Origin of the sequence: Leuconostoc lactis, from assembly GCF_007954625.1 — a bacterium.
Taxonomy (GTDB): domain Bacteria; phylum Bacillota; class Bacilli; order Lactobacillales; family Lactobacillaceae; genus Leuconostoc; species Leuconostoc lactis_A.
Genome location: NZ_CP042420.1, coordinates 1,346,199 through 1,461,541, shown reverse-complemented (window position 1 = coordinate 1,461,541; position 115,343 = coordinate 1,346,199). Strand labels below are relative to the sequence as shown.

Below are 115,343 nucleotides of genomic sequence, written 5' to 3'. Positions count from 1 at the left end.
CCGACCATTCAAGGCATATTTCACGCGCGATTGCGCAAACACCGCATGCATTTTTAAGCGATGTATCAGTTGCTAATCAGCCAACGTTTTATGCCCAGTGGCAAACACTGAACCAAGTGCCACGCCAACCAATTGGTGAACTCGCACTACCACACGTATTGGATCAAATTGTTGCGCCCCAAACCCCGATTTTTGTGGCCAATAGTATGGCGATTCGTGATATGGATGATGTCTTTACTGGGCAAAGGACACAACAGATTTATGCTAACCGTGGTGCCAATGGCATTGATGGGGTTGTGTCAACGGCAATGGGGATGAGTAGCACTACGCAACAGCGCAGTGTGTTACTCACTGGTGATTTGACCTTATTCCATGACATGAATGGCTTGATGATGGCCCGACAATATCAATTGCCGATTGATATTATTGTGGTCAATAACGATGGTGGGGCGATTTTCTCATTTTTGCCACAAGCGGCGGAACCAGATTATTTTGACTTATTGTTTGGGACACCGTTAGGCTTGGATATGGCAAAAATTGCCGCTTTATATGAGATGCCCTTTGTTGATTTGACGACACCTGACGATTTAGAAAAGGTACTAGCACAACCGGTCAACGGACCGCGTCTTATCGCCTATACGAGTGATCGGCAGGCCAATGTGGTGGTCCATCACCGCTTTCTAGGTGAGTCAGATGACTGAGCAAGTGATCAACATTGCTGGTTATCCGTATCAGGTGACCTATCAGGAAAATTCTTCAGCTCAGGATAAGTGGCTGCTATTACATGGTTTTATGGGCTCACGGCATGATTTTGATGAGTTAATCTCGGCATTACCCGGTACTGTGTTGGCAATTGATTTATTAGGTTTTGGCGCCAATGCACCTGAGGTGACGCGCATTGAACGCTTTACAATGGCGAACCAAATCGCTGATTTGCAAGCGATTTTGGTCGCTTATGATTGGGAAAAAGTGCATGTGTTCGGCTATTCAATGGGCGGCCGTTTGGCTTTGGGATTTGTGATTGCACACCCTGAACGGTTGGCGAGCTTAATCTTAGAAAGTGCGACCGCTGGGCTCCCAGATGCTGCCGATCGTGCGGCACGACGGCAAGCTGATGCGACAAAAGCGGCGCATATCAAACAAGATTTTTCGAGTTTTGTGACAGCCTGGGAAGCACTCCCATTATTTGCTTCGCAACAACAATTACCAGCCCAGCAACAACAGCAAATGCGACAACAACGTCTGCAACAACGGCCTGAAAATGTGGCGCAGTCACTGATTGGTATGGGTACCGGGACCCAACCGAACTTCTGGCCAAAATTGGCAGAGGTGACGGTCAAGACCTTACTGATCGTTGGCGAAAAAGATGTTAAATTTAACCATTTAGCTGATAAAATGTTACAACAATTGCCAAATGCACAAAAGGCGGTGATTGCTGATGCGGGCCATAACGTGCATTTTGAACAGCCAAACCAGGTGATTGCGAGGTTAAAAGCCCATGTATCACGTTAAAAAAATAGCCACTTGGCCAATTCAATTAACTTTAAACCAACCATTTACAACAGCGCACGGCATCACTACAACCCGACCGCTCACACTGGTGCAATTGACCGTTTATGATGATATGACAGCGCAAACGGCCACAGGGTATGGCGAAATACAATCGTTTGCAGATTATCATTATGCACTAGAAACGCAAAAGACCAGTCAAGATATTGTCGACACCTTAATCAAACCAGTGATTGGCACTTGGCAATTTACCTCACCGAGTGATTTTGCTGCGCAGCTGGCGCGGGTGACCCCCTTTGGGTCGTTTGCGAAAGCGGGCGTTGAAATGGCAGTTTGGGATGCAGTTGGTAAGCTCACTCAGCAGTCATTGCAGCAAATGTTGGGGGGCGTCAAACCAGAAGTTCCAGTAGGGATAGCACTTGGAATGCCAGTAACGGACCAAGCCATTCGTACAGCCATACAGCAAGGATACCGACGGATTAAATTAAAAATTGATGGCCGACAAACAGATCTGCCGGCGTTAATGAGCGTGTTAGCGCGTTATCCCGAGCAACATTTTTCGTTGGATGCCAACAGTAGTTTTAATCCCGAAACGGCTGCGCAATTAAAGGCACTTCCTGCCAATGTCTTGTTTGTGGAACAACCTTTTGGCGAACATGATTTTACCCAGCATGCTGCGCTGCAATGCCAAATGAAACAACCGCTGAGTTTGGATGAAAGTATTAATAACCTAGCTGACGTGGCAACCACCATTGCCTTACACGCTGCTTCAGCAGTCACGATTAAGCAAGGGAAAATTGGTGGCATTACGGCTGCTGTAACAGCGATTAAATTATTACACCAAGCAGGCTTTCAACCATGGATTGGTGGGATGTTAAGCAGTAATTTAGGGCGTGGGGTTGATTTAGCCCTAGCGAGTTTACCAGAAGTCAGCATCCCCGGGGATATTTCTGCTAGTGCACGATATTTCACTTCAGATATCACGACGACGGATTTGCAGGTGAGACGAGGTTTGATGACCGTGCCAACCGCACCGGGGATTGGCCTAACCCTAAAAGATAGCCAAATTATGGTATGATATTACAGTAGAAAGAAGGGTATAATTCATATGAATAATTTTAACTTCCAGAACAAGACGGCGATCCGTTTTGGGAAAAATGTGATTGACACCGAATTACATGATGCAGTGGCCCAATTTGGTCAGCGCGTATTACTCGTATTTGGTGGTGGCTCAATTAAGCAATCTGGCTTGTATGACCGCGTACGGGCCGCTTTAGCGGATTTGGAAGTTGTCGAATTATCAGGCATTGAACCTAATCCAAAAATTGATTCTGTTCGTGCCGGGCAAGACTTGGTAAAAACACATGACATTGATGTGGTTTTGGCTGTCGGTGGTGGTTCGGTGATTGATGCGGCTAAAGTCATTGCGTCATCAAAGTTTTATGATGCTGATCCATGGGATTTGGTCGTTGATTCATCAAAGCGTTATGAAATTGCCCAATTACCCGTGGTAGATATTTTGACTTTGTCAGCTACAGGAACAGAAATGAACGTGGGGTCGGTTATTTCAAATCCCGAAACCAACCAAAAGTTAGGCACTGGTGGTCCTAACTCACCAGCCGTATCCTTCTTGGATCCGACGTTGACATTTTCTGTGTCACCATGGCAAACAGCCGCCGGGGCGATTGATATTTTCAGTCATTTAACGGAACAATATTTTGATCAAACACCAAACGATGTCACGTCAGGGATGATGGCAGGGTTGTATCGCGCTGTGATTAAAAATGCGCCCATCGCGTTGGCTAATCCTAATGATTATGACGCGCGGGCAGCTTTAATGTGGGCCTCAACAATGGCATTGAATGGCTTAGTTGACGTGGGTAACACGAATGGTTGGACTGTTCATCCTATTGAGCACGAATTATCAGCTTACTATGACATTACGCACGGTGTTGGCTTGGGCATTATGACACCACGTTGGATGCAACGGAGTTTGTCAGCAGAAACGCAACCACGTTTTGCCCAATTTGGTCGGGAAGTCTGGGGCTTAACCGGTGATGATGAAACGGTCGCTCAAGGTGCCATTCAAGCCACATTTGATTGGATTAAGTCATTGAATGTGCCAACAACTTTGCCAGGTGTCGGGATCACGGATGATACCCATTTTGACGCGATGGCCAATAGTGCTGTGACAGTTGGCCATCTTGATCAAGCGGCTTATGTCACGCTACAACCGCAAGATGTTGTGGCGTTATTCCAGGCAGCGATGACGGATGACGGCTTTGTCAAGTAACACTTTAAGTTCAGCACTTGTTGCTGGCTTTTTTGTTAGGAAATTATGAGTGAATAGTCATAATGTGACGTGTTATGATATACTAGAATTAAAGGAATTTAACCATGGATAGTGTCAATTTATCGCCCCGTTTAGCCGCGGTGGCAAGTTTTGTACCAAAAGGTGCACGCCTGGCAGATATTGGATCTGATCATGCCTATTTGCCAGCGCATTTATTATTAAAATCACATATTAATTTTGCTGTTGTTGGTGAGGTGGCGAAAGGCCCTTTGGAAAATGCACGGCAAGAATTGAAAAGACAACGATTATTAGCTGCTACAGCGCTTCGTTTAGCGGATGGTTTAGCGGCTGTGACGGACGACGATCAGGTGGATACTGTGACGATTGCTGGTATGGGCGGGATTTTAATTCGCGACATTTTAGCAGCAGCTCAGCAACGGGGACAAAATTTTACAACATTGATTTTGCAACCTAATACGGATGAACAGGTTGTGCGCGAATGGTTAGTGCAGCATGGGTATCAGATTACGCATGAACGTATTGTGCAAGAAGACAAACATTTTTATGAAATTATTGTGGCTAAGCCAGGCAACCAAACATTATCAGCGCAAGATCTCGTGTTTGGACCGTTTTTACGCGATGAGCAATCACCTGCTTTTAAAGCGAAATGGCAAAAAGAAGCAGATCGGATTACTTTGATTTTTGAGCGTCTGACTGCGGCTGGCAAAGCTGATACCCCAGCTTATCAGCAATGGCAAGCCCGTTTTCAAGACATTCAAGAGGTGTTGTCATGATTACAGCCCAAATGTTAATTGATCAAATTGAACAGTTTGCACCAAAGGCATTGGCCGAAGCAGGTGATCCCACCGGCTTGCAAATTGGTGATCCCAACCAACCGATTCACCGGGTGATGACGGCGCTTGATGTGCGGCCAGAAGTGGTAGCTGAAGCGATTGCGCAGTCGGTTGATTTTATCTGGGCGCATCATGAAGCGATGTTTTTCCCGGCTAAAAATCTAGATTTGAGTCAACCACAAAACCAAATGTATGCGGATTTGATAAAGCATAATATTGTGGTCTATGCCTCACACACCAACCTAGACAGTGCAGCGGGCGGTATGAATGATTGGTTGGCTGATGCGTTAGCCCTCACCGCGGTTGAACCCCTAGTGCCGAATGCCGATGGGCGTACGGGTCTTGGGCGCATCGGTGTGTTAGCCACGCCAATTTCGGTGGCTGATTATGCTGCCCAATTACGGACGCGCTTTGGCGTTCAAACCCTGCGGGTTATCGCCAATGACTTGACTAAACCAATTCAAAAGGTGGCCGTCTTGGGTGGTGATGGGGGGCGTTATTGGCAACAAGCCCAAGCAGCCGGCGCTGATGCCTTTGTGACCGCGGATGTTTATTATCATGTTGGGCATGATATTTTGGCGGCTGGTTTTGTGGTGATTGACCCTGATCATCATATGGAAGCCATTGCAGCCACGCCAATGGCAGCCAAAGTGCACGAGTGGTTTGGCGATCAGCTGACAGCATTTCCGACAACAACTAACACGGATCCATACACCTATATCTAAGATTTCGGGGACGTCCGGACAATTTGTCGGCCAAAAGATAGAAAGGATCGCGATTCGACATGTACAGTGTCGTGAATCAAGAATAGATTATGACAAGCGAAAAATATCCTGAACTAGTATCACGTTTTTTGAAATATGTTGCGGTGGATACCCAATCAGATGAGACGGCAACAACAGTCCCATCTTCACCTAAAGAAGTGGCCTTTTTGGCTGATTTAGCAGCTGAATTACAAGCAATTGGTCTGGAAAATGTCCGGACCATGGCGGATGGGTACGTGTTTGCGGAACTGGCAAGTAACGTTGATGATGACAGTGTGCCAACGATTGGTTTTATTGCCCATGTTGATACGGCAGACTTTAACGGCGCCAATGTACGACCACAAATTATCGAAAATTATGATGGTCAAGCAACGATTCCATTGGGTGACAGTGGCTATGAACTTAACCCAGATGATTTCCCAAGCTTGAAAAAGTATGCGGGGCATACGTTGATCACAACAGATGGTACAACGCTGCTTGGCGCTGATGATAAAGCTGGGGTTGCTGAGATCATCACAGCGGCGCAATATTTGATTGCCCATCCTGAAATTAAGCACGGCCCATTGCGTTTTGCTTTTGGACCAGATGAAGAAATTGGCATTGGCGCGGATAATTTTGATACAGCAGCATTTGGGGCGGATTTTGCTTATACAGTTGACGGTGGCCCAGCTGGCGAATTAGAATGGGAAACTTTTTCAGCTGCTGGTGCAACAGTAACGATTCAAGGTCGTAATGTGCATCCAGGCACGGCAAAGGACACTATGATCAATGCGATTCAAGTAGCTTTTGATTTCCATGCGCAATTACCAGAACATGACCGACCAGAACATACTGCTGGCCGTGAAGGTTTCTGGCATGTGATGCAAGTTTCTGGGAATCCAGAAGCAGCGGAATTACGTTACATTGTTCGTGATCATGATCGTGCAACATTTGAAGCGCGTAAGCAACGCTTGTTAGACATTGCTGAACAATTCAACCAATCATTTGGGGAAACCCGCGTGACGGTCACGATTAAAGATCAATACTATAACATGGGTGAAATCTTAAAAGATGACATGCGTTCTGTTGACTTGGCAGAGAAGGCGATGCAAGAATTGGGCATTACGCCTTTGATTGAACCGGTACGTGGTGGCACAGATGGTTCAAAGATTACGTTCTTGGGCTTGCCAACACCGAACCTATTTGCCGGTGGCGAGAACATGCATGGCCGGTTTGAATATGTCTCAACCACAACCATGGCGCAAGCAACGGATACCATTTTGAAAATTATTGCCTTAGCTCAGCAATAATATAAGCGCAATCGCTTGATTGCGCTTTTTTTGTTACAATAGAATAGATCAAATTTTTAGGGGACAAGGATGCGAAAGTATGTGACGATTGGCAGTATTGTGTTGTTACTGGCCGGTTTAGGCGTCGGTATTTGGCTGACCATGCAAAAACCAACACTGAATACAGCTACACCGCAACAAGCTGCCAAAATGGCCAAGGTGAACAAAGTGCAATTGGTCGCATTGGGTGATTCACTGACAGAAGGTGTTGGTGATGATGGTCAGCAACAAGGCTATACTGGCCGGATTGCGCAGCAGATTCAGCAAAAGTATGATGTTGACGTGACCATGGCCAATTTTGGGCGTTCAGGGGATCGTTCTGATCAAATCCAACACCGCTTAGCAACACAACCAAAAATGCAGTCAGACATCCAACACGCTCAAGCGATTATCTTGACGGTTGGTGGCAATGATTTGCAACAACTCCTCCTCAAAAACCAATCTGCACAATCCCCTGAAGCGTTGACAAAAGCCGTTAAATCCGGGCAGTCGGCATACCGGCAGCAGTTGACGACACTCTTTCAGACGATTCGACAATACAATCCGCATGCACCGATTTATATTTTTGGGAATTATAATCCGATTTTTGTTCATTTTCCGAATCGGCAAGATTTCAATACAGACGTTGCGCTGTTTAATGCGATTAACCAGGAAGTGGCCAAAGCGAACAAAAATAGTCATTATGTCGGCATATTTGATTTAACGTATGGGCAATATCGCACCGAAAGTGCGCGTAAAAAACTCATCGCATCGGCAAAGGTCGCCGATCAGACAACTAAAAATCCCGATCAGTTCCTAAAAAAATTATCTGATAAGCCAGCTTTCACTAATAAATGGATTAGTACGACTGATCATTATCACCCCAATAAAAAAGGGTATGACTTTATGACGACCCAATTATTTCAACAAATGAGACGAGGACAAGCTGCATGGCTGACAACCCCTTAACACGACCGAAAATTGCAAAAAGACCACCAAAAATTTGGTTTTGGGCTTTTTGGACCTTAGTGCTCTTCTTACTCCTAGGTATCGGGACCACTTATTATTTGGCCGCTCAAAAGACGCCAATCACCGATTCACCGGCTAAAATTGCTAAAAGTGATGCCACTTTTGATGTGACCTTGAATACCAAACAAGTCAACGCCTTAGTTGATTATTATTTGAAGGACACCCATACGGATAATTATACTTTTCGGGTTGGCGACACGATTACCTTGTACGGTCAAACTAAAATGCTGGGCGATACCTTTCGTTTTGGCTTAGCCATGACACCAGAAGTGACCAAAAATGGGAATGTGATTTTAACGGCGAAAACGTTACGCGTTGGTAATTTACCCTTGCCAATCGGTGTTGTGATGCAATATGTGAAACGCAGTTATCACGCGCCAAAGTTTGTGACGATTAATCCTGGTAAACAACAAATTTTTATTGATATGTCAAAATTACCAGTAACAAATGGGCTATCATTTCGCGCTAAAATTATTGATTTAAAAGCGGGGCAGTTTGTCTTTGAAGGGGGACTCGAAAATGGCAAATAGTGCACGGTCATTTTATGATTGGTTAATGACGAATCGTAACGCGGTGGCTGCAGACGAAATACAGCAGTTTGCCAATAATGCTTTTTTGGACTTAACTTTTCCAAAACAAAGCACCGATTTTGATGATATTTCAAATTATTTAGAAGAGAATGCGTCTTACTTGACCGAAATGTCAATCTTTGATCAAGCTTGGGAACGCTATCAAGCAGGACGATAAAAAATAGAATGGAGGAAACTGCTGGCGCTGATCGTTGGCAGCAAGGACGAATATGGCACAAATTATTCAATGGTTCCCTGGTCATATGGCCAAAGCCTTTCGCCTGATGCGCGAAAATTTAAAGTTAGTGGATGTGGTTTTTGAACTGGTGGATGCGCGCATTCCGGAAAGTTCTCGTAACCCAGAAGTTGATAAGTTAATTGGGTCAAAACCACGCCTACTGATCATGACGAAAGCTGATTTAGCGGATCCAGATCAAACGCGCGCTTGGAAGCAACACTTTGAAGCCCAAGGGCACACGGTGTTAGTTCTGGATACCCGTGACCCACGAACACCACAGTTGGTGACGAAAGCGGCGCGTCGTGCCGTGGAAGCTAAAAAGGCCGCGCAGCTGGCCCGTGGGATTCAAGATCAACCCATTCGGGCACTGATTGCAGGAATTCCTAACGTTGGGAAGTCCACATTATTGAACCATCTGGTGATGAAAAACGTTGCCCCAACGGCGGATCGACCTGGTGTGACCAAGAAGGTTGCGTGGCTTAAAACACCAACCAAGCTCGAATTACTTGATTCACCAGGTGTGTTGTGGCCAAAATTTGAAGACCAAACTGTTGGCTTGAAATTAGCCTTAACTGGCGCCGTCAAAGATACAATTTTTGCTAAAGATGATGCGGTCTTGTTCTTACTTGATTTCTTCCGCAATTACCGACCAGAGGCGATCATTTCACGCTACCATTTAGATGCGAACGTGTTTGACGAGGCCAGTGTGCAAATTTTGCTGGACATTACGCAAAAACTTGGCTTCAAGGATGATTATGAAAAGGCCAGTGAACGTGTCTTAAATGACTTGCGTAAAGGCAAACTTGGACCCTTTACTTTAGATCTTCTTGACGTGTAAGTGATATGGCAGAAACAATTGCACAAATTAAAAATAGTCTTAAAGTCATGACGGATCCAGCTGATCCGCGTTTAGTAAATTGGCGGCAAGATAGTCGGGCTGGCGTTCAACAGGCGTTGCAACAATGGGACAAGCAACAATTGAAATTAACGGCTAAACGCGAAAATTTTAAAACCCGTTTTACCTTTGAAGCCCAACAGTGGGCCCAAGGGTTGTCTCATGTTGCTGGTGTTGATGAGGTCGGACGTGGGCCCCTCGCAGGCCCAGTGGTAGCAGCAGCGGTTATTTTGCCGCATGATTTTGCAGAACTCGACGTGATTGATTCTAAGCAACTGTCTGAAAAAATGCGCGAACAATTATTTGATCGCATTATCGCCCAAGCACTGTCGATTGGAATTGGGGTGGTTGATGCCACGGTGATTGATGACATTAATATTTACGAGGCGGCGCGCTTGGCCATGACGCAAGCAGTCGCTGAATTGGCACCTGAACCAGATTACTTACTGATTGATGCGATGACATTGCAGACCGATATTCCTCAGTTGTCATTGATTAAAGGGGATGCTAGGAGTAATTCCATTGCGGCGGCTAGTATTATTGCAAAAGTGACCCGTGATCGCATGATGGCCGATTATGATCGGCAATATCCAGGTTATGGTTTTGCACAACACGCTGGTTATGGCACCAAAGCACATTTGGCTGCACTGGCAGAACTCGGGGTGACACCGATTCACCGTCGGTCGTTTGGACCAGTTAAATCCGTGATTGCTGACAAAAAATAACAATAAAAAAAATACCAAGCACAGGGTGTGTTTGGTATTTTTTTTGTGGCTGTCATCGGGTTAAACGTCACAAAAGTGTTTACAGTATTAGAGTGACATAATATAATTAAAGTCTGTCTAAAAACTTTAAGTGTTTACTGAGTGAGTAAACAGATTGTTTTTAATCAAACTAAAAATCTATTCGAGGTATGTATGAGTTGAAAAAGATGCTTTTACTGATGAGTTCAGTTGTCGTTATTGTAGGTGGGTTAGCGCTACTTAAGCAGCAACTGCTGTTGCGTGAGCAACCCGAGAAACAGGGTCGTCACCAAAAAATGCTGCATATCTATAATTATGGCAGTTACATTGACCCTGACCTACTAACACAGTTTACGAAACAAACGGGTTATCAAGTGAGTTATGAAACCTACGATTCCAATGAATCCATGATGGTGAAATTAAAACAAGGGGGATCTAATTACGATCTAGTGTTCCCCAGTGAGCCTTTTGTTACAAAATTAGCCCAAGATCAGTTATTAGCATCCCTAGATCCTCAAAAGATTCATGGGTTAGAAAATTTAGATCCCATGCTATTAAATCAGTCATTTGATCCAAACAATCACTACTCGTTGCCTTATTTTTGGGGAACAACGGGGATCATGTACAACGCCAAGGTCTTTTCAAAGGATGAAGTTGATACCTGGGCCAAATTGTGGGCACCTAAGATGAAGGATCAAGTCATGTTGATTGATGCACCACGTGAGTCAATTGGCATGGGTTTACAAGCCTTAGGTTATTCTGAAAATGATCATAATCCAGCACATATTCAGGCGGCGCGACAGAAATTGGCTGCCTTAGCACCAAACGTTAAGGCGGTTTTAAATGATGAAATTCGAGCCTATGTGACGTCCGGTGAGGCCAACGTGGCTGTGGCTTATTCTGGTGTTGCAGATTATGCGCATGCATTGAATCCAGATATTGACTATGTGATTCCCAAAGATGGCGGGTCAGTTTGGACAGATAATATATCGATTCCCAAAAATGCCCAGAATAAGGCTGGTGCCTATGCCTTTATTAATTTCTTACTGAATCCAAAGAACGCCGCACAAAATGCTGAATATGTCGCGTATTCAAGTCCAAATCTTGCCGCCAAAAAATATTTATCAAAAGAGATTACGTCAGATAAGATTCTTTATCCTCAGCGCAGTAAATTAGCTAAGGTGGAACATTATCAAAATTTGACAGATAAAACGGTACAAGATTATAGTAATAACTGGTTAGAAGCCAAAATGGCAATGGCTAACGGAGGAAAATAATGGTAACTTTATTAAAAAGTCAAGCAATCTTTGATGTTGATACACAAACAACTTTTTCTGGAGCAATTGCTGTTGATGGGCAAAAAATTACGGCCGTCTATCGCGAACCAGTTGATGAAGCGGCATTTGATTTGGTTCGAGATTTTGGTGACCAAATGATTTTGCCAGGATTTATTGATGCGCATCAACACACCTATGTGATCTCATTAGTGCAGGCTGGGGCATTAACACCCGTTGATTATGGGACTGTCCCAGAAGTTTTGGCCCAGTTGGCTGATGTCGCCGTTTTCTCTGGTTGGAAAATTGCCATGGGTTATTATGCGAGCGAATTTGGGTCTGATGTCCCGCCGACAGCAACAAATATTGATGCTGTTGAATCAGAAATACCTGTGATGTTAGTCGCTGGTGATGTACATTCAATTTGGCTGAATAGTGCCGCATTAGCAAATATTCATGTTTCTGAAGAAGATTTGGCTGTTGCAGGTGGTGAAATTTTCCGAGATGAATCAGGTCAGATGACAGGCTTTTTCACAGAAGGGATTGCCACGCATATTTTAAATCAAGTGCTAGAAACACTGGTTGAGAGTATGCCTGAAACTTATTTAAACTATTTTCGTGAATTAAACCAACAAGGAGTAACGAGTGTTGGGGTTTTGGCCGTTTCTGGGCGTGCTGAACAAGATCTCGTAAATGAACAGTTATTTAAGGCGATTGAAGATGACATGACGGTACGCGCAGCCTTATTCCCAGGAATGCGTCAAGACGAAACACGTTTGCAAGCACTGTTAGCTGATTTTGAGAACACAGATCGCGTCCAAATTGCTGGGACTAAGCAATTTTATGATGGGGTGACCAGCACGCAAACCGCTTATATGGTGGATGAGTATACACCAGGTTCCGGTGAAAAGGGTGCACCAATGTTACCTGACGAGACCTTGCATGCGTTAATTGCCCGTTCTAATGCTTTGGATTTGCCGATTCGTGTGCATGCGATTGGGGATCGTGCCATTCGCGAAACGTTAATGGCCTTTGAAGCAGCAGAAAAATCAGCGCCTTTGTCAGCCGGCAAGCGCAATGTCATTGAACACTTAGAAGTCTTCAATCCAGCTGATTTACCACGTCTACAACGGACTAAGGCAATTTTATCCGTGCAACCAAGTCACGCACTCATTGGTTATGAACTCTTGTGGAAAGAAGTTGGGTACCATCGTTTACCATGGATGTTTACGTTCCGTGATTTTCTTGCACAAGGGGCAACACTTGCCTTCAGTACGGATGCGCCGGTGGTGATTGGGCAAACACCTTTGCAAACAATTTTCCAAGCTGTGACGCGACGTACGTTAGCCAATGAGGCCGGTGTTGGTCTTGGCTTTGAGCAAGGTGTAACGATCGGACAGGCGTTAACAGCTCATACGCTGCATGCAGCGCAAGCTAACCAACAACAAAATGTCGGTCGCATTGCACCTGGCTATTTCGCTGATTTAGCCATTGTCAGCCAGAATTTATTAACCACACCAGCTGATCAATTGTTGACCGTTGAGAATATCGCCACGATGTTTGATGGCCAATTTGTTTGGGAAAAATAAGAAAAAGCAACGATTCCTATCGTTGCTTTTTTGTTTATAACAAAGTGACCTCGCGCTTATTTAAAGCGATGATGCCGTTGCGGGTTAACTTTTTGAGTAGTCGGCTCAATGTTTCGGGTGCAATTTGCAAGGAGGCCGCGAGTTCTTTTTTGGTCACGGTCAATTGGAAAGTTTTGGTTTGTTTTGCTGCGGCCATGTCTTGAAAATACTGTAATAACCGTTCATCAGCGTTTTGTAAGGACAAGCTGATTTGACGCTGTTCGAGCGTTGTTAAACGCTCACCGTAGGTATTGAGCATTTGAATCGCGAGGCTCGTATTTTGTTGCAATAATTTCTGGAAATCAGCACGGCGAATCATGCAAATTTGAGAATCGACCTTGGCCCGTGCGAAATGATGATGCCGCGTATCGGTAAAAAGGGCGGCTTCAATATCCATTTGATGGGCATGCAAAGAATACAACAGGAGTTCTTGACCACTGTCATTAATATTAAAAATATCAACTTGCCCAGAATCAACTAAAATGAGGGCGGATAAATCATCATCAGGTTCGTAGATATAGCTACCAGCGGGGTAGCTTTTTTGATGGACAGAAATGTTGACGAGCTGGGTGATGATATTATCGGATAATTGTGAAAAAATAGGGGCCGCTTTCACGCAATTAAATTCTGAATGTGACATTTTTCACGCTTTCTTGACCTAAGTCAATTATTTTGAAGTAATTTGATTATACAATAAAACTATCAAGAACGGAAAGTTCTTATGGAGGCTACACATGAAAATTGTTATTATTGGCTCAACCCACGCAGGAACAGCCGCAATCAAATCAATCAAAAGTCATCATCCAGAAGCTGAAATCGATGTTTATGAGAAGAATGATAATGTGTCTTTCTTATCATGCGGCATTGCTTTATCAGTGCAGGGTGAAGTTAAAAATATTGACGACCTCTTTTACTCATCCCCAGAAATTTTAAGTGATTTAGGTGCTAATATTCACATGAAACATGAAGTGACGCATGTGGATACAAAAAATAAAACAATCACTGTCAAAGATTTAACGACTGACGCAGTGTCCACTGTGGCGTACGATAAATTAGTCGCCACGACCGGCTCATGGCCAGTGGTACCACCAATTCCAGGTATTGAAGATGAGCGCATTGTGTTGTCAAAAAATTACACACATGCTAAAGCGTTGCTTGATTATGCCAACGATCCAAAGATTCAACGTGTTGTCGTTGTTGGGGGTGGTTATATTGGGACAGAACTTGTTGAAGCCTTCAATGTGAAGGGACGGGAAGTAACCTTAATTGATAATCAACCCACGGTTTTGAATCGTTATTTTGATGCTGAATTTACACAAAATGTAGCAGATTTGTTTGAATCACATGGTGTGACGGTCGCAACCGGTCAACTTGTACAAAGTTTTGAGAATACGCCGGATGCTGTCATTGTGAAAACGGATCAAGGTGACTATCCAGCTGACTTAGTCATTATGTCTGTTGGCTTCCGGCCGAACACACAATTATTTACTGGACAATTGGATATGTTGCCAAATGGCGCTTTAATCGTCAATGATTATATGCAAACTAGTCACCCTGATGTTTTTGCTGCCGGTGATTCAGTGGCAGTGCACTATAATCCAACAGGAGACCATGACTATATTCCTTTGGCCACGAATGCCGTGCGTCAAGGAACACTCATTGGCTATAACCTGGTGGAACCAACGCTAAAATATATGGGCACTCAGGCAACATCAGGGCTTAAGCTTTATGATTTGAACATGGCTTCTTCTGGTCTGACAGAGGCGCACGCTAAAGCATCTGGCATCGACGCTGATAGTTTGACAATGACTGATAATTTCCGACCAGAGTTTATGTCATCAACTGAACCGGTATTGATGACCATCACTTGGGAACGTCAAACAAAGCGGATTCTAGGTGTGCAGCTCCAGAGTAAATATGACATTTCTCAATCAGCTAATGCCGCCTCAATTGCCATTCAAAATCGGATGACGTTGGCTGATCTGGCCTTTGTGGATATGCTTTTCCAACCATGGTTCGATCGCCCATTCAATTACTTGAATCTCTTAGCACAAGCAGCTATGGCAAAGGTAGCGCAAGAAGAAGCAAACGCCTAACCATTGTTAATAGACGGCAAAACGACCAAGATCATCATGATTTGATGATCTTTTTTTGTAAAGAATATAAAGATTGTGTGTCATGGTTAAAAATACCGTGCATGGGGTTAATTTTTATCGTACAATGTTGGTGTGTCAAAAGTATTACGTTTAGAATTTTTTGCTCAGGTAAACGAAACAGGAGAAAAATTATGGCAAAAACCGAGCGCGCTAAGTTGTTTTCAGCAACAGTTATGACGGGGATGCTGGCCTTATCGGTAACAACTGGTCTTCGTCAGGTCCACGCTGACATGTCTGGCTACGCAGTGCAAACAGCCAGCACAGTTGGCGGATTTGGGGGTAGTACAACTGGCGGCAGTCAAGCCACGGCAGCACATACCTACACGGTTACTGACCGTGCGTCTTTGTTAAAAGCGTTGGGCGGTGAGCATAATGCCACACCAAAGATCATTTATGTGTCGGGTAAAATTGACATGAACGTCAATGCCCAAGGTCAGACCCTCACTGCAACTGATTATGCTAAAGGCACCGGTTATAACTTTAACAGCTATTTAGCTGCTTACGCGCCAAGTACTTGGGGTAAGAAAAAAGTCAGTGGTGTGCAGGAAGCCGATCGAGTAAAGGCACAACAAAACCAAGCCGCACAAGTTGTCGTGAAAGTACCGGCAAATACGACGATTATTGGGGAACCTGGTGCGCAACTCATTGGTGGTAATTTGGTGATTCAACAGGACAATGTGATTGTGCGTAATCTTTATTTTGAAACACCATATGATGATTTCCCCCAATGGGATCCAACGGATGAAGACACGGGTAACTGGAATTCACAATATGATGCCATTTCAGTGCAAGGTGCGCGTAATGTTTGGTTAGACCACAATACCTTTGATGACGGCACCCATCTAGATGCGCAAAATGGGACGTATTTTGGTCGTGAATACCAACATCATGATGGTGACACTGATTTAACTAATGGGGCTGACAATATTACGGTCTCAGACAACATTTACCGCAACCATGATAAAACCATGTTGATTGGCAACAGTGATACCAAAAAAACAGATGCTGGTAAACTTCATGTAACGGTCACCCATAATTTGTTTGAAAATACCGTTCAACGAACGCCACGTGTGCGCTATGGCGAAGTCCAAGTCGTGAACAATCTGTATCAAAATGATGGGACCAGCACTTACAAGTTTAAGTACGCGTGGGGCTTGGGTAAGAACGCACAAATTGCTGCCCAAAACAATGTCATGAATATTGCTAATGCGTCAGCGTCAGACATTATTAGCAAGCTTAAGGGGACACAGTTAGCAGATGTTGGGACGCAATTTAACGGGTCGGCTGTCAGTGCATCAAAACTGAGTCATACAGCGCCACTGACTTGGGCACCAACGACACCAGCCAATGTAACGCTAACAAATCAAGTACAAGTAACGGTGATGAACCAAGCTGGGGCAAATGTTTTAAAGTAGGGCATAATGGCAAAAGGGGCGTGAAGACGTCCCTTTTTTGTCAGCAATAAATAAGTCAGCCACAGATAAACACTTGTTATGTTTGTTTGACTTTTGAATCGTTGTTTCCTAAACACAGGGTATCAAGCAAAGGGGATAGTATGTGAGATAAAACCATTTATAAGCAAATTTTCAAAGCGAGCTTTAATGCGCCGATTGACGTTGAATTTTGGGATGGTGAATGCGTACGCTATGGGGAGGGGAACCCAATAGCTAAAATTATAATCCATGAAATGATCTCAGTTAGGGACATTATGGCACATGCATCACTCACCTTTGGTGAAGCATATATGGACGGCATTATTGAGATACAAGGTGATTTGCAGCAATTGATTATGGCTGTTTATCAAGCTAAGGATAGCTTTTTAAACCACGCGAAATTTAAAAAATTTTTGCCTAAGCGCTCACACTCAGAAAAAATGAGTAAAGTCGATGTGCAAAGCAAAGCCATTACGATATTGGCAATGATTTTTATGCAATGTGGCTTGATCTAACGTTGACGTATTCTTGTGCTTACTTTTCTAGTGAAGATGACACGTTGGAACAGGCGCAGTGGCATAAAGTTTATCATATTTTAGATAAGTTGCATGCCCAACCAGGTGAAACGTTACTGGATATCGGTTGTGGTTGGGGCACTTTGATTGTCACTGCCGCTAAAGCATATGGCTTGAAAGCAACAGGAGTAACATTGAGCCAACAACAATATAATTTTGTTACGGAAAAGATTGCGGCAGAAGGCTTAACTCATCAAGTATCTGTCTATTTAAAGGATTATCGAGAAATTGAAAAGACCTATGACCATGTCACTTCGGTGGGGATGTTTGAACATGTCGGCAAGGAAAATCTTGGCGCATACTTTACCCAAGTGAGTGATCGTCTGGTGCCAAACGGGACAGCGTTAATTCACGGTATTACTGGCCAACATGAAGGTGCTGGTGTGGATGAATGGCTTAACAAATATATTTTCCCAGGTGGTTATATTCCAAACCTTGCTGAAAATTTGACGTATATTATGCAGACGGCCCTACAAGTGAACGATTTGGAGTCACTCCGCCGTCACTATCAAAAGACGCTTGAAATTTGGACACAGAATTTCCATGACGTGCGAGCAGCAGTCGTTGCGCAATATGGGAAACGTTTCTACCGTATGTGGGATTTGTATTTGCAAGCCTGCGCCGCCTCATTTGAGTCAGGGAACATTGATGTTGTTCAATATTTGTTAACAAAAGGCCCATCAGGGATGAATTTGCCAATGACACGCGCCTATATGTATCATGCCGATGTGGCACACGGTGTGAAGTAGGAAAAAGCTATTGCCGCCTTGTTGCAATAGCTTTTTTCTATTCAATTTGTGATAACCTCCCTTTTTTATTGTTAACACCGTTTTAACATCACAGTTGTTAAGATAGCGTTATCAAAAAAAGGAGGCACTTCGCCATGCTGTTGACGTTTTTAGGCGGGCTGGTCGTTGTTGGCTTGGTTGTTTATTTATTTTACATTTTAATGTGGGGGGATCAATCATGATTTGGTGGCGAGATGTGGTGATCATTGGCCTTATTGTGGGGCTTTCCATCCCCATCGGACGCTATATTGCTGCGGTGATGGCGGGGAAAAAGGTGTGGTTGAGCGCGGTTTTAAAACCAGTTGAAAAACGCATTTATCGTTTCCTCGGCTACCAAGACACACCCGCTGAAATGTCGGGTCGTCAATTTGTGCTGGCGATTGTGGTGTTCAGTCTCATGGGCTTGTTCGTTGTGATGGGCGTGTTAATGACCCAACAATGGCTACCGTTTAACCCAAATCATGTCCATAACGTCCCTTGGGATTTGGCTTTGAACACGGCCATGAGTTTTGTGACCAATACAGATTGGCAGGCTTATAGTGGGGAAACCGCCATGTCCTATTTTTCACAGTTTGCCGTGTTGACCACGCAAAATTTTGCCTCAGCGGCCGTTGGTGTGGCTGCATTACTGGCTGTTATCCGCGGTTTTTCACGCAAGGAAAGCCAAACAGTTGGTAATTTTTGGGTTGATATCACCCGATTTACCTTATATGTTCTGGTGCCACTGAGCATGGTCTTAACGTTACTGATGGTGAGTCAAGGTGCCGTGCAGACTTTTGCACCCAATCATGTCGTGCAAGGCATCTTATTGCCATCCGGCCCAGCTTCCAGCCAATTTGCGATTTCATTGTTAGGGAGTAACGGTGGTGGCTTCTTTGGTGCCAATGCAGCTGCATTATTTCATAATCCCACAGGATTGAGTAACTTATTTGAGAGTGTGGCGATTGTTCTCTTACCCGCTGCCATGGTTGTCATGTTTGGTCAAATGGTCGGCCGTCGACAGGCGATGGTGATCTATGCTGTGATGCTTGGCCTCTTAGTGTTGGCAGTTATTGGCACTACGTTGGCTGAGTTACATCTTGGCCAGCACGTTGCGGGTGTGGCCGGATCAACGGCATTGGAAGGGAAAAATGTTGTCAACGGTATCGGGTTGTCAGCATTATGGAATACCTTATCGACCGCCGTTTCTAATGGGTCAGTAAACGCGTCATTGGATAGTTTTACCCCGTTAGGCGGGCTGATTCCCATGTTACTCATGCAACTCGGTGAAATTGTATTTGGCGGTGTTGGTTCTGGTTTATATGGCATGTTAAGCTTTGTGCTACTCACCGTGTTTATCAGTGGTTTAATGGTCGGGCGCACACCAGAATATTTAAGCAAAAAAATTGCGGCCTATGATATGAAAATGGTTGCGTTAGCCATTTTATTGCCGCCGGTGTTAACTTTGGTTAGCACGGGAATTGCCGTGAGTTGGCCAGGTATCCGATCAAGCTTGACGAATACTGGGGCGCATGGTTTCTCAGAAATTTTGTATGGGTTTTCATCAATGGGTAATAATAATGGCTCGTCGTTTGGTGGGTTCAATGGCAATCGGCTGATGGTCAACGTGGTTGGCACGGTGTTAATGGGCTGCACCCGTTTTGTCCCGCTGCTGGCGATGGTGTACCTAGGGGCCAATTTGGCCAAGAAAAAGCAAATGGCAATTTCAAGTGGCACTTTGCGGACAGATACTGGCCTCTTTGCCGTGTTATTGTTAGTGATCATTTTATTGATTGGGGCATTGAATTTTGTGCCAGCCCTTATTTTAGGGCCAATTGCCGATTTTCTAACGGCAAGGTAAGGAGAATCTGATGGAAAATATTTTTCTAGCGGTGAAAAAGTTAGCACCACAAGTTCAAATCAACAATCCAGTCATGTTTGTTGTCTATGTTGGCGCGATTTTGTTAACCGTTATTGATGGGGTGAACGCCGTTACGGGGACGAACTATCAGTCATTGGGTTATGACGTGGCGATTACGCTCATTTTATGGGTGACGGTGTTGTTTGCCAATTATGCGGATGCTGTGGCAGAAGGGCGTGGTCGTGCGCAAGCTGAAAGTCTGAAGAAGTCCCGCCATGCCGTGCTGGCACATCGGCTTGAGAAAAATGGGCAGGCAGTTGATGTAACTTCTGATGCGCTACAACCTGGTGATATTGTCCAGGTGGTGGCTGGTGAAGTGATTCCGATGGATGGGGAAGTCATTTTAGGTACTGCTGCGGTGGATGAAAGTGCCATTACCGGCGAATCGTCACCGGTAATTCGTGAAGCTGGTGGAAATCGGAGTTCAGTCACTGGTGGGACAATTGTTTTATCGGATAACTTACAGATTAAGATTACAGCTCGGGCTGGCGAAAGTTTCCTGGACCAAATGATTCACATGATTGAGGGGCTAAGCGTCAGAAAACGCCTAACGAAATTGCGCTGCAGATTTTATTGGTGACATTGACGATTATCTTTCTGATTGTCGTGGCAACCTTATTACCTTTTAGTCAGTTTGCTAATGACAAAGCAGCTATCCAAACGATTACGATTACTAATCTAGCGGCCTTGTTGGTGTGTCTGGCACCCACTACAATTGGTGCCTTGTTGTCGGCCATTGGTATTTCTGGAATGAGTCGTTTAAATCAAGAAAATGTGTTAGCTAAAAGTGGTCGCGCCATTGAAGCAGCTGGGGATGTGGGTATCTTACTATTGGATAAAACCGGCACGATTACCTTAGGGAATCGTCAAGCAGTGACTTTTAAACCCATTCAGGGCGTTTCTGAGCATGACTTGGCCGAATCTGCGTGGCTCGCATCAATGGCGGACGAGACACCAGAAGGGCGCAGTGTAGTCAATTTAGCACGGGAGACGTACCAGATTACGACCGACGAGAATCAAATGATCAACCCCGTATTTGTCCCGTTTTCAGCAGCAACCCGAATGAGCGGGGTCGATATTCAGACAGACCATTATCGCAAGGGTGCGGTTGATTCAGTGCAGCACTACATCGTGTCATTAGGGGCGAGTTGGCCAGCTGAGGCGACCGCTTGCGCAGAAGCAATCGCCAAAAATGGTGGGACACCCTTGATTGTGACTAAAAATACCACTGTCTTAGGCGTGATTGACCTCAAAGATATTGTCAAGCCAGGCGTGCGAGAGCAGTTTAAAGCCTTACGCAAGATGGGCATTAAATCGGTTATGATTACCGGTGATAATCCGTTAACAGCGGCTGCTATTGCCGCCGAGGCTGGCGTAGACGACTATATTGCCCAAGCCGTACCTGAGTCCAAATTAGCTGTGATTAAAAAGTATCAACAAGCCGGGCATTTAGTTGCCATGACTGGGGATGGCACCAACGATGCCCCGGCCTTAGCGCAAGCCGATGTTGCGGTGGCGATGAACACAGGGACAGTTGCTGCCAAAGAGGCGGGGAATATGATTGATTTAGATTCTAGTCCAACTAAACTGATTAAAATTGTGGCAGTGGGTAAGCAACTGTTGATGACACGTGGTGCTTTGACAACTTTTAGTATCACGAATGATCTCGCCAAATATTTTGCAATTTTACCGGCCTTATTTGTTGGGCTCTATCCACAATTGGCGGTACTTAATTTTATGCACTTAACCAGTCCTAAAACAGCAATTTTAGCCGCACTACTCTACAATGCTTTAATCATTATTGGCTTAATTCCGGTTGCCTTGCGGGGTGTTCGCTATCGTGAATTAGGCGCTGATCAGTTATTGCGCCAGAATCTGCTGGTATATGGGTTGGGTGGTATTTTCTTTCCGTTTGTTGTCATCAAAATATTCGACATGATCTTAACGATTATTGGCGTGAAGTGAGGTAAAATATGTTTAAGGTAATATGCAGGCAAGCGGGTCGCTTGCTCCTGATACTGAGTGTTTGTGCTGTGATTTACACTGGGGTGAGTACCATGTTGGTACAAATTTTGTTTCCAATCCAAGCGCAAGGGCGTTTGATCATGAAAAGCAATCAGCTTGTGGGTTCAGCACTTATTGGCCAAGCCACGACCAATCCGACATTATTCATCGGACGTCCGACCGTTGTGTCCAATCTTAGCGCCGTCAGCGCGGCCGAAAAACAGGCCGTCGCCAAACGTGTCACTTGGTGGCATCAACTTGATCCGTATAACCAGCAAGCGGTGCCAGTTGATTTGGTGACTGGCTCAGCTGGCGGCACGGATCCTTATATTAGTCTGGCCGGGGCCAATTACCAACGGCAACGCGTTGCCCATGCCAACCATTTATCGTTAGCGACCGTCAATCAGTTGATTACAGCCCAAACAACGAGCGTTTTTGCCAATTGGTTTGGGGAACCGGCAGTGAACGTTGTCACTTTGAACATTGCGCTCCAGCAGCTGGTCGCGCAAACCAAGTAAATTGAGGAAATTATGGTTAAAAGCTCTGAGGCATGGCTACAAGACATTGTGGCGCAACGACGCGGTCGTTTAAAAATATTTCTTGGCTATGCTGCAGGCGTTGGGAAAACCTACCGAATGCTGGAGGAGGCCCATACGCGGTTGACTGCCGGGGATGATGTGGTCATTGGGCACGTTGAATCGCATGGTCGCGTGGCCACTGCTGATCTCATGGCAGGGTTTGAGCAAATCCCTGAACACCCCAATGTTAGCCAACCGACGCTTGTTGGGGAACTCAATGTGCCTGCAGTTATCAAGCGGCAACCAGATGTCGTTTTAGTAGATGAATTGGCACATACTAATGCCGCGTCTTGGAACAAGAAACGTTATCAAGATATTGAAGAAATTTTGACATCGGGTATCAGTGTCTATACAACTATCAATGTCCAGCACATCGAAAGTCTCCATGACCTGGTGGCACAAATCACAGGTGTTGATGTGCAAGAAACAGTGCCAGATGCTTGGTTGAAACAGGCGATGACATTGAATTAATTGATATTGATCCAAAAGTCCTCTTAAATCGCTTGGCTGCAGGCGTGATTTATCCAGCAACAAGAATCGCCCGGGCACAAGACCATTTTTTTCAGTTACAAAAATTAACCCAGTTGCGTGAAATTGCCCTACAACAAAGCACGCGACAATTGAGCGAACAGAACGCGCAACAAGGGCAACAAATGCGACACTTTTTGGTGGCGATTAGTAAATCCCTGAGTTCGGACAATGCCATTCGCTGGGCTTATCGGCAAGCCAGTGCGTTTGATGCCCCTTGGACAGTTGTCCATGTCCAGCAGTCAGGTAAAAGTCTGGCACCGGCAGTGCAACGCCACATGAGTTTGGCAAAAAAATTGGGGGCCAAAACTGTTATTTTACAAGGTGACCACGTGGTGGCAACGTTGATTGCCTATATCAGAGAAACGCAAGTCGCTAATTTAATTATCGGCAAACACGTAACGCGCGCGTGGTATCAATTTGGTCGTTCAGATATCGAAGACCAAATACTCGCGGCAGTCCCAGCACTAGATATTCAAATTATTCCTAACCGTGATCAGGTGTCCCCTGTCCAGCAGCTCTTGACCAGGCCGACAAGACTCAGATTGTCTGTAAAACGACGAGAAGTATGTTTTGCGGTCGGCATGATAGTGACGGTGACCTTGATTAATGGTTTGATGACTTATGTCACCAGTGATAATGCGCTTAAAATCATGCTTTACTTTGTCGGCATTATCTTTGTATCACGCTTTACCCAGGGATATATTCTCGGGTTAGCCACAACGGTGGTGAGCGTATTGCTCTTTGACTTATTGTTTGTGCAGCCATTTTATTCGTTACAGTTCTACCAAAACGGGTACGGCATTATCTTTTTGGCGATGTTTGTCACGGCAACGTTAATTAGTAGTTTAACGTCCAAAGTGACGGCGCAAATGGCGGCTTCTGTTACTGCGGCGACACAAAGCCAAGTCTTATCTGACCTGAGTTTACAGCTGTTGACTGACGGCAAACCAGCGACATTAAGCGCACTGACGCAACAGGCCATTTTGAATTATTTCAAAAGACCAGTCGCGATTTATTTCCAACGGCAACAATTTGTTGGCCAAATACCGACACCAGATGCGAATAGTCATGAAGTCATGCAATGGGTCTGGCATCATGGCTTGCCAGCTGGTGCAGGGACCGATACGTTAGCTGGGAAGAAAGCGTTTTATCTGCCTATTGGTTATCAAGGGCACACACTTGCTATTTTGGTTGGCCAAGGTGAAGATTTTATGCTGGCTGACCGGCTCATACTCGACCGTTTTTTGACGCCGTTATCAGCAGCATTAAAAACGTTCTATTTACGCCAAGAAGCGGAAAGACATGCTTTAGAAAAACTCGATGCCCACTTAAAGAGTGATTTATTGCAATCCGTCGCCCATGATTTACGCACGCCGTTGACGGGTATTTTAGCTAGCACGGCATTGTTACGCCAAGATCAAACACTCACACCGGCTAATCAGCACTTATTGACCAATATTAATCATGAGACCAACTGGCTTATTCAAATGATTGAAAATATTTTAACTGTCACGCGACTCCAACAGGGGACGATTATGTTTAAAACGACCCCGGAACTAGTGGAAGAGTTAATTTTTTCAGCGATTGAGAAATTCAATTGGTTGCATAGTCAAGTACACATTGATGTGCAATTACCGGATGAAGTCATTTGGATCCAAGCAGAACGTCATATTTTCCAGCAAATGCTGATTAATCTTTTTGATAATGCGGTCAAGTATGGCGGACCTAACGTGCAGATTCAAATCTTTGTCACAGTAGCGCATGGTCAAGTTACCGTCACGATTCAAAACGCTGGGCAGCCCTTTACAGCGGCACAATTGACCAAAATTAACCAACAAACACGCCCAAATATCCAACTAGGCGACCAAAAGCGCGGCCTGGGGATTGGTTTATTTTTATGCCAGACCATCGCGAAATTACATCACAGCCGTTTAGTGGCACAAAATTGGCAGGGAGGCGCTGAGATGCAACTAGTCATCCCAGTCAATAGCACAATAGCATGATTAAAAAACAAATCTTGGTGGTTGAAGACGATCAAACAATTCAACGGGTAGTTAAACAAACGTTGGTGACGGCGGGGTTTGAAGTTACCCAAGCTTTTGACGCGCACACGACGCAAACCCAGCTGTTGGCCACGTTGCCAGATTTACTGATATTGGATTTGGGGCTACCAGATGAAGATGGGGTGGCCTTACTCAAAAAAATTCGGCTAGCCAGCCATGTGCCAGTGCTTGTCCTGACTGCACGTGATCAAACCCAAGATAAGCTAACGTTATTTGAGCTTGGCGTGGATGACTATGTAACTAAACCATTTGAACCCCTTGAACTCGTAGCGCGTGTCCGCGCTATTTTATCACGTACCTACGCCACAACGGGCGTCGGGAAAGGACAGTTGCAATGTGGTGAACTTACGGTTGATCTTGACGCGCAAACGGTGATGCGATCAACTGAGGTGCTGCATTTGTCACAAAAGGAATATGCGTTATTAAGTCTATTCATTCAACATCCCCAAAAAGTCTTAACCTATGCGGTCTTACTGCGTAATATTTGGGGAACCCATCTACTGCAGGGACAAAATGATACCTTACGGGTAACTGTAGCCCACTTAAGACGGAAAATAGGGACCAATGCGGGGCAACAATACATTGGGACCGATGTTGGGGTGGGTTATCGCTGGCTATCACCAGTGACAATGCGTGCATTATTTGAACAGTAGGTCGTCAGCTACTGTTTTTTCTGCTATTTTTACGGGCAAAGTTTGAGTTTCGTAGGCATTTTAGGTAATATGGTATAAGTAATTAAGCAATTATAATGTCAAAAGTAAAAAGTGGGTAGCTACATGTTAGACGAATCAAAGCCATACATGGTCCGTGCAGAAGGCTTAACAAAAAATTTCCAACTTTATGCCAATCAAACCGAGAAGTTGAAGTCAACGTTTATGGGGAATCGTGCTGAAGCTAATTTTTGGGCGTTACGCGGTTTGTCATTTGAAATACAAGCTGGGGATGTGGTCGGCATTGTCGGGACGAATGGCTCGGGAAAATCAACGTTGCTCAATATTTTGAGTGGCGTGATTCCGCAAACATCAGGCTTACTAGATTTAAATGGGACGATTGGTGTTGTTGCCATCAACGAAGGGTTGAATTGGGAACTGACAGGACGTGAAAATATTCGACTTAAACAACTGATGATGGGAAAGTCAAATGAAGAAATCACGCGAGCAATGCCTGAAATTATTGATTTTTCAGAACTGGGTGAATTCATTGATCAACCAGTGAAGGATTATTCAAACGGTATGCGTGCGAAATTAGGCTTTTCAATCGTGACGCACAATGATCCGGATATCTTAATTGTCGATGAAGCCTTGTCCGTTGGTGATCAAAACTTCTCGAATAAGGCATTAGGTAAGATTCGCGAGTTTATTGCCCAAGGGAAAACCATTTTTTTCGTATCGCATGATTTAAAACAAGTGCGTGAGTTTACCAACAAGGTAATGTGGATCCAATATGGTGAAATGCGTGATTTCGGCGAGACGGAAACCATTGCTGATGAATATGAAGCCTTTACACGTGAACTGGACAGAATGACAGAACAAGATCGTGAACGGTATGTACGTAAGCAAAAGCGAAATCAGCAATTGTTTACGATTGATCAACTGCGTGACCGCCTGACTGAAGAAGGCATGACGGAACCAGAAATTAAACGTATCACAAAGTTACGAAGTTTCGAAGGATTCAGCCGGCTTAGTTTATATAGCACGTTAATTGTGTTATTAGGCTTGATGGGCGCGGTCGTTTACTTTTCAATGATGGGTAGGTAAGCAGGATGTTTGTAATAATTGAATCAATTTTTCAATTGATTGCTGAGCAAATCAGTCATCTGGGGATGACGATTAAATTAGCAATCTATGATACGAAGGCCAATAACGCCCACAAATATTTGGGTTCACTTTGGGAAGTCCTTGATCCGCTATTTCAAGTGATGACGTATGCCGTCATTTTTGGTGGCGGCTTTCGAACGACCGCACCAGTGGCGGGGATGCCATATTTTGTCTGGATGTCGGTCGGTTTTTCGGCCTGGTATCTAGTTAACCAAGGTTTTTCTGATACGATTCGATCAATCCAAACTCAGATTTTCATGGTGCGAAACGTGAAGTTTCCGGCTTCGGTATTGCCAACGATTCGCATTATCCAAGTTTTTCCAGCCGTGTTATCGATTTCAGCTGTGGCTGGCATAAGCATGTTCTTGACTGGGAATTTCCATCCTAATTTGTACTGGCTGCAATTTATCTACTATTTTATTGCCGCGATGATTATGCTGTTTTTCTTAGGCATCTTCAGTGCAACAATTAATATTTTGATTCCTGACTATGATCTGGCGATTCGACAGGTATTACGGTTACTATTTTTTGTTTCCGGCGTCTTGTTTCCACCAGCACCAGGAAACTTCTTTAATAATGTGATTTACTGGATTTCACGCGTCAATCCGTTCTACTATATCGTTAATGGTTGGCGGGAAACTTTTTTGACAAATCAATGGTTCTGGGATTCACCTTATCTGATGGCGATGTTTTGGCTAGAAATTGCCTTATTCGCTGTTATTGGTACGCATCTCTATCTCAAGTTTAAAGATCAATTCATTGATTTTATTTAATTCAATTTTTAAGAGGAATATTATGACCAATAAAAACGTAACGGCTGCCATTGTAACCTACAATCGTGTGGATTTGCTTAAAGAATCTTTGTCAGCGGTTTTAAATCAAACGGACTATTTAAACCATGTGATTGTCGTCAACAACAAGTCAACGGATGAGACTGCTGAATATTTGGCAACGGTGACTGATCCAAGAGTGATCGTCTATAATTCTGAAGAAAATTTGGGCGGTGCTGGTGGTTTTAATAAGGCTGTGCGCTTATTTGCTGAAGAAACGCAAGATGATTATGTTTGGTTAATGGATGATGATACCATTGCTGAACCCGATGCACTGAAATACTTGGTTGATTTCATCACAGAAAATGACCATGTCGGCTTTGTAAATTCAGTGGTGCGCTGGGGAAGTCGTGATGGCCATCCATCTTGGATGAATGTGCCTGCACCACGTGCATTTACTTGGCAATACCACATGAACCAAGATAATCCAGGGATTGAAGTTGTGAATTCAACTTTTGTTTCGGTCCTATTTTCTCGCAAAACGGTAGCCATGGTTGGTTTACCCCAAAAAGAGTATTTCATTTGGGGTGACGATATGGAATATACGAACCGGATTGCTGACGTTAATCGTGGTTATACCGTTTTGAAGTCAATTGTGGTGCATAAATCAAAAGAAAACACGATGCCTGGTGACATTGTGCGCGAACAAGACGACTCACGACTTTGGCGTTATAATTATGAGTATCGTAACCGCGTGTTAACAGCCCGCCGCGTATCAAAACATGAATTGTTACGCACGGTTGTCAATGCGCTACGTCATGATTTGCGTATGGTGTTGTTTGGTGGCCGTGTCAAATACCGTTGGCAAAAGGCTAAAATGATTGTGAGTGGCACAGTTCGTGGCATCCAGTTTAATCCAGATATTGAATATGTTGCGGGTCTACGTGATTACGATGTGCGTTCAATCAATAAACTATTGCGTGCGCGTTATTTGTCTGACCCACAAGCCATTGTGACACTTGATCAAGATATTGATTTTATTGAAAACTACACTTACGAAGACTTTTTGAATAAAACACCAGAAGCCGATAAGTATATTGCGCAAATCAAAGCAGCGCAAGAAGCAGCTAAAAATACAGATACTGACAAGCAATAAAATTGGGGTCAAGACACGAAACATTTGTTAGTGTATGAAATGCTTGGGTACACCTTGAGATAATGATATGGAGACCAATATGGCTAAAAGGTATTTGATTTCAACCGCTGGCTATCCAAACTTTGGTGATGAACAGATTGTTCGCACTTGGTTAAAATTTTATCGAGAAAATTTCCCCGACGACCAATTAATTTTAGATGTGCCTTTCCCAGCGCGGGCAAGTTTTCTTTTTCAGGACGAATTGGCGCATGTGCAGTTCGTAGACACGATTTGGAATTCAGTCTACTTAGCTCATGATCAACAATTAACCCTGGAAAACGAACCAGAAGTGTCAACTATTTTACACGGTGGGGATCCGAGAAACAACGTCCCTATTGCAGCACTATTCGATAGTGATGTGATTCATCTTTTAGGTGGTGGCTACTTTTCTACCGCATACCAGGAATTTTCTTATACGTATCTGTTTTTTATGCTACTGGCGTTGGTTAAGCGTGATCGACCAGATACCCAGCTCTATGCTACCGGTTTAGGTTTGACGCCTATTACTGACGATATTGCGGCAAATTTAGCGCACTATACCGATGTATTTTCCTATATTGGTGTGCGAGACCGAGCAAGTACGATTGTGGCCAATACAACTTTTGAAAGTGATGATGTCGTGATGGCATCAAAGCTTGAGGCCATTAAACAAGATGATCGGCCAGATAATCCAGATATTTTATTGATGATTCAGCCCTTTAAGCAGGATACGCAACAGGAAAAATTCATCCAATTATTGGTCGCTTATTTGCGACAACCCAGTCATCGTGATAAAAAAATTGGGATTGTTGAAGCGATGATTCCGGGTGATAACTGGCTATTTTATAGTGAAGCCTTACAAGATTATCCAGATATCCAACAGCGTTTGACATTCTATGGTTTCTGGGATATTTGGCAACACGGCATACCGGTGAAAGCGAATCAAGAGTGGGTCACCACAAGATTCCACTTTCATTTGATTGGTGCCTTGCTCGGTTATCGTGGTACGGCAATTAACCCTGGTGATGATTATTATGATGTGAAACACCAATCGCTCGTGGACTTAGGGACTTCTTGGCAATATATTGATTTATCAGCGGCAACCAATATCGCGATTAGGCCAACGCTTCGTCAAGTTGCTAAATTGAAATTAGCATTTGCGACACAGAAAAAAATAAAACGCATGAAGCGATTATTCATTGATGAAGGGCGTAACGTTTAAAATAGCCAGAGTGTTATCAGGTCACGTCATGTTTTATACAAATTTAAACAAGGCATCTGCCTTGTTTTTTTCATGGTAAATAACGGACTTTTCTTGGCCTATCGTATTACACAAATCATGACGCTATTCGCGGTAGAATAGGACTTATGGTATAATGGGAAAGCATGTGATAGTGATACTATTCCGATACTTGAATCTTTGAGATACATAAAATGTCCTATACAAGGAGACCTAAACATGAAAGGCATTATTCTCGCCGGCGGTTCCGGCACACGACTATATCCCATTACCAAAGCGACCAGTAAGCAATTGGTGCCGATTTATGACAAGCCAATGATCTATTATCCCTTGTCAGTCCTGATGTTGGCCGGTATTAAAGAAATTTTGTTGATCTCAACGCCAGAATATGTTGGCCAATTTGAATCATTGTTTGGTGATGGCCATGACTTAGGATTGAACATTGAATATGCCATTCAAGAAGAACCACGTGGGTTGGCGGACGCCTTTATTGTTGGGGCTGATTTTATTGGTGATGACACGGTGGCGTTGGTATTAGGCGATAACATTTTCTACGGCGCTGGCTTATCGGAAAAACTACAAGCTGCCGCACAAAAAACTACTGGGGCTACCGTCTTTGGTTCCCAAGTTCATGATCCCGAACGTTTTGGCGTGGTGGAATTTGACGATGATGGCAAGGCCTTATCCATTGTGGAAAAGCCAGAACACCCAAAGTCAAACTATGCCGTAACTGGTTTGTACTTCTACGACAATGATGTGGTGGAAATTGCTGCCAATGTGAAGCCATCAGCGCGAGGGGAAATTGAAATTTCTGACATTAACCAAGCCTACTTGGACCGTGGTGATTTGGATGTTCAAGTCATGGGCCGTGGTTATGCTTGGTTAGATACAGGAACGCATGAATCTTTGCTTGAAGCATCATCCTTTATTGCCACGATTCAAAAGCAACAAAACCTTAAAGTGGCATCACTGGAAGAAATTGCTTACCGAATGGGTTACATTGGTCTTGATCAACTCGAAGCCTTAGCGCAACCACTCAAGAAAAACGATTACGGTCAATACTTGTTGCGTTTGGTAGCTGATGAACAAGCCCGCTTAAAGTAAAGGAGACAACATGACAGCTGAATTTTTTGAAAAGCCGTTAGCAGCCCGCCAAGTGGCAGAAATTCCCGGCATGCTTGAATTTGACATTCCGGTTCACGGCGATAACCGTGGTTGGTTTAAAGAAAACTTCCAAAAAGAAAAGATGGTGCCCCTAGGCTTTCCAGCATCTTTTTTTGCCGAAGGCAAGTTACAAAACAATGTGTCTTTCTCTCGTCAAGGGGTTTTGCGTGGTTTGCACGCGGAACCTTGGGATAAGTATATCTCAGTGGCGGATAACGGCAAGGTCTTAGGCGCTTGGGTTGATTTGCGGGCCGGTGAGTCTTTTGGCCACGTCTACCAAACGGTTATTGATGCTAGCAAGGGCATCTTTGTGCCACGTGGGGTGGCCAATGGTTTCCAAGTTTTGAGTGAAACCGTGTCTTATTCATATTTGGTCAACGATTACTGGGCCTTAGAATTAAAGCCAAAGTATGCCTTTGTCAACTATGCCGACCCAACCCTAGGTATTGAATGGGCCGATGTTGCTCACGCTGAGGTGAGTGAAGCGGATAAAAACCACCCGTTACTCAAAGACGTAGTGGCTTTGCAACCTGAACAATTATAATTGGAGAGAAACATGACTGACTATAAAAATATTTTGGTAACTGGTGGCGCTGGCTTTATCGGGGCGAACTTCGTGCGTTACATTGTTGAAGAACATCCAGACGTATTTGTGACCGTTTTGGATAAGTTGACGTATGCCGGCAATAAAGAAAACTTGGCTGGTTTGCCAGAAAATCGTGTGAAGTTGGTCGTTGGTGACATTGCCGATGCCGAATTGGTCGATCAATTAGTTGCTGAAACAGACGCTGTGATTCATTATGCTGCCGAATCACACAACGATAACTCACTAAAGGATCCATCACCCTTTGTGCAAACCAACATTATCGGGACTTACACGTTGATTGAAGCAGCGCGTAAGTACAACAAGCGCTTCCACCATGTCTCAACTGATGAAGTTTATGGTGATTTGCCATTGCGTGAAGACTTACCAGGTCATGGCGAAGGCGCTGGTGAAAAGTTTACACCAGAATCACAATACCGTCCCTCAAGTCCTTATTCATCAACAAAGGCGGGGTCTGATTTGTTAGTACGTGCTTGGGTGCGCTCATTTGGCTTGCAAGCTACGATTTCTAACACATCAAACAACTATGGGCCTTACCAACACATTGAAAAGTTTATCCCACGTCAAGTAACCAACATTTTGAGTGGGATTAAGCCAAAGTTGTACGGTAACGGCAAAAACGTCCGTGACTGGATTCACACTTACGACCATGCGACAGCAATCTGGGCCATTTTGACGAAGGGTAAGATTGGCGAAACTTACTTGGTTGGTGCCGACGGTGAAAAGGATAACATTACCGTTTTGCGTGCCATCTTGAAGGATATGGGCAAAGCCGAAGACGACTTTGACTTTGTGCAAGACCGTTCAGGGCATGACTTACGTTATGCCATTGATGCTACGAAGATGCGTGAAGAATTGGGTTGGACACCAAAGTATACCGACTTTGAAACCGGTCTGGCGGATACCATTCAGTGGTATGCCGATAACCAAGACTGGTGGCAAGGTGAAAAGGCCGAAGTTGAAGCCAAGTACGCTGAAAATAACCAATAAGAGAGTGTTCGGATGAAATTTTTAATTACCGGTGCCAATGGGCAACTGGGGCAAGAACTACAAAAACTATTAACGGAACGGGCATTGGATTTTGTCGCGTTGTCGTCACAAGAACTCGATATTACTGATCGTGCGGCCGTCTTTGCCACGTTTGAAACAGTTCAGCCAGATGTGGTCTTCCATGCGGCTGCTTATACCAAAGTTGACTTGGCCGAAGATGAGGGACGTGACACCAATTGGCAAGTCAATGCTAATGGGACGAAAAACGTCGCCGATGCAGCGAAGCTAGTGCAAGCCAAACTGGTCGCTGTGTCAACCGATTATGTGTTTGATGGTAAAAGCCTAACGGATTATCGTGAAACTGATCCGGTAAATCCGCAAAATGCTTATGGTCGAGCTAAATTAGCAGGTGAACTAGGCGTGATTGAAAGTGGCGCCGAGGCCTATATCGTGCGAACGAGTTGGGTGTTTGGTGAATTTGGTAATAATTTTGTCTACACGATGCAACGTCTTGCCCAAACGCATCCAAAATTGAGTGTGGTGAATGATCAATTAGGTCGGCCAACTTGGACGCGGACATTAGCCGAGTTCATGTTACATTTGATTACGGTGAATGCGGCATTTGGGACGTATCATTTATCAAATGATGATACCGCGACTTGGTTTGATTTTGCGCGGGAAATTCTCAAGACAACAGCTGTCGAGGTGGCACCAGTGACGAGTGCAGAATTCCCCCAAAAGGCCTATCGCCCAAAGCATTCGGTGATGAGTTTGGACAAAGCAAAAGCGACCGGCTTTGATATTTTGAATTGGCGTGCAGCGTTAGCACAATTTTTAGCCAGTCTACAAGATAAGGACTAAATTTGAGTGGGACAGAGGCGTCCGTCACGAGAGGATTTTTTAGATTAATATGATAGATTACATTAAAAAATTGATTTCCGATGAAAAATTCAGATTCCTTTTGGTTGGCGGATTCAATACATTTTTTGGTTTTTTTATTTTTACTGGTTTTACGCTAACATTAAAAGCAGTACCACATGGCTACATGGTCGCGTTGGTTATTTCCCAAATTGTGTCTAATTTTGTGGCATTTTATTTACATCGGAAAGTCACATTTCGTGTTCAGGGGCAAGTTGTCAAAGACTTTATTCGGTTTACGATGATTAACCTCGTGAGCTATGTGATTAACTTGGTTGTATTGCCATTATTGGTTAATTTCGGACATATGAACCCAATTGCTGCACAGTTTTTAATTTTAATTGTGACGACGATGATTAGTTTTGTTGGGCATAAGTTTTTTTCATTTAGGAGATCAAAATAATGTTAGATATTTCGGTGGTTATACCCGCATATAAAGCGAGACCCTTTATTGAAGAAACCGTGCAATCAGTACTAGAGCAAGTTGGGGTTACTTTTGATGTGTCAGTTGCAGTTCAGGGACCGGAAGATGGGACACGCGCGTTATTAGAAAAAATAGCTGCGACGGATCAACGTCTAAAAATTTATACTGCACCACAGGGGGCAGCCAAAGAAAATTGGCAATTTGTATCAAGCAAAGCAACGGGAAAATACATTAAACTTATTCCACAAGATGATGTGCTATTGCCAGGTACTTTAAAGCGGCAATTTGATTTGTTAGAGGCTAATGCAAATACCGTCTTAACGGCTAGTCTGCGCGAAGTGATTGATGATCAAAATCATGTCATTAAAAAATCGTGGGGACTTTTGGGCTTGAAGCGACCAATGCGTGGGGCAGCGGTTATTCGTCATGTGGTTGGCTTAGGCATTAATGCGATTGGTGAACCAGGTGGTGTCTTGATGCGCCGTGACGCTTTTGAGCAAGCAGGTGGTTGGGACTTTACGCATCCGTATGTGGTTGATTTATCAACTTACTTGCATGTTTTGACATTGGGTGATTTTGTGCCCGATGTGACAGTGGGCGTAAAATTCCGTGTCAGTTCAGGACAATGGACGGCAGAGTTACAGGATGTTCAGAGTCAACATGTCATCGGTATGAATGAAGCGATGCACCAAGCGTTTCCTGATATTGTAACAAAATCAGTCCTGTGGCGTGGTAATGCAATGGCAAAAGTCATGCAGAATTTACGCTTCATGGTTTATAAAGTGAGAGGTATGAAATAAATGGCATCAAAAAAATTAGCAATTGTTTTGCCAGCTTACAATGAAGAAGAGGTCATTGAAAAGACCACAGCGCGATTGCATGATTTGTTGACAGAAATGATACAAGCAAATCTCGTTGCGCCAAGTAGTTTTATCATGTATGTTGATGATGGCTCAAAGGATAAGACTTGGGCACTCATCAATGAACTACATGAAAAATATGGCAATGTTCAGGGATTGCGTTTTAGCACGAATTTTGGGCATCAAAATGCGTTGATTGCTGGGATGACGTATTTAACAGATACAGACGTTGATTATGTTGTGACAATTGACGCTGATCTTCAAGATGATCCACAAGCTATTGTTGAAATGGTTGAATTGGCTAACTCAGGGAAAGACATTGTTTATGGTGTGCGTAATGATCGAACAACCGATACGTTCTTCAAGCGCTTTACGGCACAAAGCTTTTACAAAGTGATGTCAGCGCTAGGAGCTAATTCAATTCCCAACCATGCGGATTTTCGTTTGGTCAATCAAAAGGTATTGCGTGCCTTTTCAGAATATCAAGAACGCGAAATGTTCTTGCGTGGCATTTTCCCACTCATTGGTTTCAACGAAGCCAAAGTCTATTATGCTCGTGCCGAACGTGAAGCTGGGGAAACGAAGTATCCTTTGCGTAAAATGATTAAGTTTGCGGCAACAGGGATTACCTCATTTTCAATTTCACCAATCACATTTGTACGGAACGTTGGTTTAGGTATTTTTGGGATTAGTATCCTTAGTTTAGTTTATATCTTTATCGGTTGGGCATTTGGTAAAACATCAGCAGGTTGGCCAACTTTGATGGTATCAATTTGGATGCTTGGTGGGTTGCAGTTAGTGGCAATCGGAATTATTGGTGAATATATTGGCAAGATTTTCCTTGAAGTTAAGCACCGCCCACGTTATATCATTGCCGAAGAGTTGAATGATTAAGGATTTACATAATATGACGATCAAGCAAAGACTACGCAACAGTTGGCAAAGTACCTTCGGTGCAATTGTCCTCATTGTTGCGATTGTGTCCATTTTTAGCTTAATTCCATTGTTCTTTTTTCATCGCTTCTATTTTTTAGATGATACGCAACGTGGGGCAATTGGACAATGGTATGAAGTTGGCAAATTAGTGATGCAGGGCCAGTTACCGATTTTCAACGTGGCTGCCCAAGGGTCAGGGAATTATTTAGCTGAGGGTCAATGGGGAACATTTAGCCCACTCGTTTGGTTAATCTCCGTTGTTGTTTATTATTCTTCTAATTTTTTGATATTTGCGACGATATTTAAAATTGTTCTGTTAAACATCTTAGGTGTTGGTTCTTTCCTGTTGGCGCGTTCAATGGCTGTTCAAAAGCCATACGCAATTATTTATGGAATTGTGACGCCGTTTGTCGGCTTTACTATTTTTGCGGGCGCCTCATCTTGGGTGACTGACTTAATGGTCTCAGCCTTTTTCCCTTGGTTTTGGTGGGTTTTACGGCGATTTTTGAATAAAAACACAGGCCCAGTATTGGCTTTTGTGGTTGGTTATTCAATTATTACCGTTGGTTATGTTTTTGGGACGATTATGTTAATTGCCGTCATGTTGGGGGCTTTTATCGCCGCCATCGTGATGAAAAATTGGACGCAATTACGTCGGATTCTCCTTTTAGGTATTAGTTTAGCTGCGACAACAATTGCTGTATACCTACCAGGAATTGCCATTTCTGGTGTGACGATGCGCAATACGGAAGGCATTTTCAACGACAATTTCTTATCGCCAAGTTTATCAGATTTGCTTTTCTCGTTTTCACCAGTCGGTTATTCAGAAATGAACTCTTGGTGGACTGTTAGCGGTGTGACCTATATGCCGTTTATGTACGTTAGTTGGTTATTAGCATTGTTGGTGTTTGTGAACTTTAAACAAACCAAAAGCTTCATTCAAAATCATAAAGTGGTGTTAATCCAATGGTTAACACCAACATTATTGACTTTTATGTTGCTATTTGGACCAGCAAATGTGGGACCATTACGTTTTCCAGTCCGCATGATGGCTTATTTTGGTCAACTGGTGTTATTGCTGGTCATTTTGTTCGTGGCTAAATTAGGGTTGAAATTCACTAAGGGACGTGTTCAGCTTTTTGTTGGCTTGATGTTTCTTGGTACGTACCTAGAAATTGCCAATACACCGGCACGTACACAATCCATCTTGGCTATTAATATTATTATCAGTATTTTTGTGGCAGCGATTGCGTACTTAGGTAGTGGGCACCACAAAATACAGTTGAAACACATCAAAATCCAATTTAAACGACCAATGCTTACTGTTATCGTATTGGCCATTATCACGACTGGATTTTCGCTAGTTGTACAGCAACGTACGATTGGGCGGCATCATGATGAGATTCAGCAGCAACATATTACCTATATTTACCCAGATTATCAAATGCCGGCAACGAAAGCTAATATTTTAAAGATGGCTGAAAAGTTTAAAGGGAATACCGTTATTTTGGGATTTAATAATCACGTCGTGATGGGAAATGATTGGTATATTACGAATAATGATTCCATGAATGTCTATACGCCTGTCGGCTTTAAGAAGTTTAGTGATGATTTCAGAGGTGGTGATCCAACACGTATTTCACCTGATCATTACGCAAAGCTATTTAAAAAAGACAAGCAAACGCAGTTACCGTTGGCAGATCTTTTGAGTGTCGACACCGTAGCGGTTGGTAACGAAGGCGATCGTAAAGTTTATCGCAATCTTATCAAGCATAAAAATGTACCGGCTGGTTGGCAGGTAACGTCTCATGATCAATATTATGTTGTGATTCAGCGAGAAAAGATCAACAATAATGTCGGTGGTGTTGTCTGGAGCAATATCCCACAAGTGACGGAAATTAAAAATTCAAATTATGAAGTCACAATTAAAGTACCAGCACATCGTGATGAAGCCAAAGTCGTCTTTTCAAGAACGGCATGGCCCGGCTATCATGTGATAGGTGGACAGGCAAAGTTAGCTAAACCACTACGTGGCTATTTGACACAAATTAAAATACCAGCGTCACAAGACGAACAAACGATTACTTTACAGTTTGAGCCACCGCTCTTTAAAGCATCCGTTAGCTTAATTGGCTTTGCGGTCATGCTAATTGTATTTTGGTCTATTGGTCGAGGCGTTATGCTATTGAAAAGAAAATAGTCAAAACCATTCACATTTGTGAGTGGTTTTTATTTTTCTTGTTACAATTGATGATGTGGATTTTGTTATAATAAGCAAGGAATATAAAGTAAATTGGAAAGTTGATTTAACAATGAAGAATAACAGAATCACTGGCAGTTTAGTGATTATTTTAACCGTTGTTATTGGTCTATTGCTCACGACTCAGTGGTCATCACCAATTTCAGCAGCACAACAGCCGAGCGTTCAGTATCGGACGCATGTCCAAGATATTGGCTGGCAACCCTATGTCACTAATGGTCAAATGGCTGGCACAACTGGGCAAGGTAAGCGCTTAGAGGCGACGACTATCCAACTTGCTAATCAAGACAGTACCATGACTGGGAGTGTTCAATATCAGACGCATATCCAAAATATTGGTTGGCAAAATTGGACACAGGATGGTGGTGTCAGTGGCACTTCAGGTCAATCGCTAAGACTTGAAGCAATTCGCATTAAACTTTCAGGCAATATTGCGAACTATTATGATGTTTACTATCGTGTCCATGCACAAAACTTTGGCTGGCTAGGCTGGGCATCAAATGGTCAGGCAGCCGGAACGGCTGGATATGGCTACCGTCTGGAAGCGTTGGAGGTTGTGTTAGTTCCTAAGGGCCAACCCGCGCCAGGTAGTACGGTAAATGCTTTTTATAATCTAAATGGCGAGCCAAGTGTTCAGTATCGGACGCATGTCCAAGATATTGGCTGGCAAAACTTTGTATCTGATGGGCAGACGTCTGGTACGACCGGCCAAGGTAAGCGATTAGAAGCCACGATGATTCAGTTAGATAACCAAAATGCTGACACATCAGGCAATATCCAATATCAAACGCATATCCAAAATATTGGTTGGCAAAACTGGACACAAAATGATGGGATTAGTGGTACTTCGGGTCAAGCGCTACGGTTGGAAGCTATCCGGATTAAATTATCTGGTAATATTGCTAATTATTATAATGTTTACTATCGTGTCCATGCGCAAAACTTTGGTTGGCTGGGCTGGGCATCAAACGGGCAAGATGCTGGAACATCTGGTTATGGTTATCGCCTAGAAGGAATGCAGGTTGTCTTAGTACCTAAAGGCCAGCCTGCACCAGGGGATACGACGAATTCATCTTACACGCGAAAGCCCGATCCAAGTATTCACTATCAAACAAATGTCCAAAATATCGGTTGGCAAAACAGTGTCGCAGATGGTGGTACCGCCGGTACAACCGGGCAAGCACTGCGTGTTGAAGCCTTTAAGGCTAATGTGAGTGACTTACCGGACAACATGTCTGGTGGGGTGACTTACAAGGCCTATGTCCAAAATATCGGTTGGCAATCAGCGGTCAGTGATAATGCTGTTGTCGGTACTTCAGGGCAAGGCTTACAGGTTGAAGCCTTAAGCTTTAATTTAACAGGAACGTTAAGCAATAGCTATGATATTTATTATCGTACTTATGTGCAAAATTATGGTTGGCTAGGTTGGGCATCAAACGGTCAAACCGCCGGAACGGCTGGGCGCGGATTACGTATTGAAGCAATCCAAGTGCAATTGGTCAAAAAGGGTGGGACAGCACCTGGTGGTGGGACAGCCTACTTACCACCCATTGCCCCATCAGATTTTATCGATGTATCTTCTCACCAGAGTTGGCTAACGCAGGCGGACTACAAGGCAATGTACGCAGCAGGTATCAAAACAGCGGTGATTAAATTATCAGAATATACAACCTATAAAAATCCATATGCAGCTACACAAATTAGCTATGCCAGAAATGCTGGAATGAAGATTGCAGCGTATCATTTTGCCTGGTTTATGAATCCATCAGAAGCAGCAAATGAAGCAAAATATTTTGCCAACTATGCTAAAGCTTTGGGACTTCCAAGTGATACGCTGATGGTAGATGATTATGAAGCAGATGATGCTGTCAATAGTGCTGGTGATAAAGTTGCGGATCTCAACGCATTCCGTAACACATTAGCGCAACAGGGTTATCCGAATGTCATCAACTATTCTTACAAAGCGATTACTGGCCCGGATAACATTGTGGACACCAATCGTATTAGTACAAAAGATATCTGGATGGCGCAGTATCCAAATGAGGCAAATCCGGCAGCTGCACGTGCCTTACAATATAATTCAGAATTTGCGGCGTGGCAGTACAGTGCTAGCAAGTATTTTACTGGCTTATCACAGAATAAGCCTTTGGATATCAGCATTGACTATACGGGAAGGTTTACAAATTGAAAAAAAGTAGATTAGCTATTAGCATTAGCATCATTGTTATCGTTATAATTGCAGTATTGGTGGGTATTTTATTGCTGGGACGACAGACCCAGTCAACTGCAAAGCAGGAGACGCAAACTGCTAGTCAAGCACAATCATCATCGCCGTCTCAAGCATCAAGTCAATCTCAGGCTACTGTGTCATCGTCTTCAGCATCAAGCCAGATGTCATCATCGCAGCCTGAAACAACGCAGCAATCAGCAGAAAATTCAAGTTCAAGCTCAAGTACAGCAAATAATACTGAAGAGCAAAATGATCATGCTAATTTAGAGCATCGGGATCAGCCCGTGACGATTTCGGCTAGTGATATTCAAGCAACACGAAGCATCCTCAGAAATGCTGGTATTGATGATCAAAAATTTACCGATAAGCAAATTGAAGATTTAATGAACCAATCGATTGAGACTGGTAAACCAATTCCTGATTTAGCACGTTAACACGACACAAAGCGTCCGCATTTATGCGGCGCTTTTTTATTAAAGTTATCTTATCGCACCGAATACATTGAACCATTATAATGAAAGAAATCTGATGCACGATATTGTCGTATTAGGAGAATAATCAAGATGAACAAAACAAAATTAATCAGTACCGTAGGTAAAATAGCACTTGGCGCGTTAGCACCAGAGTTGCTGGCCCAAGGGACTAAAATAGTTAATGCGCAACTTGAAAAGCGAAAAGGATATATTAAAGTGCCAGATGTGACTGCGCTGGATGTTGATGAGGCGACTGAAATTATGACACAATATCACTTTAAACACACGGTGGTGCCGGTTGCTGCGGCTGTTAAATATGCTAATTCTGTACCAAATCAAATTGTTAAAACACAACCAAAAGGCAACCCCGTCGTTGATCCACAGACATTTGTTAAACTATTTACGATTGACGCTGAAACTGTTCAGAAAAGTAAAATGATGGCTGAAGACCTGGAAAAGACCAAGCAGAAAAGACAACAGGCGATTAAAGCAAAAGTACAAAACACGATGACTGCAACGACTAAAATACCAGCACGCATCACCAGAAAGTTCAAGCTGCATAAAAGTAAACGTTGAGTTGTTTAGTGCTGTAATTTGTGTTTTGTCAGATTGGTATAGGGGGTTGATTTTAGTTAGCTAACATGTCATAATCTTAGTTATCATTAAAATAGGAAGAAATATTTGCATCACCTGAGGACCTCGTCATGTCACAACAAGCAAAATCCAAAATCGTGTTAATTGGTTTTGTTCTCTGCGTCTGGATAATTTACTTTATCGCTTGCTTTACTATTGATCTGCTTTTTGTGTCAATGATACATGCGCTATGGTTAAGTTTAAGTATTGCGACAATTTTGTCGCTCGGATTTGTTGGGGTCCAACAATTCTTTAGCGGTTTGAAGCACACAGAATAATTTGAGATAATCTTTAAAGACCTGATAACTTGACCGGTTGTCAGGTCTTTTTTTGTGCAATGATAGTGATTCGATTTGAGTTGATAGTAGGCGTCTGTTTGACACATGCACATATGTGTAGTAGTATGGAAATGTTCGTGATTACAAATGATATATGCATCATTTATGATGTGATGACATGAGTCAGATCATCTGTGTACATCTTTTTGGGGATAACTAGTAAGTGGGATGTTTCTGAATGTCGTATATATAATACAGGGGCATTATTTTTAATTATTTCAGCCCAACGGTTTTATTTAGAAGGGGAGAATATCAAATATGTTGACTAAATCAAGACATGCGATTGTCGGTATGCTAACGGTAATTGCATTATTGATGTTATTTTGTGTGCTAGTGTCTGGGCATCTATTGGCAGCAAACACGACTTTTAACGATCGTTTTACTGTTTTTTCGTTGTTAGCGTATTTGGGGCTTGCCATGGGTTTTCTTGGCTTAACGACGTTAGTTGTTAAGCTAACAGATCATTACGATGAACTACTTAAAAAATTTCTTTGGACATTAATTATATTGGTAGTTGTCGGGGCGTTGTTCATACAACCTTATGCACCAGTCTATGACAGCATGGGCGTTAATGGTCAAGTTTATGATCTTTTACATCAATATCCAGCCTCGCAATGGTCGCCATATTTTAGTGTTTTTCCAAATAATGTGCCAATTAGTATCTTTATGTTTTGGCTGGATTTTCCATTTCGGCACATGCTCAAAACGCTTGATGATGTGATCTTGTTGCATGCCGTTTATGGACAAGTGTTGATGCTCATATCAGTGTATCAACTAACTAAATTGGCCAATATTGTTTTTGGGCCAAAAGCACGCAATGTGTTGTTATTATTTTATGTGTTTGTCCCAACTTATTTGATGCAATTTACGCAAATTGGTTATTCAGATACCTTTGCTTTGCCATTTTTGGTGGCTGGTGTGCGCTATCTTGTTGAACTGTTTTATCACGCTAAGACAGGCGAAAAGGCGACTCATTTTGCAAAAATCATTAATCGGAAGAATTGGCAACAGTTTATTTTAGCCGCAGTCTGCTTGGCAGTAGCCTTATTCCTAAGGCCAAATACCATTGTGGTACTGATTGCTAGTGTTGTATTGTTACTGGTCTTTTTATGGCGTGATTGGCGGTTACTTGTGTTATTGCTTGCTGCGTTATCCATTTGCTCATTCACGTTAAAGCAAGCCGCAACGGTTACAAAAGACAGGACTCACTATCAAGCATCTAGTGACAAAAATGCCAAAATGCCGATTGAGTCATGGTTCTTGACGGCTTACTATGTAGGCGGTCGGTCGGGCGATGAAATCAATACGATTACTAATAAGTACACAAAATATGACCAACGACAGGCCTATATCCGTGAAAAACTAACTGAGAAAATTAAGCACTTAGGCGTTTTTGGGGTGCTTGCAACCTGGCGTGACAAGACAAATGTGTTGTTTGGTATTAAGTCGGATTTTGGTATGCAGTATTTTACGCAATTTAGAAACAGTCAAAATAACCGATTACAAGAACAGTATCACAACAATTATAATCTGTTAACGCCAATTATGATTCATGCAACGATGATGGTATCGCTGACAAGCTTTTTGTCATTTGTTTGGTTGCCATTTTATCTATTTAATAAGCGGCAAAACGAATCAGATGATAGTTCAACTTATCGTCAAAGGGTTACGATTATCTTAATCCTGGGAATATTTGAATCATTATCTTTGTTCTATATCTTACTTTGGGAAGTACAGGAACACTATATTTATATGATGTTCCCATTCTTAATGTTTATTGGGGCAAATATTTGGTCGGCTGTTTTAAATAACGTATTTAACAAAAAGAAGCGCCACAAAGCATTTAAGCATTAAGCGTTTTGTACACGGGCTATGTTGCCTAGCAACTTTAGGTTGCTAAGTATGTATCTGGCAAAATTAAAAAGACGTAATTTGACTACGTCTTTTTTGAGTGCATACACAAGTCGTAATTGCACGTTTGGATTACTGACAAAACGTCAGCATACCATCATGATAGATTCGACTTGGTAATATAAAAAAGCACTATAATAAAATGATATACAAATTATGCGGCACGTTGCCAAATCTTTAAAAATATGAATGACTGAGTAGTACCGTGGTTACGGTAATTGTCTAACATATGTTAATCAATTCATACGATGCGAGAAGAGGGAATATGAAAAGACTTATTTTGCCATCATTTTTACCTGGCATTTTAATTATCTGTTTAATTATTGGTTTAATTGGGAATGTGATCTCCTACATGGGCGTGGCGACTGTCATCTTGACGATACTTCTATATGTCACCACAAGATTTGTTTTTATTCCACGAATTAATCACATACCATTTTCACGTTTGCGGATAGCGATGGGAATTGGTTTTGTGGCCATGGTCATTGCACAAATTTTGACCTTGATCTTTTTCCCGAATACGGTTTATCATGATCCATATCGCGTGTTGTCCCAAGCGGATCAGATGGCGGCTAATCAAAATACTTGGGACATTACTTATTTTTGGCGTTATCCCAATAATGTTTCGATCACTTATCTGATGTCACTCTGGCTGCGGATAACCCAATTATTTGGGTTATCAACTAATACAGCGATTCATTTGTTGAGTATTATTGTGCTCGATGGCTTTATTTTGTATTTTCTGGTGGTGATTCGTCGATTAAATCAACACAATAGTATGGTGCTGGGCGCTTTTGCATTCTTTGTGTTGACGCCGTTTGCCTACACTTACTATTTGCAGGTCTTTTACTCAGATTTGCCAACGATGTTGGTTTTGTTGCTCGTGCTGAGTATTTTGTATCGGTGGCCAACGTATTCACGACGCCAAAAAATTGGGGCTGGAATAGGCTTAGTTGTTACGATTTTGATTGGTGACTTGGTTAAGCCAAATTTGATTGTCTTAATACCAGCATTGCTGATTGTGGCGGTATGGTTAGGGGTCAAAAAACGATTAGGTAAAAGTCAGTTAGTTATTCCCATCATTTTAATTGTTTTAGGGTTTGGTTTGAGTGTGCCAACGACGCAAGCAATCCAACAAACTAGTAATTATCACACCAATCCGAAGTTTGAATTACCCGCAACCCATTGGATGTTAATGGCGTATAATGCAGGGACGCAAGGGACTTATTCAGGTACTGATGTGATCAATGATAATGCCCAACCCAATCCAAAAGCACGGCAAGCCTATGATCTACAGCAAATTTCAAAACGGACTAAAAAGCTTGGTATTTTCGGTGTTATCAAACTGTGGTTCACGAAAATAGGTATTTTATTGTCTGTCAGTGACATTCAGGATTGGTATAATGGGGGCTTCCGTGCCGCACCAGCTTGGTATCAACAACATGCCTAATTCTTTAATGCCATGATCTCACTGATTAATACGACCGCAACGTTTGTTTTCTGGCTGTTTTTAATCACACGTTTAGCAACCTGGCGGGTTAATTTATCCGATCAGCAACAAGTAGTGGCCTTGATCGCTATTGTGACGGCATTGGGTTATATTGCCTTTCATACATTACTTTGGGAAGTGGAGCCACGGTATGGACAAGCCATCTTACCGCTTCTCATGTTTGCTTTGGCAGTACTTCCAGACCGGTCTAACCGTCAATTCTTAAACTTGCGGTGGGTAACTTTGAAACGGTTCAGCGCGGTGCTTGTGACCGTCATACTCTTTGTCACAATTGGATTAGCCAGGGTTGTCGCTGACAAAAACCCGCAGTCACTTGTGGTGGCGGCTCAGCGCAGTCAATTGTCGCTCCAATATGGCGCACCACCGTATGCGATGGCACCTGAAGAAACGATTACTGAAGCTGTGGATCTTAAGGGTAACGCTAATTATTTCTCTGTACAGGTACATGATAAATCAGATGTCCATGTTTATTTGAAAAATCTGAAGAGTGGAGATCAGTATCAAATGACCGATTCAGGTGATTCTTATCGTCTTTATCGGAATCTAACACCTGGTCATTATCAAATTATTGTTCGCAATGATACGAATCGCCCACAAAATATCGATATTGTGGACACCACAAATTATCACTTAGCCGATTATCCATTAGTGATTAATGGACATCACAAGCCGACATCGTCATTGGTGTATAAGGTGATGTTGAATGTAAAATGATTAAAAGCCTATCACATGATAGGCTTTTAATTTTTTGTTCTTGGTAAAGGACATTTTTGCATCCTGTTTTACTCTGGTTAATGCTAATGCAATTGCTTAATGAATAACGGGTACCTCATAATTTAAAATTAGTATATAATTAAATTTAATATATAATTATGCCATTAACAAAAGGGGTTGTAATGAAAGATATCGCGACGTTGATTAAAGTTTATATGATAGATACCTTAAGTAACAAATTTGCTTTTGTTTATAATCTATTGATACCCATTGTTTATTTTATCTATCAAAATAAGCATATCGCTGTACAAAATAGGGGGCATTTCAATACGACGACATTTAAGGCTGTGAGTTATTTTTGGGCTTATATCATCGTTGTCACAATCCTAAACAACGTCATTGTTGGTCTAATAGCAGACCGAGAACGTGGCTTTTATAAACAAATGCTTTTTATCGCTGGCTCTAAATTAAAAATCATGTTCAGTGTTTTTTCGGTTCAACTCATGGTTATTTTAATAGAGATCACTTTGTTTAATGTAGTAGTTATGCTATTCATTAAATCTTTCAGTTTACACTTGATGTTGGCTGGCTTGTTGACTGTTTTAATCACCGCCTTACCCATAGCGTTGGCTACGAGTTTATTGTTTATGTTTAAATTCAAGCTTGAATCAGTGACTATTATTTTGAGTTTGCTTATTTTTGGCATGCTATTTTTTATGAATATTCCGAATGGACAGCGTTTAGAAAGTTTGGTGACACTGATAAATCCTGCTAGCTACGTTGCAACAGTTGGTTATCAAATACAAACACTTTTAATCAGCTCGCCGAATCATCTCATTGTCTGGTGGGACTTAGCGGTGGTGACGTTACTTTACGCAATTATTGGCAAATTTGCCATCGCTAGGTTTTCGCCGCAGTCAGTAATCACAAGAGTTTAACAGAGGAAATTTGCGCATGGAAATCAAAAATTATTCGTTGTCTTTTGGTAATCGACAATTGGCCGATCGGGTTGATGTGGTATTTTCTCATGAAAAATTTAATGTGGTGATTGGTGCCAATGGGGCAGGTAAAACGTCTTTTTTGGATTTTGTAGCCGGTGTAGGGCATAAAAATGCAAGTGGCACTAAAGTTGATATTCCCAGTATGACCGACGTTGCTTATCAGTTGCAACACATTCATTTCTTTCCAACACTAACAGTTGCACAAACGGTGGGAATGTATGCACAGTTAGGTTCAGAATCATCGCAAATGGCATCTCGTACTTTTGCGACAATTAAGCGTGAGGTCTTATCGAAAATTTGGCATACAAAAATGGGTCAGTTGTCCGGTGGTGAGCAACAGATTGTCTTAACTTATGGACAGTGCTTATTAGATAAACAACTCTATATTTTCGACGAGCCAACTAGTGGCGTTGATGCGACGAATGCCGAAACGATCCTACAAATGATCAACGAACTCGTCGAACGACAGCATAAAGTAGTGGTAATAACATCACATCATCTGGAACAGTTAAAAGAATTTGATGTGAATCTGATTCAGCTATAAATTGCTAAAAAGACTGCATAATTGCAGTCTTTTTAATTTGTACTGCGTTGAAATTTCTGGTTGATATTTATGATAAAATTAGTGTTTTTTGTTATTTTCATGCCATAATAATAGAAGAAGCATAATAGGGAGCAATTATGGCAAATGACACTACGTGCATTATTAGAAAAAATTCTGAACACTTATTTACAAGAAAAAAATAAGCCTTTGAAAGGTAATTCATTAGCTAAGTGTCTCAGATCAGGACTAAAAAATGTTGTGAGTGATGATCTCATTAGTGGTAGTCTCATAACAAAGGGGTCACCAGGGCAAGGGAGTTGGGCTACAGTACCATGGATTGGGCTATTCGATACGACAATATCCGTTTCAGCTGCCAAAGGGTTTGATATTGTTTATCTATTTTCACCGGATATGAAGTATGTTTACTTATCACTAAATCAAGGGTGGACGTTTTTTAAGAAAACCTACGGCAAAAATGCGGAAAATAATATCAGTAAGGTATCCAAATATTGGCAAAATACATTAGCTAATCGAACGGATCACATGACAGTGGCACCTATCGATCTGACTAGTTCTTTATTGAAGAAGAATGATATGGTATCAGGTTATGAATTAAGCAACATTCTGAGCATCAGATATGATAAGGATAATTTACCCTCTAATGCGCAACTACTGACGGACCTGAAAGATATGTTATTTTGCTTGAATGAAATAAAATCTAGGCTAATCAGTGAGAACGATATTCAGCAAAGCATTGACTATATATTATCATGCCGGTCAAGTACCTATAGTATCAAAGAAATAGCGCAAAGCATTGACTATATATTATCATGCCGGTCAAGTACCTATAGTATCAAAGAAATAGCGCAAAAAATACCCGATATTACGCTTCATGAAACGTATTTAGACGAAAATTCAATGGTTCAAACAGGCCGTCAAGTGGATTATCCTGCACTTCAAAAACAAAATGCTATCATTGGCTTTTTTGGTGAACAAATTGTTCTAAACACCGAAAAAAATAGACTGAAAGATTATCCTGACTTAGCTAAGAAGGTTGAACATGTTTCTCAAACTCAAGGAGACGGTTTAGGGTATGATATTTTATCTTTTGACACACATGGCAATCCAATTTATATTGAGGTCAAAACTACAACACAAGGAAAAGGAATACCATTTTATATCAGCAATAATGAACTGAAGTTCGCCAGTCAGCATCCTGATAACTATTTTCTATATCGGTTATATAATTTCAATGATTTAGTCGACACGAATGACGTTGAGTTTTTCACGATAACGGGTCACGAGATGGAAAATGTTGAGTTGAAACCAATTAGCTTTTTAGCAACAGTTAATGACCTTAATAAAGAGAAATAGTTCGCTTACTATTAAATTGATTAAGAAGACTGTTTGCTTTAAAATTGAAGATTAGTGTTAAATTTATTTGTTTTGATAGCTGTTTAAAGTATTTAATACTAAAAAACACTTTATTGAGGTTACCAGAGTTAGTAATTGAACTATTTTTGGGTTTTATGAAAGAATTTAACAAAAACCAGCTCTAAAACACAGGGAATCTGTAATTGGTTTATAAAAAATTATCCACATTAAATGTATTAATTTAAATACTTTACTTTCGATAATATATATTATGTAAACCTAAATTTGTCAGGCGAATGTCAACCCAAACGCCACATGTTTAATGTTTTGGTAATCTACCAGTAACTTCTGTGTAAAATAAAGGATGATTATTTTTTAAGTAACTCACTACTTCCTCAAGAATAACATGATTGTGTTTAAAAGTAAACGGAGCGTCCACGCTTTTGGAATGTCTATACAAAGGCTTTTAGCAATCTAATTACTCACTATTATATCAAATGTTTCAACCAATAAAATCGTTTCAAATCGTTTTATTTTAATCACAATAAAAAAAGACACAGCCCGTGTCTAAAGTTTATTATCTTTATTACCAATTTTTATTCTTTATTTTTCATCATTTTGGCGTTCTTCGAGCATTCGCTGTTTACGCTTTTCATAAGCTCTACGATAACGTTGCATCGCTTTATATTCTTGTGCAAAGACTACCATTGGTCGTTTTCCATTCAGAGCTTGTCTAAGTGGCATCGCATTCATTTTTGAAGCCACTTCATCTAATTGTCGTTGCTTCACGTCTTTAAAAGAAGTGCCTTTAGGATACCAATCACGTAACTTACGATTTCGATTTTCATTGGATCCACGTTGCTGTGGTGATGACGGTGTCGCATAGTATAGCTTGATTTTGAGCTGTTTCTGCACGTATTCTAAAAAGTCCCACGAGATAAATTCAGAACCGTTATCAGCTGTGATAGTCCGTACGGCTTTGCCATATCGTTCATAAAACAACTTAAAGGCATTTATCATATCATTGGACTTCTTACTACGGACTAATATTAAGGCAGTAAACCGAGTTTTGCGTTCAGTCAGTGTCATAATTGCTGTGGTATCTTGATAACGCTGATTATTCATTTTAGCTGGCAACACTAAATCAATTTCCCAATGACCAAACTGTTTACGACTTTCCACAACTTGTGAACGATCAAATATTGAATGGCGGACTAATTCTCCGTCATTTTTTAGTTGCTCACGCAAACGTGCAATTTCACGTTCCTTATCACGTTTAGTTTGCGCAACAGCTCTTTCTTTGGGTGTCCCATTTTGACGATGATATTTCTGTTTACGAATATTGATAAGGCCTTGCCGAGACCATAACCTAATAACAGATGCGGACACATCAACATCTTGCACGTTACCAGCAATTTGCTCTGGCGTCCAATGCTCAACATTGACCCAGGTTTCAATGATTTCTTTTAATTCTGGCGTCAGTTTGAGACCAGTACCCATTTTACTGCGCTTTTTCAAAGCAATATATTGTCCACGCTGTGCCGAATACTTGATACGTGCGTGTATGTCCATATTCAACAGTGTTCGTCTATCTAAATTTGAGAAATCAAGCGTATTGCCACGGTGTAATTCACGTAGTATTGATGACGGTGTATAGCCTAAACGTCTGGCTATATCTGCTTGTGTCATTTTCTCAATATTCCACAAATATTCAATCATGTGACGTTGGTTCTCATTCAACCGTGGTTGTCGTTTGCGTTTTTGTGTTGTTGCATCACTCATAAAACATATTTTCTCCTTAATTATGATTATTTTAGTCTTAGGTATTTACCCCTTATAACAAGTTTACCATTTCACAATGTTGCTTATTATTTTATTTTTTAAAACACAATATATTAAAGTATTAAGCATAATGAAGATTTTTTTTGAAGTTAAATAAAAACGACTCTGGAAAATTTTTCAGAGTCGTTTTTCAATTCTTGACGCTTATTTGATTTCTTATCAGTCGTGTGTCATTTTGACTCGCTCTAATATAAATAATATCACCAGCTCGTAATACTAAATCGCCCTTTGGAATCAGTACATGTTCAGATCTCTTGACCAGTGTAATCAAACTATTTGAACCCAGTTGCAAATCTCTTATTTGTTGATCTTCTAAGATACCACCAGCAAGAACTGGCACTTCCGTTGTTGTCATGGAAGACATCGTTAGATACACTGATTTTCTTTTTAACAAACGTTCTAGTAAAGATTCATATATTGGTGCACCATTTAATAGATCAATTACTAAGTAAGCTACTAAACTTACAAGTGCTAAAGGTAAAATGTGGGTCACACTCCCCACCATCTCAAAAATAAGAATAATTGCAGTAAATGGTGCTTTACCAATACATGCGAAATAACCGGCCATACCGATCACAATAAAGTTTAAAGCATAATTTGCACTCATGAGATGTAAATAGACAAATATATGAGCCATTAATGAACCACTTAGTGCACCTAAAGTCAAAATAGGTAAAAAGATGCCTCCTGGCAGACCGGAACCGTAACTAATCATTGAGAAAACAAATCGAACTAACAAAATTACGATGATCATTTTCATTGTCATAGGTGTTTCTTTCAGCGACAAAATTAAATTATTGCCCCCACCTAAAAGATTTGGCCATAAGATTCCAATTGGTATCACCAAAGTAAACGGCACCATACCGTATAAATATTTAGGGACCTTAATTTTACTGTAACAATTTAAGCTGAATAGTAAAACTTTTTGATATAAAAAGCCAAATAAACCTAATATAATACCAAATACCAACAATAAGCCATATAACTGTACCGGGAAAACACTTAAGTGACCAACAGATAAAACTGGTGTTTGGCCAAACAAAACCGTAGAGACAAAATCCGAAACGCTTGCGCCTGTCAATGCACTAACCCAGACAAAGGGAGAAATACTATGATAGACTTCTTCCAATACAAACATAACGCCGGCTAAAGGCGCATTGAATGCAGCTGATAAACCAGCAGCGGCACCACTGGCTATAAGCCCTTTCGATTGATTATGACTAAGACGTCTATATGATGCTACACCCTGACCAATTGATGCACCCAGTTGAATTGAGGGACCTTCCCGCCCCAGCATCAAACCACTACCAATAGCCAAAATTCCTGATATAAATTTTCGCCACAATGTCGACCACCAGTTTATTTTTAGTTCACCTAATAATAGACCTTCAACCTGCGGGATGCCGGAACCGGATATATTAGGTTCTTTGTTTAACAGCCATGCAACAATTAAAAAGCCTATAAAATTGGCTATCATCAAAAAAAATATTAGCGTTATATTGCCATGTGAGATATCTACATACAACGTTTGCACAAATTGAAGCAATTTTTCAATTGTCCATCGAAAAACGCTAACAACTATTCCTGTTAAAAAACCTATAAGTGCACCATATAATACTACTGACAGCTTTGATGTATTGAGTCTAATTCTTTTTTTAAACATAAAATCAGTGTACAACAAAAACTGGTCCGATTCCAAGCATAAAAATTATTAATGTTTTTCGGCAAGCTGCCTTTTTGCTTGATACAACTGTTCTTCAATCTTGTTCAACCCACTTTCAGTATTGCGATCAGTTCCCTTAATAAGCAAATCCAAATCACGATAAGCAAAGGTTAACTCAATTGATTTGGAAACCAATTCTTGCACCCTAGATGCTAATTCTTTGTTAAAAAAAAGCACATCTCCATATGCTTGAGATTGTGCTTGTCTAATTTTAGCTTGTAATTGCATTGATACGCTCAACGTTGTTTGGAAGTTGGGCGCGCCAGCTTTGAATTGAAATCCTTGTCTATCACTTTCTAAAGTCTGGTCTAGTTTACTGTATAAGTCTCTAAACCGCTCTAACTGCTTAATATACAGTTCTAATTGTTCTTGTTTTAACCATATTTTTGTAGGCATCTTGTTTATTCCTTTCGTTTTTTAATGAAAATAAAAAAAGTAGTACTCATTAAGAACTAACTTTTTTGTGACTAATAGTTTAATTTTCAACTTTTATTTATATTTTTCAGATGATTTCTTAATTTTTTTCGTGCGTTTATGTAAATTATCGATTGTTTAAATAGTTTCATGATATGATTATCGAAAAAGAGGTAGCATGAATATGGCAAAAATTATTCTTTTAGATGGCTATGAATTAAATGACGATTTAGATTGGGATAAGTTAAGTTCTGTTGGCGACTGTACTTTTTATGACCGTACCAATACAGCTAATGAAAAAGAAATAATAAACCGAATTGATGGTGCAGAAATTGTTATCACTCACAAAACTCCTATAAATGACTATGTCATTTCCAAATCTAAAAACCTGAAGTATATTGGAATTATGGGTACAGGTTATGATGTTATTGACCTAGAAAGTGCTAGTAAGCACAATATTGAGGTAACTAACGTTCCTACCTATGCTAGTGATGCGGTGGCTCAATTCACTTTTTCTCTCTTACTTGAAGTGACTGGACAAGTTGGACTACATAACCAATTAGTTCATCAAGATCGTTGGTCACAAGGACCCGATTTCACTTTTTGGGACAAGCCTTTATACGAATTAAAAGATAAAACATTAGGACTTATTGGCTACGGTCATATAGCTCAAAAAGTAGCAAAATTAGCTCATGCATTTGAAATGAATGTAGTGTTCTATAATCATCGTCCTAAAAAAATAAAAGAAAATTGGCTCAAACAAGTTTCGTTAGATGAATTATTGAAAACGTCGGACGTTATTAGTCTACATGTTATTCAAACTCCTCAAACAATCAACTTAATTAATAAGACAACACTGGCTAAAATGAAGTCTACTGCTATTCTCCTGAATACTTCAAGAGGAAAACTAGTTAATGAAAGCGATGTGGCAGATGCCCTGAATCAAGATCAACTATACGCTTTGGCAACTGACGTCGTCACCAAAGAACCAATTCAAAAAAATAATCCCTTACTTAAAGCTAAAAACTGCTATATAACCCCTCACATTGCCTGGGCGCCGTTTGAAACACGCGAAAGACTGTTATCCATTACAATAGCTAATTTACAGACATATCTGTCGGGCAGCATAGTTAACAGCGTAAATTAATGAACAAAATATAGTCAATTTTGAATAATATAAAAATGCTATGGTATTTATTCGATTACATAGCATTTTTTAGTCGTGGACTACCTGTCTCAGTTTTTTACTTTTTAGATAGTAGGTCTGTAAAAATCGAACGACCATGCACAAATATATCAAATAAACAGATTAATCACCATTTTCGCGTAGCCATGGTCGATCACTAACTTCATTTTCAGTGATAATCCGATGCAGAGTTTGTTGCGCTTGAGGCACAAACATTTTTGGTTCCGGATGAATGGGTACAAATTGCAAATCCAATGTCTCTGTGCCATCTTTTTGCAAAAATCCACCAATCTGTTCAACTTCAAAACCAATACCAATCGTTTCTTGTGCATCACCCCAAGAATTTTTGTCCGTCACATTTGTGGAGATACCCAAGACTCTGGTTACGCTAACGTCAATATTCGTTTCTTCTTTAAATTCACGTACAACCGCTTGCATTGGAGAATCGCCATATTCAAGATATCCACCAGGAAATCCCCAGCCAGCATCTGAATCCCAACGTTTTTCCAACAAAATAGCATCGTGAGCGTCATTCCATAAAACTCCAAACGCAGAAACAAAAATCATGCCCTCATGACCAACTTTCTCCCGCATTCGCGCAATATAATTCTTATTCATGATGTAACCCCTTAATCAAAATTTTGTGCAACAAATCACTTTTCATTATAGCACTACGACGTATTAATTATGAAAATAATGATATTCGGGGATCACAAAAAAACCTGGGCAAATTTCAATTTATTTGGATTGCGCAGTAGTGTAGCTGTCCCATTTTTCTGGCAATAATGTCATTTGCCAGTATCATACAAGCCAAGTTATTGGATTCTTTTCACAAAACCCTTTTAAAAATTATCTTTACTTTGCCCATACATCGCGATCGCTCTTAATCGCGCAGCTTTATGATCCACAATTGGCTGAGGGTAATCATCATTTAATTTCACACCATAAGCTTTTTGTTCCGCATCAGTTAACTGATTAGGCTGATGTATTTTTTTACCCTTGATAGATTTCAATTCCGGAACATATTGCTTGATAAACGTGCCATTAGGATCAAATTTTTCTGACTGTATTGTCGGATTAAATACTCTAAAATACGGCACACTATCTGTACCTGTCGACGCAGCCCACTGCCAACCACCAATATTACTTGCTGGATCATAATCAACTAATTTTTCTCGAAAATACTTCTCACCCCACCGCCAATCAATTAATAGATCTTTGGTTAAAAAAGAAGCAACAACCATTCTCAAGCGGTTGTGCATCCAACCCGTTTCATTGAGTTGACGCATGGCAGCATCGACAATTGGAAAACCAGTGCGCCCTGTCCGCCATGCTTTAAAATGATCCTCATTATTTTGCCAAACAACATTTTGAAATGATGTTTTGATTGCTTTTTCTTGCTGATCTGGATACATGGCATAAATCATATTGTAATAATCACGCCAACACAGCTCTTTGATGAAGGTCGTACGACCGTCACTTTCCGGTTCCTGACTGACAGCATCAAAAACTGTCCGAATTGAAATTTCACCGGTCCTTAAATATCGCGATAAATGGCTGGTAGCATCGAGACTTGGTATATCACGATTTTTATCGTAGTTAGCAAGCTTATGTGATACAAAGTCGATCAATACTTGTTTAGCAAGTACTTCTCCAATTTGGTTTTCGTAAGCATAACTGTCACATGGACGGATTAGCTTTTTAAGCTCAGCTGTTGCCTCATTACACGACAGTTCCCGTTGTTTCTTGACAACTTCCGAATGCTTTAGATCATAATTTGCTGATTTTTTAGGTCGTTGTATCCATTGCTTAAAGTAAGGTGTGAATACTTTATACCCAGTACCATCTTGCTTTTTAATATCAAACGCGCTGTGCAATGTGAAATCTAAAAAAGGATGCGGCGTTACCTGCAACTCATCACGACAATATGTTGCAATTGCTTGATCTCGTTTTCTACCATAACCCCGTTCATCAAAATTAAAATACAAATCTTGCCACTCCGGCAGCTCTTTTTTTAATGCTGTAAACACAGTTGTGACATTTCCTGAGAAAATATGCAAGCTGATTTTTTTGGCTTTTAAAACTGATTTAAAATGAGAAACACTGGCAAAAAAAGCACTTTGATTGACACTGCCATTCGCTACGATTTGGTTTGGGTCAATAATAAACACTAAAGCAAGATGATCACTATTAGCGACTGCAGCCGTTAATGCCGTATTATCTGCTAATCTTAAATCTCTTCTAAACCACATCACGCTTGTCTTAGTCACAAAAATTATCCCCTAACTTATATTATTTTGACAATTGTCGTTTGTATATCTTTCTTGAGCTCAAAAACCAATAATTACGGAAGTCACCTACTAATTTTGAATATGGTAGATTGCAAGAATTAACCGAACACTGCAAACTGCTGAAAAACCTTTTGTGGTGATTGCCAGTTGAGTGTTTTCATTGGTCTCGCATTGATCCAATGATTAATTTGATCTAATTCTTTGGCGCTAACTGTTTCAATTTTGCGTTCTTTCGGTATAAAACGACGGACGTATCGATTTAATATCCCATTACTATATAAGTCTCTAAATCGTTCTAAATGTTTAATATACAAATCTAATTGTTCTGGTTTTAACCATATTTTCGTTGGCATAATTTTTTCTCTTTTCCTAATAAATAAAAAAGATAGCATAAACATTTCCTTGTGCTATCTCAACATTTAGTTAATAAAATATTCCTTAGCCATAATTATATTTTTGCTGATTATTAGTCATAAATTAAATTACTTCTCCAGTATTGTCATTTTACCGTCAATTATCTGATAAACTTTGTCTGCCATATCTTTTAACCTTAAGTCATGAGTAACTACAATAATAATTTTATTTCTTTTGTGCGCTAAATCTCTGAGTAACTCGATTACTTTCATGGATCTATCTGTATCTAATGCGGCTGTGGGTTCATCTGCTAAAATATAGTCAGGATCAGTGTATAATGCTCTAGCAATTGCCACACGCTGCTTTTGTCCACCAGAAAGTTGATTAGGATATTTTTTTAGCAGTTCTAAAAGTCCTAAATCAGAAAGAAGCTCATGCATTTTTGGTTCAGTCAAATTTTGTTTTTTTAGTTTATCTACGAATTTAAACTGTTCTTCGACCGTTAAAAATGGGACTAAGTTATAAGATTGTAAAACAAATCCTATTTTTTCCAATCTTAATTTTGTTTGTTGTTTTTTGGACAAACTGTTAATTGTACTGTCATTTATTTTTACGTCACCATTAGTTGGTGTCTGTAGTCCGCCTGCTATAGTCAAAAATGTAGTTTTTCCTGATCCTGATGGCCCTACAACTAAAATAAGCTGACCGCTTTCTGCTTCGAAATTAATATTTTCTAGTGCTACGTACTTACTACTCCCTTCACCAAAAATTTTTGTGACTGAGTCGAAAATTAGATTTGACATGAAATTAACCTCCAATAATTTTGTAAGGATCAACTTTGGCAATTTGGCGAATTGGTATCAATGCACCCAACAAGGACATAACAATAATACCGATTCCAGTTACAATAATATTACTTTTATCAATGACAATGGGTACCTCGCTGGGTAACGTAATAGCTGTTATTTCAGCTAATATAATGGCTATAATAACGCCAATAACTGACATAATAAATGATTGAAATAACGTACTCAAAACAAGATACTGCGTTGAGACTCCTTGCGCCTTCAAGACACCTAAGTTGGGTAATTTTTGAACGGTCAGAATATACAAGAAAATTGAAATAACAATTAGAATAATAATATACAAAAAACCAATCATGAAGTTGAATGTGAGTTGTTGTGCACTATATCCAGGTAATTTATTAATAAATGAGTTAATGCTCAACTGATCAGTCCCTTTTGGTATTTTTGAATTATTTAACGTATTCTTGAATACCACAGCATTTGTTACACCTTTATTCAGTGATTGAATAGTGTCTGGTGAAATATAAACCACGGGAAGAGCACTTAAAGTTGCCCTGGGTGTAAAACCTGTAATTTTAATCCTCAATGATGAATTAGCAACTAACAAATAGTCACCGATTTTGAATCCATCACTTTTGAATTTATCCGATACGACGCCGGCATTGTTTCGGATCTTTTTACTACCACTTGTTATTTTCAAATTTTTAAATATGAACGATTTGGAATCAAGAGCTACTAATTGAGCATTCTCTTTTAATCCATTTTCTGATTTTACAAGTGTACTATACTGTGAAATTCTGGTTCCATTATTGGGTAAACTAGCAACCTCATCCTGTGAAAGAAAAGATTGTTGTAAACGTCCTTCAGAATCACTATTTAAGACAATACTTGAAGCATTCCACTCGTTAATTGCCGCTTTGTTTAGGTTAGCTAAACCAGTGGCTAAACCAGTAAGAATAATCAAAAGATAACTTACTAAAAATATAAGTACCACTATTAGGCTATAACGCAATTTTTCATGTAGCATCTCTTTAATAGCTAAAAACATAATAATCTCCTGTTATTAATTCTATTTATTATTAATATGTCACTTAATGTGTTTTGAAAAGGTTTTTAATAGTAATAGTAATTTTTCTTGGGGTGTCACATATACTCTTTTTGATAAATCAACGAAGTTATTTTTCATTAATTTTGTTAGGATCTTTTTGTAGACATTAATGGATAGTTCTAATGCTACTTTGCCTTTTCTATCTAAAATCTGATCAGTAATCACATCAGTTTCGGCGTACTTAGAAAGTGCTAATCTTGCTAAATATTGCAACAAAGATTGTGTTTGAATATCAGGTTTACTTTCTAACAAAACTTGTTTTTGGATATCATATTTTAATAGCAGTTGCTTGGGAATGAAATATCTATCCGCCATAGCATCTTCATGTACATCTCTTAAAATATTGGTTAACTGAAGAGCTATTCCCACGTTTATTACTGCCTTGCGATTGTTTTCAATAGAGTTTCTAGAGAGTATACAAAAAATCATGCACCCCACGGTTCCTGCTACTTGATAACAGTAAGTTTCTAATTCTGATAGTGTGTTAATTTCAATATTATTGAGATCACGAAGTTGTCCTTGAATCATGTCAGTCATCAGCTTGGTATCTATAGAAAAATGATTAAAAATATAGGCTACTCTATCAGCAATGTTTGATGTTTTGTTAATTACAATATTATTGCTATTACAAGCCGTCTCCCACCAAAAAATTAATTTATTAAATGTTATTCTGTCATGGTTGTCAGCAGCATCATCAATTTGACGTAAATAATCATAGATGACAAAGATGCTATAAGCTTGATCTTTGTCTAATTTTGAAAAGGCAAAATAAAATGATGATGAATTTTGTTTAATTGCTGCTTTACTACTAGAAAAAATTTCAAGAACTCTATTTGGTATTTTTGGAATAGTTACCATTTAAAAGTCCCTCATTACTTCTTTCGCGGTCAATTCTCCACTAGTAATAACGATAGGTACTCCAGCACCAGGATGCACACTGGCACCTGCAAAATAGAGGTTATCTATTTTAGCATGCTTATTATGCGGGCGGAAATAATTACTTTGTTTTAAAGTTGGTTTTAGTCCGAAAGTTGCACCGTAGAAACTGTTATAATGTGTCTCAAATGTCTTAGGCGTATGAACCTTTTTAAAAACGATATGTTCATTTAAATTATCTAAATTAAGTTCCGTTTCTACTTTATGAATTATTTTATGTGTAAATTTATCAATATCATTTTCCGACCAGCTGCTATTTTCCTTTAAATTAGAGACTGGCACTAAGACGTATAAAGCAGATTGTCCACTTGGTGCAAAACTATTATCAATTGCACTAGGATTGTAAATATAAAATGATGGATCATCAGGTAAAATACCGTTATCAATGTCGTAAACGTTAGTTTCAAAATTATTAGCCATTTTTATTGTATGAAGATTCAGTTGATCATAATTGTTATCTAAGCCTAGGTACAATAAGAAGCATGACATGGAATAATCCATTTTTTCAATATTTTTCTTTTGATATTTTCCTTTCTTGTTATCGTCCATATCCAACAAATGTGTCATTGTGTAAGGAAAATCAGCGTTTGCAACTACGGCATCACATTTTTTTAGGGTGTTATTGATGAGCAAGCCACTGACATGTTTATTGTTTTCAACAATAATCTTTTCTACTGTTGAATTGTAAACTATTTTTCCACCTAACTCTATAAAGCGTTTTTCTAATGCTTTTGCATATTGAAACATGCCACCTTTTATAAACCAAACGCCATAGATTAGTTCAATCATTGGAATAATATTATATATAGAAGGACCACTAAATGGTGAAATACCAATATATAGCGTTTGAAATGACATTAAGTATTGCAGATCTGTATTTTTGATATTTTTTTGAATAGCTTCAAACGAGGACGAAAATGTTTTTAATTTGTAAGCGTTCCAAAGTGTTTTGATATTATAAAAGTCACTGGGACCTCTAAAACTTTTATAAATAAAATTATTTTTGGCATTTATATATTTACTATATATATCTGTTAAATATTTTAAAAATCCAAGCATCTCTGACTCATCATAAGATTCAAATTCTTTTGCTAAATCCACAAGATCAGAAGATAATGCAATTTTTTTGTTGTGTGTTACAACATCCATGAACGGATTAATACGTTTCATTTTAAAATAATTTTTGTAATCAACTCCGCTATCTATAAACGGCTTTTTATAAATGTCGGGCATCATAACGATTGTTGGACCGGTGTCAAATTTAAAGCCGGATTCTTCTATAATGTCCATTTTCCCACCAGGTCGACTGTTTTTTTCATAAATAGTGACCTGATACCCATGGTTCTGTAAGTAAATTGCAGAAGTTAAACCACCAACACCTGCTCCAATTATTGAGATTGTTTTCATTTTTATTCTCCTCTATCTATTGTAGAGTATTGGTTATATTTTGTCGCTGTTAATCCTATTGTATATGATTTAATTTACGATTTCACTCGCTACACTAATAATTTTTAACGGTTCTGAGTAAATATATAGCGTGGACGAACTCCTAGAAGTACGTCTGGGTGCTGGGTACTCCTTTTGTAACTTACGCATCACATCAGCAGGATTATTACCAGCCATATACTCATTTTGTGAATACCAACCAACTGCTTTAAACATTGTCATGCCCCCTTTCCTCGTTTGTCATCTTCGTTGTATTTTTTAGTCGGCTTTTCAAAATTGATATTTAACTGCTTGCTTGCTCGTGTAATCGCATTCTTAGTAGTTGCCATAACCAGTTTTTCTTGTTCAGCCGACAATTCCGCTGTATTGATTGCTTCAATGATTTCATGCCAGTGGCCTGTTTTCTTTAATACGGCTAGACTAGGCACAACCGATTGTAAAACCCATTTTTCAATACGCTCAACACTTTGCTTTTTTGGTTCTCTAACAAACTTCATTTTTTTACCTAAAGCAGTTAGTAACGACCACGCAGGCATTGGCTCAACTGTTGCTTCAATTTCATCACGCACTGTATCTGATTTCAATTGGTGGTCTTCAATTTTGCCATTAGTAAACCAAAGGTAGCTGTACAAAATATCAAAAGTTATATCCACCAATTTTTTATCATTGTTAAGCCACTCATCAAGGACATACTCTGCTTTGACCTGATGCAATTCTAATTCGACACGAGTTTTAACATCAGTGTCATAGCCTTTATTGGCTTGTTCTTTATGTTTGTCATAAGCACGGATAACAAATGGTGACTTACCAAAGTCAACCGTCCAGCCGTCATCAACGTTGCCATGAACTGCGTACGACTTTGATTTACTCCAAAACCGTTTTTCTTGTACGGCTTTAACCAATTCGTTCATATCCAATAAGCCCCATTTGTCGTTAATTGCAATATCTAATCGTGTTAGATGTCCCCGATATAATCGTGCCTTTGCAAAAAAGTCATGCCAATTCATACTCTGCTCTAACAAAGCTTTTTCAAACAGCCGTGTGCCTTTACCAGTTAAATAAAGCGTTGTCCCAAATTTTTGATCCATAGCCTGTGTTTCTGGGTTTTTCACTGGCGCAAAGTCTTGTATGTAAATATTTTTTTCGCCAGCAAATGCCATTTCACGAGTATAGAAGTTTTGAGACGTAGGACGTTCTAGAAACAAGTTGTCCTGCAATCTCAACACATCATCAATTACTTGCTTTGAAGTTAAATCTGGGAACGTTAATGAAACCCAATCAAATTGCACTTCGATACTTTCAGCAAAATTTGGGTAGGCTACTAACAATTTATCAACAAACTTATCTGATATTTTTTGTTCTCCATTTTCAAGACGAGTAACTGTTTTTCTACTAATATCCAGTGCAGTAGCTAATTCTTGTTGTGTTATCCCAAGCAGTTGTCGCATCAATATTAAATTATCATATGTTAGTTCTGGTGCATTTAAATCTTGTGTCATAATATTTTTCCCTTTCAATAGTTGGTATCGACCGACATTTTTTAAATCAACCAATTTTTCTAATTCAGTTGAAGCCGTTTTTTGCATCTGCGCATCAGGCTGTTTAAGTTTTGCCTTAAAGCCAGATAACTCACTACCAGTAATTTCATCAATCGCAATTTCACTACCGATATTAGGTAAATGTCCTAGCTCAATAGCCGATACGGTTACGTTATAAGTCTCAATAATTTCATCATTCAATTTCATACCAACCATGATAAGTATTTCCAACGATAACCGTAAGCTATGTTGTGTTGTTCCTAGAAATATAGGTGTATAAGCTGTTGGTTCATTGTTAATCATTATCATGTCGGCTTTCCTTTCTTAAAATGTCCCATTTGGTACTTTCAAAGGGACATTTTTGTTTTTTGTTCTAAATGGCTTCATAACGGCGTTTGTTCCCCATATTGGGTTGACGCTTTCAGCGTTTTTACCGGTTTAACCCCCCTGTTAGTAACTGGGGGTTAAAGCTTTTTTGGTGACTTTATTTTTGGCGCATGTGCCAGTCGCTTACAAATGCTTTGCATTTGCTTAACAGCGACCACGCACCCAGCCCCAACGCTACGCTAGGGCTGGGCGTGGCACTGTCTCTTCCTTTGGTCGAGCCACGCCTAAAATAAAGTCACTATGTACATAAAGCCCCGGTCTCTCACAGGACATTTGCTGTAAAAGACTAGAGCTTTAACAATAGTTACTTACTTGATATGTGACAATTGATCCAAGAGACACTCAATATCCTTTGTACGATTGACACCGTGTGTCTGCAATGACTTAGCCGTACCAAGCAAAAAACCTAAGTTCTTACGTAGTTCTGCAAAATAAGGTGGCAGCATTGGACTAACAGCACGTAGCTGTTCTTCATCTGCCATTGCTTTTTTAAGTTCATCACTTAGTTGAGCAAGGTGTTCAAGTCCACCTATCTTTTCAATTGCCTTCAAATCCTCAATTGATTGAGCGGACAAAGATTGAATTTTTTTAACTTCTAAAGCCATAATTTTTTACCTACTTTTTCTTTTTAAACTACAAATATTTAATTAACAGCAAAGCCAAACACAGATGCTAAGTGTTGGACTTCTAGCGTGGTATTTCATCATTTCTAACTCCTATTTTCAACTAGACCAATCAAGGTTTACATAAGCTATGCTATACAAAGTAACGGTATATCAACGTTTATAGAGACTAAAAAATGCTTGTGAAATCTCAAAATTCACAAACATCAAATAACGCTATTTTTACATTTCACAAACTAGTCATTTCAGCAAATTTCACAAATAGCATCAATTTAGACCAATTTTCTAAACTCTTTGATATACGCATCGAACTGTTCTTGCGAACTCTCAATATGCTTCATCAAATCAACAATATCCTGTGTAAAATTAAAAAGATCAACATCTCTTATTTCTTCAATAAGCCGTAACGCTTTTTCATTTTCAACTGCGCCACTTTCAACATCAATATTCTTAACGATATTTCTAATGTTAGCCATTTCGTTGGCATCAATCGAACGTAACTTATCCAACATCAACGACATGTTTCTTGAACCATTCACTAGACTTAACCTAGTTCGCTCAATTGCCATAATATCATCTGCCATTATTTGCCCTGTCTTTCTCTTATTGCGATATTTTCACGCATATATTCATGTAAATTAAAATCTTTTGGTACTTCTGGTGAAAAGAATGACCTGACTTGACTGTCCCCAATCTTAATAAAGCCCCAACCTTTCAAACTAGATGACAAAGGGCGCAACTGCTTTTCATTATCAGGGAATACCATTTTTTCAATTTCTGGTGTTGGCACACCCATGTTAATACGCATATTCAATTGGTTACGTATTGCCATAGGTAACGTGCCTGCATCAGGTCTTTGCATACCAATTAAAATATAAAAACCTAGTTCACGTCCCAACATAGCAATCTCTCTAAGATTTGACATTGCTGTCTCATAACTAGCTTTAGTTGGGTCATCATAAGCCAATCTATCATTCATTTCATAATAAGCACCAAATTCATCAAACACTAAAAAATAAGGTGTGAACCCAAAATCTTTATAAGTCCCAACCTTACCCGATGCTTTAATTGCTTCAATTTTTTCAGCACGAGCCATCATTTTAGTATAAAAATCTATCACAGCTTGATTGATTTCAGATGCCAAACTAAAAACATTATTTTTTAATTCAGGTACATGTTTTAAACCTGCTAAATCAGACCGTTTTGGGTCAATGATATAAACAAATTTAGTAACCTGTAGTAACTGCCCAATAATTGCAAACATAGTATAAGATTTACCAGTACCAACGTTACCTGATATTAAAGCATTGTAGAAAGTATCATACTTCCAATCAATACCCTTTGAAATTTGCAATAACCCTTTTTTAGGTTTCAATTCTTCTAACTTTCTTCTAAACTTAATCGGGTCAAAAGCAAAGGTGCTAATCATTTTATTTTTACTAAATTCAGTTGTTTGTCTATCAGCGAGTAATGCTGTTTCAACAACATTATCAAACTCATTTTTAGAAAAACTTTCCATGTATTTCTGGCCGTCTACTGGCTCTTGTAAAATCAACTGACCTGTTTTGTGTAGTACCTTTAATTTCAATTTTGGAAAATAAGCTATAAATGTCCCATTGTCATCACTAGCAGTATCGAAGAACCCTTTGGAAACAACCAACAAGCTCATCATCTGGCGCAATTCAACTGTTTTCAGGTATTTTGAAACAAAGTCCGAATGTTCTGGGGCATAGTTCTTATAAAACCAAAACACGCCCCAGCCAACCAAACCAGTCAGCAAAACACTTAACACAATAGGTGACAAATACCACCAACTATATTGTCCTTGCGTCAACGATTGAAAAATAGCTAAGTACCAAAAACCAAAACAAATCGTTATTAAAAACCAAATAAAAAGCAAAGTCCTTTTAAATAAAGTCTTCGCTAAATACTGATCACTATATCTAATTGTTATCAACATTGTAAATTTCTCCCATAACCTTCACTCTAGTTACTTAGCAATGGAATTTGATTCAATATTTTAAAAAGTAAAGGTGTATTTCAATTTCTTCGAATTGTCAAAATCAATGACATATATTCTATCTTCTATTTCTTTTTTAATTTCTTTACTACCTTCACAATAAGATAGAAATTTTTCCTTCAATGAATTCTTTTTAAAATCGTAAATGAGCAATTCACTTCCTTCGGCAAGTCGGTGAATTACTTGTCTCCACCACCATTCATCAGATTCGCCAACAGATTGTCCAAAAATTACAAAGAGATCTGATTTTTCTAGAATTGGTTGCATCTTCTCGTCCAATCTGGCCCAATACGCCTTGTCCAGTTTTTGCAACAATTCATTGTTAAAATTATTTTTTTCTTTTATATAAGCTGGGATGTCATTTGTCGTTCCAAATAATATGGACTCAGGAATAGAAAGCCTTCCATGTGGGTGATAAATGTTCATAGATGAACGAATATAAAAAGTTGTATTTTGGTCATACTTTGATTTTAAATTAGGAAAGCTCTGTGGATTTGGAGCAAAGTGAAAATTATTAGTTGACACATTGTAAGGGTGATAGTCAAATAACCAATAAAAATAATTATCAACTAACGAAGAATAATTAAAATTAAAAATATGAAAATTCATTTCTATGTGATGCGTAGTTTTCGAGGGAAATGCTATATTTTTGTACTGGTTAGCTGTTAAGTCACCCAATAGTCTTTTCAATGTTCCTTTACCGCTCAACTGTGTGACTTGCTTTAATATGTCCGGTGTTATGACATGGTTCAAAAAATCGGCAAACATATATTGAATTTCTTTCCAATCCTCTAAAAAAACTTCATACTGCTTTTTCTTATTTTGAAAATTACTGATCCTTTCTAATGCTTCGATTTTTTGTTTTACAAGTTCACTAAGTAATAACTCATAATCCATCCAATTATCGTCAGTTTCAAGTGCTTTTTTTCATTGATTGCCATATAGATCGAATTATTTTTATTGACAAGAAAATAAGTTAAATAATCATAAAACTCTTTATAAGTAGTAGTATATTTTAGTTTCAAGCTCTCTAGTATTGCAATGTCAAAGCCATTGCCAATTAATAAAGATACATTTAGTTGTTTTTCTTCCATATCGTATTAGAACCTCTAACAGCGATTATACTCTAAATACTTGAGTTTATCTCCTGATGAAGAGAGATTTACTAAATCAAAAATATTCTGAAAAATATTTAGAGTAATAGGTGAAATACTGGATCGTTTTTACACTATTAGTGGGAAACTATCTCAGCACAAAAATAAAGTTAACTATTAGATATATTGCTCTAATCTTTGCATATCATCATTAATAACATTGTCATACATTTGATGCGTAAACTCACTCCTAAAGCGTTCTAACTTTTCAGGACTGCCCTTAATTTCATTCAAATTCAGACTGTGTTGGTCGGGATAAGCGCTATCACTAGCATAATCTTGCCAAGCAATTTTCCCATAAACATTGATAATTGCTTGTGCTAACAACAACACATTTTTTCGTGTCATGCGATATTTTTTAAAAACACTAGACATCAATTGACCTCCGACTATTCAAGTAATCTCTTAATTCAGCGTAGGTATCGTTATATTCCAAATAAACGCTAAACACGCCCATACTGTCATAATAATGACCTGACTTAACAACCTGTCTCACTCTACCAGCAAAATCTTCCAATGAAGCATCATGAAAAATCAAAAGATCTCGTAATTCTTTATCAACACCAGATGCCACTAATTCTAAATACTTATTATGAAAATACTGATAAGCCCTTTCTGCTCTTTTTAAAACTTCTGGTGTCACATCTTGTCCTTCTTCATAACCTAACGACATAGGCTGTAAATCTGCCATTGTAAAATCAATTTTCGTCATATTCTTTACCCCTATTCTTAACATCAAAGCGCACCACATTTCGTTTTTTTTCCAAAATAACTATGATTGTAAAATCACTTGCTTCAATCTTCAATGTAAGCAATTTTTTATCAAAAACAGTCACTGTGTTGCCAGCAATCACACCAGTTTTGTCTCGAATATTTTTTGACAAATCACTAGTTTCTGGCATCGTAAACGCCAAATCTTTCGTCTTATAAATTGTCTTCCCCAAATCATCTAACGCCTCAAAATCTCGATTATGCCTAACATAGAAAAAAGCAAAACTAAAACCAAAGATTAAAAACAAAATAAAGTTTGCCATACTGTCCTACTTTCTAAGCATACTTTTCTTCTAACTTGGCACTCTCATTTGAGTTAACTGTCTTTAACGCTGCCGTCCATTCATCAAAGAGTGAATGAATAACCACTTTACCAACTCGCCCATAAATATCTCTAAACAAACATTGTCCCTTTTTCAGGTTAGCTAACATTTCAATATTTGCTTTGGTTACTGGCAAATTAAACTGTTTCAAAATATTTTCACGATCATCAGAACTATCAAAGGCAAATAATTGCCCATACTGTCCGATACTTTCTTCATCATCACTATCTTTGACACGTTGTGTGGCGTAAAAAACAGCATTATTCTCAGAACGTCCTAATCGCTTGATGCTATCAAAGACATTTTTTCCAGCCTGTGAAGTTGTAAATATCCATGCTTCATCAATCATTTCCAAACTAAACTCATCTGGGTTGGATCGACCAAACTTTTCTAAATACTTACCTAATGCCAACATCAAAGCCATTGAATACTTTTGTGTTTCAGTATAAGTACGGCTATCTTGCTTGGCACTAGGTAATTGCAAACCAGTAACTTCTAAGATTGTCCGTTGGTCATTAAACTGCAAGCTGTCTGTTGAACCGTCACTAAAGGCTAGACGCAACATTGTCTTTGGGACAATACTTTGGTAGAAATCAGATAAATCTTTTTCTGCTTGCGAACCTTTAGCTAATTCATCAAAGACTGTTAAAGTGCCAACCTGTTCGCCTTGAATACGCATCGCACAAACTTTACTAATGGAACGATTAAGCGCAGTCTCTAATTGAATATCTTGTGAGATTGGTCTGATTTGAACTAACATTTCTTTAACCAACGTCAAGACATCAGGTATATCATCTTCGGTACTCTGCTCATTCAAAGTTAAAATTGGGTCAAGCACACCTAAGTTCTTTCTATCATTGGCATTTAAAGTGACAAAATGAAACGACTCAATCAACTTACGGAAGTAAGGGTTTTTTTCAGTTTCCAATGCTCGCATAAACCACCTATGAATTTCTTGCTTAGGATCAATATATAAAATCTTGACATTAAACATTGCCATGTGAAGCAACAAGAGTTTAAACAAAAATGACTTTCCTTGTCCGGTATCACCTGATAATGCAAGGTGGGGACTATCTGTTTTAGCGCCCCTGATGCCTTTGTTGGTAATCACTAAATTAAGTAGTAATAATAGTCTGGAAGATGCCACGGCTTGTTGGATAGTCTCAAACTTATCTAAGCTCAAAACACGCCCAACATAGAAACCTGTGTGTGACCCTAAGGCTTGACTAGTGCCAAACATCAACTCGGCTAAGGCTGGTACAGTCGTATATTGTCGCCATTGTTTGAAGACCCCTAAATTAACCGCTGGCAATGTTTGATACAACAATTGTTCTTGATTGAAGCTTGGTTGATACAACTCAATATCACGCTCAAAAGTCTTTAAACGTGTTTTAAGTTTATTAACTTGGGAATAATGTCAATACTTTGGAGTGGTTTTTAGATAGCCCCGCGAGGGGCCGGAGCTACCCCGAAAGTTTAATCAAAAAGAATAAACGAGGTCCAGGCAATCATCGCCCGGACCTCGTTTGTTTTCTATAATTTATTTTCGGATTCAATCATGTAAGAATCATAGTTGTCAATTTTCCACTGTAAATAATCACGGGCATCAACAATTTCTTTTACCTTTTCGTTAAGCGTATTAATTGCTTCGCCTAGAATGTCTTTACGGGCTGGAATGGTAGTCGGGTCGTCTTCGAACACGGCGCTGATGTCAAGATTATGGACAGGCTTTTTTGGCACCGAGAGGTACCGCACTCCGAAAATTTTTCAAAACCCGGATTTCAGCTTAAAACGGCGTGATTTCTGGGTGTTTTTGTAGGTGGAACAGGGCCGAGCCCTACCAGTGAGAGAAAACAGGTGGTATAGATTGTGAACCAGCCGGATTTCACAAGTTGTATCGTGCAACAAATAAGCCTTCACAAGGCGAATTTTTGAAATTCACAAGTGACGGCTTATAAACGGCGTCGTACCGGCTAGTGCCGATAACCGGCATTATGTTAAGCAGCAAGTGGTATAGCTGCCGGACGGGTCTTTGTAGATATTCTGGTGGTGTTCCACCAGTAGTCATAGCGGTGCGCTCCTGCAATAATCGCATTGATTGACCAACTTAAGCGACGTGGGTTGAAGAATTCTGATTTGAAAAATGAGTGATAGTTTTCGATGATTGTGTTGTGCTCGGGATGCCCCGGTGAGCTGAATGAGTGCATGAGGCCATAAAATGAGACGGTATCTTCGTATTCCTCACTGATGAAGTGGGAACCGTTATCTGAGTGCAAAATGATTGATGTTTCGGCGTTGAGAATCGATTTAGGAATTTGACGCATAGCTGTTTGAAGTGCTCGTTTAGTTAAATCAGATGTCATATCATAGCCAACGACGGCACCAATGACATCACCGGTAAACCAGTCTAGAACGCTGGCTTTATAGAGTTTCTGCTTATCTGGCATCACCAGGTAAGTTACATCAGTTGTGAGAACTTGGTATGGTCGTTCAATGATAATGTCTTTAACCAGATTGTCGCGTTCAACAACTGGACGGCCGCGATTTCCTTTATAAGACTGAGTGATAACAGACTTATATTCAATCTTCTGCATCAAGCGATGAACACGGTGTTCACCGGTATGTATGTCATATTGATCGGCCAATTCCTGCACCATACGCTTAATTCCGTAGGAATTATTGAACTCGTGCGCGTCAACGATTTCTTGAATTTTCTCGATTATCAGAGCGTCTTGTAAATCGTGTTCTGTGGGCGATTTTGGAGCTTTGTGCGAATAAAAAGTGCTTGAGGGCACATTCATGACCGCAAGCAACTTGGTTTGAGAATATTTCGCATTTTCAGACATATCGACGACGGCGCGCTCCGCTAAACTCATCGTCGGTTGGATTTTTTTATCTGTTCACGTGAGTATTTGTCCATTAAAGTGACTGCTTCACGCAAAATTTGGTTATCTTGTTCGAGTTCGGCAATTCTCGCTTCAAGTTCAGAGACTGTTTTCTTGGTAATTTTTTCGCCATTGTCACTCACCGCAGGTGAATACTCACGGACCCAGCGCCGAACGGCGCTTATTGAGATTTTATTTTCACGTGAAATTTGGCTTAATGTTTGTTTTTCATCCCAATGTAGGGCAGCGATAGCTGCCTTCTGTTCAGGGGAATAATAATTTCGTGTAGTCATAATAAAAAGACGCTCCTGCTGGTTTCATTTTACAGGAAATGGTTCTAAAAACCACTCCATGAAACTAGCATAAGCACCCTTTCTTTTTTAGCTCTTTGACGTTCTCATCACGCACAACCAAAATAACAGACCACTGCAAAAAACCGTTTTTATCATCAAGAACATTAACTAAGTTTTTGGCTAACTTGTAATTTAACTCACTACGCTTAGAACTATCTTCATCAGTGTTAAAGGCATCTCGTAATTCATCACGATACTTCCCTTTTGATGACTTGGTTTGTTGTTTTAAGCCACGCCAACCGTCTCTTTGTGGAAAGTTAATTTTGATATGCACTTCGACTGGAAATTTATATGATTGTATCTCTGGTAACACAGATAAAAATTGCATCTTGTCCGGCATATTCAAAACTAGATGCGTAAAGTAATCTTCTTTTTCATCTGTAATTCGTTTAATAAAGCCTGTTTTGGATAAATCAAAGACTGTATCACGCATTGCCATAAGTGATTTTTCTTTTTCGTGATGATAAGGTAGACCAAGCAAAGCAACTAATCTATCTTTGTCCATTTTCTCGGCATCAATTGACTTCAAAATGCTTAATACATCTTCATTCATGGTATTAAAACGTTCAAAGAAACTATCATCAAATTTGACCTGATACCTAAATGTCTCGGCAATTCGCTTCATGACTAAATCAGTGACAAAACTAACTTTGTCTTTTAAATCATCGCCAACGTTGATATTTTTAAGCTTAACCCCGATGTAAAATTCATCAATAATGGCTGGGTTGAACTCACTCTCCAATAAATTGACTTCTTCTTGACCGATATAATACTCGGCAACTTCTCGCAAATCATCAGCCCAATCATCACTCGTTCCTTGGATACGTCCAGCCAAGTCCATATCTTTAGGAATGAGTTTTAAATCGACATCATCATATTTTTGTAAACGTTCTAGTATGGAAGAACACGGCCCAAATTGTCAGAACCAAAACTACCCCAATACCTAATAAAATTATTCCTTTTTTCATTGTTTCTCCCTGTACTCATCCTATGGTGAATATTGTTCATTGCTCATAGTGCGTACCGCCAACATCGCTTGTTCATAATAAATGCTCCTGTCAATTAAAGTTATATTCTAGTTGAATCCAGTCATAGCGTCAAACATTCTGTTTAAAGAAGCTACTTTGGCTTTGGCGCCCCTGGCCAAACAGCTACTTCACCAGTACCACTTTCGTTATTGATATAGTTGGCGACATTATTAGCTTGATAGGCCTTTACCAACTTTTTGATCGCATCACTATTTTTCTTGTCTTTCGTGGTAGCAATAATGTTAATGCCACCTTGCGTTCGCTTATCAACGGGTTGAACATAGATAGCTGACTTGATTGAACGGCCTGAACCGACAACAAAGCTTGGATCAATTGAGGCAAGGTCAACTTCAGGCAATGTCCTAATTAACTGATCCGTCGCAAGCTCTTTAAATTGCAGATTCTTCTTGTTTTCAATAATGTCTTTAACTGTGGGGTCTTTGACATTTGGCGACAATTTAATTAAGCCAGCTGATTGTAAAACCAGCAAGGAACGCCCTTGCGTCACCTTACTATTTGAAATCGCAACGATACCATTTTGAGGAATAGCATTAATCGACTTGTGCTTATCTGAATAGAGTCGGCCAGCAACTAAAATCGTTTCTCCGACAGGTACAATATCTGTTTTATGTGATTTGTTCCAATCGTTTAAAAAGATGTAATGTTGAAAAGCATTAGCATCGATATCCCCAGCTGCTAAGGCAGCGTTGGGTTGCGTATAATCACTAAATGTTTTGATTTTAAGCGTGAGTCCCTCTTTTTTAGCGTTATTTTTAATGATTTCCCATTGCTTATCTGTTCGTTTATCACCCGCCATAATACCGACTGTTAAGGTTTCTGGTGATTGAACCGTTGACTTTGGGACAAAACTTGCATATCCGAGACCACTGAGCACGATGATAGTCGCTGCGCTGATCAACCATTTACTTCTTTTTTTCATGTTCTAATAAACTCCTCGTTTTAACATTTGATAGATTTGTAAGACGACCATTAATAACGGCTTATCAAGTATGTAAAAGACACATTCGGGTCTGTACCAAACCACAACCCAATAACGTACTGAGTGCACGATTAATATCGAAAAATCTGATTGGAGTTATTTTTTGCATATATGAACGCCTCTCGTGAATTGAATTACCAAAATTTTGGTTAAAAAAAGTCCTGTAATCTAAAAAAAATTAGATTACAGGACGACGAATCGTGTTACCACCTGATTTTATGTGTCAATCAAAAACACACCTCATGCCGGCCATACAGGGATTGAAACAGTATGAACGGTTGCGCGGTATCGGGCGCACCCGCGTATCACTAATGCAATGCCGATGCACTCATAATACGATTAACTCCGAGACCATTATTCGGACATTCACGTTGTTTACTTCCACCAAATGTAAACTCTCTTGCTAACGCTACATGCTTACTCATCTCTTCTTCGTTGATTAAAAATTTACACGATTAAAATGAATCTGTCAACCGTTTTATCATTTAACGCTCATTTAATATTAAAAATAAATTGTTAATGCTTCCCAACTTGCAAGAACGTTGATCGTGATGTGTATCATGATTGGATATTGTAGTCTTTTGGTTGCGCAATAAACCAATGATAGGATAAGCCCTATGCCTGTGTAATAAATAAACGGCAATGTTGCATAGCCGTATGTATGAATACTGCCAAATAACAAGGAGGCGATCAATAGCGTTAAGCCGCATATTAGCTTAGAACCTTTTCTTTCTATCAGTAAACCACGGAATAAGAGCTCCTCTAAGAAGGGGCCAATTAATATTACATGAAATAATTGAACGTAAATAGCGATGGTAGATTCGTTGGTAGCCGCAGTATTCAAGACAGCTTGATTGCTCGTGATAAGTACTAATGGCAACATATATTTTATGAAAAGTGAATATAAAATATAACCAATACCAGTTATAGCTAGTGCCTTTATTTTGGGTATTTCAAAAATACTATCTCGTTGTGAATATTGTTGTATTAAAAAATACAAAAAGATAATATCTATCCCGCTATAAACCACCCACCCCATCGCACCGTGAAATAAGCTCAAATGAAACACAGGAAAAATAATAATCCGCTCAATTAAAGGTACCACATGGTAGATTAAGATATAAAAGATGATACCAACAACAAAAATATGATTTTTATAAAATGAACGGATTTGCAAGTTATTTCTCCCCCCTACGATAAATAAACTAGTAAATCAATTTTATATAAAATAATGATAAAAATCAAATTATTATCTAATTTAAAAAATCAGCCTATTGTCGATATGGTTGTTAAATTAAAAACCTGACTAAACTGGTGTGTTTAGTCAGGTTTTGTCTTATCAATGATTAGTTGCGTTTTACATTAACCCAACCATTTGCGCAAACACTGGGACAAGAACATCCACAATCAAGCCAATGACTACCATTGAAATAGAAGCCATTGCGCCTTCTGTTTCACCAATTTCGATTGCTTTAGCTGACCCAATCGCATGTCCGGCCGTCCCAAAAGATAAGCCAAGACCAATGGGGTCTTGATCCAGCTTGAACCAACGAATGAGTTTGTCCGCTAACGCGTAGATGACCACAGCATTGACGATCACTGCCATCGCCGTGATTGACGAGGCAAAGGCGCCTGCCTCACCACCACCAGCAATGACGGCAGAAATTGGCAAGGCAATGGCCGTGGTAGCTGCTTGTGGCAACATCGCAATGGTGGCAATTTGTGATAGCCCAAAGAGTTTCGATACGCCAAAAATTAGCATCAACGCAATCGTCAAACCAATGACTAAGGTCGAGAAAATTCTCAACCAGTATTGTTTGACCATATCGCGCTTTTTATACAGTGGGATAGCAAATGCCATAGTTGCTGGACTCAAGAACCAGAACACAATGTCGCCACCAGCCTTATATTGCTGATAAAAATGACTCATTGGTTGCTTAAATATCCCAGCAAAACTCACAAGCACTAAGATACCCAAAATCATGCCAACAAACAGCGGTTGGAAGATGAAAATGGGATACTTTTTAAATAATTGCTGCCCAATCCAGTAAACAAAAATTGTTAAGAAGATGCCCCAGAATGGCGTATTAAGAATATTAATCATTGTAGGCGCCTCGTACGATTTTAGTGCGCTTTACGCTGAATTTACTTTCAATTTTAGCGATAATTTTAGATGTATAGGCTACTGACAACAATAAAATAATAGTGGCTAAGATGACGACGACGATGATTTTGAGACCTTCCTCTCGGAATAGATGCAAAGAATTAGCTAACGAAATACCTGACGGTACAAATAGTAACCCAATCATTCCCAAAAGGTTTTGTGATAATCGCTCGACTTGTTCTAATCGGACAATCCCACTTGTTAAACAAAAAAATAATAAGATTAGGCCAATCAAAGTCGTTGGTACCGGAAATTGCGGTAATATAACACTCATCCCCAATGATATCAAATAAGATACCAACAGAATCGCACTAAAAATGAGAAACTGGGTTAATATTGGCGCAGCTGGTTTTTCGTGATGATTTTTCATGATTCTCTCCTCTTTCTCTCCATGAAAGCGCTTACACTACAAAAACTATTCTACGCCTTTCTCCAATAATTACAACACTTAAACCGTAATATAACAAATATCATTTTTAAATAAAATCGGCACACACGTCACGCCAATCTATTAGTGTTAACCCGGTTATAACGTATCAATAGATAACCGCAATTATCCAAAAAGAGGTATTCATGACAATAGTTTATTTCCGAATAGATCGGCGTAGCGGCTTTGCTCGACGCTGGGCTTCACCCGATCAGCAAATCATCTTACATGGTGGCTTCCCAGTGGCATTTGAAATTTATCAAAAACAGCGTAGCCGTACCTATATTATCCAACACACCTTAGCCCTCATGATTGCACGCTACGGTCGCCCTGTACAGTTGATCGCTGTTCAGGCACCCAAAAGAATATACAGGCCGAGACCAATATAGACAATTGGCACAATTTTTGAACTGTATTGCTTTAAAGTCTTGTTAATAGCAGGCAGTGAGGATAATCTCTGGCCGATAAAACACCAGACCAGCGTCATCACAGCAAAGATAATCACAGTGAGAATATTCTCAAATTTGGTAAACGTGGTCAACATTGGGATATAAATCCCAAGATTATCAGCACCATTTGATACGGTAATCAGTAAGACCGTGAAAAGCGATAGTGCGCTGTTTACTACCCTTGGTGTGTTTTGATTCAGATTTTTTTGATGCCATATCTCGATGATACCTAATACGACTGGGATACAACCAAGCCAATTAAGATGTGCCATTTGAAAGTTATCAAATAGCCAAACAACCAGTTGACTGACACCTAATAAGGATAAGATACCAAATAATTGACCAAAGTATATAGAACGGACATCTTTGATCACTTGTGTCTGGGCAAATAACAGGGTTAAAACAAAGATATCGTCTAAATTACTACTGATGTATGCTAGAAAAATTGTGACAAGCGTGCCAGTCATCCGTTTAATCCCTTTCCTGTTAAATAAAAAGCCTATATATCACGATATATAGGCTTTTTATTATCTTTGCTAATTTTCAAGAGCAAAGTCGCAGCATTGTCTCATTGTAACATGCTTTGTTATTAAATCTTGATATTATCTCCAAACCATTCTTGCAAAATTTGATACTTGGTATTAAATTCAAACGCAAATGGATACATCTTGCCTGTGTCTTTACGCACTAAGTCACCACGTGCAATAAAGGCATTCCCATCTGTTTCCCACGTTATTTCTAAGTTAACGATTTGGTCTTTTTCGAACAACTTGCTAAAGCTAGTCCCCTGTTCATCACTTTCTAAGCTTTTCGCCACGGCATCATTGATGTTACGACTCCCAAGATCCTGCCCATCAACATACGTACTACCTGCGTAGTTGTCAGGATCAGCCAGATACGTGCCAAAGCCTGCATCGGTAAACAGCTCACCGTTAATCCGTTTAACCACTTTATTTGTGTTGATTTGTGGTGCTGGACTAGTGTGTGGTTGCGACTGTGATTGTCGGATAAATAACAACAGGATAATCCCCAACCACGCCACGATTCCTACCAAAGAACCAAACATCAATTTTTGTTTATTTGTCATCTTTCCCCCCCTCTTCTCACCGACAAACAACAAGGCATTGCCAGTGCTATTCATTTTTGGCACCACTCACAACGCATAAAAACATTTAGCTGCAATCAATGTTTCTATGCGTTGCTCCCCCGGGTGCTTTTAACAGATATTATTCTATCAAAAATTGTTTTAGTTCGCTACCACATTGCTTTTGGGTAGTCAATGAATGAAAACGATGTACGTGCTTAGCACAAACAAAAAAACAGCAACCGTTTTAAAGTTGTTGTTTTTACTGTGTTGTTAAGACCTATCGCAAATAATTTTGTATCGTTTAAAAAAGCTGTTTAATTTTATTTGCCATTATTCTGACAGGTAGCAATGTTTCCCAGGGATGCGATTGATAAACACCTTTGATAAATCGATCCATTTCAGCTGTCATTTCCCAAGCCTCGTTAATAGCTACCTTCTCGAAAAAAATAGGTTGATTTTGCGGCCACTGAGCGATCACACCCAAATCAGTTGTAATCACTTTGGCAATGACTGGATAGCCACCATGTGTCGCACGATCAGCTAATAAAATAATCGGCTGGCCATCGCGTGAAATTTGTATGGCACCATTCATATTAGCTTCTGATAATAAATTTTCAGATTTAGCGTTAATTACAGGTCCATCTAAACGATAGCCCATTCGATCAATATGTTTGCCTAGATGAAATGCTTCATTTAACAGTTTCTCCCAATCCCTGTGAGAAAACCAATCTGATTCAGGCCCGTCAACAATCCGAATTTTATGACGAGTTGTCAAACTAACCAGCTGATTAGGCACTTGTGGTGATAATTTTGGCTGCAGTCGAGGCCATGCTTCTGCCAAAGCTAAAATCTTTAGTACGTCGCCTTGTACTAAAGATCTCCCGTCAAAACCACCTAGTTTTATTGATAAACTCGTTGACCATGATCCCATACGCATCGGGACCTGTACACCACCTGCAACACTTAAATAGATAAATCGCCCCTGTGTGATTTGTGTAAAATCCAGCACATCGTTTTCTTTCACCAAAATTGGAATATCTTGACTAACCACTTCATCATTGCGTTTCACTAATGCTCGCGCGCCTGTTAAAGCAACAATTGTCTGACTTGAAAATTGAACTTTTCCGCCCGTGACACCAAACTCTATACTAGCGGCATTATCACTTGCACGGTTACCAACTAACGCGTTACCAATTCGATAAGCAAAGTTATCCATTACACCGGAATTTGGAAGACCCTCACCTTGGTGACCAATTCTGCCGGTATCTTGAACTGTTGCTAACGTACCAGCAGTCAAAATTTTAAATGCATTCATTGTGCCAATGCCTCCGCAAAAAAGTCATTGAAATGTACACCAGCCAATTGTTGAAATTCATATTTATCAATTGCATAAAACCGCACCCTATCTCCCGCATGAATACTTATTTCAGGACGATTAGCATCAAATACGACTAATGGTGTTTGCCCAATAATTTGCCACCCGCCAGGCGATACGACAGGGTAATAGCCTGTTTGCTGTCCGGCAATGCCGATCGATCCAGCTGGAATACGTAAGCGCGGCGTTTCTTTTCGTGGCGTATGCAATTTCTCATCTAAACCACCAAGATATGCAAATCCTGGCAAAAATCCTAACATGTAAATTCTATAGGTGTGACTCGTATGTAAACGAATTACGTCTGCTACAGTTAAATCATGATACTTTGCAACCTCAAGTAAGTCCAGGCCCACTGTTTCATCGTATAATACTGGTACGTGATACAGTCGGCTGTCGCTACTCGTATCAATATTTAGTTGTTGCTCTAACTGTGCCCGTAAAAATTCTTGAAATGCTACAATATCAATAACTAGCGGATCAAAAACAAATGTCACCGCACGGTAAGCCGGTATAATATCCAACAAACCGTTAATATGTTGACTTTCTACCAATTTAGCTATGGTTAAAACTTGGTGACTAATCGTTTCGGAGATAACATTTTCAAAGACAACATTAATGCTGGTATCACCGGAAAACATAATTTTTGGTGCCATACTTTCTCCTTTTATAATGTATTAATCAGTGTTTCAATACCAGCAAATGCCATGAATAGGACAACAAGCCAACCAAAAATACTTAATAGTATTGGATGTTTATAGGTATCCCCCATAATCTTGTGCTTATGTGCGCCCACTAGTAAAATAGCTAAAGCAATTGGTAAGATGAGACCGTTAATTGCGCCAACAATCACTAAAATTTGAGCTGGCTTACCAATGATATAAAAGACTAAGGTAGAAAGTGCAATAAAACTAATGACTAAGTAAGGACGATACTTTTGGAATTTTGTAGCGCCTTCTGAAGAGTGCGAATAATTTAAAAATGATACAGATGTAAATGTTGAGCCAAGAACTGATGTCATACCAGCGGCAAATAACAGTAAGCCAAAGAACTTATAACCAAAGTTACCAGCGGCAATTTGAAAGATAGCGGCTGCTGGGTTGGCAGGGTCAAGCTTATGTCCCGCCATGACGACTGCAAGGCCTGCTAAAAATAACATCACACGAATGACTGAAGCAATACCGATACCAGAAAGAGCACCTTCGTTAACGTATTTCAAACCTTTTTGACCGCGAACACCACCCTCTAACAAACGATGACCACCAGCAAAAGAAATATATCCGCCTACTGTTCCACCAACAATTGTAACAATTGAGTAGAAATTGATATCAGTCGGTAGAAAAGTATGTTTAACTGCTGCACTAACGGGCACAGTTGTCACAGACAGGATGTAGATTAAAACAGCAATTTTAACAACTGCTAAAACTTGGACTGTCCGATCCATTACGACTAACGCATTGCGAACGACGAACACGATAATTGCTAAAAGCGCTGCTATAATCGCCCCGTTTTCTGCCGAAATACCAAACAACACATTTAATCCAAGACCTGCCCCAGCAACATTCCCAATATTAAAGAAAAAGCCACCCACAACAATTAAGAAGGTTAAAAAGTAACCCAATCCCGGGAAAATATCGTTGGCAATTTGCTGCGCATGTTTACCAGAAACGGTAATAATACGCCAAATATTTATCTGCACGACAATATCAATTAAAATAGTGACCAAAATAGCAAAGCCAAAATTTGGTCCTAATTGACTTGTAAATGCTGCGGTTTGAGTTAAGAAACCTGGCCCAACAGCAGACATTGCCATAACAAAGGCAGCGCCCATTGCGACAGATCGTGCGCTTCTTTTTTTAATCGGTGATGAAACATTATTTTTTGTGTCATTTTGAGCCATATTTTTTATCCTCTTGTTGTGATATCACTAGTAACGTCAATTTGTTTATGGCGTAGTAACCGCTTAATGTGTCGTGCTAGTTCTACCGCCGCTTGATTATCACCGTGCACACAAATTGAGTCCACAGTTAAGGGCACAGTTTCCCCAGTGATTGCCACTACAGACTGATTAATTACCATGTCTAATGCGCGTTGTGCAGCTTCTTGTGGATCTAAAATCATTGCATTTGGTTGTGTCCGTGGCACAAGCGTACCATCAACCTGATAGTTTCTATCGGCAAATACTTCTTGTGCATATTGCATATGCGCTTCTTTTGCGGCATGAATTAATTCACTGTTTGCTAAGCCATAAATAATGGTTTGCGGATCCACTTGCTGAATGCCAGCTACAACTGCTTTGGCAATATGTCGGTCTTTCGCAGCCATGTTATACAAGGCCCCATGTGCTTTGACATGATGTAACTTATGATCTGGCGTAAACGCGCTCAAAGCCCCCACTTGATACGCAACCATAGCTGTGATGTCACTAGGAGACATGATAATTTCTCGGCGACCAAACCCCTGTAAATCAGCAAATCCAGGATGGGCACCAATTGCAACGCCCTCATCAATAGCTAATTGAATCGTTTTAGCCATGATTGTTGGATCACCAGCATGAAAGCCACACGCAATGTTCGCAGAGGTAACTTGTTTTAAAATTTCTTGGTCTAAGCCAATGATATATTTTCCAAAACTTTCGCCTAAATCAGCATTAAAATCAACTTTTATCATTTTTTCACACGATTAAATCCTTATTTGGTAAATTGGTAACTAGCATATGACCTGGCGCGTGCGTGATAGCGAAATGCGGTTTTGAAGCCATTACTGCTGCTTGAGGTGTAACGCCACAAGCCCAAAAAACCGGTGTTTCGTCAGCTTTAATTGTTACGGCATCACCAAAATCTGGTTTGGTGAGATCGTTAATGCCAATCTCTTCAGGATTACCGATATGAATTGGTGCGCCGTGAACACCAGGCATACGATTTGTCACACTCACTGCAGTTGCGATTTGACTACTTTTGATTGGGCGCATACTCACAACCATGTTGCCCGAAAAATGACCTGCTGGTAGTAAAGGTATATTGGTATTAAACATTGGCACATTGACTTGTTCTGTAATATGACGAATTTCAATACCAGCTTCAATTAACAAATCTTCAAAAGAAAAACTACAACCAATCAAAAAACTCACCAAATCATCACGCCAGTAATCTGTCACTGACAACACTTCTGCTGTCAATTTACCATCTTGGTAAATACGATACTTTGGGAGATCAGTTGTCAAATCAATATCGGCACCTAACCGTTGCAAGTGTCGGTTCCCAATTTCTGTGACTTCTAAGATCGGTATAGGTTTTGGATTCCGTTGCGCCAGTAATAAGAAATCATACGCATCTTTTTTTGGTAAAACAATTAAATTTGCTTGTGCAAACCCAGGACATATCCCAGCTGTGTTTTTTGATACGCATTATTTCTGACTGAATGTCTAAATGCTGTTGGCGTCATAATAACAATCTCCTATTCCTTAAGTTGATGGTCGAGCCAGTCAATATCTGTTCTACTTTCCTTTGAAGTGAAATCAGGGTGTGTCAAGATACGTAGTAATAAATCCAAATTCGTTTTAACGCCTAATATCACTGTTTCTTCAATAGCGATTTTTAAACGTGTTAAGGCTTCTTGACGAGCAATGATTTTAGCAATCATAGCGTCATAAAATGGCGATACAGTGTAACCTTGATATATAGCAGTCTCAATACGTATACCCAAACCAGCAGGTAAGTGGAGTCCACTAATTGTACCGGCTGATTGCGCAGAAATTCTTGCCTCGATAGCAAACATTTTTTTAGTGTCTGCAGGTATATCAGCTAGCTTTTGACCGTAGGCCAATTGTAATTGTGCACCTACAATATCAATACCTGAAATCTCCTCAGAAATAGCATGTTCCACTTGAATTCGTGTATTCATCTCCATGAAATAATAACGACCCGGACCTTGATACAAAAATTCAAAAGTACCTGCACTACGATAGGCCATCTTTTTTGTTGCTTTTAACGCAACTTCTAACATCTCAGATCGTGTAGCTGCATCTAGGTATTGACTGGGGGCTTCTTCAATAACTTTTTGATGATGACTTTGAATAGTGCAGTCACGTTCACCCAAGACAATGGCATCTCCTAACCCATCACCTAATATCTGTACTTCAATATGCCGTGGCTGATCAATAAATTTCTCAAGATACATACGACCATCACCAACTGACGCTTTAATTTCATTCTGAGCAAGCTCGAATAGTGATTGAAAACGATCTTGGCTTGGAATCAGTCGCATGCCTTTTCCGCCGCCACCAGCAACAGACTTAAGCATCACTGGATAACCAATTTGATTAGCCTGTGTCAAACCAGCATGTGCATTATCAAAAAAAACATCACTTCCAGACACAATCGGTACGCCGGTTTCTGACATAAATTGACGTGCGCTAGCCTTATCGCCCATTTGCGAAATGGTATCACTTGTTGGGCCAATAAATGTAAGACCCATTGATTCGACTTTACTGGCAAAATCCGCGTTTTCAGATAAAAAGCCATAACCAGGATGAATGGCATCAGCATGTGTAATCTCTGCTGCCGCTAAAATTGCATGTTGGTTCAAATAGCTATCAATCGCATTTGCAGGACCTATTTGGATGGCCTCGTCTGCCATTGCGACATGTAGCGATGCTTTGTCGGCGGACGAATAAACTGCTACTGTTGTGAACCCCAATGTCTTTGCCGCTCGAATAATTCTGACCGCAATTTCACCACGATTAGCAATTAAAATTTTAAAGTTGTGTTCTAATGTACTGCGCATCACAACAACCTAAACAATTTTTGTCCATATTCAATTGCATCACCATCTTTAACTAAAACCTCAGCAATCACGCCCTCGTTATCTGCTAAGATGTTGGTCATCATTTTCATGGCTTCTGCAATACCAACTACAGTAGATTGAGTTACTGTCTGTCCCACTGTAACAAAGGGTGACGATTCAGGATCAGATGCGGTATAAAACGTTCCAATTGTTGGTGATACGATGTAACGCATCTCTTGATGTGGTTGTTCTTTTGCAATATCTGTGCTTTCAGCTATTTGAATCTCACGATTAATGTTTTTTGAGACACTAATTTTCGAATCACCTTTTTTAAACGAGATATGACTAAGGTTATTGTCGTTTAAAATCTTTACGATAGCAGCAATGTCATCAATTTCCATGTGTTTTTCACCTTTATTAAATATAAATTAAAATTTATCACTTTATTCAAGGTGTTATGTTATTTATGTGAGAAAACCTTACTTAAAATTACATTTTTATTAATTTTTGTGTGTTGTGAATAGGTTTTTTTCCAAAAAAAAAGACAATCTCTTGTCTTTTCACCACATTATTTTATGACGCTACATAATTGCAAACACTGGTCGTCCGGCATTCCAATCAGCAGGATCGCGACTCAGCGTATTTGAAAGATAGTTAAGATCGTACCAGCCATTGAAGTAATAGCGACTGTAAGGATCATAGACCTGCGTTGCCCCGTTATTATAACCGTAAGTGGCAATTGCGTGCCCGATACCATTAGCCACATTAACATAGAAAATTACAGGAACGCCTTGTTGTAGCAATTGCGCCGTGCGGGCAACCGTATTGATTTGTTCGACTTGACGACCATAATAATGTACGGTATTAATCAAGTCAATGCCCGTCGCACCATATGATGATGTACTGATGTTATTCATCACGGCTCTCACGTTGTCTGGGTTCACTGGAATGCCATATGACCCATTCAAAACCATTGCAATACTAGTAGGGACACAACCAGCTGGCCCCATTGTATAGTCATTAAAAGGATGATTTGCCCAGCGACTGTCTAATTGCGAGAAGTAAACCGGTTGGTTTGCATGCTTTGTGACAACTTGATAATTTGTCGGGTTCAAATAAGCTGTCCCTGTTTGCGGTACAGCCTGGCCTTTTTGAATCAGCGTTAATTGAATGGCTTCAATACGCTTTGCTAAGCCAGTTGAGCCAGCAATACCATCATTAGCTGTCCAAGCCAACCAACCCACATCTTGAATATGAACACGATAGTAAAGGTTATAATAACTGGCTAATTGGCCAGTCAAAGTCACTTTAATGGCTTCCATTTGACGAGACTGACCAACCGTCCCTGCTAACTGACCATCGGTGACTGCATTTTGCCAACCTGTTCCTGAAACGTGTGCCTGATAGACAACATCACCGGTCAAGCCATTGTTATCAAGATAAATTTTGATGGCTTCTAAGCGTTTACCCTGCCCTGTTGTCCCAGCAACCGTATCATTATTACGCGTCCCTTGCCAGCCATAGTCTTGGCCTTGTACTTGGTATTGTATGTTAGCTGCGCCAACACTTGGTCGCTGCGTGCTTTGGGTGAAGGCTTGTTGCTTCAAATTAAGCAAGAATTGAATCGCTTCAAGGCGTAAACCTAAACCAGTTGAGCCAGCAACTGTCCCGTTTGAAGCCCAATCTAACCACCCAAAATCTTGAATATGAACACGATAGTAAATGTCATACTGGTTGGCTAATTCACCGGTCAAATGAATCTTGATGGCCTCCATTTGGCGGGATTGTCCAACTGTTCCTGCTAGCGCACCATTTTTAACTTCACTCTGCCAGCCAGTACCGGAAACATGCGCTTGATAAACAATATCACCTGGGTAGGTATTGCTCGTGTTGTTAACCGTTATTTTAACCCCTTCCAAACGTAGCGCTTGGCCAGTGACACCGGCGGTTTCGTTTTCATGGACAGGGTTTTGCCAGCCATAGTTTTGTCCTTGGCCTTGCACAGTGATATCAGGTGCCGCAACGGTTTGTGGCGCAGCCGTTACACCTTGTGCTGGGGCTGGTATCACTGCCGATACCGGTGCTATTGGCGTTGTTGGTGCTGTTGTGACTGGTGCTACTGCACTAGCCGTATTTGCAGTAGTCGTTTGTGGCGCTGTACTTGTAGTATTTGGCGTAGACGCTGTCTGTGGGACAGATACATCGTTAACGTTGCTAGTTGTTGCGTCAGTGCCGTTAACTGGGCTTTCTGCACTAGCCGATGTTGCCGAAGAACTTGCTGGTGTAGTACTTGTCACCGGTACTGGCTTTGTCGTGGGCGTATCTACTGGCTGGGTTGCGGTTGCATCAGTCGTTGTCGTGGGCGGATTTGCTACCCCCGTCTGCACAACCTGATCGGCACTATTCTGCGTAGTCGTGTCAGCGTGTACCTGTGACACGCCAGTTAAGGCGATGGCACCAGCAACAAAAATACCCGTCACCAACGTTTTCCCGGATTTGTATAATTTATACTTTTTTAACATCACATCTCCTCAATTCTCCCGAAAAATAAAACAACAATAATCTTATACTATATTTTCTCACATTTTATACACAGATTACGCCCATTTTAAATCACTTTATACTCGTTAGCATATCTGACTACACTGCCACCGTCGCTAGTAATTGTCTTTTAATGGCTTGTGCCACATCTTGACTGGCCCGCAGGTAAATGATGTCGCCCGCGCGCAAAACCAAGTCACCCTTTGGAATGAGCAAGTTATCTGATCGTTTTACCAATGTGATTAAACTGTTGGGCATTAAATGCAAGTCGCGTATTTGCTGATCTTCCATGATGCTGCCGGCTAAGACGGGAATTTCAAGCGTGGTCATCTCAGATGAAGCGCTGTTTTGCTGGTTTTGCTGTAATAATCTAGCCAACAATGATTCGTAAATTGGCGCACCGTTGAGTAAATCGACGACTAAATAAGCCACTAAACTGACAAAGGCCAATGGCAAAATATGCGTGACGCTTCCAACCATTTCAAAAACAAGAATGATCGCAGTAAACGGCGCTTTACCAATACAAGCAAAATACCCTGCCATACCAATCACCACAAAATTTAAAATATAAGTCGTTGGCATCCAGTTCAAGGTCACGAACACATTGCCAATGAGGGTCCCACTCAAAGCTCCTAACGTGAGAATAGGTAAAAAGATCCCACCTGGCAGTCCAGAACCATAACTCACCATTGAAAAAACAAACCGCACAGCCAATAGACCTAGCACTAGCTTAACGCTAGTTGGGGTATTATTGAGCGATAAAATCAAGCCGTTACCACCACCCAAAACGTGTGGCCAAAGTAGGCCAACTGGCAGCACTAAAATAAATGGGATCACCCCATAAAAATACTTGGGCAGTGGTAATTTGTCATACAGAGACAAGCTAGCCAGTAGGACACGTTGATACATATAACCAAACAACCCTAACATCAGCCCAAATACCAAGAGCAAACCGTACAACTTCACCGGAAAGACGGTTAAATGCCCCACAGCTAAGACTGGTGTTTGCCCAAACATCACCGTCGAGACAAAGTCCGATACAGTTGCCCCCGTGACAGCACCTACCCAAACAAACGGTGAAATGCTGTGATAGATTTCTTCAAGGACGAACATCACACCAGCTAGCGGGGCGTTAAAGGCCGCGGATAGACCGGCGGCAGCCCCACTGGCGATTAAACTTTTTGCTTTGTTATGGCTTAAATGTCGGTATTTTGCCACGCCTTGACCAATTGCAGCGCCAAGTTGAATCGATGGCCCCTCACGGCCAAGCATCAGGCCACTACCAATGGCTAAAATACCAGCAGTAAATTTGCGCCAAAGGGTTGCCCACCAATTATCCGTGATCTCGCCGGTTAATACCCCTTCAACTTGTGGTATCCCTGATCCTGATATATGCGGATTTTGCTTGAGTAACCAAGCAGCTACGATGAGACAGCCAGCATTTAACAAGATAATGAGGACCAGTGAGAACAATTCACCCCGTCCGACAGCAAGGTATAAGGTCTGAAAGTACGCTAAAACTTTTTCGATTGATAGCCGAAATAGACTCACCACGATACCGGTTAGAAAACCAATCAGGACACCGTAACCCACAATAGCTAGTTTTGACGTATTTAACTGTAACTTCTGATTTAACATAGCCTTAGTTTACAACAGAATTTGGGGTGAGTTCAAATTCTGTTAACAAACGCTATCGTCTGTCTAAAAAAAGGGAACCTTAACGGTTCCCTTTCACATGTCAGCAGGTTTATCTCAGATAACACTGCTGCTATTCACTTGTTTTAGCGGTTTGCTCGAATACCGAACACAGCTGACACAATCAGTACTAGGACAACCGCCCCAATAATTGAAGGAATCAAAGCCATACCAGCTAGAGTTGGACCCCAGTGGCCAAGAACTCCTTGACCGATAGCTGAACCAATCAAGCCGGCAAGGATATTACTAATCCAACCCATTGATGCCCCACGGTTCGTAATAGCACCTGCAATTGCACCAATAATGGCACCAACAATTAATGACCAAATCATATGAGACTCCTCCGTCCTTTGCGCTATATTCTTATTACTTGTTGGTTATATTATATCACTCTCGCGGTAATTTCACAAATCAAGCAAACACAAAACGCCTTATCATAGGCTTTGGTAGCGTTTACCAACTGTCGTGATTCACAATCAAAATTTCAATCACAGAACAGCGCATGTCAATGTCAGCAAATTACTAGACTTTTTACGTACAACAGCTTATGATACTTATAATTAGTAAGCACAGTAAATCAACAGTCAGGATAGAGCCAATGCAACAAATCACTTACCACATGACACACCTCACGCTCGTCGCGAATGATGAAGCCCAAATGCGGCCTTTTTATCGCGACATTCTTGGTTTCGTGGAAACAAAAATTGACGCGCAAACCTATGGTTATGCGTTAACGGCTAGCCAACCGCCAATCCTCACGTTGGTATTTAACGGGGCAACGCCAAGTGCACCACGGCAAGGGTTATATCATTTCGCCCTACTCTTCCCAGATACTGCTAGTCTCGCAAGTTTAGTGGCACATCTTTTGACAATCAACTACCCGCTGGGTGGCGGTGACCATGATGTTAGTGAAGCTTTTTATTTAAACGATCCCAATGGCAACGGGATCGAACTCTATCATGATCGGCCGCGCAAACAATGGCAATGGGATCAAAATTTTGTCCAAATGGGCACTAAAGCCGTTGACGTTGCCACGTTATTGCAGGCACGGAAAAGCAACTGGACAGGCTTTCCGCCCCAGACCACGATTGGCCATTTACATTTTGTGGGCCATAACGTAGCAGCTGGGGATGCTTTCTTCATTGATGGCTTGGGGATGAATTTGACGACCACCTTCGCTAATAGCGCCAACTTTTATTCGCATAACCGCTACCACCATCACCATGCCTATAATACGTGGTTAGGCGCCCAAGTAGCGCAACGCCAACCGCAAGAAAATGGTTTAGCTGATTGGACAATTGCCGTTAATCCAGCCTATTTTGCGCAACTAAAAACCCGATTTGCTGATCGCGGGCAATTGATAGAGGCCCATACACTGACAGTGGTTGATCCATTCGGCAGTACGTTGATTATCCAAGAAGCCACCGATGAAGCTTAATCAAACCAATAGTAAAAGCCTTCGATTGACGAAGGCTTTTTGTTATGTGTCTGAATTTAGTTGGTCAGGTGATAGACTTTGGCTTCATAGGGCCGTAATGTCGTGCCAGCATCATTGTCATAATTACTAATAATTATCGTTGCCGTCTCAGGGACTTGATAATCACGTGTTAAGGTGTCACTCGTAAAGTTGTTAATGACGAGTAAGGTATCATTTTCTCCAACTCGACGATAAGTATAAACTTGCGCATCAGTTGGATCTAATAATTGATAAGTACCGGTAGTGATAATTGGCAAGTCATGCCGTAGGCGGATTAACTTCTGATAATAATAGAAAATTGAATTTGGATCGTTTAAGGCTTCTGCCACGTTAATCGTTTCATAATTATCGTTCAACTTCAACCAAGGTGTGCCAGTAGTAAAACCTGCATTGGCGCTGTCATCCCACTGCATGGGTGTCCGAGCGTTATCCCGACCTTTGGCATGGACGTACCTTAACATCGTGGCTTCATCGGTTAAATGATCTTGATCGATTAAGTACTTAAAAGCATTTTTAATTTCAACATCGTCAAAGTCATCACGTTGCAAATTGTAGGCGTTCGTCATACCAATTTCTTCACCTTGGTAAATGTATGGCGTGCCCTGCATGAAATGCAGGAGCGTTGCGACCATTTTGGCAGAAACAACACGATATTCTGTCCGATCATCCCCGTAGCGGCTCACAGCCCGTGGCTGATCGTGGTTATCCCAATACAATGAATTCCATGCTTTACCCGCCAAATCGTTTTGCCATTTGGATAAATTCGCTTTTAAATCAACCAGTGAAACTTTTTTATCATACCACTTGCCAAGCGCTGGGTTGGGATTGTGATCAAGATCCATATGTTCAAATTGGAAGACCATATTCAATTCTGAATGATCTTGATTAGCATACTTCACGGCGTTTTCAATATCCACCCCTGATGCTTCGCCAACGGTCACCATATCTGCCCGATTTAAGACTTTTTGGCGCATTTCTTGCAAATACTCATGGACGTGGGGGCCATTGGCGACCGCTTGATTTGAATTACCATAATCCCCACCTTCAGGTACTTCGCCATCGGGTAGGCCATCAGGCTTAGAAATTAGGGAAATCACGTCCATGCGAAAACCATCAATGCCCTTGTCCACCCAGAAATTCATCATATCAAAGACAGCCTGACGTACTTCAGGATTCACCCAGTTCAAATCAGGTTGCCCTTCAACAAATAAATGCAAATAATACTGTCCCGTAGCGTCATCAAATTGCCAAGCTGGTCCCGAGAAGAAGGATCCCCAATTATTTGGCTCATGCCCATCAACGGGATCGCGCCAAATATAGAAATCGCGCTTGTCATTATCTTGTGATTGCCGACTTTCAATGAACCACGGGTGTTGGTCTGAGGTGTGATTAACCACCAAGTCCATCATAATCTTAAGCCCCTTATCATGGGCTTGTGCTAATAGGTCATCAAAATCAGCCATCGTGCCAAATTTCGTGTTAATGGCTTCATAATCGGAAATGTCGTAACCATTATCTTTATCTGGCGATGCGTAAACGGGGTTAAGCCAAATAACATCGGCGCCTAATTTCTTGATGTAATCAAGGCGTTGTGTAATTCCCTTCAAATCACCAATCCCATCACCGTCAGTATCCTGAAAGGACCTCGGATAAACTTGATAAACCACTGCTTTTTGCCACCATTGAATTGCTGCTGTCATGTTAATTCTCCTTTTTTAATAACGCTTTTCTTCTTTGACTATCCATATCAAACAACCACCAATCATTAAACAAACACCGGCAACTGCTAACATATTGGCCATTGATTGCCCCACCGCTGAAAAAATGGCAAAGCTGGCCACCGAGGCTACAATTTGGGGGATACAAATGAAGCAGTTAAACAAGCCCAAGTACACCCCATCGTGTTTGCCATCCAACGCATTGGTTAGGATCGTATACGGAATTGAAATCAACGCCATCCACCCAATACCGAACAAGCTAAAACCAATCAGTGATGATAAATGCGTATGCCCATACGCAACCACCAGGAAACCAACCCCACCAATGATTAAACTCAAGAAATAAGCCCATTGGCGCGTGCGATTGTTTAACCGTTGAAACGCAATACCCACAATAATTGCTACTAACGAATAAACTGCCTGTAAAATGCCAAACCAGTTACCAGCCGACTGATAACCTGCTGAGGCAGGATCAGAAACATGCCAAATATTTTCGGATAATGCCCCAGTTGAATAAGTCCACATATATGGAATACCAAACCAAACAAAGAATTCAACAATTCCCAGTGTCCAAAATACCTTTGGTGCGTGCTTTAGAATTGTTAGCAGTGATTCATGCGTTTTTGTGTCGGACTGATAGCCATGATAATCAGCTAAGGTCTTTGGATCATACTCCTTCACATTCATAATCGTGAAAATCGTTGAGAACAATAAAATTGCTGCAGCCACGTAGAATGAAATTTTAACGGAATCAGGCACAACGCCCCGTGATGCTGTATTGGCGACCCCAAATGCAGTCAAAATAAATGGAAAAACGAAAGCAATGACACCGCCTAAACTGCCCCAGATATTTTGTAAACTCCAGGCTTTATCGGTTTGGCGTGCATTGACCATGTCTGGAATCAGCATTTTAAACGGCTGCATCGACACATTGGCCGATAGATCCATGAATAGTACAGTCACCGCCCCAAACCACAAAGCCATCATGGATCCGTACCCAAATCCTAGTGACCCCGTATTGGGTAACAGGAGTAGGACAATCAAGGAAACCAAACAGCCACAAATCAAGTATGGTATTCGCCGTCCGAGTTTTGGCAACCAGGTTTTATCAGAGAAATAGCCAATTAATGGTTGCGTTACCATCCCTGCCAATGGCGGCAAGATGAAGAAAAACCCTAGCTTTGTTGGGTCAGCGCCTAAAGTCTGAAATATGCGACCCATATTACCAGTTTGCACTGAAAATGCGACTTGAACGCCAGCATAGCCAAAAGTCATCAGGAATAGCTGCATACTGGTGAGCATCGGCAGCTGTCCCCTGTTTTGCGTCGTACGATTCAACATAGTCACTCTCCTTTAAGTGATAATTTTGTCTAGTTGAGAACCCGACTACATTTAAGACTGCTAGCATGTTAAACATAATCTTTTTTGGATTTTGAGTAAACGTTTACGCACTTCGTATTGTAAACGCTTTCATTTTGTTTGTCAACCGACTTTACGCTATAATATGGATTATGGCTATTACAATTAAGGACATTGCAAATCGCGCCGGCATTTCAGCGGCATCCGTCTCACGAATTTTGACAAATCGTGGGCGTTTTAGTGCGGAAACAGCCCAGCGCGTCCGCCAACTCGCCGAAGAGATGGGTTATTATAAAAATCAATCGGCTGCCGATTTGTCACAAAAGGCAAGTCGCGTGATTGGCGTACTTGTCCCTGCAACACATACCAACTTTGCTGATGAAATTATTAAAGGTATGCAACGTCAAGCATTTGAACTGGAATATGAATTGTTAATTGTTTTTCTGGAAAATGATGTCCAGCACCAAATTAAAACGGTCAAATCATTGCTCTCACGACAATTGTTAGCTGTGGTGATGTTGGCGGTTGACCTTGAAACAGCTGTTTTTGATGTATTAATGACGGCTGACACACACCTTTTGAGTATTTCCAATCAATTAAATAATGGCATTACGTCTATTTCTTCTGATAATTATGCGATGATGCATACCATCGTTGATTATTTATATGATCAGGGGCATCGTCAAATCGCGTTAATTGGTGCCGCTGATCCAGACTCGGTAGTCGCGACGTTACGGCGTCAAGGCTTCATTGATGCACTAGCAAAACATGAGATTCATTATAATCCGGCCTTTATTTGGGGTATTGAAAATGCTTATCAGACCGGTCTTGAGACCATTCAAAATTTTGGCGTGCCATTACCCTTCACTGCAGTGATTGGATCTGCTGACATTGTTGGGATTGGTATTCTGAATAGTGCTAAAGATGCTGGCGTTAGTGTCCCTGATGACCTGTCAATTATCACCGTTGATGGTACGGATCTCACCCAGCTCACACGACCTCGTTTAACAGCCGTCCAACAAAATTTTATCCAAATGGGTGAACTGGCTATTACAACAATTGCCAACCAAGCACTCTCACCTCATACCATTATTTTTACAGATGTGGTATTGAAACCTGGTGACACAGTAGCAAAAATATAACATATAAACTTATGCAAATAAAAACCACAACTTAATTAAGTTGTGGTTTTTACTATGGCTTATCGATTGATTTGGCATCTTGATTTACTGTTGTATCATCAACATAAAAATGTTGATTAAGTACATACATACTATTTTTTCGATAAGCCTTTTCAGCACCCTCTTTAATAATTGCAATAATCTCCTCTAGCTTATCATGGTTCTAGTACATATTAAATTGTGCCTTAGAAATTAGAATCGTCGTTGCATGGCCATATCGTTTGTACGGCATCCATTCTAGCATATAATCATTATCATTCTCATAAACACCAAGAGGATACTTGTGTTTTTTCAAAGATTTAAACTGTTCATCAATCACATCCATATCTTGGATATCTATATTATTTATCTTTGTATATCGAAGGTACTTTAGGATTCTAAAATACTTATTGATCAACAGTGTCGTTAAAATTGTAACAACTACTGCCAAAAGTACCAGTATTATGTTCACCCACAAAGATTTTCGGATAAAAAGTGTTCCAATAACAAGGAGATCATATAATACCGCAATAACTAATCGACCAATCGCACGAAATTTTTGACCACGCATAAGATCATAAACTTCATCTCTTTTTTGTGAGTATTTTTCTATCATCTCAATGTCCTTACTACATTTAGTCAATCTACAATTTCATATCAACAAAGCTAGTATCTAAATTGTAGATGGTAATCATCAAAAGCACAAATCTATCGAACTAATCCTAACCCCAGCTCAATGACCACCAAAGTTCATGCCGAAACCAAATCCAAGCCCCATGTATTTATCGGCATATTTGAAATTTGTTATTTGAAGATAGAACGGTGCCACCTTCTGAGACAAGCTATTTTTCACAGCTAATGGTGTTAAACTATTTTTTAAATCAGCAACAATTTTAGGTAGATACTGGTGCTTTTCTAGTCTCGCTTTAGCAACTAGTAAAATTTGCCGTTCATCTTCACGAATACTACTATCTAAAATCAGGTCTGTTATTTGCGCTAACAAATCTGCTGATTCCTCTGTTGTAAAATCTTTTTGACGCATGTTACCCCCGTAATCTACTAAATCATTATACCATAATGAGAAATCTTATCATTGGAAACCAGTATAGTACACGCTCTAATGCCAACTTGATTATCAACCTGCATTCCCGTAAAATAATTTTTAAATTAGAAACCACAGAAAAGTATCATCTTAAAAAATATCGTGTTATCGATAACCGTAGCGCACAAGAATAAAGGACAGGCATCATATGAAAGCTATACTCACGTCATTGTTAAACCAAACAAACGCGACATATTCTGATCAGCAATGTGCATGGTTAGTAACACATATCGGTGATCTTGATAGTGATATAAGAGACCAATTAGTGTTTAACTCATTCTGTCATAGTTTTTTAGATCATTGCTTCACCAACGAACAAATGCGACGCATTGCTGATGATGTCACTACAAAGCAATTGCTGTTCTTTGGGATTACAGGGCAAAACAAAGATGACATCTACACCAGAACTTTTACAGCCCTACTCGGTAGCCTTATGCTACACGTAGATAACGAAAATGCCTTTTTATCTGACTTTGAAAGACAAACATGGTTAGCCTGGTCAATAACATACTTAAATACTGAAGATGATTGGCGCGGATTTACTCAGGAACACGGTTGGGCGCATGGCATTGCACATGGTAGTGATTTACTTACCGAAGCAGCAACACACCCATCATTTAGTTCAATTCAACTAAAACAAGCATTAGATGCTATTAAAAATGTGCTATATAAGCAAACTAGTCCCTTTTTAGACGACGAAGAAGAAAGGTTAGCAAGGGTTATTTTAGCTGTTTCATCAAATCGTAAAACTGATCATCACCATACGTTAAACTTTATAAAGCAATTAAATGATGAGTTGTGGTCACAGTATCATGAATTAGATGCTAATAACGCGGCATACTATCGCCTATCTGCTTGGAAGCGAATCTTAATGACATTGTATTTTAACGACACGACATTCCAAGTGGCTATCAAACCAATGATTACACAGTATTTTGCCGAGATGGGGATGTCATGATACTACAGAGACCATTTACCTATTGTCAAATTTAAGAATACGGAGAACCCCAATGACCCCAGAAGCATTATTCGAAAAAGCTAAAAAAGCTAACGCAATCCCCGAAAACGCCACGCTGCAATCAGCGTTCCAATTTGGCGTTGATTCCGATGAGTTAGCTGACCTTGTTCTAAGTGGTGTCAAAACGGCCACTACCAGTGCGCTTGATTTATATCAAGACGATGACCCGTTACCACAAACAGGTGCCTATGATGTGGTCTTAGATAGCCAAAATCAGGCGGTTTGCGTGATCAAAAATGATTGTGTCGTAGCCACAAAATACCTTGATGTTGATGCCAAACATGCCTATCTTGAAGGCGAAGGTGATCGTAGTTTAGCCTATTGGCGTAACGTTCATCATGCATTTTTTGTTGAAGAGTACCAATCTGAAGGTCGCGTATTTGATGAACAAAATGCTAATATGCTCCTAGAAACCTTTCACGTCGTGTACCCCACAACATGATAGGACAGCATAAAAAAAGCAACGATTGTAATCGTTGCTTTTTTTGCTTAATATTCGTGGCGGCGATAGTAATAATTTGGCCGTCGCAGTAACTTAACAATCAAAATAACAATCACAATGACTAGAATCAAAACTACCCAGCCGGCATAGCCGCCTGATTGCGTCTGCATTTGCCCATTTTGATCATAATAAGTGTTGCTACCAAAGCCAAACATGGTATGCCATAAAGAATTTCCCATATGGTTTCCAATTGCCCAGCCAGCACCCCAACCAATGCCGCGCGTTAAACTACGCCCAAAGTCAGACATCACACCATTTTGTCGTGATTGTGTCCGATAAGATTGATAACGTGTGTTTGAATTGGTATTACGGTTGATACGGTATTTATTGTTATAGGTATTAGCATTTGGTGTTTGCGTTTGTGGTCGTTGATAGCTTCTAAACGTCGACCCTGGATTGGAGCGTGTTGTTGTACGGCTACCACCGGTTGCACGCCCACTACCGCTAAAACTACGTGCTGCCGCGTTATCTGGGGCAATCGCAAATAATGGTGCAATCAATAATACTAGCCATAACTTGGCCATGTGATGTGTGATACGTTTCAATTTTTTCTCCTAATTACCAAACAATTTTTGCAGGAAGGATTTTTTCGGATCGCCAGTCGCTGATGCTGTTGCCCGGACTTTATCATAGCTAAAATGGTCATAACTATCGGATGTCATGTAATTTTCTAATGATGCAAAAGCATGTGGCGAATAAATCACAATATCCCAGCCCAGTTGATGAAACATATTATAAGCAACGACATCTTCAAATGTGATTTCACCCATGGACTCTTGATGTACCACAGCTAGTAATGGCACTTCCTTTGGGTAATCCACTTCAAGACTCATTTCTAATAACTCTTTTGGTAGGTCTAACAAAACCGATAAAACAGTTTGCTGATTTTCAGTCGTCTGCGGGACACTAATTGGCCAGTCATTGAGTAATGCCACAATGGCTTCAGCAATTTTATCTTGCAGTAGTTTGTTTAATACCTGATACGCCCAAGCATCAGATTGTTGCACCGTTTGTGGCGTCAAGTTGGCCATAATGGCATCAAAGTCTGCTAATGAAATGCGCCAATCACTTGCGGTCATGTGTCGTGTTACCAACGCCTGCAAACCTGTAGTATCGCGAATGCTGTCGAGGTGTTGCCAATATGGCTTTTCATTCGTTGGCAAGCCGTCAACTTTAGCAAAAACTGTCGGGATCGTGATGGTTTCCTGCGTATCATCTTGTTCAAATCCCGTCCGAATCATCGCCGGCATCTCGAGTAAAATATTGAGTTCAGCCAAGGTCGTTTCAATCCGCACAACATCCATCTGATAAGCTTTTGTAGCAAAATCGCCTTGTAGCAATGCACTATTATTTGAGGCTTCAAGCAACTCATCTTGTGCCTGCCGTGCCAATGTTTTAACTGTTTTCTTGCCCATTATCTGTTACCTTCACATCATTAACGGCTGCTTTAAAATCAGTCATCATTTTGGCCATTTGTTCACGTGACGCTTCACGTTTTTTAGCATTCTCTTGTTCAATCGTTTTCGTCTCTTGAACGGCATTGAGGATTGTTGTGACAATGCTTTGCATGTCTTCAACAGAAACTGTTGGTTGCCCACTTGATTCCAAAATGAATTTATTATTGACAGCCAAACGTTCTGCGTTTTTCTTCATCAAATCGGCGGTCGCTTGCTTTTGTGCATTCAAGCCTTGTTGCGCATAATTCCCCTGCAATGCCGTCACGGCTTGTACCAAGCCAGTCTGCAAAGCCGGAATTGTATTAATAAAGGCTGCATGATACTGCTGAATTAAATTCAGATTATTATCTTGCGTTTGTTTGATTTGTGGCGCTGTAATCGTGGCCATTGCTTTCGCTTGCTCCAAATCAAACGCGCGTTTATCCAACACCTCGGCGACTTGTTGCAGTTTTGGCAAAGCAATTTGTGCTGCTTCATCCCCAGCTTGTGCCGCTAATAACGTGTTTTGCACTGTCATAGCTTGACGGTTACGCAAAATGTAAATCAAGGCAATATACTGATCCAAATTCTTAGCATAGGCCGCATTGGCACTAGCGAGTTGATCCATATCATCAACACGCTTTTGAATCGTGTTTTCATAGGACTTCAGCGCCACAAATAACGCATTGACCTCGCTACCAATTGATTGGTATTTGGCAACACGTGCTTTAAGCGTGGCTTCAGCGCGACGGAACAAAGCCTTTAGCCCACGCTCTTGGTCTAGTTTCAATTCTTTAAACTCAATTTGCTTGGTTAATTTGACCAACGCGTCTAAAACTTTCGTCGACCCAATCGTATCAGCAACCGTCAGTTTATCCAGCAACTGACCAGCAATCCCAGACATTTTGTCAGCTGGTTCTTTCCCTAAATCATATAAAGCAACTGTGTCCGTTAAATCGATACCGTCAGCGATCTTAATCACTTCAGGATCAGCCATCAGTTCTTTGGCACGCGTTGATTGTGGTTCAAATTGATTGTAATGTGGTTCAACAGTTGGTGTATCAACTGAAAATAAGTTTGACATGCAGGTACGTCCTTTGTGCATTTTTGAATTGCTTTATTATACAATTTTTGTGATAGACAATTCAACCGTACCTAGCCATCATATTTATCATCTACTGATTAAAAACAACGATTTAATTATCAAATACAATTAAAAATCATGGTATGCTAAGTGTGTTTAAAGGAGTATGAAAATGACGATTCAAACGACATTACTGATTATTGGTGGGAGTGACGCTGGCATATCGGCGGCTTTACGTGCTAAAGAACTAGCACCAGACACCGACGTTACCCTACTGTTAGCGGATAGCTATCCAAACTTATCGATTTGCGGTTTTCCCTACGCTTTTAGTGGTGAAGTCCCTAGTTGGGAACACTTGCGCCACCGCACCCTGGCTGATTTAGAAGCAACTGGTGTTAATTTTCACTTAGAAACCACGGTTAATGCGATTGATCCAGCAGCCCATCGGGTGACAACCAACCGCGGTGACTTTGTATATGAGAAGCTGATTGTTGGTACGGGCGCATTGCCAGAAACCAGTCACATTAAAGGCGTTGACAATGCCTTTGTCTTGCATGACATGGCCGACTACTTTGCCATTGATCAACACGTGACGACCACGACACCCAAAACAGCTGCGATTGTTGGCGCCGGTTATATTGGGATTGAAATGGCCGAAGCATTGGTCAAACGCGGGGTGCAAACGACACTTTACCAGCGTGGACCTGAAATTCTTTCGACCATGTCGCCTGACATGAGCCGCTTACTGCACGACACGTTACGTGAAAATGGTGTTGACGTTGTGACTGACTATACCGTATCAGAGATAACATCTGATGGCGTCGTGATTGGGGACCAAGCAGCTGCATTTGATCTCGTTCTCGTCGTCACCGGCGTAAAACCTAACAGCACTCTCCTCGCCCATGCTGGTGCCGAATTGGCTGAAAACGGTGCCGTTATGGTCAATGATTTCATGCAAACCAATCTTGAAGATGTGTACGCTGCGGGTGACTTGACGATTACCAAGCATCGCCTGTTAGGCACGACCTATCTGCCATTAGGCACGACAGCCCATAAACAGGGTCGAATTGCTGGTGCGCATGCCGTTGGCTTAGCAACCCCATTTCAAGGCATTGTCGGTAGCCAAGTCCTCAAAGCATTTGACAAAGTAGCCGTGCGGACGGGCTTGTTACCGGATGAGGCCACACAGGCTGGTTTCACACCACTGAGTGTCACCAGTGTAGTCGATGACCATAAGGCTTACATTCCTGGCGCTACCAAAATCACCATCCAGATTACTGGCGATCAACATACTGGTCAATTACTGGGTGCACAACTGATTGGCCAATTTGGCTCAGAAGTCGCAAAGCGGTCAGACGTTTTGTCCAGCGCAATTTTCAACAAGATGACTGTGAGTGCGGTCAGTGACTTGGATTTGTCTTATTCACCGCCAATTGCTGCCCCTTGGGATGCCATCCAACAGGCCACTCAAGCTTGGGAACAAGCGTGGCGAGCAGCACAAAAGCAAGCATAAGAGCACCTTTTTGTATGAGGAGAACGTGACATGTTGCAATATATTCAATCGTTTATCACGGTTTATCAAGTTCGGAGCTTTACTAAAGCCGCAGACCAATTATTCATCAGTCAACCGAGTGTTTCGTCCCATATTAAACATTTAGAAGCCGCCTTAGGCGTCGATCTGTTTACACGTGGTAAAAAATCAGAGGTACAACGGACCGCAGCAGCTGATTTATTTTACCCGCAAGCACAAAAAATACTCACCGATTGGCAACAGGCACAAAAGTTCTTCTCAAACCGTGACAATGCGACCGAAAAAGTCGCGCTTAAGATTGGTGCCTCGCACTTTTCAGCGCTAACGTTGGTCCCTCATTTGATACCGGCACTCACACAATTACCGGTTCAACTTACGGTGGAAATGCGTAATTCACAAGACTTGATGCAACAAATCGCGCAAGGCACAGTTGATTTTGCCTTTGTCGAACAACCGGTCATGGATTCGAGTCTATCGGTTGTGCCACTTATGACGGACCAATTAGTGCTGGCCGGCAGTGGTGATACCTGGTTGCTCCGTGAAATCGGCGCCAGTGCCCGTGCGCATATGGATCGCTATTTTGCCCAACACGGGTTACCAGACAACTACCTCAGTATCACAAGCACCGATGTTATGTTAGCGCTCTTGCGGGCTGGTTTTGGGAAAACAATCATTTCGCAAAAATTAATTGCTGATCACATCCCCTATGTCCCACTTGATGAGAGCTTCCAACGCCCCGTCAACTTGATTTATCGCGCACCACTGGATGCCCTTAAAACCAGCGTACTAGAAACAATCACGCAAACCCTTACAACCAACTTTGAAACGCAATAGTGTTAAAATAAAGCTATTCTAACCAATAGGTGTTGTCATCATGAATTCAGAGAAAAAATTAAAGATTTTAGATATTATTTTAGCGAGTCTGATAGCACTCATGTTGCTGGTTGTCATGGGTTTGGTCATCTTTCAACCTGCCGACCACAAACTCGTATTGATTATTGTCGCCCTATTAGCGTTGGTGTTGATTGCGCTATCCACTTATCGCTACTGGCTCGCTTATCCTGAACAAACAGGTATAAAAGCGCCCTTGTTTGTGCCTAAAGCTATTGGCTTGGGCTGGTCGATCAATCCACGTAATCCGATTGGCATGGCGCTCACAGTAGTTATTGTGATCTTTCTAGTTGTTGTGTTTGGTGTTGCCTTACTTAAATAATTAATCATTACAATGACTAAAAAGGCCCTGTTTTGTGTTGTACCCCGAAAGTTAAAACAACTTTCGAGGTTTTTTCATTTTCAAAATCTGCTACTTTAGTGATCACTTTAAGTGTAAGGTTAGCTTTGTTTCTTTTTAATTGAATTAGTAGGTTAGACATACTCAATATCTTCTATTCTTTTTAGAACTTCGTCAGTCACGTTTTCGTAACCTGTAAATACCCTCATGTCGTGTTTACCAGTAATACCATATCTTTTAATACGTTGCATTGCGGGTATTTTAGGGTCAAGGATATTACTTTTTTTAAAGTCCTCGGTAGTATTAACAATTATGGCTTCATCTACTGGTGCGCCAGCTTGTATTAATACGGCCAAAATACCAATTAACTCAAGTCTTGAATCTCCGTAAGTATTGATAACCTTGTCTTGAATGTATTGAATGAACGCCTCAGCACCAGCAAAACTGGCTTCGTGAGTTTGCATAACAGTCAAACTGTAATCAGATGCGTATAGTGCACTGTCAGTGATTAATGATATTGTTGGTGGAATTTCGATAGTTACTTAATACAAATTCACATTCTTTAATTATATAAGAATAAAGTGTTAGTATTATGGTGTTACGATTAAGCTTTATATTGTTTTAACAAGATTCGGATTACCAATGGAGGGGTCTTTCTATGATAAAACAACATTCGTCAATTGGAATAATCATTTTGATGATATTGGGTGGGATTTTATTTGCAATTCGCGATAGTGAACTTCCTATTTGGATTTTTGCAATAATTGCCATTACTATGGTTTACATTTCTGCAAAGATGCTGAGTATTGTGCGCTCTTAGAAAATTATTATGAAAGAGAATAGTCATCAACAAAGACAGCAGACACGTACCCGATAATTATTTGACAAAAAAAGCAGTAACTACTATTTATGTAGTTACTGCTTTTTATTATCAGGTAAATTCGTATCTTATCTCTCCCACATCGATTACTGATGCTGAGCCATTAATTCCCCAACTGTTGTGACATGCCACTGAATTAATCATACACATTATGTTATCCATCACTGACCTTTAATCGCATCATACGTTGTTCTTGTCCAACCATATATTAAACGTTAACAACAAAATTTACACCACGTTTAGCTGGCTTCATTATACACTTATTTCATCAAATTAATTGTTTTGTAGGCGTTATCCATGTATTATGGTAACAACATTAAGAAATCAGGTGATAAAATGATAAATCAACTAGATCAAACCATGCACGCATAATCCGTGTCCGTTCACTGCCGTTAGACACAATCGGCAATTGTTCGAGATGACCGACGACTTGGAACGTGACACCAGTTTTTCCGAGGTACAACAATCATGATTACCGCTAATAATCTCACGTTCAATTTCACAACTGAAGCGCTATTATTTGAAAACGTCAATTTTAAATTAAGCCCTAAGCAACGGGTTGCCTTAATTGGTGATAACGGATCGGGTAAATCCACCCTACTTAATTTACTGGTTAAAAACTTGATGCCAACAAGCGGCACCATCCAGTCAGATGGGTATACCCTGCTCGTCCCACAATTTTACGATGACAATACCCAAAATAGCCCAGGCGAAAGCCAACGTCAACGCTTGCAGCACGCATTTTCTCAACGACTAGACGTCTTACTACTCGATGAGCCAACCTCAAACTTAGATCAAGCGGGCATCCAATATTTAGTCAACCAACTAAAACATTTTAAAGGTATCGCGGTAGTTGTTAGCCATGATGCAGCATTCTTGGCCAAAATCGCCACTGCCGTATTAGTGATTGACCAAAAAAATATAACCTTTTATCCCACCGATTTTGCGACCTTTCAGCAACTGCAAGCCAATAAAATCCAGCAACAATATGCGCAATACGAGGTTGCCCGAAAACAAAGACAGCAACAACTCGCCTCACTGGCCCGCATGCAGGAAAAAGCGACGAATGCCAAAAAGGCCAAAAAGGTTTCCAATTCTGAGAAAAAAGCGATTGGTTTAGCTGGCCGAAAGGATAAAGTTCAAAATGGCTTAGAGAAAAAAGTTAAAAAAATACGTGCTGATATCCAGCAAACTGCTCACGGTAAACCATTTGAAAAGATGGGCCTTAAATTACTCACGACCTATCAGCAGCCCAAAAGGATCATGCAAAACGTGACGTTGGATCGCTTAATACGTGATGACCTCGTATTAATTGACAATCCAATTAACATCCGCCTCCAATCTGGTGAAGTGGTAGCAATCCTTGGGGCCAACGGCGCGGGTAAATCAACGTTACTCAAGGCGATTTTTCACGATGTGATGCAAAAACGGCACCGCGTGAATTATTTTCATCAAAATATCCAAAGCCAATTCAACGCTGACCAACCATTACTGCCACAACTACAGGCAATGTCGGGGATGAACCTACAAGTCATCCGCGATGTCTGTGGCGCACTGGGTATCCGTTCAGACATTTTGAGCAGATCCCCAAATACATTGAGCGGTGGACAACTTTTGAAAGTGCAATTAGCTTTAAATTTGATGATGCCCTTTGACATCTTATTGTTAGATGAACCAACCAATTACTTAGACTATGATGGTGTATTGGCCTTGACTAACTTCATCAACGATTCTCAAGCAGCAATTGTCTTGGTGTCTCACGATGAAGCGTTTGTTAAGCAAACCGCCACCCAATCTTTTATTATCCAAGAGCAAAATTGGATCGATTATTTAACCTACGATGATTATTTTAACGTGACCAACTAAAAACGGTTAGAACTTAATCTAACCGTTTTTTTGCGTTATCATCACATATGTTGCTTAATCTAGTGTTTGACCACCACTCGCAATAACTTCTCGATACCAATAAAAGCTATCTTTTTTGAGTCGTTGCCCTGAGCCTTCGCCCATATCGTCAAGATCGACATAAATATAGCCATAACGCTTCTTCATTTCGCCAGTACCAGCTGACACAATATCAATTGGTCCCCATGATAAGAAACCAATCACGTCAACGCCATCCAGTACAACTGCCTTTTCCATTTCACGAATGTGCTCACGGAGATAGTCAACACGATATGGGTCGTGAATTGTCCCATCGGCTTCGATTGTGTCATAAGCCCCAATCCCGTTTTCAACGATCATGATCTTTAATCCAGGATACAATTCGTTCATTTCATTCAAAGTGAAACGCAAGCCTTGTGGATCAATTCCCCAATCCCAATCATTGGTTTTAATGTAATCGTTCTTAACGATTTCAAAGTTACCGAAGTCTTCCATTTCGGCATCTTTGTCCGCAACTGCGCGAACAGTTGTCGAGTTGTAATAGGAAATGGCCATATAATCAACCACCCCTGCCTTCAGATCTTCACGGTCTTGGTCGGTAATATCTGGTCGGAACCCTGAACGTTCAAAGAACTTTTCCATATCACTTGGATATTCACCGCGGACATGTACATCCATCATCCAGTCACGCGCCTGACGTGCTTTTTGCCAAGCCAACATATCTGCTGGACTTGGTGTGGCAGGATAAAATGGTGCCACATTGGCCATCCCACCAATCACGAAGTCTGGATTAATCTCATGCCCAATCTTAACCGCCCGTGCAGAAGCCACTAACTCATAATGCCCTGCTTGCACCATCGCTTCTTGCTTATCTTTCAATGTCGCCTGTTCATCAAAGCGAATACCTGAATTTGTCCAAACTAAGAATTGATAGATTGGGTCATCTGAAATAGCAGTTTGGTTGGAAATTTCATTGTGTGTCATCCAGTAAGTCACCTTGTCACGGTAGCGCTTAAACACCACTTCCGCATATCTGACAAACAAATCAATGACTTGACGATTTGACCAGCCCCCATAAGCTTCAACTAAGTGATAAGGCATTTCAAAATGCTGTAACGTAATCACTGGTTCAATGCCGTGTTTATGCATTTCGTCAAATAAGTCGTCATAGAAGGCTAAACCAGCTTCGTTTGGTTCGGCATCATCCCCATTAGGGAAAATTCGCGTCCAAGCAATCGAAGTCCGAAAGGCTTTAAAGCCCATTTCTGCCATGAGGGCTAAATCTTCTTTGTACGTATCGTAAAATTCAATCCCGTGATGGTTAGGGTAATTCAACCCTTCAACCACACCGTCAGTAATTTGGCGTGGTAAATTGTGCGCGCCAGCGGTCAGCACGTCAGCGATACTAACACCTTTTCCGCCAGCCTGCCATGCACCTTCAGCTTGATGCGCGGCAATTGCGCCACCCCATAAAAAGTCTTGATTCAATTGATACGTTTCTTTTGACATGTGTATTTTTCTCCTTAGCCTGCCTGGCGTTCGTAAAGCGCAATAATTTCAACTGCTAGATCTCGGAAGGTAATGCCATTCATTAAGTGGTCTTGCGCATGTAACATATACAGATCAACTTCAATGTGTTCCCCTTGTGCCGCTTTCGTCAACATATCCGTTTGGATATCATGTGCTGCTTTAAGGGCTTCATCGGCTGCTTGTATTTCAGTACGTGCGCCTGCAAAATCACCAGTCTTAGCCAATTGAATGGCTTGAAACGCGTGTGATTTCGCATCACCACCATTCAAGATTAAGCCCATAATGACAACCATTCGTTCATCATTCATATCACTTAACCCATGATCTTTTCCGCAGTTGCCAAAACATTATCGCCCTTCATCATGCCATAATCCATCATATTGATAACATCCATTGGGACACCAGCTGCATCGGTCTTTGCTTTAACCTCATTCTTTAAGTAAGCCACTTGTGGTCCGAGTAATAACACATCTGGATGACGTTGTGACAAGGCATTGTCAACATCAGATGTAGATGTTGCAAAAATTTCATAATCTTTCCCTTGTGCCGATGCTGCACTTTGCATCTTTGAAACAAGCATTGAGGTTGACATCCCCGCTGCACATGCTAACATAATTGTCTTTGTTGCCATCGTAATTCCCTACACTTTCTTTAATGCACAATGTAATCGCTTACATTTTATCCTAAATAACTTGTTCTAACTGATTAAAAATTAAACTGCCTTTTCCTGGGCAACCAAAATTTTGTCGTACTTTTGTGCAAATGGCCAATAAATTGGGATCGTGACTGCCAACATAAAGATTTGCCAAAGCATGACCTTCCAACCACCAACGATGAAACCAGAAATAATTGGTGGGGTTGTCCAAGGCACATAGACCCCATTTAATGGTGGAATGATGCCAAATTTAATCGCATAATACGTACTGAAACCAGTGACGACGGGTGCTAAGATGAATGGCACAACCATCACAGGATTCAACACCAGTGGGATTCCGAACAAAACGGGTTCGTTAATGTTGAAGAGTCCTGGCCCAATTTCTAATTTGGCCAGTGTTTTCATCTGCACTGACTTTGCGCCAATGATCATATACACCACCAAGCCAATTGTGACCCCAGCGCCAGTGACTGTGATAAACTGTTCGAAGAATGATTGGGTCACAATATGTGCGCCGTTGTCTAATGACAATTTCCCAGCTTGATACAACGTCAAGTTGTCCGCATTGTTACTAATCAACAAGGGTTGCATAATGCCTGAGACAATTGTTGAACCATGGACTCCGAAGAACCAAAGGAATACCGGGACTAAGGTAATCAACAATACCCCGAATGGGCCATCTGAAGCATGTTGCAGCGGTGTTTGGATAATGCGATAGATCCATTCTGCAAATGTGGTGTGCCCTAACTTCTGGAACAAACCGTACACAACTGTCGCACCAGTGATAATCGCAGCGGCCGGTACCAATGCTGTAAATGAAGCCGCCACGTTACTTGGCACTTGTTCTGGCAATTTAATCGTAATCCCTTTCTTCATGAACCAGGTATAAATCCAACCGACCAGCATTCCGATAATAATGGCTAAGATCATGCCTTTACCACCAAGCCAAGCTTTATCAATGGCATTTTCTGCCATCCAGTTAGTAGATGTCTTCGTCTTATCTAGGACATTGGCCACCGTTGTCACATGATTCGGTTGCAGGATAATATCCGTGACAATCGCTAATAATCCAGCTGGGACCCCATCATACCCTGAGTCATGCACCCACGAGTAAGTAATCCCAAAGACTGCAAACAGGGCCATGATCGCAAACGAGCCATTGTACGCTTGCATGAACCAATCATCAATGCCAATTTTCGTGAAATAGGCAGCTACGGGTTGATATGGGAATTGTCCCAAGATCAGAAAGATTGCCCCAACAATGATAAATGGAATTGGATATAGCATCCCATTTTTCATCGCCGTAATCGGGCGTGTATTCACAAACCTCATCACAACCGGAATCACTTTGTTGTTCAAAGTATCTGACATTTTTGCCATCTCGTCACCTTTTTTCTTAATTTTCCCTAAGTGTAAGCGGTTACATTTATATGATAACTTCAGTTTATCAGGGTGTTTTTAATTTGTCAAACAAATTTATATAATACAAAATTATATGACAAATTTAATTTTTCAGAGGTTGAAATCCATCACGACAACAAAAAAAGCTATCGTTTAAGATAGCTTTTTAACATGAGATTTATCGTGTTAGTCCAATGACTGTAAATTATAACGTTCAACCAAGTTAATTAACGCACTTGCATATGTTGGCGCTGTGGCATAACCAGCAGCTTGCAAACCAGTCGCCATCGCGATGTAATTTGGCGCATTAGTAACCCCATTGGCTGCGTAACGACTGTTAGCCAGTAAGAAATTAGTGTGATCTTGGAACGATGCCATTTGTGAACCATAAGCGCGGAATGGTGCCACAACCGTGACCCACTTACCGTTTTCAAATTCAGACGTGTTCATATTCACGACAGCACCAGTCCAACCAAAGCCTTTTTTGATGCCAAACAGGTTATGGTATGGCGCTGAAGCCAAAGCTGATTGGCCCCAACCACTTTCAAGAATCGCTTGGGCAACCGTCACGGATGCCAAAACACCTGTCCCTGCTGTTGCCGCTTGCGCATCAACAACCGCTGTCCGCAACCATGCGGCTTGCGCAGCACTTAAGCCAGCTGTTGAAACACCATTTGGTGCAGCAGGTTTTGAGACGGTCGGCGTTACTGGTGTTGGTGTTGATGTGGCTGTGCCGGCACCAGCAACTGGTGCGCCTGTTGTTTTCAAAACTTGCCCGACATAAATGGTGCTTGACAATTGCAAACCATTCAAAGACAGTAACGTCTGGACGTTCGTGCCTAACTTTGCTGCAATGCCATACAATGTGTCCCCTGACTTCACCGTGTAACTACCGTTCGTTGATGGCGTTCCCGTTGGGGTTGTATTAGTTGACGGTGCGTTTGGTGTTGTGACCGTGGCATTGTTAGCCTTTTGAATCGTTAGCTTTTGTCCAGGATAGATAATGGCTTGTAATGATAAGTTATTCCAGCTGAGCAAGTTCGCCAATGAAACACCGTTGGCCGCAGCGATTGCTGACAGAGTATCACCAGACTTAACGGTATAACCTGTTGTGCTTGGTGCCGTGTTCGTTGGTGCTCCTGCAGAAGGCTGGGTTGTATTTTGTGTATTATTTGAACCAGCGGCGTTAGACACCTTCAAAACTTGTCCCACGCGGATTGCATTCAAATTCGAAATTTGATTCAACGCGGCGATTTGGGCCAGATTCATCTTAAACTGGGCCGCAATTCTTGAGAGCGTATCACCGGCCTTAACCGTATAAGTTGTCGCATTATTAGTTGTGGGTGCAGCCGGCGCTGCTGGTTGCTGTGTTGGTGCAGCAGGTGCAGACGGTTGCGCGTGGTTAGTCGCCCCCGTTACCTTGAGTACTTGACCAACACGAATTAAGTTCGGGTTCGTGATGCCGTTTAACGCAGCCAACTGTGAGAGCGACATTTGGTGCGAAGCAGCAATCTTTGAGAGCGTATCACCAGACTGGACTGTATAGCTAGCAGCGTTAGATGCTGCTGGCTTTGAAGTGTTCGTCTGATTGGTGTTCGTATTGGTATTGGCTGTTGTGCCATTGACTTTTAACACTTGACCCACATTAATCGCGTTAACATTTGAAATTTGATTCAATGCCGCAATTTCCGCTACGCTCATCTTAAATTGCGCCGCAATCCGAGATAGCGTATCCCCAGACTTTACGGTATAAGTTGCTGCCGTAGTCGCTGGCGTTGCGGGTGCCGGTTTGTTAGCGTCTTCTTCACCCAACACTAACACATCCCCAGGATGAATAGTATCTGAATTCAAACGATTCAATGCTTTGAGTTGGCTCACACTTAAATTATGCTGTAAGCCAATGTCATACAACGTATCCCCTGGTTTGACACGATAAGTTGTGCTGGCAGAAGCGGTTGATGCCTGGACACCAACCATAGATGCCGCAACCGCACCTACTAACAAAGATTTTTTCATGCATTTTCTCTCTTTCAAACAAATTGACTATTAAATTATAACATATTTGATAAGATTGTTAAGAAAAATATAAGAAATTGTATTGCGTCTTGTGGTCAAAATAATTACAGTTCTGTTTCTGCTAACAATTTATACAAAAAAAATCACCGTCATAGGGTTGATTTAACGCGAAACGCAATCCTATGACGGTGATTTATTGACACTAAAATTTAATATGTCTTATGCTGTATATCAAGCTTCAATGGCTTTTTCATCTGCGGTATAGCCCTTTGCATGAGCGCGTGAGCGTAATTCAGCTTCAATAGATTCCAATGTACGATTACGGGTTTCAATCGTATACTTGTGAATAAACCAAATTGCGGCAAAACACATCACACCATAAATGATGAACAACTTTGCAATCCCTTGACCTTCAGCGTTCACAACGTGTGCGGGTGTGAAGGCAATGAGTAACATTGGAAATGACTGTGATACGCCGAAATTAGCTGTCCAGTTGATGACCGCACCAAATGAATTACCCAAACCTCGAATATTCAATGGGAAGGCTTCACCGATCATGACCCACATCACAGGACCCCATGTTGCTGAGAAAAAGGCGATATAAAGTGTCAAGGCGATGACACAAATCCATGAGCCAAGATTACCATGCCCAGCCTGCAAAAAGAGCATCGCCGTTGACATGATTAATAAGGAAGCGCCCATACCAATCGCACCGTAAGTCAACATCTTTTTACGATCAATTTTATCCATAATTTTAACCGCAATCGCTGTGACAATCACATTAAATACCCCAATCACAATATGTGATTGCAAGGCAAAGTGTTCACTAAATCCGGCTGAAATAAAGATTTTAGGTGCATAATACAAGACCGTGTTACATCCCATGATTTGCTGGAAAACAGCTAATCCAAAAGCCATAATCAATACCGGTCGTGGCATTGGTCCGAACAATTCTTTTAACCCACCTGACGGAATTGACGCTTGTAATTCAATATCACCAAGTTCTGCTGCGACTAATTTCGGATCACCATTCATAGTGAGCAAGACTTGTTTTGCCTCAGCAATCTTGCCTTTTCTCACCAGAAAACGTGGTGATTCTGGTAAAAAGAGTCCGCCGACGAATAGCAAGGCTGCTGGTATCGCAGCTAACCCCAGCATCCAATGCCAGCCAACATTTTGATCAAGACCAAGCCAGCCATTTGGTGACAGCCATTCGTTGGAGACATACGCCAAGAAAATCCCTGTCATAATCATTAATTGAAACAATGTCCCAATCCCACCACGTTTATCCGCTGGTGATAACTCCGCTAAATAAGTTGGAATTAAGGCTGATGCGGCACCAACCGCAATACCGAGTAGTACACGAGAAGCCACAAGTAATAAATAACTGCTGCCAATTCCCGACCCTAAGGCACCGACAAAGAAAATAATTGCTGAGATCAGCAACAGCTTCTTACGACCAAGCTTATCAGACAGCGGCCCAATAATGGCCGCCCCGACGATAGCACCCAATAAGACTGATGCGGTAACGAAGCCATCTTCAAATGAACCCGCTTGAATCCCCAATTCGTCCCCTATAAATAACATGGCCCCAGAAATGACGCCAGTATCATAGCCGAATAACAGGCCGCCTAAAGCGCCAAAAAAGTAAATAAAACGATTTGAAATGCGTTTGGTTCCCATCAGTGTTTCTCCTAATATGATTACTGTCTTTTATTGAAAGCGCTTCCAGAAAATATTATATCTTGGTTGGTTTAATAAATCAACTAACCATTTTAAAAGTTGTCTAAACCATGAGCAGAATAACCCCAAATCACGATCTCAAAACATCAAAAAAAGCTACCCGATATAGGTAGCTTTTCAAATAATTAAGCAGTACGACGCTTTTGTTTTGCAAGACGGCGGTACTTATCTAACTCTGTCACGAGCAAGACAATGAAGCCGGTTGCCAAGACTACAAGCCAATCCGTCCATGATAGCCCTGCAGTCGTGAAGACACCTTGCATAAATGGTACATACGTGAACAAAAGTTGCAAAATAATCATCGCCCCAATGGCAACGAAAGCCATTGGATTTGTCCAGAATGACGCACTTAATGCTGGTGCAGCTGTTCGAATATTAAAGAGATAGAAAATTTTACCAAAGATAATCACGTTAACTGCGGTCGTACTTGCCACAGCAAAACCAGTGATTTCATCTAAGTACTCAAAGATTCCCAAAGCAACAGCAGCGATAATCACACTGACATAAACCATCTGGAAAACGTCATAGCGACTCATCAACTTAGCCGATGTTTTACGTGGGGGTTGTGACATCAAGCCAGGTTCCATCGGCTCGAAAATAAACGCCAGTTGTAACGTCAAAGCTGACACCATGTTAATCCAAAGCAACTGTGTGGCTGTTAGTGGCATCGGCTGCTGCAACAAAATACTAAAGACCACAATAAGCCCTTCGGCGAAACTGGTTGGCAATAAGTACAAAATCGTTTTGCGAATATTATCATACAAACGACGACCTTGTGCAATCGCAACTTTAATCGTTGAAAAGTCATCATTAGCCAAAACCATATCTGCGGAATCTTTGGCAACGTCTGTTCCCTTGATACCCATGGCAATTCCAATATCAGCCTTTTTCAAAGCCGGCGCATCGTTCACACCGTCACCAGTCATGGCAGTCACTAAGCCATTGGCTTGATAAGCTGTAATAATCCGAAGTTTATCTTTTGGTGTTGTACGGGCAAAGACATCATATTGCGGGACAGCCTTAGCGAGTTCATCATCGGATAATTGTTCAATTTCTGAACCAGTAATCGCTTGAATATTGTCCGCCAAGCCCAATTGTTGCCCAATTGCTTTGGCAGTATCAGGGCTATCACCCGTGATCATTTTCACGCGAATGCCTGCACTACGCATATCCGCGATGGCTTTAATCACCTCAGGACGTGGTGGATCAATGATTGCCGCCAAGCCCAAGAAGGTAATGCCAAGCTTTTTCAATAGCTCATGGGTTACCTCAGTCACATCAGGTGCGACGTCGATGTACCCCACCGCAATCACACGCTTACCTGACTTTGCAAATCCAGAGGCTAAGGTTGACCAATAGTTCAAATCAAAATTAGGATCATTTTTGGCCAAGTCAAAGAGCTTATCAGGCGCACCCTTAATCGCCACAAAGCGTGATTGCTTTTGGTTTTGAACTAAACGTGCCATATAACGGTAATCCGAATCAAACGGAATGCGATCTAGTTCGATTAACTTTGGCTTCTTGAGGCCAAAGGCCTTATAGTAAGCCGATAAGAAAGCTGCATCCGTTGGTTCGCCATTAATTTCCCACGTGCCATCTTCATTGGTTAAGAACGTATCGTTGGCTTGATGTCCCATCGTCAAAAACATTTCAAGCGCTGGGTCCTTTGCGGCATCAACAATGACATCATCTAGTAAGATATCTCCGTCCGGTGCATAGCCCGTACCGGTAACGTGATAATGATGCTGACCGATCACAATATCTTGAACCGTCATTTCATTTTTTGTTAAGGTACCCGTTTTATCTGAGGCAATAATATCCACTGCTCCCAATGTTTCAGCGGCAGGTAACGTTTTAACAATAGCATGTTTTTTCGTTAATTTTTTAACCCCAGTGGCTAAAATGATTGACGTTGCGGCCGGCAACCCTTCAGGCATTGACCCAACAATCATCGCAATAATGGCCATTACAAGCGTTGGCAATGAATAAATTTGCAAGAGCCAACCAAGCCCAAACATCACAACCGCAATGACAATAATAAGCCAAGAAATACCACGACCCAAACTATCCAACTCACGGATTAATGGTGTTTTTTGTGCTGAAACATCCGCAACACTTTGAGAAATTTGACCAATTTGCGTCTGCACACCGGTCGCAACAACAATACCGGTGGCACTACCGTTCGTCACAGCCGTTGATGCATAAGCCATATTACTACGCTCAGCAAGCGGTATTTGGCCCACAAGCAGCATATTGTCCTTTAAGACAGAATCGGCTTCACCTGTCAAAGAGGATTCTTGAATGCGTAAATTATCTGAATCAATGATCCGTAAATCGGCTGGGACGTTGTCCCCGGCCTCTAAGTAAACAAGATCGCCTGGTACCAATTCACGCGATGGGATATCAAAACGTTCCCCATCACGGATAACGGTCGCCTCAACAGATAGCATGCTTTTAATTTTATCTAACGCATTGCTAGCATTCACTTCTTGCATATAGCCAATCAAGGCATTAATGATCACTACAAGACCAATAACGATGGCATCTGAATAGTGGCGCATGAGTAACGTCAAGGCGACAGCTACGAGCAAGATATAAACAATGACATTGTTAAATTGACGCAAGAAGATTTGCCATTTTGGCGTTTTCTTGCTCGTAACTTCGTTGTAGCCAAACTTTTCAAGTCTCGCTGCAGCTTGCTGTGTATCCAAACCGTCTGGAAAATTGCCTTGCAATGTATCCACGGTTTCTGTCCACGACTGTTGGTAGAAATCTGATGAATTCAATAACGGAACGTCATCAGTTTCACTTGATTTGGTGCTCATAAAATAACACACTCCTTTAAGAGAAAAATTCTTTGCGTCTTGCTGTTTAAGGTTGGCCGCCAAATCATGTGATTTGGTAAGTCAGTTTCCCACGCATGTGCGCCGCTACTCCCGCAAGGAGTGTTTAATTTTGAACAAATGAGATTAATATAACAACTTAAGTATATAGTACCACGAATTCGGTTGTCAATTATTTGCGTAACCACATTTTTTTCTGATACAACCAGCCGTTAAATATATTAGCGACCCCAATACCTAAAGCCAATGACATCGCGACGCTACCAGTATTAAATAACCCTTTCAGCACAGCGGTTAAATTATTTTCAGACAATTTTTGCAAGGTACTAAAAGCCATCCCCCCTGGTACAAGTGAAATCAGTGCACCGACATAAATCATGGTAACAGGCACACGAAAACGGCGCGCTAGGAAAAAACCTAGCATCCCCACCACCAACGATGCCATAAAATTGGGCAGCACAATGCTATGATGCACACTATCTAACACATAATAGGCAATCCAAGAACAGACGCCTGTAATACCAGCCCCAAGTAAGGCGCGTTTTGGTACATTAGCAATAATAGAAAATCCCACACTAGACAACAAAGCCAAAATGGTACTTAAAATAAAATCCGTCACAAGCCATTACCTCAAACAAATCTGACAAGTTCAAACGCAATCCACACACCAGCAACCAACGACGACACCACCAACAAAGCAGTAATCGCCCGCACGAGACCCGATAACACGTCGCCCATAATAATTTCGCGAATCGCATTTGTCATGGCCAAACCTGGCACCAGTGGCATGACCGCCCCAAGAATTGCTGACAAAGTCGAAATCTGTGGGAATAAACCATGACACATTAAGACAAACAAGCCAATTGCTAAACCACCAATAAATTCAGGTGCATAAGGCGTTTTAGAATTTTTGTCCGTTAAGATATACGCCAGATAGCCAATAACACCAGCAAAAAACATGATCACATAATCAAGTGGCGTGCCTTTTGCAATTAAAGACGGCGCCATTCCGACCAGCCCCGCACTAAATACCTTTAAAGCCAGTGGGA

107 protein-coding genes and 6 pseudogenes (2 of these 113 cut by a window edge) are annotated in these 115,343 nt (G+C 40.9%); 53 read left to right on the top strand and 60 right to left on the bottom strand.

Annotated features, from left to right (window positions below; all coding sequences use genetic code 11):
• The 14 genes from menD to FGL80_RS07155 form a co-directional block, all read left to right on the top strand.
• Positions 1-701, top strand: partial view of a 2-succinyl-5-enolpyruvyl-6-hydroxy-3-cyclohexene-1-carboxylic-acid synthase gene (menD, locus tag FGL80_RS07220; protein ID WP_055307820.1) — the end only. Its footprint begins 925 nt before the window's first position; the window shows 701 of its 1,626 coding nt (coding positions 926-1,626); its start codon lies beyond the left edge, outside the window; its stop codon occupies positions 699-701.
• Complete coding sequence (gene menH, locus FGL80_RS07215) at positions 694-1,512, top strand: 2-succinyl-6-hydroxy-2,4-cyclohexadiene-1-carboxylate synthase (protein WP_147001909.1); 819 nt, start codon at positions 694-696, stop codon at positions 1,510-1,512. The genes menD and menH overlap by 8 nt, the downstream gene beginning before the upstream one ends.
• Positions 1,499-2,587, top strand: coding sequence for an o-succinylbenzoate synthase (gene menC / locus FGL80_RS07210; protein WP_055307822.1), 1,089 nt, complete (start codon positions 1,499-1,501; stop codon positions 2,585-2,587). Before menH ends, menC begins: the two co-directional genes overlap by 14 nt.
• A gap of 30 nt (positions 2,588-2,617) precedes the next feature.
• Entirely contained in the window at positions 2,618-3,802 is a 1,185-nt protein-coding gene (locus FGL80_RS07205) for an iron-containing alcohol dehydrogenase (RefSeq protein WP_055307823.1), read from the top strand.
• A gap of 104 nt (positions 3,803-3,906) precedes the next feature.
• Positions 3,907-4,596 carry a tRNA (adenine(22)-N(1))-methyltransferase gene (locus FGL80_RS07200; protein WP_055307824.1) on the top strand — a complete coding sequence of 230 codons (690 nt, stop codon included), beginning with the start codon at positions 3,907-3,909 and terminating at the stop codon, positions 4,594-4,596.
• A complete protein-coding gene (locus tag FGL80_RS07195) occupies positions 4,593-5,381 on the top strand; it encodes a Nif3-like dinuclear metal center hexameric protein (protein ID WP_055307825.1) in 789 nt (262 codons plus the stop codon). Before FGL80_RS07200 ends, FGL80_RS07195 begins: the two co-directional genes overlap by 4 nt.
• Positions 5,382-5,470: 89 nt before the next feature.
• The gene (gene pepT / locus FGL80_RS07190; protein WP_055307826.1) at positions 5,471-6,709 is read left to right on the top strand and encodes a peptidase T; all 1,239 of its coding nucleotides are present in this window, start codon (positions 5,471-5,473) and stop codon (positions 6,707-6,709) included.
• Between the two features lie 69 nt (positions 6,710-6,778).
• Positions 6,779-7,696, top strand: coding sequence for an SGNH/GDSL hydrolase family protein (locus tag FGL80_RS07185; RefSeq protein ID WP_055307827.1), 918 nt, complete (start codon positions 6,779-6,781; stop codon positions 7,694-7,696).
• Positions 7,678-8,286, top strand: a complete 609-nt coding sequence (locus tag FGL80_RS07180) for a YpmS family protein (RefSeq protein ID WP_055307828.1) — start codon at positions 7,678-7,680, stop codon at positions 8,284-8,286. Before FGL80_RS07185 ends, FGL80_RS07180 begins: the two co-directional genes overlap by 19 nt.
• Positions 8,276-8,503, top strand: coding sequence for a YozE family protein (locus tag FGL80_RS07175; RefSeq protein ID WP_010004046.1), 228 nt, complete (start codon positions 8,276-8,278; stop codon positions 8,501-8,503). Before FGL80_RS07180 ends, FGL80_RS07175 begins: the two co-directional genes overlap by 11 nt.
• Before the next feature lie 52 nt (positions 8,504-8,555).
• Positions 8,556-9,401 carry a ribosome biogenesis GTPase YlqF gene (gene ylqF, locus FGL80_RS07170; protein WP_055307829.1) on the top strand — a complete coding sequence of 282 codons (846 nt, stop codon included), beginning with the start codon at positions 8,556-8,558 and terminating at the stop codon, positions 9,399-9,401.
• A 5-nt stretch (positions 9,402-9,406) separates the two neighbouring features.
• A complete protein-coding gene (locus tag FGL80_RS07165) occupies positions 9,407-10,183 on the top strand; it encodes a ribonuclease HII (RefSeq protein WP_147001908.1) in 777 nt (258 codons plus the stop codon).
• 206 nt (positions 10,184-10,389) lie between these two features.
• On the top strand, positions 10,390-11,478 hold the full coding sequence (locus FGL80_RS07160; protein ID WP_186737146.1) for an ABC transporter substrate-binding protein: 1,089 nt from the start codon (positions 10,390-10,392) through the stop codon (positions 11,476-11,478).
• Positions 11,478-13,064: an amidohydrolase gene (locus FGL80_RS07155; RefSeq protein WP_147001906.1), complete on the top strand. Its 1,587-nt coding sequence runs from the start codon at positions 11,478-11,480 to the stop codon at positions 13,062-13,064. The genes FGL80_RS07160 and FGL80_RS07155 overlap by 1 nt, the downstream gene beginning before the upstream one ends.
• A 34-nt stretch (positions 13,065-13,098) precedes the next feature.
• Here FGL80_RS07155 and FGL80_RS07150 read toward each other — a convergent pair whose 3' ends face one another.
• The gene (locus FGL80_RS07150) at positions 13,099-13,743 is read right to left on the bottom strand and encodes a Crp/Fnr family transcriptional regulator (protein ID WP_055307833.1); all 645 of its coding nucleotides are present in this window, start codon (positions 13,741-13,743) and stop codon (positions 13,099-13,101) included.
• A 94-nt stretch (positions 13,744-13,837) separates the two neighbouring features.
• Here FGL80_RS07150 and FGL80_RS07145 point away from each other — a divergent pair, with 94 nt between their 5' ends.
• From FGL80_RS07145 to FGL80_RS07005, 30 genes and pseudogenes are all read left to right on the top strand, one after another.
• Entirely contained in the window at positions 13,838-15,199 is a 1,362-nt protein-coding gene (locus FGL80_RS07145; RefSeq protein ID WP_147001905.1) for an FAD-dependent oxidoreductase, read from the top strand.
• 191 nt (positions 15,200-15,390) lie between these two features.
• Positions 15,391-16,674 (top strand): pectate lyase family protein, encoded by a 1,284-nt coding sequence (locus tag FGL80_RS07140; RefSeq protein WP_147001904.1) that lies wholly within the window; start codon positions 15,391-15,393, stop codon positions 16,672-16,674.
• 155 nt (positions 16,675-16,829) lie between these two features.
• Positions 16,830-18,016, top strand: a pseudogene (locus FGL80_RS07135) (class I SAM-dependent methyltransferase).
• Between the two features lie 217 nt (positions 18,017-18,233).
• A complete protein-coding gene (kdpA, locus tag FGL80_RS07130) occupies positions 18,234-19,895 on the top strand; it encodes a potassium-transporting ATPase subunit KdpA (RefSeq protein ID WP_055307837.1) in 1,662 nt (553 codons plus the stop codon).
• Between the two features lie 10 nt (positions 19,896-19,905).
• Positions 19,906-21,920 (top strand): annotated as a pseudogene (gene kdpB, locus FGL80_RS07125) (potassium-transporting ATPase subunit KdpB).
• Positions 21,921-22,012: 92 nt separating this feature from the next.
• Complete coding sequence (locus tag FGL80_RS07120; protein ID WP_055307838.1) at positions 22,013-22,477, top strand: potassium-transporting ATPase subunit C; 465 nt, start codon at positions 22,013-22,015, stop codon at positions 22,475-22,477.
• Positions 22,478-22,489: 12 nt separating this feature from the next.
• Positions 22,490-23,094 (top strand): annotated as a pseudogene (locus tag FGL80_RS07115) (histidine kinase); the annotation flags it as partial.
• Positions 23,095-23,190: 96 nt separating this feature from the next.
• Positions 23,191-25,071: a DUF4118 domain-containing protein gene (locus FGL80_RS07110; protein WP_425280890.1), complete on the top strand. Its 1,881-nt coding sequence runs from the start codon at positions 23,191-23,193 to the stop codon at positions 25,069-25,071.
• Entirely contained in the window at positions 25,068-25,784 is a 717-nt protein-coding gene (locus FGL80_RS07105; protein ID WP_055307841.1) for a response regulator transcription factor, read from the top strand. Before FGL80_RS07110 ends, FGL80_RS07105 begins: the two co-directional genes overlap by 4 nt.
• Positions 25,785-25,907: 123 nt before the next feature.
• On the top strand, positions 25,908-26,888 hold the full coding sequence (locus FGL80_RS07100; RefSeq protein WP_147001903.1) for an ABC transporter ATP-binding protein: 981 nt from the start codon (positions 25,908-25,910) through the stop codon (positions 26,886-26,888).
• Positions 26,889-26,893: 5 nt separating this feature from the next.
• Positions 26,894-27,721, top strand: coding sequence for an ABC transporter permease (locus FGL80_RS07095; protein ID WP_010006440.1), 828 nt, complete (start codon positions 26,894-26,896; stop codon positions 27,719-27,721).
• Between the two features lie 22 nt (positions 27,722-27,743).
• Complete coding sequence (locus tag FGL80_RS07090) at positions 27,744-28,874, top strand: glycosyltransferase family 2 protein (protein ID WP_055307843.1); 1,131 nt, start codon at positions 27,744-27,746, stop codon at positions 28,872-28,874.
• Positions 28,875-28,953: 79 nt separating this feature from the next.
• Positions 28,954-30,114 carry a polysaccharide pyruvyl transferase family protein gene (locus tag FGL80_RS07085; protein ID WP_055307844.1) on the top strand — a complete coding sequence of 387 codons (1,161 nt, stop codon included), beginning with the start codon at positions 28,954-28,956 and terminating at the stop codon, positions 30,112-30,114.
• Positions 30,115-30,351: 237 nt separating this feature from the next.
• A complete protein-coding gene (gene rfbA, locus FGL80_RS07080; protein WP_147001901.1) occupies positions 30,352-31,236 on the top strand; it encodes a glucose-1-phosphate thymidylyltransferase RfbA in 885 nt (294 codons plus the stop codon).
• A 10-nt stretch (positions 31,237-31,246) separates the two neighbouring features.
• Positions 31,247-31,840, top strand: coding sequence for a dTDP-4-dehydrorhamnose 3,5-epimerase family protein (locus tag FGL80_RS07075; RefSeq protein ID WP_010000430.1), 594 nt, complete (start codon positions 31,247-31,249; stop codon positions 31,838-31,840).
• Positions 31,841-31,852: 12 nt separating this feature from the next.
• On the top strand, positions 31,853-32,890 hold the full coding sequence (rfbB, locus tag FGL80_RS07070) for a dTDP-glucose 4,6-dehydratase (RefSeq protein ID WP_055307846.1): 1,038 nt from the start codon (positions 31,853-31,855) through the stop codon (positions 32,888-32,890).
• Between the two features lie 12 nt (positions 32,891-32,902).
• A complete protein-coding gene (gene rfbD, locus FGL80_RS07065; RefSeq protein WP_055307847.1) occupies positions 32,903-33,751 on the top strand; it encodes a dTDP-4-dehydrorhamnose reductase in 849 nt (282 codons plus the stop codon).
• A gap of 49 nt (positions 33,752-33,800) precedes the next feature.
• Positions 33,801-34,211, top strand: a complete 411-nt coding sequence (locus FGL80_RS07060; RefSeq protein ID WP_141308991.1) for a GtrA family protein — start codon at positions 33,801-33,803, stop codon at positions 34,209-34,211.
• A complete protein-coding gene (locus FGL80_RS07055; RefSeq protein WP_055307848.1) occupies positions 34,211-35,032 on the top strand; it encodes a glycosyltransferase family 2 protein in 822 nt (273 codons plus the stop codon). The genes FGL80_RS07060 and FGL80_RS07055 overlap by 1 nt, the downstream gene beginning before the upstream one ends.
• On the top strand, positions 35,033-35,986 hold the full coding sequence (locus FGL80_RS07050; protein ID WP_055307849.1) for a glycosyltransferase family 2 protein: 954 nt from the start codon (positions 35,033-35,035) through the stop codon (positions 35,984-35,986).
• 13 nt (positions 35,987-35,999) lie between these two features.
• Positions 36,000-38,228, top strand: a complete 2,229-nt coding sequence (locus FGL80_RS07045) for a hypothetical protein (RefSeq protein WP_244297920.1) — start codon at positions 36,000-36,002, stop codon at positions 38,226-38,228.
• 112 nt (positions 38,229-38,340) lie between these two features.
• Positions 38,341-40,476 carry a GH25 family lysozyme gene (locus FGL80_RS07040; protein WP_055307850.1) on the top strand — a complete coding sequence of 712 codons (2,136 nt, stop codon included), beginning with the start codon at positions 38,341-38,343 and terminating at the stop codon, positions 40,474-40,476.
• A gap of 71 nt (positions 40,477-40,547) precedes the next feature.
• On the top strand, positions 40,548-40,952 hold the full coding sequence (locus FGL80_RS07035) for a CBS domain-containing protein (RefSeq protein WP_147001900.1): 405 nt from the start codon (positions 40,548-40,550) through the stop codon (positions 40,950-40,952).
• Between the two features lie 129 nt (positions 40,953-41,081).
• Positions 41,082-41,567 (top strand): PASTA domain-containing protein, encoded by a 486-nt coding sequence (locus tag FGL80_RS07030; RefSeq protein WP_055307852.1) that lies wholly within the window; start codon positions 41,082-41,084, stop codon positions 41,565-41,567.
• 653 nt (positions 41,568-42,220) lie between these two features.
• Positions 42,221-43,816, top strand: coding sequence for a DUF6020 family protein (locus FGL80_RS07025; protein WP_055307854.1), 1,596 nt, complete (start codon positions 42,221-42,223; stop codon positions 43,814-43,816).
• Positions 43,817-44,138: 322 nt separating this feature from the next.
• Positions 44,139-45,323, top strand: coding sequence for a hypothetical protein (locus FGL80_RS09120; RefSeq protein ID WP_244297916.1), 1,185 nt, complete (start codon positions 44,139-44,141; stop codon positions 45,321-45,323).
• A gap of 12 nt (positions 45,324-45,335) precedes the next feature.
• On the top strand, positions 45,336-46,097 hold the full coding sequence (locus tag FGL80_RS09115; protein ID WP_244297912.1) for a hypothetical protein: 762 nt from the start codon (positions 45,336-45,338) through the stop codon (positions 46,095-46,097).
• Positions 46,098-46,279: 182 nt separating this feature from the next.
• Positions 46,280-47,035, top strand: coding sequence for a hypothetical protein (locus FGL80_RS07015; protein ID WP_055307855.1), 756 nt, complete (start codon positions 46,280-46,282; stop codon positions 47,033-47,035).
• Positions 47,036-47,051: 16 nt separating this feature from the next.
• Positions 47,052-47,642 carry an ATP-binding cassette domain-containing protein gene (locus FGL80_RS07010; protein ID WP_055307856.1) on the top strand — a complete coding sequence of 197 codons (591 nt, stop codon included), beginning with the start codon at positions 47,052-47,054 and terminating at the stop codon, positions 47,640-47,642.
• Positions 47,643-47,786: 144 nt separating this feature from the next.
• Positions 47,787-49,016 (top strand): MrcB family domain-containing protein, encoded by a 1,230-nt coding sequence (locus FGL80_RS07005; protein ID WP_055307857.1) that lies wholly within the window; start codon positions 47,787-47,789, stop codon positions 49,014-49,016.
• A 603-nt stretch (positions 49,017-49,619) separates the two neighbouring features.
• Here FGL80_RS07005 and FGL80_RS07000 read toward each other — a convergent pair.
• The 3 genes from FGL80_RS07000 to FGL80_RS06990 all read right to left on the bottom strand — a co-directional run bounded on the left by FGL80_RS07000 (position 49,620) and on the right by FGL80_RS06990 (position 52,977).
• Positions 49,620-50,798 carry an IS30 family transposase gene (locus tag FGL80_RS07000; RefSeq protein ID WP_147001899.1) on the bottom strand — a complete coding sequence of 393 codons (1,179 nt, stop codon included), beginning with the start codon at positions 50,796-50,798 and terminating at the stop codon, positions 49,620-49,622.
• A gap of 190 nt (positions 50,799-50,988) precedes the next feature.
• Complete coding sequence (locus tag FGL80_RS06995; RefSeq protein ID WP_147001898.1) at positions 50,989-52,521, bottom strand: ClC family H(+)/Cl(-) exchange transporter; 1,533 nt, start codon at positions 52,519-52,521, stop codon at positions 50,989-50,991.
• 48 nt (positions 52,522-52,569) lie between these two features.
• Positions 52,570-52,977: a hypothetical protein gene (locus FGL80_RS06990; protein ID WP_147001897.1), complete on the bottom strand. Its 408-nt coding sequence runs from the start codon at positions 52,975-52,977 to the stop codon at positions 52,570-52,572.
• Between the two features lie 202 nt (positions 52,978-53,179).
• Between FGL80_RS06990 and FGL80_RS06985 the strand changes: the two genes are divergently transcribed.
• A complete protein-coding gene (locus FGL80_RS06985) occupies positions 53,180-54,142 on the top strand; it encodes a D-2-hydroxyacid dehydrogenase (protein ID WP_147001896.1) in 963 nt (320 codons plus the stop codon).
• Positions 54,143-54,304: 162 nt separating this feature from the next.
• Here the strand turns inward: FGL80_RS06985 and FGL80_RS06980 are convergent, their stop codons facing one another.
• The 38 genes and pseudogenes from FGL80_RS06980 to FGL80_RS06795 form a co-directional block, all read right to left on the bottom strand.
• Positions 54,305-54,799, bottom strand: coding sequence for an NUDIX domain-containing protein (locus FGL80_RS06980; RefSeq protein WP_147001895.1), 495 nt, complete (start codon positions 54,797-54,799; stop codon positions 54,305-54,307).
• Between the two features lie 224 nt (positions 54,800-55,023).
• Positions 55,024-56,451 (bottom strand): cryptochrome/photolyase family protein, encoded by a 1,428-nt coding sequence (locus FGL80_RS06975; protein ID WP_147001894.1) that lies wholly within the window; start codon positions 56,449-56,451, stop codon positions 55,024-55,026.
• A gap of 119 nt (positions 56,452-56,570) precedes the next feature.
• A pseudogene (locus tag FGL80_RS06965) lies at positions 56,571-56,747 on the bottom strand (IS30 family transposase); the annotation flags it as partial.
• Between the two features lie 207 nt (positions 56,748-56,954).
• Positions 56,955-57,629: an ABC transporter ATP-binding protein gene (locus FGL80_RS06960; protein ID WP_029510451.1), complete on the bottom strand. Its 675-nt coding sequence runs from the start codon at positions 57,627-57,629 to the stop codon at positions 56,955-56,957.
• 4 nt (positions 57,630-57,633) lie between these two features.
• Positions 57,634-58,680, bottom strand: a complete 1,047-nt coding sequence (locus tag FGL80_RS06955) for an FtsX-like permease family protein (protein ID WP_147001893.1) — start codon at positions 58,678-58,680, stop codon at positions 57,634-57,636.
• Between the two features lie 39 nt (positions 58,681-58,719).
• Positions 58,720-59,598 (bottom strand): phytoene/squalene synthase family protein, encoded by an 879-nt coding sequence (locus FGL80_RS06950; protein WP_147001892.1) that lies wholly within the window; start codon positions 59,596-59,598, stop codon positions 58,720-58,722.
• Complete coding sequence (locus tag FGL80_RS06945; RefSeq protein ID WP_147001891.1) at positions 59,599-61,083, bottom strand: phytoene desaturase family protein; 1,485 nt, start codon at positions 61,081-61,083, stop codon at positions 59,599-59,601. It lies immediately after the preceding gene.
• A 69-nt stretch (positions 61,084-61,152) separates the two neighbouring features.
• Complete coding sequence (locus FGL80_RS06940) at positions 61,153-61,338, bottom strand: hypothetical protein (protein ID WP_147001890.1); 186 nt, start codon at positions 61,336-61,338, stop codon at positions 61,153-61,155.
• 2 nt (positions 61,339-61,340) lie between these two features.
• On the bottom strand, positions 61,341-62,969 hold the full coding sequence (locus FGL80_RS06935; protein WP_147001889.1) for a replication initiation factor domain-containing protein: 1,629 nt from the start codon (positions 62,967-62,969) through the stop codon (positions 61,341-61,343).
• A gap of 386 nt (positions 62,970-63,355) precedes the next feature.
• Entirely contained in the window at positions 63,356-63,652 is a 297-nt protein-coding gene (locus FGL80_RS06930; protein ID WP_147001888.1) for a hypothetical protein, read from the bottom strand.
• A gap of 290 nt (positions 63,653-63,942) precedes the next feature.
• On the bottom strand, positions 63,943-64,254 hold the full coding sequence (locus FGL80_RS06925) for a hypothetical protein (protein ID WP_147001887.1): 312 nt from the start codon (positions 64,252-64,254) through the stop codon (positions 63,943-63,945).
• A complete protein-coding gene (locus FGL80_RS06920) occupies positions 64,254-65,630 on the bottom strand; it encodes an ATP-binding protein (RefSeq protein ID WP_147001886.1) in 1,377 nt (458 codons plus the stop codon). The genes FGL80_RS06925 and FGL80_RS06920 overlap by 1 nt, the downstream gene beginning before the upstream one ends.
• A gap of 60 nt (positions 65,631-65,690) precedes the next feature.
• Positions 65,691-66,587: an AbiH family protein gene (locus FGL80_RS06915; RefSeq protein WP_147001885.1), complete on the bottom strand. Its 897-nt coding sequence runs from the start codon at positions 66,585-66,587 to the stop codon at positions 65,691-65,693.
• A complete protein-coding gene (locus FGL80_RS09060; protein WP_186737145.1) occupies positions 66,554-66,784 on the bottom strand; it encodes a hypothetical protein in 231 nt (76 codons plus the stop codon). The genes FGL80_RS06915 and FGL80_RS09060 overlap by 34 nt, the downstream gene beginning before the upstream one ends.
• A 177-nt stretch (positions 66,785-66,961) precedes the next feature.
• On the bottom strand, positions 66,962-67,219 hold the full coding sequence (locus FGL80_RS06910) for a hypothetical protein (RefSeq protein WP_147001884.1): 258 nt from the start codon (positions 67,217-67,219) through the stop codon (positions 66,962-66,964).
• Positions 67,212-67,556: a hypothetical protein gene (locus FGL80_RS06905; RefSeq protein WP_147001883.1), complete on the bottom strand. Its 345-nt coding sequence runs from the start codon at positions 67,554-67,556 to the stop codon at positions 67,212-67,214. The genes FGL80_RS06910 and FGL80_RS06905 overlap by 8 nt, the downstream gene beginning before the upstream one ends.
• Complete coding sequence (locus tag FGL80_RS06900) at positions 67,543-67,878, bottom strand: hypothetical protein (protein WP_147001882.1); 336 nt, start codon at positions 67,876-67,878, stop codon at positions 67,543-67,545. Before FGL80_RS06900 ends, FGL80_RS06905 begins: the two co-directional genes overlap by 14 nt.
• Positions 67,879-67,891: 13 nt before the next feature.
• Positions 67,892-69,346: pseudogene (locus tag FGL80_RS06895) on the bottom strand (ATP-binding protein); the annotation flags it as partial.
• A 125-nt stretch (positions 69,347-69,471) separates the two neighbouring features.
• Positions 69,472-69,678, bottom strand: a complete 207-nt coding sequence (locus tag FGL80_RS06890) for a MerR family transcriptional regulator (protein WP_055307686.1) — start codon at positions 69,676-69,678, stop codon at positions 69,472-69,474.
• A 257-nt stretch (positions 69,679-69,935) separates the two neighbouring features.
• Positions 69,936-70,814: an IS3 family transposase gene (locus FGL80_RS06885; RefSeq protein ID WP_055307687.1), complete on the bottom strand. Its 879-nt coding sequence runs from the start codon at positions 70,812-70,814 to the stop codon at positions 69,936-69,938.
• A complete protein-coding gene (locus tag FGL80_RS06880; protein WP_048699725.1) occupies positions 70,811-71,116 on the bottom strand; it encodes a transposase in 306 nt (101 codons plus the stop codon). The genes FGL80_RS06885 and FGL80_RS06880 overlap by 4 nt, the downstream gene beginning before the upstream one ends.
• Positions 71,117-71,195: 79 nt before the next feature.
• Positions 71,196-72,074 (bottom strand): annotated as a pseudogene (locus FGL80_RS06875) (ATP-binding protein); the annotation flags it as partial.
• A 221-nt stretch (positions 72,075-72,295) separates the two neighbouring features.
• A complete protein-coding gene (locus FGL80_RS06870) occupies positions 72,296-73,144 on the bottom strand; it encodes a MetQ/NlpA family ABC transporter substrate-binding protein (protein ID WP_055307881.1) in 849 nt (282 codons plus the stop codon).
• Between the two features lie 562 nt (positions 73,145-73,706).
• Entirely contained in the window at positions 73,707-74,381 is a 675-nt protein-coding gene (locus FGL80_RS06865; RefSeq protein WP_055307882.1) for a CPBP family intramembrane glutamic endopeptidase, read from the bottom strand.
• Between the two features lie 180 nt (positions 74,382-74,561).
• The gene (locus FGL80_RS06860) at positions 74,562-75,308 is read right to left on the bottom strand and encodes an LrgB family protein (protein WP_055307883.1); all 747 of its coding nucleotides are present in this window, start codon (positions 75,306-75,308) and stop codon (positions 74,562-74,564) included.
• Complete coding sequence (locus FGL80_RS06855; protein ID WP_055307884.1) at positions 75,301-75,738, bottom strand: CidA/LrgA family protein; 438 nt, start codon at positions 75,736-75,738, stop codon at positions 75,301-75,303. The genes FGL80_RS06860 and FGL80_RS06855 overlap by 8 nt, the downstream gene beginning before the upstream one ends.
• Positions 75,739-76,144: 406 nt before the next feature.
• Positions 76,145-76,711, bottom strand: a complete 567-nt coding sequence (locus tag FGL80_RS06850; protein WP_055307885.1) for a cadmium resistance transporter — start codon at positions 76,709-76,711, stop codon at positions 76,145-76,147.
• 122 nt (positions 76,712-76,833) lie between these two features.
• Entirely contained in the window at positions 76,834-77,331 is a 498-nt protein-coding gene (locus FGL80_RS06845; protein WP_055307886.1) for a hypothetical protein, read from the bottom strand.
• A gap of 301 nt (positions 77,332-77,632) precedes the next feature.
• Entirely contained in the window at positions 77,633-78,646 is a 1,014-nt protein-coding gene (locus tag FGL80_RS06840; RefSeq protein ID WP_055307887.1) for a 5-oxoprolinase subunit C family protein, read from the bottom strand.
• A complete protein-coding gene (gene pxpB / locus FGL80_RS06835; protein WP_055307888.1) occupies positions 78,643-79,359 on the bottom strand; it encodes a 5-oxoprolinase subunit PxpB in 717 nt (238 codons plus the stop codon). Before pxpB ends, FGL80_RS06840 begins: the two co-directional genes overlap by 4 nt.
• Before the next feature lie 11 nt (positions 79,360-79,370).
• Positions 79,371-80,603 (bottom strand): NRAMP family divalent metal transporter, encoded by a 1,233-nt coding sequence (locus tag FGL80_RS06830; protein WP_055307889.1) that lies wholly within the window; start codon positions 80,601-80,603, stop codon positions 79,371-79,373.
• Positions 80,604-80,608: 5 nt separating this feature from the next.
• Positions 80,609-81,373: a LamB/YcsF family protein gene (locus FGL80_RS06825; protein ID WP_055307890.1), complete on the bottom strand. Its 765-nt coding sequence runs from the start codon at positions 81,371-81,373 to the stop codon at positions 80,609-80,611.
• Positions 81,374-81,377: 4 nt separating this feature from the next.
• Positions 81,378-82,055 carry a putative hydro-lyase gene (locus FGL80_RS06820; protein WP_244297962.1) on the bottom strand — a complete coding sequence of 226 codons (678 nt, stop codon included), beginning with the start codon at positions 82,053-82,055 and terminating at the stop codon, positions 81,378-81,380.
• Between the two features lie 104 nt (positions 82,056-82,159).
• Entirely contained in the window at positions 82,160-83,488 is a 1,329-nt protein-coding gene (locus FGL80_RS06815; RefSeq protein WP_147001881.1) for an acetyl-CoA carboxylase biotin carboxylase subunit, read from the bottom strand.
• The gene (locus tag FGL80_RS06810) at positions 83,488-83,889 is read right to left on the bottom strand and encodes an acetyl-CoA carboxylase biotin carboxyl carrier protein (RefSeq protein ID WP_055307893.1); all 402 of its coding nucleotides are present in this window, start codon (positions 83,887-83,889) and stop codon (positions 83,488-83,490) included. Before FGL80_RS06810 ends, FGL80_RS06815 begins: the two co-directional genes overlap by 1 nt.
• A gap of 180 nt (positions 83,890-84,069) precedes the next feature.
• Positions 84,070-86,010, bottom strand: a complete 1,941-nt coding sequence (locus tag FGL80_RS06805; protein ID WP_147001880.1) for a C39 family peptidase — start codon at positions 86,008-86,010, stop codon at positions 84,070-84,072.
• Between the two features lie 118 nt (positions 86,011-86,128).
• Positions 86,129-87,667 (bottom strand): ClC family H(+)/Cl(-) exchange transporter, encoded by a 1,539-nt coding sequence (locus FGL80_RS06800; RefSeq protein WP_055307895.1) that lies wholly within the window; start codon positions 87,665-87,667, stop codon positions 86,129-86,131.
• 143 nt (positions 87,668-87,810) lie between these two features.
• Positions 87,811-88,056: a GlsB/YeaQ/YmgE family stress response membrane protein gene (locus tag FGL80_RS06795; protein WP_055307896.1), complete on the bottom strand. Its 246-nt coding sequence runs from the start codon at positions 88,054-88,056 to the stop codon at positions 87,811-87,813.
• A gap of 266 nt (positions 88,057-88,322) precedes the next feature.
• Here FGL80_RS06795 and FGL80_RS06790 point away from each other — a divergent pair, with 266 nt between their 5' ends.
• Positions 88,323-89,162 (top strand): VOC family protein, encoded by an 840-nt coding sequence (locus FGL80_RS06790; RefSeq protein ID WP_055307897.1) that lies wholly within the window; start codon positions 88,323-88,325, stop codon positions 89,160-89,162.
• Between the two features lie 56 nt (positions 89,163-89,218).
• Here FGL80_RS06790 and FGL80_RS06785 read toward each other — a convergent pair whose 3' ends face one another.
• Together FGL80_RS06785 and FGL80_RS06780 are read right to left on the bottom strand one after the other, a co-directional pair.
• On the bottom strand, positions 89,219-90,901 hold the full coding sequence (locus tag FGL80_RS06785) for a glycoside hydrolase family 13 protein (RefSeq protein WP_055307898.1): 1,683 nt from the start codon (positions 90,899-90,901) through the stop codon (positions 89,219-89,221).
• Between the two features lie 15 nt (positions 90,902-90,916).
• A complete protein-coding gene (locus FGL80_RS06780) occupies positions 90,917-92,260 on the bottom strand; it encodes an SLC45 family MFS transporter (protein ID WP_055307899.1) in 1,344 nt (447 codons plus the stop codon).
• 170 nt (positions 92,261-92,430) lie between these two features.
• Between FGL80_RS06780 and FGL80_RS06775 the strand changes: the two genes are divergently transcribed.
• A complete protein-coding gene (locus FGL80_RS06775) occupies positions 92,431-93,420 on the top strand; it encodes a LacI family DNA-binding transcriptional regulator (RefSeq protein WP_055307900.1) in 990 nt (329 codons plus the stop codon).
• 202 nt (positions 93,421-93,622) lie between these two features.
• Here FGL80_RS06775 and FGL80_RS06770 read toward each other — a convergent pair whose 3' ends face one another.
• Positions 93,623-94,054: a hypothetical protein gene (locus FGL80_RS06770; RefSeq protein ID WP_055307901.1), complete on the bottom strand. Its 432-nt coding sequence runs from the start codon at positions 94,052-94,054 to the stop codon at positions 93,623-93,625.
• A 117-nt stretch (positions 94,055-94,171) separates the two neighbouring features.
• Positions 94,172-94,480, bottom strand: a complete 309-nt coding sequence (locus tag FGL80_RS06765) for a bacteriocin immunity family protein (protein ID WP_055307902.1) — start codon at positions 94,478-94,480, stop codon at positions 94,172-94,174.
• Between the two features lie 208 nt (positions 94,481-94,688).
• Between FGL80_RS06765 and FGL80_RS06760 the strand changes: the two genes are divergently transcribed.
• Together FGL80_RS06760 and FGL80_RS06755 are read left to right on the top strand one after the other, a co-directional pair.
• On the top strand, positions 94,689-95,498 hold the full coding sequence (locus FGL80_RS06760) for a DUF2785 domain-containing protein (protein ID WP_147001879.1): 810 nt from the start codon (positions 94,689-94,691) through the stop codon (positions 95,496-95,498).
• A gap of 52 nt (positions 95,499-95,550) precedes the next feature.
• Positions 95,551-96,000, top strand: a complete 450-nt coding sequence (locus FGL80_RS06755; RefSeq protein WP_055307904.1) for an ASCH domain-containing protein — start codon at positions 95,551-95,553, stop codon at positions 95,998-96,000.
• 47 nt (positions 96,001-96,047) lie between these two features.
• Here the strand turns inward: FGL80_RS06755 and FGL80_RS06750 are convergent, their stop codons facing one another.
• Genes FGL80_RS06750 through FGL80_RS06740 form a run of 3 tightly spaced genes read right to left on the bottom strand, consistent with a single transcriptional unit; the run spans position 96,048 to position 98,580 of the window.
• Positions 96,048-96,605 carry a hypothetical protein gene (locus FGL80_RS06750; protein ID WP_244297911.1) on the bottom strand — a complete coding sequence of 186 codons (558 nt, stop codon included), beginning with the start codon at positions 96,603-96,605 and terminating at the stop codon, positions 96,048-96,050.
• A 9-nt stretch (positions 96,606-96,614) separates the two neighbouring features.
• The gene (locus FGL80_RS06745) at positions 96,615-97,475 is read right to left on the bottom strand and encodes a YceG family protein (protein ID WP_055307906.1); all 861 of its coding nucleotides are present in this window, start codon (positions 97,473-97,475) and stop codon (positions 96,615-96,617) included.
• On the bottom strand, positions 97,456-98,580 hold the full coding sequence (locus FGL80_RS06740) for a toxic anion resistance protein (protein WP_055307907.1): 1,125 nt from the start codon (positions 98,578-98,580) through the stop codon (positions 97,456-97,458). The genes FGL80_RS06745 and FGL80_RS06740 overlap by 20 nt, the downstream gene beginning before the upstream one ends.
• 172 nt (positions 98,581-98,752) lie before the next feature.
• Here FGL80_RS06740 and FGL80_RS06735 point away from each other — a divergent pair, with 172 nt between their 5' ends.
• From FGL80_RS06735 to FGL80_RS06725, 3 genes are read left to right on the top strand one after another with little or no spacing between them, the layout of a single operon-like run.
• Positions 98,753-100,093: an FAD-dependent oxidoreductase gene (locus FGL80_RS06735; RefSeq protein WP_055307908.1), complete on the top strand. Its 1,341-nt coding sequence runs from the start codon at positions 98,753-98,755 to the stop codon at positions 100,091-100,093.
• Between the two features lie 30 nt (positions 100,094-100,123).
• Positions 100,124-100,945 carry a LysR family transcriptional regulator gene (locus tag FGL80_RS06730; protein WP_055307909.1) on the top strand — a complete coding sequence of 274 codons (822 nt, stop codon included), beginning with the start codon at positions 100,124-100,126 and terminating at the stop codon, positions 100,943-100,945.
• A 40-nt stretch (positions 100,946-100,985) separates the two neighbouring features.
• A complete protein-coding gene (locus FGL80_RS06725) occupies positions 100,986-101,324 on the top strand; it encodes a hypothetical protein (RefSeq protein WP_055307910.1) in 339 nt (112 codons plus the stop codon).
• 152 nt (positions 101,325-101,476) lie between these two features.
• Here the strand turns inward: FGL80_RS06725 and FGL80_RS06720 are convergent, their stop codons facing one another.
• Positions 101,477-101,806, bottom strand: coding sequence for a hypothetical protein (locus tag FGL80_RS06720; protein ID WP_055307911.1), 330 nt, complete (start codon positions 101,804-101,806; stop codon positions 101,477-101,479).
• Positions 101,807-102,538: 732 nt separating this feature from the next.
• On the bottom strand, positions 102,539-102,685 hold the full coding sequence (locus FGL80_RS09055) for a hypothetical protein (protein WP_172792718.1): 147 nt from the start codon (positions 102,683-102,685) through the stop codon (positions 102,539-102,541).
• 5 nt (positions 102,686-102,690) lie between these two features.
• Here FGL80_RS09055 and FGL80_RS06715 point away from each other — a divergent pair, with 5 nt between their 5' ends.
• Entirely contained in the window at positions 102,691-104,088 is a 1,398-nt protein-coding gene (locus FGL80_RS06715) for an ATP-binding cassette domain-containing protein (protein ID WP_147001877.1), read from the top strand.
• A gap of 54 nt (positions 104,089-104,142) precedes the next feature.
• Here the strand turns inward: FGL80_RS06715 and FGL80_RS06710 are convergent, their stop codons facing one another.
• The 9 genes from FGL80_RS06710 to FGL80_RS06670 all read right to left on the bottom strand — a co-directional run.
• Positions 104,143-105,615, bottom strand: coding sequence for a 6-phospho-beta-glucosidase (locus FGL80_RS06710; protein WP_147001876.1), 1,473 nt, complete (start codon positions 105,613-105,615; stop codon positions 104,143-104,145).
• A gap of 14 nt (positions 105,616-105,629) precedes the next feature.
• Complete coding sequence (locus FGL80_RS06705) at positions 105,630-105,944, bottom strand: PTS lactose/cellobiose transporter subunit IIA (RefSeq protein WP_055307914.1); 315 nt, start codon at positions 105,942-105,944, stop codon at positions 105,630-105,632.
• A 5-nt stretch (positions 105,945-105,949) separates the two neighbouring features.
• Entirely contained in the window at positions 105,950-106,267 is a 318-nt protein-coding gene (locus FGL80_RS06700; RefSeq protein WP_055307915.1) for a PTS sugar transporter subunit IIB, read from the bottom strand.
• 81 nt (positions 106,268-106,348) lie between these two features.
• On the bottom strand, positions 106,349-107,662 hold the full coding sequence (locus FGL80_RS06695; protein ID WP_055308114.1) for a PTS sugar transporter subunit IIC: 1,314 nt from the start codon (positions 107,660-107,662) through the stop codon (positions 106,349-106,351).
• 216 nt (positions 107,663-107,878) lie between these two features.
• Positions 107,879-109,708 carry a LysM peptidoglycan-binding domain-containing protein gene (locus FGL80_RS06690; protein WP_055307916.1) on the bottom strand — a complete coding sequence of 610 codons (1,830 nt, stop codon included), beginning with the start codon at positions 109,706-109,708 and terminating at the stop codon, positions 107,879-107,881.
• A gap of 231 nt (positions 109,709-109,939) precedes the next feature.
• Positions 109,940-111,391, bottom strand: coding sequence for a sugar porter family MFS transporter (locus FGL80_RS06685; protein WP_055307917.1), 1,452 nt, complete (start codon positions 111,389-111,391; stop codon positions 109,940-109,942).
• A gap of 185 nt (positions 111,392-111,576) precedes the next feature.
• Complete coding sequence (locus FGL80_RS06680) at positions 111,577-114,276, bottom strand: HAD-IC family P-type ATPase (RefSeq protein ID WP_055307918.1); 2,700 nt, start codon at positions 114,274-114,276, stop codon at positions 111,577-111,579.
• A gap of 190 nt (positions 114,277-114,466) precedes the next feature.
• The gene (locus tag FGL80_RS06675; RefSeq protein WP_082424335.1) at positions 114,467-114,913 is read right to left on the bottom strand and encodes a threonine/serine exporter family protein; all 447 of its coding nucleotides are present in this window, start codon (positions 114,911-114,913) and stop codon (positions 114,467-114,469) included.
• An 11-nt stretch (positions 114,914-114,924) separates the two neighbouring features.
• A protein-coding gene (locus FGL80_RS06670; RefSeq protein ID WP_147001875.1) for a threonine/serine exporter family protein crosses the window boundary here: on the bottom strand, positions 114,925-115,343 show its 3' portion. Its footprint extends 355 nt past the window's final position; the window shows 419 of its 774 coding nt (coding positions 356-774); its start codon lies off the right edge, out of view — the gene reads right to left on this strand; the stop codon is at positions 114,925-114,927.

Excerpts from the sequence above, each read along its gene's own strand:
- FGL80_RS07185 (WP_055307827.1), top strand. The coding sequence starts at position 6,779 with ATGCGAAAGTATGTGACGATTGGCAGTATTGTGTTGTTACTGGCCGGT.
- FGL80_RS07180 (WP_055307828.1), top strand. The coding sequence starts at position 7,678 with ATGGCTGACAACCCCTTAACACGACCGAAAATTGCAAAAAGACCACCA.
- FGL80_RS06715 (WP_147001877.1), top strand. The coding sequence starts at position 102,691 with ATGATTACCGCTAATAATCTCACGTTCAATTTCACAACTGAAGCGCTA.
- FGL80_RS06760 (WP_147001879.1), top strand. The coding sequence starts at position 94,689 with ATGAAAGCTATACTCACGTCATTGTTAAACCAAACAAACGCGACATAT.
- FGL80_RS06860 (WP_055307883.1), bottom strand. The coding sequence starts at position 75,308 with ATGATTAATATTCTTAATACGCCATTCTGGGGCATCTTCTTAACAATT.
- FGL80_RS06810 (WP_055307893.1), bottom strand. The coding sequence starts at position 83,889 with ATGGAAATTGATGACATTGCTGCTATCGTAAAGATTTTAAACGACAAT.
- FGL80_RS09060 (WP_186737145.1), bottom strand. The coding sequence starts at position 66,784 with ATGGAAGAAAAACAACTAAATGTATCTTTATTAATTGGCAATGGCTTT.
- FGL80_RS06695 (WP_055308114.1), bottom strand. The coding sequence starts at position 107,662 with ATGTCAGATACTTTGAACAACAAAGTGATTCCGGTTGTGATGAGGTTT.
- FGL80_RS06995 (WP_147001898.1), bottom strand. The coding sequence starts at position 52,521 with ATGTTTAAAAAAAGAATTAGACTCAATACATCAAAGCTGTCAGTAGTA.
- FGL80_RS06805 (WP_147001880.1), bottom strand. The coding sequence starts at position 86,010 with ATGTTAAAAAAGTATAAATTATACAAATCCGGGAAAACGTTGGTGACG.
- ylqF (WP_055307829.1), top strand. The coding sequence starts at position 8,556 with ATGGCACAAATTATTCAATGGTTCCCTGGTCATATGGCCAAAGCCTTT.
- FGL80_RS06935 (WP_147001889.1), bottom strand. The coding sequence starts at position 62,969 with ATGATAATGATTAACAATGAACCAACAGCTTATACACCTATATTTCTA.
- FGL80_RS07060 (WP_141308991.1), top strand. The coding sequence starts at position 33,801 with ATGATAGATTACATTAAAAAATTGATTTCCGATGAAAAATTCAGATTC.
- FGL80_RS06745 (WP_055307906.1), bottom strand. The coding sequence starts at position 97,475 with ATGGGCAAGAAAACAGTTAAAACATTGGCACGGCAGGCACAAGATGAG.
- FGL80_RS07010 (WP_055307856.1), top strand. The coding sequence starts at position 47,052 with ATGGAAATCAAAAATTATTCGTTGTCTTTTGGTAATCGACAATTGGCC.
- FGL80_RS07055 (WP_055307848.1), top strand. The coding sequence starts at position 34,211 with ATGTTAGATATTTCGGTGGTTATACCCGCATATAAAGCGAGACCCTTT.
- FGL80_RS06720 (WP_055307911.1), bottom strand. The coding sequence starts at position 101,806 with ATGCAAACTCACGAAGCCAGTTTTGCTGGTGCTGAGGCGTTCATTCAA.
- FGL80_RS06795 (WP_055307896.1), bottom strand. The coding sequence starts at position 88,056 with ATGATTTGGTCATTAATTGTTGGTGCCATTATTGGTGCAATTGCAGGT.
- FGL80_RS06885 (WP_055307687.1), bottom strand. The coding sequence starts at position 70,814 with ATGAGTTTAGCGGAGCGCGCCGTCGTCGATATGTCTGAAAATGCGAAA.
- FGL80_RS06730 (WP_055307909.1), top strand. The coding sequence starts at position 100,124 with ATGTTGCAATATATTCAATCGTTTATCACGGTTTATCAAGTTCGGAGC.
- FGL80_RS06990 (WP_147001897.1), bottom strand. The coding sequence starts at position 52,977 with ATGCCTACAAAAATATGGTTAAAACAAGAACAATTAGAACTGTATATT.
- FGL80_RS06870 (WP_055307881.1), bottom strand. The coding sequence starts at position 73,144 with ATGAAAAAAAGAAGTAAATGGTTGATCAGCGCAGCGACTATCATCGTG.
- FGL80_RS06845 (WP_055307886.1), bottom strand. The coding sequence starts at position 77,331 with ATGACAAATAAACAAAAATTGATGTTTGGTTCTTTGGTAGGAATCGTG.
- FGL80_RS06945 (WP_147001891.1), bottom strand. The coding sequence starts at position 61,083 with ATGAAAACAATCTCAATAATTGGAGCAGGTGTTGGTGGTTTAACTTCT.
- FGL80_RS07050 (WP_055307849.1), top strand. The coding sequence starts at position 35,033 with ATGGCATCAAAAAAATTAGCAATTGTTTTGCCAGCTTACAATGAAGAA.
- FGL80_RS06920 (WP_147001886.1), bottom strand. The coding sequence starts at position 65,630 with ATGTTGATAACAATTAGATATAGTGATCAGTATTTAGCGAAGACTTTA.
- FGL80_RS07100 (WP_147001903.1), top strand. The coding sequence starts at position 25,908 with ATGTTAGACGAATCAAAGCCATACATGGTCCGTGCAGAAGGCTTAACA.
- FGL80_RS07150 (WP_055307833.1), bottom strand. The coding sequence starts at position 13,743 with ATGTCACATTCAGAATTTAATTGCGTGAAAGCGGCCCCTATTTTTTCA.
- FGL80_RS07120 (WP_055307838.1), top strand. The coding sequence starts at position 22,013 with ATGTTGGTACAAATTTTGTTTCCAATCCAAGCGCAAGGGCGTTTGATC.
- FGL80_RS07110 (WP_425280890.1), top strand. The coding sequence starts at position 23,191 with ATGCGACACTTTTTGGTGGCGATTAGTAAATCCCTGAGTTCGGACAAT.
- rfbA (WP_147001901.1), top strand. The coding sequence starts at position 30,352 with ATGAAAGGCATTATTCTCGCCGGCGGTTCCGGCACACGACTATATCCC.
- FGL80_RS06980 (WP_147001895.1), bottom strand. The coding sequence starts at position 54,799 with ATGAATAAGAATTATATTGCGCGAATGCGGGAGAAAGTTGGTCATGAG.
- FGL80_RS07195 (WP_055307825.1), top strand. The coding sequence starts at position 4,593 with ATGATTACAGCCCAAATGTTAATTGATCAAATTGAACAGTTTGCACCA.
- FGL80_RS07075 (WP_010000430.1), top strand. The coding sequence starts at position 31,247 with ATGACAGCTGAATTTTTTGAAAAGCCGTTAGCAGCCCGCCAAGTGGCA.
- menH (WP_147001909.1), top strand. The coding sequence starts at position 694 with ATGACTGAGCAAGTGATCAACATTGCTGGTTATCCGTATCAGGTGACC.
- FGL80_RS06815 (WP_147001881.1), bottom strand. The coding sequence starts at position 83,488 with ATGCGCAGTACATTAGAACACAACTTTAAAATTTTAATTGCTAATCGT.
- FGL80_RS07015 (WP_055307855.1), top strand. The coding sequence starts at position 46,280 with ATGAAAGATATCGCGACGTTGATTAAAGTTTATATGATAGATACCTTA.
- FGL80_RS06735 (WP_055307908.1), top strand. The coding sequence starts at position 98,753 with ATGACGATTCAAACGACATTACTGATTATTGGTGGGAGTGACGCTGGC.
- FGL80_RS06840 (WP_055307887.1), bottom strand. The coding sequence starts at position 78,646 with ATGAATGCATTTAAAATTTTGACTGCTGGTACGTTAGCAACAGTTCAA.
- FGL80_RS07025 (WP_055307854.1), top strand. The coding sequence starts at position 42,221 with ATGTTGACTAAATCAAGACATGCGATTGTCGGTATGCTAACGGTAATT.
- FGL80_RS07165 (WP_147001908.1), top strand. The coding sequence starts at position 9,407 with ATGGCAGAAACAATTGCACAAATTAAAAATAGTCTTAAAGTCATGACG.
- FGL80_RS06855 (WP_055307884.1), bottom strand. The coding sequence starts at position 75,738 with ATGAAAAATCATCACGAAAAACCAGCTGCGCCAATATTAACCCAGTTT.
- rfbD (WP_055307847.1), top strand. The coding sequence starts at position 32,903 with ATGAAATTTTTAATTACCGGTGCCAATGGGCAACTGGGGCAAGAACTA.
- FGL80_RS07145 (WP_147001905.1), top strand. The coding sequence starts at position 13,838 with ATGAAAATTGTTATTATTGGCTCAACCCACGCAGGAACAGCCGCAATC.
- FGL80_RS07005 (WP_055307857.1), top strand. The coding sequence starts at position 47,787 with ATGACACTACGTGCATTATTAGAAAAAATTCTGAACACTTATTTACAA.
- FGL80_RS06925 (WP_147001887.1), bottom strand. The coding sequence starts at position 64,254 with ATGGCAGATGATATTATGGCAATTGAGCGAACTAGGTTAAGTCTAGTG.
- FGL80_RS06880 (WP_048699725.1), bottom strand. The coding sequence starts at position 71,116 with ATGACTACACGAAATTATTATTCCCCTGAACAGAAGGCAGCTATCGCT.
- FGL80_RS07200 (WP_055307824.1), top strand. The coding sequence starts at position 3,907 with ATGGATAGTGTCAATTTATCGCCCCGTTTAGCCGCGGTGGCAAGTTTT.
- FGL80_RS06725 (WP_055307910.1), top strand. The coding sequence starts at position 100,986 with ATGAATTCAGAGAAAAAATTAAAGATTTTAGATATTATTTTAGCGAGT.
- FGL80_RS07090 (WP_055307843.1), top strand. The coding sequence starts at position 27,744 with ATGACCAATAAAAACGTAACGGCTGCCATTGTAACCTACAATCGTGTG.
- FGL80_RS09120 (WP_244297916.1), top strand. The coding sequence starts at position 44,139 with ATGAAAAGACTTATTTTGCCATCATTTTTACCTGGCATTTTAATTATC.
- FGL80_RS07160 (WP_186737146.1), top strand. The coding sequence starts at position 10,390 with ATGCTTTTACTGATGAGTTCAGTTGTCGTTATTGTAGGTGGGTTAGCG.
- FGL80_RS06940 (WP_147001890.1), bottom strand. The coding sequence starts at position 61,338 with ATGTTTAAAGCAGTTGGTTGGTATTCACAAAATGAGTATATGGCTGGT.
- FGL80_RS06740 (WP_055307907.1), bottom strand. The coding sequence starts at position 98,580 with ATGTCAAACTTATTTTCAGTTGATACACCAACTGTTGAACCACATTAC.
- FGL80_RS06780 (WP_055307899.1), bottom strand. The coding sequence starts at position 92,260 with ATGTTGAATCGTACGACGCAAAACAGGGGACAGCTGCCGATGCTCACC.
- FGL80_RS06905 (WP_147001883.1), bottom strand. The coding sequence starts at position 67,556 with ATGACGAAAATTGATTTTACAATGGCAGATTTACAGCCTATGTCGTTA.
- pepT (WP_055307826.1), top strand. The coding sequence starts at position 5,471 with ATGACAAGCGAAAAATATCCTGAACTAGTATCACGTTTTTTGAAATAT.
- FGL80_RS07040 (WP_055307850.1), top strand. The coding sequence starts at position 38,341 with ATGAAGAATAACAGAATCACTGGCAGTTTAGTGATTATTTTAACCGTT.
- FGL80_RS06785 (WP_055307898.1), bottom strand. The coding sequence starts at position 90,901 with ATGACAGCAGCAATTCAATGGTGGCAAAAAGCAGTGGTTTATCAAGTT.
- FGL80_RS06755 (WP_055307904.1), top strand. The coding sequence starts at position 95,551 with ATGACCCCAGAAGCATTATTCGAAAAAGCTAAAAAAGCTAACGCAATC.
- FGL80_RS07105 (WP_055307841.1), top strand. The coding sequence starts at position 25,068 with ATGATTAAAAAACAAATCTTGGTGGTTGAAGACGATCAAACAATTCAA.
- FGL80_RS06685 (WP_055307917.1), bottom strand. The coding sequence starts at position 111,391 with ATGGGAACCAAACGCATTTCAAATCGTTTTATTTACTTTTTTGGCGCT.
- kdpA (WP_055307837.1), top strand. The coding sequence starts at position 18,234 with ATGATTTGGTGGCGAGATGTGGTGATCATTGGCCTTATTGTGGGGCTT.
- FGL80_RS06690 (WP_055307916.1), bottom strand. The coding sequence starts at position 109,708 with ATGAAAAAATCTTTGTTAGTAGGTGCGGTTGCGGCATCTATGGTTGGT.
- FGL80_RS07045 (WP_244297920.1), top strand. The coding sequence starts at position 36,000 with ATGACGATCAAGCAAAGACTACGCAACAGTTGGCAAAGTACCTTCGGT.
- FGL80_RS06955 (WP_147001893.1), bottom strand. The coding sequence starts at position 58,680 with ATGTTTTTAGCTATTAAAGAGATGCTACATGAAAAATTGCGTTATAGC.
- FGL80_RS06950 (WP_147001892.1), bottom strand. The coding sequence starts at position 59,598 with ATGGTAACTATTCCAAAAATACCAAATAGAGTTCTTGAAATTTTTTCT.
- FGL80_RS07205 (WP_055307823.1), top strand. The coding sequence starts at position 2,618 with ATGAATAATTTTAACTTCCAGAACAAGACGGCGATCCGTTTTGGGAAA.
- FGL80_RS06900 (WP_147001882.1), bottom strand. The coding sequence starts at position 67,878 with ATGGCAAACTTTATTTTGTTTTTAATCTTTGGTTTTAGTTTTGCTTTT.
- FGL80_RS09115 (WP_244297912.1), top strand. The coding sequence starts at position 45,336 with ATGATCTCACTGATTAATACGACCGCAACGTTTGTTTTCTGGCTGTTT.
- FGL80_RS06705 (WP_055307914.1), bottom strand. The coding sequence starts at position 105,944 with ATGAATGATGAACGAATGGTTGTCATTATGGGCTTAATCTTGAATGGT.
- FGL80_RS06765 (WP_055307902.1), bottom strand. The coding sequence starts at position 94,480 with ATGCGTCAAAAAGATTTTACAACAGAGGAATCAGCAGATTTGTTAGCG.
- FGL80_RS06915 (WP_147001885.1), bottom strand. The coding sequence starts at position 66,587 with ATGGATTATGAGTTATTACTTAGTGAACTTGTAAAACAAAAAATCGAA.
- FGL80_RS07095 (WP_010006440.1), top strand. The coding sequence starts at position 26,894 with ATGTTTGTAATAATTGAATCAATTTTTCAATTGATTGCTGAGCAAATC.
- FGL80_RS06830 (WP_055307889.1), bottom strand. The coding sequence starts at position 80,603 with ATGGCTCAAAATGACACAAAAAATAATGTTTCATCACCGATTAAAAAA.
- FGL80_RS07000 (WP_147001899.1), bottom strand. The coding sequence starts at position 50,798 with ATGAGTGATGCAACAACACAAAAACGCAAACGACAACCACGGTTGAAT.
- FGL80_RS07140 (WP_147001904.1), top strand. The coding sequence starts at position 15,391 with ATGGCAAAAACCGAGCGCGCTAAGTTGTTTTCAGCAACAGTTATGACG.
- FGL80_RS06680 (WP_055307918.1), bottom strand. The coding sequence starts at position 114,276 with ATGAGCACCAAATCAAGTGAAACTGATGACGTTCCGTTATTGAATTCA.
- FGL80_RS06710 (WP_147001876.1), bottom strand. The coding sequence starts at position 105,615 with ATGTCAAAAGAAACGTATCAATTGAATCAAGACTTTTTATGGGGTGGC.
- pxpB (WP_055307888.1), bottom strand. The coding sequence starts at position 79,359 with ATGGCACCAAAAATTATGTTTTCCGGTGATACCAGCATTAATGTTGTC.
- FGL80_RS06825 (WP_055307890.1), bottom strand. The coding sequence starts at position 81,373 with ATGATAAAAGTTGATTTTAATGCTGATTTAGGCGAAAGTTTTGGAAAA.
- FGL80_RS06960 (WP_029510451.1), bottom strand. The coding sequence starts at position 57,629 with ATGTCAAATCTAATTTTCGACTCAGTCACAAAAATTTTTGGTGAAGGG.
- FGL80_RS06700 (WP_055307915.1), bottom strand. The coding sequence starts at position 106,267 with ATGGCAACAAAGACAATTATGTTAGCATGTGCAGCGGGGATGTCAACC.
- FGL80_RS07085 (WP_055307844.1), top strand. The coding sequence starts at position 28,954 with ATGGCTAAAAGGTATTTGATTTCAACCGCTGGCTATCCAAACTTTGGT.
- FGL80_RS06910 (WP_147001884.1), bottom strand. The coding sequence starts at position 67,219 with ATGTCTAGTGTTTTTAAAAAATATCGCATGACACGAAAAAATGTGTTG.
- FGL80_RS06770 (WP_055307901.1), bottom strand. The coding sequence starts at position 94,054 with ATGATAGAAAAATACTCACAAAAAAGAGATGAAGTTTATGATCTTATG.
- FGL80_RS06985 (WP_147001896.1), top strand. The coding sequence starts at position 53,180 with ATGGCAAAAATTATTCTTTTAGATGGCTATGAATTAAATGACGATTTA.
- FGL80_RS06790 (WP_055307897.1), top strand. The coding sequence starts at position 88,323 with ATGCAACAAATCACTTACCACATGACACACCTCACGCTCGTCGCGAAT.
- FGL80_RS06850 (WP_055307885.1), bottom strand. The coding sequence starts at position 76,711 with ATGACTGGCACGCTTGTCACAATTTTTCTAGCATACATCAGTAGTAAT.
- FGL80_RS06800 (WP_055307895.1), bottom strand. The coding sequence starts at position 87,667 with ATGTTAAATCAGAAGTTACAGTTAAATACGTCAAAACTAGCTATTGTG.
- FGL80_RS07175 (WP_010004046.1), top strand. The coding sequence starts at position 8,276 with ATGGCAAATAGTGCACGGTCATTTTATGATTGGTTAATGACGAATCGT.
- rfbB (WP_055307846.1), top strand. The coding sequence starts at position 31,853 with ATGACTGACTATAAAAATATTTTGGTAACTGGTGGCGCTGGCTTTATC.
- FGL80_RS06930 (WP_147001888.1), bottom strand. The coding sequence starts at position 63,652 with ATGGCTTTAGAAGTTAAAAAAATTCAATCTTTGTCCGCTCAATCAATT.
- FGL80_RS07155 (WP_147001906.1), top strand. The coding sequence starts at position 11,478 with ATGGTAACTTTATTAAAAAGTCAAGCAATCTTTGATGTTGATACACAA.
- FGL80_RS06775 (WP_055307900.1), top strand. The coding sequence starts at position 92,431 with ATGGCTATTACAATTAAGGACATTGCAAATCGCGCCGGCATTTCAGCG.
- menC (WP_055307822.1), top strand. The coding sequence starts at position 1,499 with ATGTATCACGTTAAAAAAATAGCCACTTGGCCAATTCAATTAACTTTA.
- FGL80_RS07030 (WP_055307852.1), top strand. The coding sequence starts at position 41,082 with ATGAACAAAACAAAATTAATCAGTACCGTAGGTAAAATAGCACTTGGC.